81 protein-coding genes, 1 other RNA gene, 1 CRISPR repeat array and 1 riboswitch are annotated in these 90,188 nt (G+C 53.5%); of the genes, 30 read left to right on the top strand and 52 right to left on the bottom strand.

Annotation, left to right across the window (positions count from 1 at the left end):
- Positions 1 to 75: 75 nt before the first annotated feature.
- From B5F80_RS05490 to ffs, 13 genes are all read right to left on the bottom strand, one after another.
- Entirely contained in the window at positions 76 to 1,968 is a 1,893-nt protein-coding gene (locus B5F80_RS05490) for a type I-C CRISPR-associated protein Cas8c/Csd1 (RefSeq protein WP_158099957.1), read from the bottom strand.
- Positions 1,934 to 2,707, bottom strand: coding sequence for a type I-C CRISPR-associated protein Cas5c (cas5c, locus tag B5F80_RS05485; RefSeq protein ID WP_087477818.1), 774 nt, complete (start codon positions 2,705 to 2,707; stop codon positions 1,934 to 1,936). Before cas5c ends, B5F80_RS05490 begins: the two co-directional genes overlap by 35 nt.
- Before the next feature lie 22 nt (positions 2,708 to 2,729).
- The gene (locus tag B5F80_RS05480; RefSeq protein ID WP_087477817.1) at positions 2,730 to 5,279 is read right to left on the bottom strand and encodes a CRISPR-associated endonuclease Cas3''; all 2,550 of its coding nucleotides are present in this window, start codon (positions 5,277 to 5,279) and stop codon (positions 2,730 to 2,732) included.
- Between the two features lie 194 nt (positions 5,280 to 5,473).
- Positions 5,474 to 9,897: a CRISPR direct-repeat array (repeat unit 32 nt; unit sequence ATTTCAATCCACACCCTCACGTAGAGGGTGAC).
- Positions 9,898 to 10,066: 169 nt separating this feature from the next.
- A complete protein-coding gene (locus B5F80_RS05475; protein WP_087477816.1) occupies positions 10,067 to 11,233 on the bottom strand; it encodes a GNAT family N-acetyltransferase in 1,167 nt (388 codons plus the stop codon).
- Complete coding sequence (locus B5F80_RS05470) at positions 11,218 to 12,120, bottom strand: phosphatidylglycerol lysyltransferase domain-containing protein (RefSeq protein WP_255376408.1); 903 nt, start codon at positions 12,118 to 12,120, stop codon at positions 11,218 to 11,220. Before B5F80_RS05470 ends, B5F80_RS05475 begins: the two co-directional genes overlap by 16 nt.
- Positions 12,121 to 12,166: 46 nt before the next feature.
- On the bottom strand, positions 12,167 to 12,778 hold the full coding sequence (locus tag B5F80_RS05465) for a DNA-3-methyladenine glycosylase (RefSeq protein WP_087477814.1): 612 nt from the start codon (positions 12,776 to 12,778) through the stop codon (positions 12,167 to 12,169).
- Positions 12,775 to 13,527 (bottom strand): IclR family transcriptional regulator, encoded by a 753-nt coding sequence (locus B5F80_RS05460; RefSeq protein ID WP_087477813.1) that lies wholly within the window; start codon positions 13,525 to 13,527, stop codon positions 12,775 to 12,777. The genes B5F80_RS05465 and B5F80_RS05460 overlap by 4 nt, the downstream gene beginning before the upstream one ends.
- Positions 13,528 to 13,552: 25 nt before the next feature.
- Positions 13,553 to 14,659, bottom strand: coding sequence for an efflux RND transporter periplasmic adaptor subunit (locus tag B5F80_RS05455; RefSeq protein WP_087477812.1), 1,107 nt, complete (start codon positions 14,657 to 14,659; stop codon positions 13,553 to 13,555).
- A 21-nt stretch (positions 14,660 to 14,680) separates the two neighbouring features.
- Positions 14,681 to 14,926 (bottom strand): pro-sigmaK processing inhibitor BofA family protein, encoded by a 246-nt coding sequence (locus tag B5F80_RS05450; RefSeq protein WP_087477811.1) that lies wholly within the window; start codon positions 14,924 to 14,926, stop codon positions 14,681 to 14,683.
- 11 nt (positions 14,927 to 14,937) lie between these two features.
- Positions 14,938 to 15,528, bottom strand: a complete 591-nt coding sequence (gene recR / locus B5F80_RS05445) for a recombination mediator RecR (protein ID WP_087477810.1) — start codon at positions 15,526 to 15,528, stop codon at positions 14,938 to 14,940.
- On the bottom strand, positions 15,528 to 15,845 hold the full coding sequence (locus tag B5F80_RS05440; RefSeq protein WP_087477809.1) for a YbaB/EbfC family nucleoid-associated protein: 318 nt from the start codon (positions 15,843 to 15,845) through the stop codon (positions 15,528 to 15,530). Before B5F80_RS05440 ends, recR begins: the two co-directional genes overlap by 1 nt.
- Before the next feature lie 24 nt (positions 15,846 to 15,869).
- Positions 15,870 to 17,861 carry a DNA polymerase III subunit gamma/tau gene (gene dnaX, locus B5F80_RS05435; protein ID WP_087477808.1) on the bottom strand — a complete coding sequence of 664 codons (1,992 nt, stop codon included), beginning with the start codon at positions 17,859 to 17,861 and terminating at the stop codon, positions 15,870 to 15,872.
- Between the two features lie 42 nt (positions 17,862 to 17,903).
- An RNA gene (gene ffs / locus B5F80_RS05430) (signal recognition particle sRNA large type) lies at positions 17,904 to 18,091 on the bottom strand.
- Positions 18,092 to 18,776: 685 nt separating this feature from the next.
- Between ffs and B5F80_RS05425 the strand changes: the two genes are divergently transcribed.
- Entirely contained in the window at positions 18,777 to 20,774 is a 1,998-nt protein-coding gene (locus B5F80_RS05425) for an autotransporter outer membrane beta-barrel domain-containing protein (protein ID WP_158099956.1), read from the top strand.
- A gap of 264 nt (positions 20,775 to 21,038) precedes the next feature.
- Here B5F80_RS05425 and B5F80_RS05420 read toward each other — a convergent pair whose 3' ends face one another.
- Both B5F80_RS05420 and B5F80_RS05415 read right to left on the bottom strand, forming a co-directional pair.
- On the bottom strand, positions 21,039 to 22,586 hold the full coding sequence (locus B5F80_RS05420) for a M20/M25/M40 family metallo-hydrolase (protein WP_087477806.1): 1,548 nt from the start codon (positions 22,584 to 22,586) through the stop codon (positions 21,039 to 21,041).
- A gap of 17 nt (positions 22,587 to 22,603) precedes the next feature.
- Positions 22,604 to 23,053 carry a GtrA family protein gene (locus B5F80_RS05415; protein ID WP_087477805.1) on the bottom strand — a complete coding sequence of 150 codons (450 nt, stop codon included), beginning with the start codon at positions 23,051 to 23,053 and terminating at the stop codon, positions 22,604 to 22,606.
- A gap of 246 nt (positions 23,054 to 23,299) precedes the next feature.
- On the opposite strand from B5F80_RS05415, the gene B5F80_RS05410 reads away from it, so the two are divergent.
- The 3 genes from B5F80_RS05410 (at position 23,300) to B5F80_RS05405 (ending at position 25,341) form a co-directional block, all read left to right on the top strand.
- A complete protein-coding gene (locus tag B5F80_RS05410) occupies positions 23,300 to 23,722 on the top strand; it encodes a MarR family transcriptional regulator (RefSeq protein WP_087477804.1) in 423 nt (140 codons plus the stop codon).
- Positions 23,723 to 23,937: 215 nt separating this feature from the next.
- The gene (locus B5F80_RS11265) at positions 23,938 to 24,093 is read left to right on the top strand and encodes a hypothetical protein (protein ID WP_157949722.1); all 156 of its coding nucleotides are present in this window, start codon (positions 23,938 to 23,940) and stop codon (positions 24,091 to 24,093) included.
- Between the two features lie 99 nt (positions 24,094 to 24,192).
- Positions 24,193 to 25,341: an acyl-CoA dehydrogenase family protein gene (locus B5F80_RS05405; protein ID WP_087477803.1), complete on the top strand. Its 1,149-nt coding sequence runs from the start codon at positions 24,193 to 24,195 to the stop codon at positions 25,339 to 25,341.
- A gap of 156 nt (positions 25,342 to 25,497) precedes the next feature.
- Here the strand turns inward: B5F80_RS05405 and B5F80_RS05400 are convergent, their stop codons facing one another.
- The 3 genes from B5F80_RS05400 to sfsA form a co-directional block, all read right to left on the bottom strand.
- Complete coding sequence (locus B5F80_RS05400; protein WP_087477802.1) at positions 25,498 to 25,914, bottom strand: OmpH family outer membrane protein; 417 nt, start codon at positions 25,912 to 25,914, stop codon at positions 25,498 to 25,500.
- A 42-nt stretch (positions 25,915 to 25,956) separates the two neighbouring features.
- On the bottom strand, positions 25,957 to 26,547 hold the full coding sequence (locus B5F80_RS05395) for a hydrolase (RefSeq protein WP_087477801.1): 591 nt from the start codon (positions 26,545 to 26,547) through the stop codon (positions 25,957 to 25,959).
- A 108-nt stretch (positions 26,548 to 26,655) separates the two neighbouring features.
- Complete coding sequence (sfsA, locus tag B5F80_RS05390) at positions 26,656 to 27,798, bottom strand: DNA/RNA nuclease SfsA (RefSeq protein WP_087477800.1); 1,143 nt, start codon at positions 27,796 to 27,798, stop codon at positions 26,656 to 26,658.
- Positions 27,799 to 27,995: 197 nt separating this feature from the next.
- Here sfsA and B5F80_RS05385 point away from each other — a divergent pair, with 197 nt between their 5' ends.
- Positions 27,996 to 28,421: a DUF805 domain-containing protein gene (locus tag B5F80_RS05385; RefSeq protein ID WP_157949723.1), complete on the top strand. Its 426-nt coding sequence runs from the start codon at positions 27,996 to 27,998 to the stop codon at positions 28,419 to 28,421.
- Between the two features lie 177 nt (positions 28,422 to 28,598).
- On the opposite strand, the gene B5F80_RS05380 is transcribed toward B5F80_RS05385, so the two are convergent.
- Positions 28,599 to 29,036 carry an Hsp20 family protein gene (locus B5F80_RS05380; protein WP_087477799.1) on the bottom strand — a complete coding sequence of 146 codons (438 nt, stop codon included), beginning with the start codon at positions 29,034 to 29,036 and terminating at the stop codon, positions 28,599 to 28,601.
- A gap of 64 nt (positions 29,037 to 29,100) precedes the next feature.
- Positions 29,101 to 29,541, bottom strand: coding sequence for an Hsp20/alpha crystallin family protein (locus B5F80_RS05375; RefSeq protein WP_087477798.1), 441 nt, complete (start codon positions 29,539 to 29,541; stop codon positions 29,101 to 29,103).
- A 537-nt stretch (positions 29,542 to 30,078) separates the two neighbouring features.
- Between B5F80_RS05375 and B5F80_RS05370 the strand changes: the two genes are divergently transcribed.
- Complete coding sequence (locus B5F80_RS05370; protein WP_087477797.1) at positions 30,079 to 30,519, top strand: DUF805 domain-containing protein; 441 nt, start codon at positions 30,079 to 30,081, stop codon at positions 30,517 to 30,519.
- 58 nt (positions 30,520 to 30,577) lie between these two features.
- Here the strand turns inward: B5F80_RS05370 and B5F80_RS05365 are convergent, their stop codons facing one another.
- Together B5F80_RS05365 and dapF are read right to left on the bottom strand one after the other, a co-directional pair.
- Positions 30,578 to 31,372: a sugar phosphate isomerase/epimerase gene (locus tag B5F80_RS05365; protein WP_087477796.1), complete on the bottom strand. Its 795-nt coding sequence runs from the start codon at positions 31,370 to 31,372 to the stop codon at positions 30,578 to 30,580.
- Between the two features lie 153 nt (positions 31,373 to 31,525).
- Complete coding sequence (gene dapF, locus B5F80_RS05360; RefSeq protein ID WP_087477795.1) at positions 31,526 to 32,362, bottom strand: diaminopimelate epimerase; 837 nt, start codon at positions 32,360 to 32,362, stop codon at positions 31,526 to 31,528.
- A gap of 133 nt (positions 32,363 to 32,495) precedes the next feature.
- On the opposite strand from dapF, the gene B5F80_RS05355 reads away from it, so the two are divergent.
- From B5F80_RS05355 to B5F80_RS05345, 3 genes are all read left to right on the top strand, one after another.
- Positions 32,496 to 33,338, top strand: a complete 843-nt coding sequence (locus tag B5F80_RS05355; protein ID WP_087477794.1) for an AraC family transcriptional regulator — start codon at positions 32,496 to 32,498, stop codon at positions 33,336 to 33,338.
- A gap of 94 nt (positions 33,339 to 33,432) precedes the next feature.
- Positions 33,433 to 33,852, top strand: a complete 420-nt coding sequence (locus B5F80_RS05350; protein ID WP_087477793.1) for a MarR family winged helix-turn-helix transcriptional regulator — start codon at positions 33,433 to 33,435, stop codon at positions 33,850 to 33,852.
- 61 nt (positions 33,853 to 33,913) lie between these two features.
- The gene (locus B5F80_RS05345; protein WP_087477792.1) at positions 33,914 to 34,984 is read left to right on the top strand and encodes an MFS transporter; all 1,071 of its coding nucleotides are present in this window, start codon (positions 33,914 to 33,916) and stop codon (positions 34,982 to 34,984) included.
- A 67-nt stretch (positions 34,985 to 35,051) separates the two neighbouring features.
- Here the strand turns inward: B5F80_RS05345 and B5F80_RS05340 are convergent, their stop codons facing one another.
- A complete protein-coding gene (locus B5F80_RS05340; protein WP_087477791.1) occupies positions 35,052 to 35,252 on the bottom strand; it encodes a twin-arginine translocase TatA/TatE family subunit in 201 nt (66 codons plus the stop codon).
- A gap of 189 nt (positions 35,253 to 35,441) precedes the next feature.
- Here B5F80_RS05340 and B5F80_RS05335 point away from each other — a divergent pair, with 189 nt between their 5' ends.
- Positions 35,442 to 36,605 carry a twin-arginine translocation signal domain-containing protein gene (locus B5F80_RS05335; RefSeq protein ID WP_087477790.1) on the top strand — a complete coding sequence of 388 codons (1,164 nt, stop codon included), beginning with the start codon at positions 35,442 to 35,444 and terminating at the stop codon, positions 36,603 to 36,605.
- A gap of 428 nt (positions 36,606 to 37,033) precedes the next feature.
- Here B5F80_RS05335 and B5F80_RS05330 read toward each other — a convergent pair whose 3' ends face one another.
- Positions 37,034 to 39,325, bottom strand: a complete 2,292-nt coding sequence (locus B5F80_RS05330) for a hydratase (protein ID WP_087477789.1) — start codon at positions 39,323 to 39,325, stop codon at positions 37,034 to 37,036.
- Between the two features lie 311 nt (positions 39,326 to 39,636).
- Between B5F80_RS05330 and B5F80_RS05325 the strand changes: the two genes are divergently transcribed.
- The gene (locus tag B5F80_RS05325) at positions 39,637 to 40,977 is read left to right on the top strand and encodes a citrate synthase (RefSeq protein WP_087477788.1); all 1,341 of its coding nucleotides are present in this window, start codon (positions 39,637 to 39,639) and stop codon (positions 40,975 to 40,977) included.
- 1 nt (position 40,978) lies between these two features.
- Positions 40,979 to 41,977 carry an isocitrate/isopropylmalate family dehydrogenase gene (locus tag B5F80_RS05320; RefSeq protein ID WP_087477787.1) on the top strand — a complete coding sequence of 333 codons (999 nt, stop codon included), beginning with the start codon at positions 40,979 to 40,981 and terminating at the stop codon, positions 41,975 to 41,977.
- A 55-nt stretch (positions 41,978 to 42,032) separates the two neighbouring features.
- Here the strand turns inward: B5F80_RS05320 and B5F80_RS05315 are convergent, their stop codons facing one another.
- From B5F80_RS05315 to B5F80_RS05265, 11 genes are all read right to left on the bottom strand, one after another.
- A complete protein-coding gene (locus B5F80_RS05315; protein ID WP_087477786.1) occupies positions 42,033 to 43,139 on the bottom strand; it encodes an acyltransferase family protein in 1,107 nt (368 codons plus the stop codon).
- A gap of 145 nt (positions 43,140 to 43,284) precedes the next feature.
- Positions 43,285 to 44,460 carry an ABC transporter substrate-binding protein gene (locus B5F80_RS05310; RefSeq protein ID WP_087477785.1) on the bottom strand — a complete coding sequence of 392 codons (1,176 nt, stop codon included), beginning with the start codon at positions 44,458 to 44,460 and terminating at the stop codon, positions 43,285 to 43,287.
- A gap of 63 nt (positions 44,461 to 44,523) precedes the next feature.
- Positions 44,524 to 45,234 (bottom strand): ABC transporter ATP-binding protein, encoded by a 711-nt coding sequence (locus B5F80_RS05305; RefSeq protein ID WP_087477784.1) that lies wholly within the window; start codon positions 45,232 to 45,234, stop codon positions 44,524 to 44,526.
- A gap of 2 nt (positions 45,235 to 45,236) precedes the next feature.
- Positions 45,237 to 46,004, bottom strand: a complete 768-nt coding sequence (locus B5F80_RS05300; RefSeq protein ID WP_087477783.1) for an ABC transporter ATP-binding protein — start codon at positions 46,002 to 46,004, stop codon at positions 45,237 to 45,239.
- Positions 45,979 to 46,950: a branched-chain amino acid ABC transporter permease gene (locus B5F80_RS05295; RefSeq protein ID WP_233127860.1), complete on the bottom strand. Its 972-nt coding sequence runs from the start codon at positions 46,948 to 46,950 to the stop codon at positions 45,979 to 45,981. The genes B5F80_RS05300 and B5F80_RS05295 overlap by 26 nt, the downstream gene beginning before the upstream one ends.
- Positions 46,951 to 46,959: 9 nt before the next feature.
- On the bottom strand, positions 46,960 to 47,853 hold the full coding sequence (locus B5F80_RS05290; RefSeq protein ID WP_087477782.1) for a branched-chain amino acid ABC transporter permease: 894 nt from the start codon (positions 47,851 to 47,853) through the stop codon (positions 46,960 to 46,962).
- Between the two features lie 47 nt (positions 47,854 to 47,900).
- Entirely contained in the window at positions 47,901 to 48,221 is a 321-nt protein-coding gene (locus B5F80_RS05285) for a P-II family nitrogen regulator (RefSeq protein ID WP_087477781.1), read from the bottom strand.
- Between the two features lie 238 nt (positions 48,222 to 48,459).
- Positions 48,460 to 49,788: an aminotransferase class III-fold pyridoxal phosphate-dependent enzyme gene (locus tag B5F80_RS05280; RefSeq protein WP_087477780.1), complete on the bottom strand. Its 1,329-nt coding sequence runs from the start codon at positions 49,786 to 49,788 to the stop codon at positions 48,460 to 48,462.
- 266 nt (positions 49,789 to 50,054) lie between these two features.
- Positions 50,055 to 51,215, bottom strand: a complete 1,161-nt coding sequence (gene alr, locus B5F80_RS05275) for an alanine racemase (RefSeq protein ID WP_239386310.1) — start codon at positions 51,213 to 51,215, stop codon at positions 50,055 to 50,057.
- A gap of 115 nt (positions 51,216 to 51,330) precedes the next feature.
- Positions 51,331 to 52,425 carry an iron-containing alcohol dehydrogenase family protein gene (locus B5F80_RS05270; RefSeq protein ID WP_087477778.1) on the bottom strand — a complete coding sequence of 365 codons (1,095 nt, stop codon included), beginning with the start codon at positions 52,423 to 52,425 and terminating at the stop codon, positions 51,331 to 51,333.
- A gap of 49 nt (positions 52,426 to 52,474) precedes the next feature.
- Positions 52,475 to 53,614 (bottom strand): PucR family transcriptional regulator, encoded by a 1,140-nt coding sequence (locus B5F80_RS05265; protein ID WP_087477777.1) that lies wholly within the window; start codon positions 53,612 to 53,614, stop codon positions 52,475 to 52,477.
- Between the two features lie 254 nt (positions 53,615 to 53,868).
- Between B5F80_RS05265 and B5F80_RS05260 the strand changes: the two genes are divergently transcribed.
- Positions 53,869 to 54,828 (top strand): NAD(P)H-dependent glycerol-3-phosphate dehydrogenase, encoded by a 960-nt coding sequence (locus tag B5F80_RS05260; protein WP_087477776.1) that lies wholly within the window; start codon positions 53,869 to 53,871, stop codon positions 54,826 to 54,828.
- Positions 54,829 to 54,830: 2 nt separating this feature from the next.
- On the opposite strand, the gene B5F80_RS05255 is transcribed toward B5F80_RS05260, so the two are convergent.
- From B5F80_RS05255 to B5F80_RS05245, 3 genes are all read right to left on the bottom strand, one after another.
- Positions 54,831 to 55,589, bottom strand: a complete 759-nt coding sequence (locus tag B5F80_RS05255) for a hypothetical protein (RefSeq protein ID WP_087477775.1) — start codon at positions 55,587 to 55,589, stop codon at positions 54,831 to 54,833.
- Between the two features lie 120 nt (positions 55,590 to 55,709).
- Complete coding sequence (locus B5F80_RS05250; RefSeq protein ID WP_087477774.1) at positions 55,710 to 56,372, bottom strand: hypothetical protein; 663 nt, start codon at positions 56,370 to 56,372, stop codon at positions 55,710 to 55,712.
- Between the two features lie 18 nt (positions 56,373 to 56,390).
- Positions 56,391 to 56,684 carry an Imm17 family immunity protein gene (locus B5F80_RS05245; protein ID WP_143747163.1) on the bottom strand — a complete coding sequence of 98 codons (294 nt, stop codon included), beginning with the start codon at positions 56,682 to 56,684 and terminating at the stop codon, positions 56,391 to 56,393.
- A 141-nt stretch (positions 56,685 to 56,825) separates the two neighbouring features.
- Between B5F80_RS05245 and B5F80_RS05240 the strand changes: the two genes are divergently transcribed.
- Entirely contained in the window at positions 56,826 to 57,317 is a 492-nt protein-coding gene (locus B5F80_RS05240) for a prolyl-tRNA synthetase associated domain-containing protein (RefSeq protein WP_087477773.1), read from the top strand.
- 79 nt (positions 57,318 to 57,396) lie between these two features.
- Here B5F80_RS05240 and B5F80_RS05235 read toward each other — a convergent pair whose 3' ends face one another.
- The 11 genes from B5F80_RS05235 to dnaA form a co-directional block, all read right to left on the bottom strand.
- Positions 57,397 to 58,764, bottom strand: coding sequence for a hemolysin family protein (locus tag B5F80_RS05235; protein WP_087477772.1), 1,368 nt, complete (start codon positions 58,762 to 58,764; stop codon positions 57,397 to 57,399).
- Between the two features lie 206 nt (positions 58,765 to 58,970).
- A complete protein-coding gene (locus tag B5F80_RS05230; RefSeq protein ID WP_158099955.1) occupies positions 58,971 to 59,975 on the bottom strand; it encodes an NAD(P)-dependent oxidoreductase in 1,005 nt (334 codons plus the stop codon).
- A 649-nt stretch (positions 59,976 to 60,624) separates the two neighbouring features.
- Entirely contained in the window at positions 60,625 to 61,383 is a 759-nt protein-coding gene (locus B5F80_RS05225; protein WP_087477770.1) for a hypothetical protein, read from the bottom strand.
- Positions 61,384 to 61,413: 30 nt separating this feature from the next.
- Positions 61,414 to 62,574, bottom strand: coding sequence for an aminotransferase class I/II-fold pyridoxal phosphate-dependent enzyme (locus B5F80_RS05220; protein ID WP_087477769.1), 1,161 nt, complete (start codon positions 62,572 to 62,574; stop codon positions 61,414 to 61,416).
- 12 nt (positions 62,575 to 62,586) lie between these two features.
- Positions 62,587 to 64,506: a DNA topoisomerase (ATP-hydrolyzing) subunit B gene (gene gyrB, locus B5F80_RS05215; RefSeq protein WP_087477768.1), complete on the bottom strand. Its 1,920-nt coding sequence runs from the start codon at positions 64,504 to 64,506 to the stop codon at positions 62,587 to 62,589.
- Between the two features lie 69 nt (positions 64,507 to 64,575).
- Entirely contained in the window at positions 64,576 to 64,815 is a 240-nt protein-coding gene (locus B5F80_RS05210; protein ID WP_239386309.1) for a DUF370 domain-containing protein, read from the bottom strand.
- A complete protein-coding gene (locus B5F80_RS05205; protein WP_239386308.1) occupies positions 64,808 to 65,695 on the bottom strand; it encodes a DUF721 domain-containing protein in 888 nt (295 codons plus the stop codon). The genes B5F80_RS05210 and B5F80_RS05205 overlap by 8 nt, the downstream gene beginning before the upstream one ends.
- A 1-nt stretch (position 65,696) precedes the next feature.
- A complete protein-coding gene (gene recF, locus B5F80_RS05200; protein ID WP_087477765.1) occupies positions 65,697 to 66,806 on the bottom strand; it encodes a DNA replication/repair protein RecF in 1,110 nt (369 codons plus the stop codon).
- A gap of 2 nt (positions 66,807 to 66,808) precedes the next feature.
- Positions 66,809 to 67,024 (bottom strand): RNA-binding S4 domain-containing protein, encoded by a 216-nt coding sequence (locus tag B5F80_RS05195; protein ID WP_087477764.1) that lies wholly within the window; start codon positions 67,022 to 67,024, stop codon positions 66,809 to 66,811.
- Positions 67,024 to 68,139, bottom strand: coding sequence for a DNA polymerase III subunit beta (gene dnaN, locus B5F80_RS05190; RefSeq protein ID WP_087477763.1), 1,116 nt, complete (start codon positions 68,137 to 68,139; stop codon positions 67,024 to 67,026). Before dnaN ends, B5F80_RS05195 begins: the two co-directional genes overlap by 1 nt.
- 225 nt (positions 68,140 to 68,364) lie before the next feature.
- Positions 68,365 to 69,840, bottom strand: a complete 1,476-nt coding sequence (gene dnaA / locus B5F80_RS05185) for a chromosomal replication initiator protein DnaA (RefSeq protein WP_317239260.1) — start codon at positions 69,838 to 69,840, stop codon at positions 68,365 to 68,367.
- Between the two features lie 707 nt (positions 69,841 to 70,547).
- Here dnaA and rpmH point away from each other — a divergent pair.
- From rpmH to B5F80_RS05135, 10 genes are all read left to right on the top strand, one after another.
- On the top strand, positions 70,548 to 70,682 hold the full coding sequence (gene rpmH, locus B5F80_RS05180; protein WP_087477762.1) for a 50S ribosomal protein L34: 135 nt from the start codon (positions 70,548 to 70,550) through the stop codon (positions 70,680 to 70,682).
- Positions 70,683 to 70,755: 73 nt separating this feature from the next.
- Entirely contained in the window at positions 70,756 to 71,118 is a 363-nt protein-coding gene (gene rnpA / locus B5F80_RS05175) for a ribonuclease P protein component (protein WP_087477761.1), read from the top strand.
- Positions 71,115 to 71,324 carry a membrane protein insertion efficiency factor YidD gene (yidD, locus tag B5F80_RS05170; protein ID WP_087477760.1) on the top strand — a complete coding sequence of 70 codons (210 nt, stop codon included), beginning with the start codon at positions 71,115 to 71,117 and terminating at the stop codon, positions 71,322 to 71,324. Before rnpA ends, yidD begins: the two co-directional genes overlap by 4 nt.
- Positions 71,325 to 71,408: 84 nt before the next feature.
- Positions 71,409 to 72,071, top strand: a complete 663-nt coding sequence (locus tag B5F80_RS05165; RefSeq protein ID WP_087477759.1) for a YidC/Oxa1 family membrane protein insertase — start codon at positions 71,409 to 71,411, stop codon at positions 72,069 to 72,071.
- The gene (gene jag, locus B5F80_RS05160) at positions 72,068 to 72,865 is read left to right on the top strand and encodes an RNA-binding cell elongation regulator Jag/EloR (protein ID WP_087477758.1); all 798 of its coding nucleotides are present in this window, start codon (positions 72,068 to 72,070) and stop codon (positions 72,863 to 72,865) included. The genes B5F80_RS05165 and jag overlap by 4 nt, the downstream gene beginning before the upstream one ends.
- Before the next feature lie 106 nt (positions 72,866 to 72,971).
- Complete coding sequence (gene mnmE, locus B5F80_RS05155; protein WP_087477757.1) at positions 72,972 to 74,351, top strand: tRNA uridine-5-carboxymethylaminomethyl(34) synthesis GTPase MnmE; 1,380 nt, start codon at positions 72,972 to 72,974, stop codon at positions 74,349 to 74,351.
- A gap of 15 nt (positions 74,352 to 74,366) precedes the next feature.
- Positions 74,367 to 76,247, top strand: coding sequence for a tRNA uridine-5-carboxymethylaminomethyl(34) synthesis enzyme MnmG (gene mnmG / locus B5F80_RS05150; RefSeq protein WP_087477756.1), 1,881 nt, complete (start codon positions 74,367 to 74,369; stop codon positions 76,245 to 76,247).
- Positions 76,240 to 76,950 (top strand): 16S rRNA (guanine(527)-N(7))-methyltransferase RsmG, encoded by a 711-nt coding sequence (gene rsmG, locus B5F80_RS05145; RefSeq protein WP_087477755.1) that lies wholly within the window; start codon positions 76,240 to 76,242, stop codon positions 76,948 to 76,950. Before mnmG ends, rsmG begins: the two co-directional genes overlap by 8 nt.
- 35 nt (positions 76,951 to 76,985) lie before the next feature.
- Positions 76,986 to 78,002, top strand: coding sequence for a D-alanyl-D-alanine carboxypeptidase family protein (locus B5F80_RS05140; protein ID WP_087477754.1), 1,017 nt, complete (start codon positions 76,986 to 76,988; stop codon positions 78,000 to 78,002).
- Between the two features lie 51 nt (positions 78,003 to 78,053).
- Positions 78,054 to 78,138, top strand: a riboswitch (ZMP/ZTP riboswitch).
- Positions 78,139 to 78,206: 68 nt separating this feature from the next.
- Positions 78,207 to 79,475 (top strand): OFA family MFS transporter, encoded by a 1,269-nt coding sequence (locus tag B5F80_RS05135; RefSeq protein WP_087477753.1) that lies wholly within the window; start codon positions 78,207 to 78,209, stop codon positions 79,473 to 79,475.
- A gap of 78 nt (positions 79,476 to 79,553) precedes the next feature.
- Here B5F80_RS05135 and B5F80_RS05130 read toward each other — a convergent pair whose 3' ends face one another.
- Together B5F80_RS05130 and B5F80_RS05125 are read right to left on the bottom strand one after the other, a co-directional pair.
- On the bottom strand, positions 79,554 to 81,095 hold the full coding sequence (locus tag B5F80_RS05130) for an AbgT family transporter (RefSeq protein WP_087477752.1): 1,542 nt from the start codon (positions 81,093 to 81,095) through the stop codon (positions 79,554 to 79,556).
- 213 nt (positions 81,096 to 81,308) lie between these two features.
- A complete protein-coding gene (locus tag B5F80_RS05125; RefSeq protein WP_087477751.1) occupies positions 81,309 to 81,734 on the bottom strand; it encodes a YbjN domain-containing protein in 426 nt (141 codons plus the stop codon).
- Between the two features lie 249 nt (positions 81,735 to 81,983).
- Here B5F80_RS05125 and B5F80_RS05120 point away from each other — a divergent pair, with 249 nt between their 5' ends.
- The 6 genes from B5F80_RS05120 to B5F80_RS05095 all read left to right on the top strand — a co-directional run bounded on the left by B5F80_RS05120 (position 81,984) and on the right by B5F80_RS05095 (position 88,601).
- Complete coding sequence (locus tag B5F80_RS05120; protein ID WP_087477750.1) at positions 81,984 to 82,742, top strand: DeoR/GlpR family DNA-binding transcription regulator; 759 nt, start codon at positions 81,984 to 81,986, stop codon at positions 82,740 to 82,742.
- Positions 82,739 to 83,647 (top strand): 1-phosphofructokinase, encoded by a 909-nt coding sequence (pfkB, locus tag B5F80_RS05115; RefSeq protein WP_087477749.1) that lies wholly within the window; start codon positions 82,739 to 82,741, stop codon positions 83,645 to 83,647. The genes B5F80_RS05120 and pfkB overlap by 4 nt, the downstream gene beginning before the upstream one ends.
- A gap of 34 nt (positions 83,648 to 83,681) precedes the next feature.
- A complete protein-coding gene (locus tag B5F80_RS05110; RefSeq protein ID WP_087477748.1) occupies positions 83,682 to 85,628 on the top strand; it encodes a fructose-specific PTS transporter subunit EIIC in 1,947 nt (648 codons plus the stop codon).
- A gap of 97 nt (positions 85,629 to 85,725) precedes the next feature.
- On the top strand, positions 85,726 to 85,983 hold the full coding sequence (locus B5F80_RS05105; protein WP_087477747.1) for an HPr family phosphocarrier protein: 258 nt from the start codon (positions 85,726 to 85,728) through the stop codon (positions 85,981 to 85,983).
- Positions 85,984 to 86,010: 27 nt separating this feature from the next.
- Positions 86,011 to 87,642: a phosphoenolpyruvate--protein phosphotransferase gene (gene ptsP, locus B5F80_RS05100; RefSeq protein WP_087477746.1), complete on the top strand. Its 1,632-nt coding sequence runs from the start codon at positions 86,011 to 86,013 to the stop codon at positions 87,640 to 87,642.
- Between the two features lie 146 nt (positions 87,643 to 87,788).
- Positions 87,789 to 88,601, top strand: a complete 813-nt coding sequence (locus B5F80_RS05095; protein WP_087477745.1) for a basic amino acid ABC transporter substrate-binding protein — start codon at positions 87,789 to 87,791, stop codon at positions 88,599 to 88,601.
- A gap of 33 nt (positions 88,602 to 88,634) precedes the next feature.
- Here B5F80_RS05095 and B5F80_RS05090 read toward each other — a convergent pair whose 3' ends face one another.
- Positions 88,635 to 89,957, bottom strand: a complete 1,323-nt coding sequence (locus B5F80_RS05090) for an MATE family efflux transporter (RefSeq protein WP_087477744.1) — start codon at positions 89,955 to 89,957, stop codon at positions 88,635 to 88,637.
- Positions 89,958 to 90,188 lie beyond the last annotated feature (231 nt).

Here is a 90,188-nt window from a genome sequence, read left to right as displayed (position 1 = left end):
TTGGGCTACCATACGCCGTCAGAGCTATTTGATGCATTCCTCGATGAAGTTTATGCTAGTGAGTGTGTTTCCTGATTATGGTTGTTCAAATTCAACTTGCAATTTACCCTTCTCAAAATAGACCTTGTATCCTGGCTTCTGCTTGCTCAGGATGGCCTTACAATACTGGGTCCGCTCTTCTAAAATAGAAATCGTCCGATACGGGCGGTGTATCATGGAGGACCACAAGCGCGCCGCGTTGGTAACGCGCAGATTGGAGTTTTCTTTTTTCTTTTCTTCGCCGCCGCTTTTACTTTCCAAGGCCGCCGTTTCCATTTTTTCATACACGGACAACAATCGCCCGTAGGCAAAGCTTCGCTTGTCCATACGCAGTATCGCTCCTTTATCGTTCAATATGGGAATCTTCTGATTCCACATCTCATGATCCCAATAATATTTCTTGACGATGCCGCAGCCCATCAGCAACGCCTGGGGCCAGTATTTCCTATAGGACTGACGGTTCGTAAGGCGGAAAAACGCCGTTCGCATCATATCGGCCGGCAAGGGCTTTCTTTCCAGGATACAGGGCAGCAGCCGTTCAATAGCCGCCCGCCGTACCTTATCGTTCGCGCAGATAATCCCCTTCTCCGTTTCCTGGCCGTACAGGAAATGGACGACAGAGTACACCGACGGTGTTTTTAACACGAAGGCTTTCTTTTTTGCCGACCATCCGGGCCATTTCATGCTTTCGTACCAGGCCTCGGCCCGCTGCTTTATGTCGGCTTTGGGAAACGCGCGGAAATACTTTACGGCCATCCTGCCGTTATTGACCTTTTCCAGTACGAGAACGCAGAAGTAGTTATCGAAAATCTCATCTCCGGCGTCTTTCTTGCCGGCAAAATACTGGGCGATGGTCTTGCTATCTTTCCCGTGCAGTACCTCTTCTTCCGTGCGCCGTATGGGAACAGGCTCTTCGGCGACTTCTCCCATGACGACGCTTTCGAGAAAATCACCCTTCCCATCTTCTTCCATGTCCTTCATGAGCGGAGCGCCGCCTAAGGGTAAATCTCCGGTCATCCACGAAACGACGTTGGCTCCGCCGCCGATATACTCGCTGTACCGCTTCGTATCCAATAAGTATTTCAGCATATTATGAATCCGCTGCGACGTTTCGTAGCCCAGGTGAAAAACTTGCTCCCCTTTGGTAAAGCGCCCTATGTACGCTTCCTTATGATTGCTGATGCCTATCAGCTTCGCCGTGCCGACGACGCCGCGATGGGACGACACGCAGTACATGGGAAGGCCGGAAACATCGCATGTTTCTACAGGCTTATCGCGGTTTGTATACTGCACGTAGTCTATAAAAAATCGATGGAGCTCCCGATTCTGCGAAACCGATACGGTTCCGTCGCCGCGTTCTACGGCAAAGGTAATGAACAAATCTTCCAAAGAAATTTGCCGTGTTTTACCTTTCCCTTTTTCTTCTTCCTGCCAGGAGACGACATCTCCCTCAACGTCGTAGGCCTGCTCGCCGCAGCAGATTTGGACCGTACGCAGCACGTCCCGTCGGACAGTCCCCGACATGAGGTAGGTACATATGCTTTGGAAATCTTCATTGCGATGGCATTTCTCATACTCCCCTAGGTCCTGAAGCTGTTTCATATATAAGCTGTGGCGGGCGCCCTTCTTTTTTTCTACAGGCGCAAGATAGGAAAACTCGTCGCACAGAAAATGGGGGCAGTCGTTGGCCGTGCGGATGAGAGAGCCCTCCGACACGGGAAAGACCGTATATTCACCCTTTGTCAAAAAACGGCCCTGCAAAAACATCCCGTCCCGGCTGATAGTCAGCTGCACGATATCTTCACCCCGGCTCTGGCGGCTCGAGTGGTACAGCGGCAGCAGCATAGGCTCTGATTCTTTCCACACGTCGACTAATCCCGCTGCTTCAGCAGCGTTATACGTCTGAAGCAGCGCCTGAAGCAGATTCATCGGCCATTCCTCCCTCCTCGTCATATAGGTTCCATTGTTCGTCAACGGGCATATACATGTCCTCCGTAAATTCTTTTACATGATAATCATGGAGTTCATGGCGGATCCGGCATTCTTCCGGCCGTATAAATGTAATAACCCCGTCTTCCATGACGATCGGCGCAAACTGCGAATACAGCGTGCCGGCAAGGCCCCCTTTTTTCATCCGCTCCTGATAGGAAAAGGAATGGAACATGATGCCGAAAGACATTTTTCCAGAAAATGGCGTCGTCAGCCCTTCGTATTCGCTGGCCCGCAGCCGTTCTACTTCGCCGATGCACTCCCTCGTCCCCAAGAAGATATCGTGCCGTCCGCCACGTTTCATCGAGCGCAGTAATATTTGCTCGTGTTTTTTTTCATTCCGATCCTTTGCCATATCCAGCCGGTGGGCCCACTCAAAATGAAATTTCACGGCGTAGGCCACGTCTTTTAAATACGTGTAATAACTCAAATCTTTATCCCCATTCATCATGGGTACGAGTATGTTTTTCGTCTCCGTCTGAATCGGTTTCAATACTTTGACTTCGTCGACTACATACCGCAGCGTCGGCTTCCAATACACGGCTTCGACGATGCCCTGCAGCGCCTGGGCCGTCGGGACTTGGTAGGTAAATTTTTCCCCATTTGCCTTGCTCATCGGGTCGGTGAACAACGCATAGGGGCCGCTTATCTTCATATAAAATGGGTTGGATTGAAACATAGATCTTTTCTCCTTATGCAAGTTAAAAAATGAGTTCGCTCCATTCTCCCTTCGTCAAGCCAAACTCTTCGTCGTATCCTTCCGGATCCAACAGGTATATGCCCAGCTCGGGTATGACCTGCACGTATTCCTTCATGTCGTACATGCCGACAGTATATCGCTGCAGCTTCTGCAGCACAGGCTTCAGCGCGGCGAAATCCGGACGGCCGTCGTCACCGATTAATGCAAAGACTTCGTCTATCAGCTCCTCGTTCTTGTACGGAACGATGACGGTCTTTTCCTTGTTATCGATAAGCTGAAAGGCATCCGCCGCCGTTTTAAACCGCTGCCTCAGAAGATACGGAACAGAGGAGCCATGTCCTATGCGGTATTGCGCTGCCATATCCCGATTTTCGGACAGCATCTGCAGCAGCGTCTGGGAAAACGGGCCGTCCTGCACCGGATAGTCCAGAGCTTGCCGATTCTTCTGATATAAACGCCGAAAATATTCGTCTAAGCACGCCCCTATATCCAGCGCTTCTTCTTCGCCCTTCGATCCATATACCTTGCGCAGCGCTTCCAGAGAAGCCTCCCGTTCTTTCTGCAGAACGGGCATTTTTTCCAGCGTTTCATCCATATACATAAACAAATAGACCCGTCCGGGGGCCTTCCGTTTTCCATCGCGGTTGCACCGTCCGCCGGCCTGCAGCACGCCGTCCAGGCTGGTCAACGAACGATATACGACGTCAAAATCGATGTTAACGCCTGCGGATATTAAATTAGTACTCACGCAAATCAACGGCGTCTGCCTCGAGCCGTCCCGCAGCTTCTGCAATTCCTCTTTCATGCGCGTAATGCGCTCCAGCCGATGGGCTGCGCATAAATTCGTCGTCAAATACCAACATTCCCCAGGCCGGTCATGCTCGTCGAGCCAATCGGCTATCGCGTCGTATACTTTGCGCACGGCTTTTTTCGTATTGACGATAATCAAGGCGCTTTTTTCCCGCTCCAACTGCGTCATGACATGGGCGACGAGCTGTTCCGTAGATAAAAACTGTGTAAATCGCTCGCCCAAAAGAGAATAAAACTGAGCCCGCGTAAAAACCGACGCTGCCATGAGACGCTTGTCGACTAACGCAATGGGACTTCCCTTTTCGTCCATTTCATATATGCAGGGATAGTTTAGAACCCCTTCATCGTCCAAGCCCGGCGGAGTCGCCGTACAGTGAATAATCGTCGCGCCCATCATATGGGTCAGGAAATTCATCATTAAGTTATACACATGTACGCACGTCACTGGGAGAGACTGTATTTCATCGATGATGATGACGGAGCGTATCAGCTTGGAAAACCGCCTCAAGCACGCCGACTGCCCTTTGAACAGCGTATTGCTGAGCTGTACCAGCGTCGTCAGTATAACCGGCGATTCCCAGCTTTCCCGCAGATATTCGGCACCGTCGTATTCGTCCTCTTCTCCCTCGAAACCGTCGGAGACGACGCTACTGTGATGCTCCAGCACATGTTCCTTTCCGATGATATCCTGAATATCCTTGGCGTTTTGTTCCAACACGGACAAAAACGCTGTCGCATATATGATTCTCCGGTCGTGGAATGTACGGGCGTGATGCAGGGCATAGCGAAGAGAGGCGTTCGTCTTGCCCGCCCCTACCGGCATAGGAAGCTTGTAGCAGCCATCCTTCGTCTCCGCTGCCGCCGCATACGCGTCGTCGGCCATGGCCGTACGTACCTGATTCAGCAAGGACGGATTCTCAGCCTCATGAAACATGTCGTACAAACGCTCCACTCTATCGCCCATTTGCTGCCAAACAGCGTCTAATGCTTCGTCTCCGTATACTCTCTGCGTTTTTTCCAGAGCCCAGTTTGCCGAATCATACACGTCAGCTTCTTTTAAGATACCCGTCAATAACCGTACAGTAGCGCCGAAATAAAACAAGCTGGCCTGACGCCGACTGGCTGCATCCTGCGTGACGGCTTTTCCCGATTTCCCGATCATGCGATGAATGGCTTTATGCCAATCCATCCATTCAGCAAACCCCTTCTGATACAACTGAAAAAGGGATGTCTTAAACCATTTTCCAGCCCAGCCGTCCAATACATGGATAAAGGATGTCAGCTCTTCATGCGCTAAGATAAGGCGCTCATTTTCTTTCAGCCTCTTTTCTGTCCAGCAGCAGACAGAACCGTCTTCCATTTCTTTGAGCACATCGTACAATCCATGATGAGCCAGAATAGGATATATGAGGAATTCATTATATATGCCGTACCATCGATACGTATCAGCAGGTACGGAATTCTTTGCATACTTATACAATACATACTGGACATAACAAGCTCCGACGCCAGAGTGATCTCCGCCCGACGCCGCTTCGCCGCGGATATATTTCTGCCAATCACGATTTACCTTTCCCGCATCATGAAGAAGGCCGATAAGAATGCAGACAGATTCCAGCCCAAGAGATTTACCTATACGAGCCATATACTCAGCCGTATTCCTCGCGTGGTCTTTTATATACTGCCCTTTCTTCAGTTCCGCATCCCAATGCGCCAGCAGCAAATCCCATTCGATATCCATAGCGTCCCGATCCTAAAAAATAATTAGCTATACCTATATATTCCGTTTCACTTCTATATTATTGATTATACCATACCTTCAAGATAGATACCTAATAAAAAATATCTACATATGGTATTTTGATTTATTATGTATAATATTTTGATAGCCTTGAACTGGCAAAAAACTGACAATATATCTAATGATGCCGCATGACTTCAATCCACATCCTCACACGGAGGGTGACGTTACGGCGGAGATGCTATGATATTTATTCATGATATTTCAATCCACACCCTCACGTGGAGGGTGACCGCAACGCCTTAAACCGCCGCGACGACGGATTCTTATTTCAATCCACACCCTCACGTGGAGGGTGACAAATCCACATACCCTAACCATATGCCGCATTGGTGATTTCAATCCACACCCTCACGTGGAGGGTGACGTCGGCTTTGTGGCGACGGAAGTTGACCGCGACAAATTTCAATCCACACCCTCACGTGGAGGGTGACCCACAAAGGACGACTTCGTGCTGCCGCGCCCGCCAGATTTCAATCCACACCCTCACGTGGGGGGTGACTTACGTTGACAAGTAGTGATACGGCTGTATTCTTGATTTCAATCCACACCCTCACGCAGAGGGTGACTCTTTCCAGTTGTCAAAGTCCATCTTTAACATTTTATTTCAATCCACACCCTCACGCAGAGGGTGACGGGCTTTGGTACACCTACGGCGGTAGCGTCCACAATTTCAATCCACCCCCTCACGCAGAGGGTGACTTGGGAACTGGTATCCACGCCGATTAGTGTCACGGAATTTCAATCCACACCCTCACGCAGAGGGTGACGTAGATTACCCACGTTTTCACCTCCTCCACATGATTTCAATCCACACCCTCACGCAGAGGGTGACGAATGCTTATCGCAAGAGTGCAAGCAGCGATACGATTTCAATCCACACCCTCACGTAGAGGGTGACCAGGTACTGACATACATCAATGAATTACTCATGGTATTTCAATCCACACCCTCACGTAGAGGGTGACCTGATGGCGAACCCTTTGTACCGCTGGATATTGTGATTTCAATCCACACCCTCACGTAGAGGGTGACTTGACGAGGTGATCGCATACGCTGTTTCTATGGATATTTCAATCCACACCCTCACGTAGAGGGTGACAAAATCTTCTAGCCGGAATCCAGTCTAATGAATATATTTCAATCCACACCCTCACGTAGAGGGTGACAAACGCAGAATTCATTGGCGAATCATGATAATACATTTCAATCCACACCCTCACGTAGAGGGTGACAAAAAAGATAAAAGACGTTAAAGAGTACGAAGCTATTTCAATCCACACCCTCACGTAGAGGGTGACTATGTTGCCCGTTATATTTTAAAAAAGCAGAAAGATTTCAATCCACACCCTCACGTAGAGGGTGACCGATGAAAAAGCGTCGGTCTGTGTATTGCACAGATATTTCAATCCACACCCTCACGTAGAGGGTGACTCCTGGTAGCCGAAAACATCATCATCAGTATCAATTTCAATCCACACCCTCACGTAGAGGGTGACCCGAATAAACAGGCATCGGCCGAGCCGTACGGAGCTATTTCAATCCACACCCTCACGTAGAGGGTGACTGAAAATTACACAGAAATACATAAACCGTATGAGATTTCAATCCACACCCTCACGTAGAGGGTGACCTAAGTCCATTGTTCCTCTAAATCAGGAGCGCATGATTTCAATCCACACCCTCACGTAGAGGGTGACATGAACGTGATGCGCGCGGTGGCACGCGCTATACGATTTCAATCCACACCCTCACGTAGAGGGTGACGAGCTTACGAACACCTTCTGTGACTGTATGAGGCATTTCAATCCACACCCTCACGTAGAGGGTGACCAAACTTCAAGATTTGCAACACCAGTCGGAAAGCCATTTCAATCCACACCCTCACGTAGAGGGTGACTTAGATAACGATCAACTTTATTCACGTATAGATGCATTTCAATCCACACCCTCACGTAGAGGGTGACCTTCTACCGGAACCGTCTTGGCTTATCCAGTAAGGATTTCAATCCACACCCTCACGTAGAGGGTGACATGGCTTCTATAAGCTGGGAATTTTGAAGGTGTATATTTCAATCCACACCCTCACGTAGAGGGTGACACCAATACGGTGCGGTGTGATGGATTTATTGTAATATTTCAATCCACACCCTCACGTAGAGGGTGACACTAGAAGGGGAAATTATCAATGGTTCCGAAGCAATTTCAATCCACACCCTCACGTAGAGGGTGACTCAACCAGAAAGGCATCCAAGTCTTCTTTGGTCGATTTCAATCCACACCCTCACGTAGAGGGTGACCGACGAAGCCTTTTCGTCCGCCGTCGAACTGGGCATTTCAATCCACACCCTCACGTAGAGGGTGACATTTTTCATTGGAATATTTTAGAGGAAAAAACAGATTTCAATCCACACCCTCACGTAGAGGGTGACGAGACTAATACTGACGATGCAGCGTCAACACCGATTTCAATCCACACCCTCACGTAGAGGGTGACAAGGAAGCTATATTCGGCTGACTCATTCTATGCCATTTCAATCCACACCCTCACGTAGAGGGTGACACGGCAATATATACGGCAAGGATATGTTGGATGCGATTTCAATCCACACCCTCACGTAGAGGGTGACCGGGAGCATTATAACACAGGGAGTAAATGGAGATATTTCAATCCACACCCTCACGTAGAGGGTGACGAAATGATGACATTCTACCAATTCTACCTTTGAATATTTCAATCCACACCCTCACGTAGAGGGTGACTGTTCAGCGCATTCAATACTGCCGGACCCGTGCGATTTCAATCCACACCCTCACGTAGAGGGTGACGGACGTGCGCTGGCTGCAATATAACCTGCGGACAATTTCAATCCACACCCTCACGTAGAGGGTGACTTTTACCTAGTTCCCTAACGATTTGCCCACGCACATTTCAATCCACACCCTCACGTAGAGGGTGACTTCACGAGGCAGGACATTTATGGCTGTCGGAATTGATTTCAATCCACACCCTCACGTAGAGGGTGACTCGGCGACTTAGTCATTTATCGTACAAATGAAGGATTTCAATCCACACCCTCACGTAGAGGGTGACGAAAGAGTGGCTGCAAGACGGCGGCGTACTGGAAATTTCAATCCACACCCTCACGTAGAGGGTGACTTTTTTGTACTCTACACCATCACCATTCCATGTCGATTTCAATCCACACCCTCACGTAGAGGGTGACTTCCTTGCGCAGACCCATATCCGCTATGGCGAGCAGATTTCAATCCACACCCTCACGTAGAGGGTGACATTATGATTTTTTTAATATTCGGCAACAACTAAAGATTTCAATCCACACCCTCACGTAGAGGGTGACTGGGCCGAGAATTGACGGACAAGGAAATATATGAATTTCAATCCACACCCTCACGTAGAGGGTGACAAAATAAAATTTAGGAGGAGATAAAATGAGGTTAATTTCAATCCACACCCTCACGTAGAGGGTGACCTATCGTGATTGATTATTTAGTATCGAGGTAAGAATTTCAATCCACACCCTCACGTAGAGGGTGACATGAGAGATGCGTTAATCAAATATAGAGGCGAAAATTTCAATCCACACCCTCACGTAGAGGGTGACCATATGGGACGGTGGGTATTATGACGTACTCACACATTTCAATCCACACCCTCACGTAGAGGGTGACCGGCAAGCCTTTTCGTATCTTGTCGGCTAGGCGGGATTTCAATCCACACCCTCACGTAGAGGGTGACAATGTACTATGTATCGCACCCATTCACGGGAGACATTTCAATCCACACCCTCACGTAGAGGGTGACCAGTTTAAACTCAATACCAATTTGTCTGACTACGAATTTCAATCCACACCCTCACGTAGAGGGTGACACCAAAGCCGGAATATGTGCCGACAGCGGCAGAGATTTCAATCCACACCCTCACGTAGAGGGTGACAATACCGTTTGCGCAACGGCCCAGCCTCTCGTCAATTTCAATCCACACCCTCACGTAGAGGGTGACGCAAAATGACGTTTACCATGTCATCCAGCCGACAATTTCAATCCACACCCTCACGTAGAGGGTGACTATTATTCATAAAAGCTATGCCGAGCAAATTAAAATTTCAATCCACACCCTCACGTAGAGGGTGACACGTTGCAGAAGTGAATTTATATGGCCCGGAAGTCATTTCAATCCACACCCTCACGTAGAGGGTGACTATCGGGCAATACATAATGATTGCGTCGAAGAATTATTTCAATCCACACCCTCACGTAGAGGGTGACCATACTCGACGTACTCTACACGCAAAAGACGATGATTTCAATCCACACCCTCACGTAGAGGGTGACGCTCATGAGTGTGTCAATGGGGATATACACACGAAATTTCAATCCACACCCTCACGTAGAGGGTGACTATTATGGTCCGGCGCTACGTCATGACCATAGGACATTTCAATCCACACCCTCACGTAGAGGGTGACTGTGGTCAATCAAAAGCAAAGTAGACAGCATTATGATTTCAATCCACACCCTCACGTAGAGGGTGACAGCTACATTTGGTATCTCTTAATCCGAAACATAGCATATATAGAAGCTGATACAACTTAATCCAGCTGATTTGATGAAAATCACGGTCTATTTTGACAATATAGTACTTGTTTGAGTGCGAATCTCCCTGGTATCTATCCGATGCTTGCCATTCGCACGTGTTCATCGTCTAGTACCATTCGTTAATGTAGCATTTTTCTGTCGGGAAGAAGGCTCCCAAGGTTTGCAAGGCTTTGTCGCTGCCGGATAGTTTTTCATTGAATGCCAGATCCGCTGGATCCATTGCGCCGAAGACCAGCAGCGCTAGGGTACCGACAGGCATGACGGCGTCCGGCTTCTCCTGCTCCGTCCGTTCTACAGAGCCGCGTCCCTGCCGAACGGTCAGGCGGAACGTGCCGGTATTCCAGTCGGCCAAGGGGTCCTCCGTTTGGATGACAAGGCTGCCTTCAGCCTGTTCCGGATAGGAAATTTGCTCCAGTGCGCCTTTGACGTCGACAATACGGCAGGTCATGAAGGGCATCGTTTCATGGCCCTGCTTGCCGTCGGGATAGAAGCGATAGGATTGGTCGTGAATTCCTTCGTTCCATTGAAATTCCTTGCCTTGAGAGCGGTGATTGTAGACGTATTCTAATAAGCCCCGCTTTCCCTGCAGGGTGGCGTAGACAAATTCGCCGCTCGTAATCGTCCCCTCGCCGATTTGATAAAACATATAGGCAATCGGCGTATCGTCATGAAATACGACAGCAATATATCCTTCGGCCAGCTGGGCCTCGATGTGGCTGCGCCACGACGCTTCATTGCGAACGGCGTAGCCCGACAGGTGTTTCGTATACGCCTCGTACACGGATGCCAAATAGGGCCACTGGTCAGCGCTGTTGACGAAGGCAAAACGGACTGTCCGATCCGTCAGGGGCCGCAGCGATTCCAGCGGCATCGTTTCCTTCCACTGGTGGCAGTACAATTCATAGCCATAGGGCTGATAAAATCCCGCCTTCGACGGCATGAGAATATTAATATAATGGCCGCGGCGCTTCATTTCCTTCAGGGCGGCCGTCAGCAGCATCCGTCCCACGCCGCTTCGTCTGGCAGCCGGATGGGTTGCCAGGCCGACAATATACGACGTCGGTACGTCCCGTCCCCGCAGGCGCAGCGTATAAGGGTTTAAATGGGTAAGACAGGCCATTTCGCCGTCCTTAAATCCCATGAGCACGTTTTCCGGCTGATAAAACTTCGAAAAATACCACTGAAAAAAGGGATGTTCCCGCGGCTCGAAGCAATAGGCCCATAAGCTTTCAACCAAATCTCTGTCTTCTTCTTTCGCTAATCGGAAGTCCATTTTCCCGGCTCCTTCAAAGTAACTTCAAATTTTTCAATATACCGCACCGGATTATACGATTCTTTGGACTGGCGCAGTCCCGGCAGGCCCATGTCTTCCTCCCGGTTGATATACGTCGTATGGCTCCAGGCGTGGACAACGAATTCATGGTTAATGGCCTGGTACAGGCCGCGAATCGTCGGGTCGCTCTTTTCGTAGTGAATGATAGCTGTGTCGTCGTTCAGCATTTCGCCGATAGAAAAGGCTACGATTTTGTTGTACATGCGGATAGCGCCGCCTGTCGGCTGGAGAATGCCCCAGTTGTTGAACACCGTTTCAATGGCCTGGCGTTCGCCCTGGAGCTCTTCGTCGTCTTCAAAGCCTTCGTGCTTATCGTACCAATTTTCTTCTGCCGCAAGGCATTCGTCGAAGATTTCTTCCGTAATGGGAACGTATTCCCAGTTGCCGATATACTGATTGCGGAAGTGGTTGAGGTTATTCTTTTTCTGCCGGTATTTTTTGCCGGACAGGTTGATGAGGTTCTGCGTCAAGTAGACGTATTCGTAATTGTCCCGGTCCGGCGTGAAGTTATAGCAGTCCGGACAAAGAGCGCGGATGCGTTCTGCCGCCTCCGGCGTGACGCCCTTCATGAGGAAGGGATAGCCGTGCTGGTCGAACCATTCGTGCATGCGCAGGATGCCCTTCGTAAAGCTGCCGTCATGACGGGTAAAGGGAGGCAGCCAGAACTGCTTCTTGCCGCGGCCTGAGCGGATGTACAATACGTTGTCTTCCTCCGCCCACTGGATTTCATACGGGTACTGCCAGGCAAACAGGTTCATAAAGGACGCGTCGGCCTGTTCGTATCTTTGTTGATGAAAATAGTCATCAATAATTTGCTTATCTTCCAATCGGAATTCTCTGAACGAAATAATAGTAATTCCCCCTATCTATCTCTTATCGCATAGAAACGTATGGATTATCTTTTATATAAAAACGCCAGGGAAATTGTTTTCCCTTGACGGCGTAGTCGATGTTGATCCGCGTCGTGCGCACGACGGCAAACCGCGGCTGCTCTGCAGGACGGGCGATATACAGCTCGGAGCCGCACAAATCCAGTCGGTTCTGAGCCAGCGTAATATCCATGGCCCGGCACAGCTTGCCCGGGCCGTTGCTGACTGCCGGCTTTACGGCCTCCATGCGGCGATTTTCCAACATATGTTCTATACCGGCTACGGGCTCGACGGCTCGTATGAGGACGGCCTGTCCCGAGCCTTCCGGTCCGGTAACGATGTTCACGCAGTGATACATGCCGTAAATGAGATATACGTAAGAAACGCCGCCGGCGCAAAACATGGGCTCCGTCCGCTTCGTCAGCCCGCGGAAGCTGTGAGCCCCGTCGTCGGCCATGCGGCGGTACGAGCCGCCGTAGGCCTCCGTCTCCACGATGCGGCCGATATAGGTCGTCTCCGCCGTGCGGTGAATCAAATATTGGCCCAGCAGTTTCGGCGCTACGACGCTGGCCCGCTCCTGATATTCTTCTTTAGTCCAAATCGTATAGGCCGTCATTTTTTCCTGTATCCTAAGGAATAGGAAATTTCATAGGCATATTGGCTCATGGTAAAGAGCATTTTCTGCCGGATAGAATCGTAAAACCGCATCGTCGGCCCGGCAATAGTCAGCGAGGCGATAACCTGCTCTTCAAAATTGAAGATCGGCACCGACAAGGCAAAGAGGCCGTGCTCGCTTTCATCCTGCGTAATGGCGTAGCCGTTGTGCCGGATAGAGGCAAATTCCTCTTCCGATAAATGGCCGTACTGGACGATCATGCGGTTGCGCTCTTCCTTGGGAGCCCAGGCCAGCAGCACCTTGCCGGCAGCGCCTTTATACAGCGGCAGAGACTCGCCTATGGGAATGACCCGGCGCAGCGAGTGAGTGCTTTCCACATGGTCCAGACAAATGCGGCTGTCCCCTTCGGCGATGTATACGCTGGCCGTTTCGTTAAACATCTGCTGGAGCCGCCGCAAATAGGGCTTAACCAGCGTCATAACGTTTTCCGTCCAGTGGGAAGAATATCCCAGGGCCAGCGCTCTCGGTCCCAGCCGGTACTGCTTCGATATGTCGTCGCGCGTCAGATACTGACGGCGTTCCAGCGTATTGACGATACGAAAAGCCGTGGACGTGTTCAGATTCGTGCGGGCGGCGATATCCTTCAAATTCATCCCCGTATTGCACTCGACAAAGATATCGAGGACGTCTAAACTTTTTTCGAGCGACTTCAATAAGCTATTGTGTCGTTCTATTCCTTCTTCCTTCATTGCGCCTCACCTGTCCCCCTTAGGCTTACGAATTCACTTTCATGCCGATTTCCAACGAATCGGGCGGATCGACGATGACCTTGTCCCCTTCTTTCAGGCCGTCCAAAATGACGACGCGGCCTTCTTCTTCATCGCCGGTCAAAACGGACCGGGCGTCGGCCAGCCCGTTTTCATTGACGATATATACGAAATCGCCGCTGTCCTTGGTCCGCACGGCCGTCTTCGGCACGGTAATCTGCGACACTTCCTGCGGCGTCGATATGCGGATATGATAAAATTCGCCGGGCACAAACAAATTCTTGTCGTTGTTAAATGTTATTTTCGCCGTATACGCCCCTGTCGACGGGTCTTTCTCCGTCGCCAAATAGGTCAGCTCGCCGGCCTGCGATTCGCCCGACGGCGCGATGACCGATACTTGCAGCGTACCGGCCTGTTTAGCGGCCTGCAGGGCCTGCACGTACATCTCCGGCACGGCGAAGGTCGCCACCAGCGGCGTCATCTGCTGAATCGTAGCCAGCACGTTGCCGGCGACAGCCACAGACGGGTTTTCCGCTACAGCCGTAATGCGCCCGTTAATCGGCGAATAGATCGTAGCGTTGCTCAGCATATCGCGGGCAGCCTGCAGATTTTGCTGCAGCTGGGCGATGCGCCCGCTGTCTACGGAAGGAGTGCTGGCCTGAGGGGCCGCCGTCTGCGACATCATTTGATTGTATTCGACGCGGGATAAGGCTCCCATGTCGTACCAGGCTTTCAGTTCCACCCGGCGCTGGCTGTCGCCGGCCGAGGGCGTATAGGCCGGCGCCGCAGCCGCGGCAGACGTCGCCGCAATCAGCTCCGATTCGGCCGCGCTGACGCTCTGCTCATACGGGGCCGTATCGATTTGGACGACGATTTCGCCGGATTGTATTTCCTGCCCCTTTGCCAGCGGAGCCGATACGATTTTACCGGAAAGCTTAGGTACGATCGTCGTCATATGAAGGGCCGTAATATTCGCGTCCAGCGTCAGGGCGACGGGATGTTCCGTCTTGGAAACGGTCTCCGTTTCCGTTGAAACGCTGCTGCCGCAACCCGAAAGCACGGCGGCCGTCATCGCGGCGGCAAGGGCTATGGCGATCCATTTTTTTACATTCACTGCAGGCCATCTCCATTTATATTAAAACATTGTATAATACAGCGTTACCAGCACTACGCCGGGCAGTCCGAGAATGCCGATGATAATGCCGGTCACAATCGTAATAGGCACGGCTTCCAATCCAATCATATATCCGTAAGAGTTAATGAGATATAAGGCGAGCAAGCCCACGGCAATATTGACCACGAGCTTGCGGAAGGGAGCCAGAATCAGCTTATTCAGCAAAAATAAGGCTGCGACGCCTATGGCAATCCACATAAGGTCCATCAGTTCCTACCTCACATTTCCTGACGGTTCGCCACGGCGCCGGCCAGGGTCGCCTCGTCGGCGTACTCGATGTCGCCGCCCATGGGCAGGCCTCTGGCGATGCGCGTCACCTTGATCCCCGCCGTCTTCAGGAGGCGGGCCAGGTACAAGGCCGTCGCTTCGCCTTCTACATCAGGGTCCGTGGCGATGATGATTTCCTTGACATCTGTATCGCTCAGGCGCTGCAGCAGCTCCTTGATGCGCAAATCGTCGACGCCGACGCCGTCCAAGGGCGACAGGGCGCCGTGGAGCACGTGATACAGTCCGCGGTAATCGCCGCTGCGCTCGATAGCCATGACGTCCTGCGGCGTTTCGACGACGCATATCGTCGAGCGGTCCCGCGTCTCGTCGCTGCAAATCGGGCAGGGGTCCTGAGAAGCTAAATTAAAGCAGACGGAGCAGAAGCACATGGTTTCCTTCGCGCTGCGGACCGCGTTGATAAAGGCGTCAACCTGCTCCTGCGGCTGCTGGACCATGTAATAGGCCAGCTTGCGGGCCGTCTTGATGCCGATGCCCGGCAGACGGCGAAATTGCTCTGTCAGCCGGTCTAAGGGCGTATCCATCAGAACATCCCCGGCAAGTGCATGCCGCCGGTAATCTTGCTCATTTCCTGAGCCATCATTTCGTCGACCTTCTTATTGGCTTCGTTGACAGCCGCTACGATGAGGTCTTCCAGCATTTCCGAATCTTCCGGGTCGATAATGCTCGGGTCGATATGAACGCTTTCGACGTTCTTTTCGCCGTTCATGACCAAAGTCAGCACGCCGCCGCCGACCGTCGCTTCTACAGTGCGTTTTTTCAAGTCGTCCTGAAGCTTCTTCATTTCCTTCTGCATCTTCTGTACTTTCTTCATCATGCCTTGCATATTTCCACCAAACATTTGTAATTCCTCCTGATTTTGAAATTATGGTTTATCTTCTATGTATATATTACAGTCTCCTACCGTTTTGAGCAACGGTTCCAGCAAAGCCCGGTCCGCGGCGGTCATCTCTTCCGGCAGTACCGGCCGCAGGGACGGCGGTTCTGCCGAAACAGGCGGCTGCGGACGGGAAGCCTCGTCGGAAACACTGGCAGCCGCCTCAGGCTGCGCCTCCTCTTTAGGACGAGGCTGTTCTTCTGCAGGACGACTGGTTATACCTGATTCAGCATTTTTTTTTTCGTATTCGGCCACGTCGGGCGAGCCTTCCAGGAAGCCCTTCATGTGATACGAGCCGCCGAGAACCATTTCCAGCGCCTCGTCGACAAACCGGAAATAATCTTCCCGATTGGCCCGCTTGACGAGGAAGGGCGTCTTATACGCCACGGCGGCCTCGCCGCCGCCGATATAGAGGACACGGCCCGTACGGACGCAGGACTGCACGCCGGGCTTTTTCAGCTTCTTGCCCAAGATATCGCACACCTGCTGCCAGATCCGCTGGTATTCCGCCGACGGCACGACGGAAGACGCGCCGGAAGGAGACCCCGCTTCCGACTGTGCCGCAGCCGGCGCAGGGGACTGCGGCCGTTCCGACTCAGTAACAGAGGCCCTGTCGGCGGGCTTAGGCGACAATCGCTCCTGTATCGGAGGCGCAGCCGGTTCCTGCGGCGGCGCCGTATATTCGTCGTCGGGAAAGGGCACGGATTCTTCGTCCATGACGCCGGGCATGCCGTCTTCTTCCGGCAAGGGAATATATTCCTTTTTCTTCGCCGGCTCGCCCTTTCCAGGAATAGCGCCGCCGTGAAAGACGGCCTGCTCCAGCTTCAGCAAGCGGTCCAATATCCCGTCGGGGATAACAGCGCTCGGCCCCACTGGCGAAACGGCTCCCGCCGCAGGCATAGGCCGGCTGGCCATGAGCAGCCCCATTTCCACGGCGACCCGCGGCGCCGGCGAATTCTTCGCCGTCAGCATGGCCTGCTGCAGGACGTTCAATACGGCGAAGACCTGCTCCGCCGCCACGCTCCCGGCCTGATTTGCCAGCTGGGGCAGCGAGTCGGCGTAGGCAGCCAGCGTATCCGTATGGGGATCGGCCTGGTACAGCATGATAGCCCGCAGGTGTTCCACCAGCTCCGTCAGGATGATCTGCGGCTCCTTGCCCATGCGGATCACATCGTCCACTGCTTTGATGACGACGCTTCCCCGCCCCTGAAACACGGCGTCAGACAGGGAAAACAGCCAGTCCCTGCCGATGAGTCCCAGCAAATCCCGAACGAGGCTCTCGTCGATCTGCCCGTCGGCGTTGCCAACGCACTGGTCCAGCATGCTCAAGGCGTCGCGCATGCCGCCGTCGGCCTGGACGGCCAAGATATGGGCGGCTCCCTTCGTCAGGCCGATATGCTCCTGCTCTGCCACGTACATCAGCCGGGCGGCGATGTCGGCGCTGGTAATACGGCGGAATTCATACCGCTGGCACCGCGACAATATCGTCATGGGAATCCGTTCCGGCTCCGTCGTCGCCAAAATGAATATGACGTGGGACGGCGGCTCTTCCAGCGTTTTCAGCAGGGCGTTGAAGGCTTCCGTCGTCAGCATGTGCACTTCGTCGATAATGTATATCTTCTTATGGCCTTCGGCAGGCATAAATTTGATCGTTTCCCGCAGTGTCCGGATGTCCTCGATGCTGCGGTTGGACGCGGCGTCGATTTCCACGACGTCCATCGACTCGCCGCTCAGGATATGGCGGCATATTTCGCATTCGTTGCAGGGATGGGACGTCGGGCCATGGACGCAGTTCATGGCCCGGGCGAAGATTTTAGCCGTACTGGTCTTGCCCGTCCCCCTGGGGCCGGAAAATAAGTAGGCATGCGCCACTTTATCCGTATCGATAGCTTTTTGCAGCGTTTCCGTAATATGGGACTGGCCGACGACGTCTTCAAAGCTTTTGGGCCGCCACTTACGGTATAATGCGATATATGCCATGTCTCGTCCTCTCCAGATATGAAAAAAAGCAGCTAACCGCTGCTTCTACCAACCAAAAAGTATTCGTGTATGATAACCCGCCAGGTTTCCTCGTGGCACATGAAAATGACTACTTATTGCTGCTTCCTCTCGGACCTGACAAGGTTCATAGGTTTCCATTGCACAAGCCCCGGCGGATTACCACGCACCAATACTTTTATTAAGTTAGCTATGTTATTATAGCGTAAAAGAGAAAATTTATCAAGGGTTTGAAGTAAGTTCTCCATATTGTAATAAAGTTGGAGAAAATTTGTAAAATCATAAAAAAAGGAGTATAATAAAGTCAAATGTTGCATCATACATGTACCTTATATATTATGGTTATGATGGTTAGGAGGTTTTCGTATGGTAAGAAATAAAATGTTAGGCCGTTATATTTTGCTCGGTTTGAGCAGCACCTTCCTGTCCATGTGCGGGGGGGGGGTACAAACGTTTGCTGCTGAACTGCCACCACTGCTACATGGCGATGTTACGATAGACAAAGACAGCGAGTATCGGACCGATGGCCCAATACATGCAACTAGTATCACTGGCGAAGTCGACAATGCGCATAATCTCACTATTACTGATACTGATAGTAAATATAAAAATGCTGTCTTTATGGTAAACAGCACGGTAAACAGCAGTAAAACACTTTACGTTAAAAACCTTGATTCTCTTACTCTCCTCAATCCCAATGGATCTGCTGATGGATTAGAGGCTACCGGGAGTGCAACGATCGACATTTCTAATGTAAATACCGTAAATATTGGTACAAAAAACTATCCATTTAAAACAGACGAGAAGGGCGGCGGACAGGCCATTCATGGGGAATCCGGGGTCGTAAAATTGCAGAACATTGACGATCTAAATATTTATACAGATGCGCAGGGGATCATGGCTCAAAAGAGCACGATGAATTCCGAGAATCTTTCTGTAGATATTCAGGCCAACGGCAACATCCATATTGAAGCTCAAAGTAACGCCGTTATGGCCGGCGCCATAAATGATAATTCCGTCACTGCCGGGTTAAAGATGACTGCTGAAGGAAGGATCGATATATCATCAAAATACGGCGTAGCCGTAGAATCATTTGATACGAGCGGTAAGTATAATGGCCACGGAAATACATCTATTACGATTCATGGCGACGAAGGAGTCTCTGTCGTTACTGAAGGGAATCTTAAGGACCAACAGGATGGATACGCCATCGTAATGCTGCGAGATAACATAAGCAAGGGGGGATCTACCGATAAGTCGACCTTGGATATTTCCTCTAAATATGGGGATGTGGTCATTCAAGCCGAGAACGGCGGTAAGGGCGTCCTTATGCAATTACAAGGCAAGGCTGTTAAACCGGGCAATGCTCCTGAAATAATTGGTTCCATCAGCGGTAACAATGTCTATATTACTTCGTCTGATACGGCCGTCACGGTAAACTCCAGCAACTTAATCTTAAAAAGCAATCAAAAGAACGGTACCGTATCTTTACAGAGTGGATCGGAAACCGCGGCAACTGTCAGCGGTAATGGTAATCATGCAGGCTCGCTGACCATCGGCGACGGCAAGCATGAAACGAATTTCGTCAGCAATGGTTCTCTCTCTATTGGGAAAAACGCAACCGTCACTGTCGCCGACAAGACGACGACTTACGTCGACGTGAATGCGCTGAAGGGCAACTTTATTCAGAATAATGGCGGTACTTTCAAGGCTGAGGCCGGCGCTAAACTCATCGTTGACAACGCTTTTGCCGGATATAACTTGTTTTCCAACGCTACGAACGTAACGAACTGGACAGCAGCCAATACTTCTTTTGACAACGCCTTCTTAACGCTTGCTCCCAATGGAACTGTAATGACTATATCAGCGGAAGAAGCCGCCAAGTCTCTCGGCGCTTTTGCCGCTCATTCTATTGCTCTTGCCGCAACGACTGCTAATGATACGGCTATTACGCCGTTGTTAAAAGAAGGAGCAGACGCCTATAACAGCGCCGTCAACATCGGCGAATTAGGCGGGGCCGCTCACAGCACATATACGGTATCCAATCTCTTTACCGACGCTATCGCCGCTCACAATGCAGCCCAGGATAAAAACATCTGGGCCCAGTATCTGCACAGTAAGGAATCGGTAGACGGCCTCGGCCTGGCTGGTACATCGGCTAATTACGACGGCCAGTACAACGGCGTCATCGTCGGCGGCGACATCATCCGCTCTCAGAATAAAGCCCTCGGCCTGGCCTTCTCCTATACCGACGGCGACATCAGCGGCTCCAACGGCACAGCCTACACCAAGAACGACGCTGAATACTACGGTGTCGCCCTCTACGGACGGTTAGAAAACCCCGGCTATACCCTCCTGGGCGACATCTCCTACCTCGGCGGCAGCCATGACATTTCCCAGTACGTCGCCGGCCAGCACGTCACGGCTAAGCCGGATACAGAAGCCTGGAGCGTCGGCGTCAAGGCCCTCCGCGATTACGAAGTCGGATCCGGTACGGTTACGCCGTACATCGGCGCCCGCTATCTGCGCCTGACCACCGACCAGTATACATCCAGCCTGGGCATCCATTACGATTCGGAAACGCAGAACCTCTTCCTTCTTCCTGTCGGAGTGGACTACAGTGCTGATATCGACCACGGCTCCTGGAAGCTGCGCCCTTATATCGGAGCCGGCTACATCTGGACCATGGGCGACCGCAACGGCGACCAGACCATTTCCTACGGTAATGCCGCCGACACAATCGCCTTCGACACTGCTGATTCGGGAAGCTTCTTAGCCAAAGCCGGCATCACCGCCGACTGGAATACCTTCTCCTTCGGCATCGGCTATGCCTACCAGAAGAGCGACAACGTCAAAAACAACGTCTGGATGGCCAACGCATCCTTTAAATTCTAAATACGACAACCTCATCAACATCAAAGCCCTGCCCGGCTCACACCGGACAGGGCTTTTTGTATTAGCATAATCAGTTTGATACTACTGAACAATATCAAGGCAAGCGCAATGACATCTTACATTTTCAAATAGCTGCATAGAACGTACTTAGCATCAAGCCCAACCTCAACATATATAACGTCGGAGCCCCCTCGCAGTCAGATCCTGCAAGGGGATTCGTCCATTAAATATAAAGATATAAAAACGCATGTGCCGCGCCAGATACTATTCTGCTGCCGTCTCGCCGACGTAGGACACAATCCGTTCCAGCATCGCCGGCAGTTCCTTCGACACGCTGCCGATGTGAACGCGTTCCGTCCGTTCGTGCAGGTCTTTTCCCCACGGGCCCAGGAGGATGAAGGGAATCTGCATTTCCGCCATGGCCGAGAAGTCGAAGCTGTAGGCCTTGCCCCACAGGAGCAGGTTGTCTTCCAGTATATATTCGTTCAAATCGGGGGCGACGCAGCAGTAGCTGCAGTCCGATATGCCGTTGAAATAGTGCTTGAAGGTAATATCCGTCATCCCGCCGATTTCCCGCAGCAAGCCGTCGAACCGTTCGTCCTGCAGCATGGTGCTGTCCGCCGCCGGATAATACGGCGGCACGAAGGCGATGACTACGAGGGGCTCCGTCATGCCCGTAAAATTGATAGTTTCTTCGATAAGGCGTATCGTTTCCTGGGCGTAGGTGCTTTCCCCCTTCTGCAGGGCCACAAAGCAGTTGTTCTTGACGGTCTCATAGAATACGTCGAAGCCCGGATAGGCCGAGGCCCGCTTGAGCAGCTCCGCCCCGCTGATGACTTCCATCGACTGAGCAGAATCGACGCGGCTCAGCATCTTTTCCACGGCGTGGCGGGCCGCGTTCATCAGCAGGTACATGACGTCTTCCGGCGTCTTCTGGTAGGTCATGAAATTAGCGCATGCTGCAGCCCGCTGAGGCAGCGACACGTCGTAATGCTCCTTGCGGTCGCGGAGGTAAATCCACGCCGGCGGCGGCGTCGATTCTTCGCCCCACGAATCGGCCAGGGACATGTCGCCCTCTGTTTCGGCGATAATCTGGGACATGACGCCGATGGGATTGACGCCTTGCTGGTAATTTCCAATATGGACCGATTTCCCCTGTACGACGACGACGGGCAGGAGTTTGCCCACGGAACCCGTATACGACACGAGCTTGCCGTCGGCCATTTCATTCGGCTCGCTGTTGACCAGTACCCGGTACGTCAAGCCGTAAGACGCGCGCAGCTCCTTCAGGACCGTGACGGCGGCCCGCATCCCCGCCGAATAGGATTCCTCGTCAGGCAGGGAAATGTACAGCAAGCTGGCCTCGCCCGGATGAGCCGCATAGGCTTCAAAGACGGCCAGCTGGGCCGCCGCACCGCCCTTCATGTCGCAGGAGCCGCGGCCGACGAGCCATTGGCCGCTCTGCAAATCATGAAGTACCTCCTCGTTCGTCTCGTATTTCAGCAAATCATCCAGCAGCGCGTCGGGAGAAAAGGCCTCGTCGCGCAGGATGCCGTACGGGTCTACGCCGACGACGTCGTGATGATTTAAGAAGATAACCGTGTCCTTTTTGCGTCCCTGCACAAAGCCGTACACGACGGAACGGTCGTGCACGTCATCGGGAATGTGAATCATGCCGCTCGTCACGTGTTCCATCTCCGACAGGGTTTTCTGCAGGTATCGTTCCATATCCCGTTCCTTGTCCGTATCGGTCTCGCTGTCGATAGCGATCATCTGCCGCAGCAGTTCCATGACTCGTTCGTTTCGTTCCATAATCCCTCGCCCCTTTTTTATGAAAATATCCACTTCTTGCGCGATACGTAGTTCCACACCGTTACAATGGCGCTGGCCATGATTTTGGAAACCATGGGAGGCAGCCCCAGGAGAGACGGCGATGTAAACAGCCACATGAGCAGCAGGTTCCATCCCAGTCCAATGGCGCTGACCAAGAACACCAGGGAAATTTCCGCCCCTTTCTTGTAGCGGCTGCCGCTGTCAAAGACGAAGCGGTTGCATAATATATAATGATATAAAGTAGACAAGGCGAAGGCCGTCGCCGTCGCCGTCAGGACAGCCTGCGTCTGATAGGCAAATACGCTCAGTCCCCTCAGCGTCTGAAACAGCACGTAAAACATAGCCCATTCAAACAAGGCCGCCGAACCGCCGACGAGCAAGTACATGAACAGCTTCACGTACTCGTTGTCGGTATAATCGAATCCAAAAATCTTTTTTTGTCTCATAGTATATCCGCTTACAATCTCCTTTACCGCGGCAAGATGTATGTTGTCCTAATTATACGTCATCTTGGAAAGAAATGCTACAAATTTACAGGTCCGACAGCAAATGGGGATAATTTTTTACTCAGCCCTTTATAGTCTGATAATTTTTTCACAAATTCCCCATTTGTTATAGTAAGGAAGCATAAAATATGGTAAACTATACATTAGTTAGGAATACGAAATAAAACACAGAAAGGAAGCGTCACCGTGGAGTATGTGAACTGCATTAATTTTCTACTTACTGTAGCCCAGCATGAAGTATTTCTCACCTTTTCCGAAAGTTTGTCCAAATACGGCATCACTCCGGGACAATACGGAGTATTGGCCTGTCTTTGGAAGGATGAAACCTTGTCGCCGAAGGAAATCGCTACGATCCTCCGCGTAGAAAACTCTACGATTTCCGGCGTATTGGACCGGATGCAGAAGCGCGGCCTCATCGACCGCGTCCTCAATCCCAATAACCGCCGCAGCATTACAGTCAAGGCGACAAAGGAAGGCATGGCTTTAAAAGAACCGGTGATGAAAACGATAGACGAACTGAACGATTTGGTCCTTCGTGATTTTTCGCCGCAGGAACGAGAGGAATTTATCGGCTATATCAAACGCATCATCCACCAGCACGACATGTAACACGTCATATCGAATACCGTTATCTCATGGTCGATTCATGGATAGCGGTATTTTTTATTATTAATGTTTCGTATTACAAATTATTTTCTATGCAATTTAGTCAAATTTCTTGACCTTCTGTTTTTCCTGTGATATTATGTGACCATAATAATTCTTATTACGAATTATTTCCACAAAGTATAATTTAATTCATCTACCAAAGGAGTGACTCCATTATGACAAAGTTTTCGTTTGAACAAAAAAACACATGCAAACTCATCCGCAAATTTACTTCTAAGAGCCTGACTCCTGTCAACACCAAAGTAAGCAAAGAAACGGAGTATGAAAAATTCCTCAGCGGCATCCTGGCCAACCAAAACGTCGTCATTTAAAAAAGCGACGCCGTACAGGCTCCCGAACTAGGGACATACCGAATCCGCTTGTATTTTAATTTTAAATATATTACCGTTACCAGAAGGAGTGGACGCACTATGAATTTCAATTTGACAGAACAACAGCAGCAAATCGTCGATCAGGTTCGCGAATTTACGGCCCAGCGCTTAGCTCCCGGCGTACTCGAACGGGATGAACAGCAGGTATTCCCCGTAGAAGCCTTTAAGGAATTCGGCGCCATGGGAATGTTCGGTCTCTGCTATCCGAAAGAATTCGGCGGCACGGACGTAGGCTACCTCCCGTATATCTTAGCCGTCGAAGAAGTTTCTAAAGTCGATTCCTCCTTCGGTATCGGTTTTTCCGTCAATACGTCCTTATACGGCGGCAGCGTCATGTATTCCTCCGCTACGGACGAACAGAAAAAACGCTTCCTCTCTCCTATCGCCAGCGGCAAAGCCATCGGCTCCTTCGGCCTCACCGAAGCCTCGGCCGGCTCCGACGCGGCAGGACAGAAGACCATTGCCACGAAGGACGGCGACGACTACATTCTCAACGGCACGAAGATTTTCAATACCAACGGCCCCCTGGCTGACTACACCGTCATCTACGCCCTGACCGACCCGTCTGTCGGCACGAAGAGCATGTGCGCCTTCGTCGTCGAAAAGGGCATGGAAGGCTTCCACGTCGGCAAGGTAGAAAATAAGATGGGCATCCGTTCCGCCCAGGTTTCTGAAATGGTCCTCTCCAACGTCCGCGTATCGGCAGACCGCATGATCGCTAAACCAGGCGAAGGCTTTAAACTGGCCATGAAAACCCTCGACGGCGGCCGCATCGGCGTCGGCGCCCAGGCTCTCGGCATCGCCGAAGGAGCCTTCGACATCGCCGTCAAATACCTCCAGGAACGGGAACAGTTCGGCAAGCCCCTGTTCAAGCAGCAGTACCTGGCATTCAAAATGGCCGAGCTCTACGCCGACATCGAAAAGGCCAAGCTCGTCCTCTACAAGGCGGCCTGCCTGAAAGAAGAAGGCAAACCCTTCACGACAGCCGCAGCCGTAGCAAAGCTCACCTGCACCGACGTCGCCATGAAGGTCACGACGGAATGCGTCCAGATGCTCGGCGGCAACGGCTACATGCACGAATATCATGTAGAACGCATGATGCGCGACGCAAAAATCACCCAAATTTACGAAGGCACAAACGAAATCCAGAAACTGGTCATTTCCGGAGGCTTGTTCCGTCGTAAATAATTGATAATCCATAAACTCTCCATCTAACATTATGACACGCGGCAATCCGGCAGATTCTTCCCTCTGCCGGATTGCCGCATTTTGCATGCTTTTGTAGCGCAGCACGACAAAAAAAATCGGCTGAAAACGCTTCAGCCGATTGTCTTGCCTGTATGCTTATTTCAACTTGGCGGCGACGTCGTTCGTAATGTCCTGACCCTGACCGTCTACGACGGAGCCGTTCAATACGACGTAATCCAAGCCTTTTTCCTGCTTAACAGCCTTCGTCTTTTCCAGAATATCCTTTTCCAGCGGCGTGAACAGCTCGATGCGCTGCTTGTTCAGCTGAACGTTGAATTTCTGCGCCAATTCCTGCTGAGCCTTCGGGTCTTTTTCCTTCTTTACCTGATCCTGGAAATCCTTCTGGGCTTTTTCTACGTCGCTGCGCCACTGAGCCATGGCCTTCGGGTAGTTCGGATGCTTCTGCAGCAGGGCTGCCATGTCGATGGTGCCCAAGCCGGCAGCGAAGGACGCGCCTACTGTACCTACTGTCATCATAGCGGCCATAAGGGCCGTCGCGATTGCTTTTTTCATGATTCATTCCTCCTCATAACTCATTGTATAATTATTGTTTTATTATTCTCTTACGCCGGTCAGCGCGAAGCATTCGCTGCGCACCGAGTCCTCGCAGGAGCGCATAGCTAAAATCGTCTTTTCAAATAAATCGGGAAGCTCCCATCCCAGCAGTTCCGCGCCCATCTTGATGACGTCGCGGGAGCAGCCGGCAGCGAAGCTCTTGTCCTTGAATTTTTTCTTCAGGCTCTTGACTTCCATGTCCTGGGTACTCTTAGACGGCCGCATCTTGGCGGCGGCCCAAATGAGGCCGGTCAATTCGTCGGACGCGAACAATACCTTTTCCATTTCATGCTCCGGCACGTCGTCTACGCACAGGCCGCATCCGCCGTGACATACGACGGCGTGGATGAATCTGTCGTCGGCGTCGATTTCCTTCAAGAGCTCCGGCGCTTTTTTGCAGTGCTGCTCGGGATATTTTTCAAAATCAATATCGTGCAGCAAGCCGACTAAGCCCCAAAAATCTTCTTCGTCGCCGTAGCCGAGTTCCCTGGCATACCAGCGCATGACGCCTTCCACCGTCAGGGCATGCATAATATGAAACGGCTCGCCGTTATATTTGCGCAGCAGCTGCAGCGCTTCTTGTCTGTCCATGAACGAATACCCTCCTTCGTTTTTAAATAACATCCTTATTATACCATAAATATATTTTGAGGGGATATATTCGCAACAGAATTGTCACAAAGAATTTAAAAACGGCCTTTACCGCCCTATTAGGGACTCCAGGCGGTTCATGCGGAAGTCCTCGACGAGCTGCATGAAATCGCGGCGGTGGATGGGATTGTCGTGAAAGCCGAACAAATGAGACGGACAACTGCAGTCGGTGCAGCCGAAGTCCTGTATCTGCCAATGGGAAATCGCCCCGACGGCCGCGGCCAGCTTGTGCTCCAGGTCGTCGGCTGTTCGGACGGGCAGGACGGCCGTCACGCCGGCGTATCGGCGCAGGTAGTCGATATGCCAATGCATTTTCTTGCGCTTTCTCGTATGGCGGGCCAGACGGGACGCCAGATTCTTTTTGGCCGAGCCGACGTACACGTAATACCCCTGAAGAAAGGAAATGGATCCCTTTGCGCCGACCTCGATGTCCCGGCCCTCAGGCAAGTACATGACGAGCATATAATCGCCGCAGTCGTGATTTTCCCGCCGCAGCACCTCTTCGGGATACGACAAGAGCCGGACCGGCTCCGGCTGGGAAAACTCCGCCGTCCACCGCAGGGAAAAGGCCTTCCAGTCCAGCTTCGGCGCGCATTCCATAAACGTGGCGGCAAAGTCCGTATCCGTATGGTAATCGGGCAGGAACCAGCGGGCCCGGTCCCAATGGACGAGGAACAGCACGCCCGTATGATAGCCGTCGTCGTGCATGGCCGCCAATTCTGCAATATGCTTCCGGCCCCGTTCCGTCACGGCATCGGGAAACATAGCTCCCGATTTTCCAAACAAGGTGCACGACTTGACCTCTAAATAAAACAGCTCCTTCCCCTTGTGAAGGAGCAGATCGAAACGGCTGTCGCCTACGGTCACTTCCCGCCGCAGCAGGCTCCACTCTTCCCAGCCGGGAATGCGATGCTCCTGGATGAGTTTTGCCGCGATGTCGTTGTTGTACTGCGTATCCAGCAAGATGGGCACGCCGTCCCGTTCGATTCCGACGACGTCGTACGCCGTCTTGCGCTCCGTCTTGCCGACATGGCGCACGTATACGGCGGCGCCGGGAAACAGCAGCTCCCACATGCGTCCGGGATTGGGCATATGGCAGACCTCTACGGTTCCGTTGATTTCTACATAGGCGATAAAACGGTTCGGCCGCTTCACGAAATACCCGATTTGAATATCCTGCGTAAATTTCATGTGATTCCATACCTTTGCTATAAAAATAACGTTTGTATTTTTATATTATACCACACGATTGCGCGCGTTTCGTCCGAATTTCAAAATGCTTCGCTTCGCGGCCGGATAAAACGCCGGCACTCTCTTGTCTTTTTCTATCATCCTCTTGTATACTGTATATAAATACTCTATATCGTTTTGAAAAGGAGGCAATGCCTATGAACACATCGGATATGACGCTGCGGGACGCGGCGAAACGTCTATGGGAACAAAAATTTTCTTTTGCCGGCCGCTCGTCGCGCAGCGAATACTGGCTGTCTATCGCCGTCTTATATATCGTCGCATACGCTGCATTCTTTCTGCTGGCAGCCGTTTCAGCGGTTGCGGCCGCTCTATCTTCTACGGCGACAGCCGAAACGATATCCGCCGCCATGTCCGGTACGTTCGTCATCGTCGCGTGCTTCTTGAGCATCGCTTTTTTCGTAGCCGCGCTTACGCTCAATGCCCGCCGGCTTCACGACATCGGAAAATCCGGCTGGTGGCAGCTGCTGTCCCTCATCCCCGTCATCGGCGGATTCATTCTCTTCTTCTGGTTCGTCCGCCCATCAGACCAAGACAATCAATATGGCCCAAAAGAAATATAAATAGGCCGACAAACGCCCCGCTGCTCTCCACTGTCGAGACCAGCGGGGCTTCTCGTTATGTTAGAAAAAAACTGCCGAATTTCATGCACAAAAAATCCGCCAGACTTTCAGCGGAGAAAATCTGACGGATGTCAAAAGGGGGATATGAGTTATGCTTCTATAGGAATGGGAAATGGATTACTGAATGTCGATCGTATGAACCGATTCGGCCGGCTGCGGCGTTTCCTTCGGCAAGGTGACGGTCAATACGCCGTCGGCAAAGGAGGCCTGGATGCCGTCCTTCCGAATGCCGCTGACAGGGAAGCTGCGGCAGAAGGAGCTGCTTGACCGTTCTTTATAGATATAGTTCTTCTGGTCGTCTTGTTCGTCCTTTGTTTCTTCATGACGGGCCGACAAGGTGAGCACGTCGTCGTCATAGGTCAGGGAAATGTCTTCTTTGGCGACGCCGGGCAGATCTGTCGTCAATACGTATTCGTTTCCTTTGTCTTCAATATCGACTCTCGGAATGTTGTACGAGCCTTCGAAAGGTTTCATGAAATCGCCGAAGAAACGGTCGACAAAGTTCGTCGGAAATACTGCGTCGCTGTTCGTTACAATCGGGAATAAGCTTTTCATAATAAAAACCTTCTTTCGTAAGCCTCGTTGGATAGAGTCACGGGGTTGTAAAACACATGATATATTACTGAATTTCAATCGTCTTGGCCGCTTCGACCTGTTTCGTCGTTTCCTTCGGCAAGGTAACGGTCAGCACGCCGTTGGCAAAAGATGCTTGAATATGGTCTTTCTGAACGCCGCTGACCTGGAACTGGCGGCAGAAGGACTGACTCGTCCGTTCTTTGCGGATATAGTTTTTCTTTTCGTCTTTTTCATCTTTCTTTTCTTCATGACGGGCCGAAATGGTCAGGATATCCTTATCGTAGGTCAGTTTGATATCTTCCTTGGCCATGCCCGGCAAGTCCGTCGTCAAGACGTATTCGTTTTCTTTGTCTTCTACGTCGACTTTCGGAACGCTGTAGGAACTGTCGAACGGCTTCATAAAATCGCCGAAGAAATGATTGACAAAATTATCAGGAAATACTAAATCGTTATTTGTTACAATCGGGAATAAGCTTCTCATCATAAAACCCTTCTTTCTAAAATACCTAATGAGATGCAATTACTTGATTGCTCTTTTGACTTTTATATGTCTGTCTGTAACCTCTTTCCGATTACAGCTATACTATATACCTGTTTTTCCCCCTTGTCAACACTTCATTTTGACTTTTTGACTTTTTTTTTATAAAACACATCACGTCACGTCTATATAAACTAAGAACTAGATAGATAATATAAGACGTTACGCGTAACGCGACGGACCTGACTCGCCCGTAAAGGGCGTTCCTAAGCCGTTCTTTGTATGGTCACAGCGTGTTATCAGGCCGTAATAGCTCTGCATTACGGTGAAAACACAGCAATACAATGACGCCGATAAAAGGAAATTGACGCCGTCTGCCTTCTGCAATCCTAAGATATAGTCTTTTTAAATAAAATAAATTTATGCATTAATTATATTATTTTATCATATCTATAGTATTATTCTCTCTTATCCAGTATAATAAGCGATATAAATAATCCAGTATTATGCCCGCCGTTCTGGCATACCAAGGGAGGCCTATTCATGACCATATACAAGATGACTTTAAAAGACGCCGCTGTAATTCTCTGGAAACGGAAGTTTTCCTTTTCCGGCCGCTCGTCCCGCAAGGAGTTCTGGCTTGGCGTCGCTGCACTGTGGCTGAGTTACTACGCCGTCTTCAGCATACTCTACGCGATCTTTCTGTTCTTCATCGCCGGCGTTTCCCGCACGGCTCTGAACGGGGCCGTCCTGGCCGACGCCTTTCTCGTCCTGTACCTCGTCACCGGCCTGACCGTATTTTTTGTGTCGGCTGCTTTAAACGCCCGCCGCCTCCACGACATCGGCAAATCGGGCTGGTGGCAGCTCATCAGCCTGATTCCCCTCCTCGGCGGCCTCGTCTTGTTTATCTGGCTCCTCCGCCCTTCCGACGGCGACAACAAATATGGCCCGGAAGACTATTATTCTTCTATCTTGAACGAGTAGACGAAAAACATAAAAAGACCTTGCCGGGGCAAGGCCTGAACAAAGGGAAGAAGATATATTAAGAAATGCGGCATTGAAGCTGCATGAGATGTTCTTGCAAAAATTCGACATTGCGGTAAAATACGTCCAAACCGCCCTGCGGGTCATAGCCTTCCAAAACCATGGGAAGATGGTAAGAACGCAGCGCAGGAAGTAGTTCTGTGAAATCAAAATCCCCGTCGTACAGGGGCGTATGGTATAAGCCGCCGATACGGTTGCTGATGTGAAGCTTGGACACGGTGTCGACGCGCCGCAGGATATCCAGCCCTTCGTCAGGGCTTTCGCAGTGAGCGATGTCCAGGGTATAGGTGAAGAAAGAAAAGAGGTCGCCTGTAACTTCCTTCATGGATTCTATATCAGTTACAAATTCCTTCTTCGTCTTTTCCATGATTTCCAGCGAGACGGGCATGTTCAGCCGGTACGACGCGTCGGCGATTTTCTGCAGGGACTCGTGCATGAGCAGGGCGCTTTCCCGACGCCAGCAGGGCATCGTCATATGGCCGGGGTGAACCGTCACTTCCCTGGCTCCGACGCGCTTGGCAAATTCCATCGACGCGATGACTTCCTCTACAGACGCCTGCCGTACGGCCTGGTTCATAGACGACAGGTTCAAATCCCAGCTGCAGCTGTGAACGACGGTATGCAGGGGATATTTCTGCGACAGCCGCCGGTATTCGCCTTCGTCATACTGCTGGCAGTAAAAGTGCTGGGCCCACATTTCCAAGCCGCCCAAGCCGAGTTCATAGACCTGGCGGAACATGTCGCGCAGCGAAAGATTCCATAACAAGGTAGACGAAATTAAAATCTGTTTCATCAGGTCTCCTCCTCACTAGTACGGTATTATTATACCCACGTCATTGTAAAGCTTCGGCCTGTATTATGTAAAAAAGATGTGCAATATCAGGAATATTTTTCCTGTACTGCACATCTTTCTGCGTTTTTCCCTGTATTTCGTTCAGCGAGGCCTTTATCCCAGCCATTCACCCGTAAAGGTCACGGCAGCCGGGCCGGTCATGTATACGTTGCCGTCTTCTTCGCTGTATTCGATGTGGAGCGTGCCGAGGTACAGCTGCACGTCGACGCTCCGCCCCGTAAAGCCGTTCAGGTACGAACCGACGGCGCAGGCGCAGGAGCCGGTGCCGCAGGCCAGGGTCGCGCCGGCGCCCCGTTCCCACGTATGGACTTTAATCGTATGGTTGTCGATAACCTGGACGAAGTTCATGTTAGTCTTCCGCGGGAAGGCCTTGTACGTTTCAAACTTCGGCCCCAGTTCATGGAGCGGAACGGCGTCTACGTCGCGGACGTAGGTCATCGTGTGGGGCACGCCCATGAGCAGGCTGGTAATCTTGTAGGTCTTGCCGTCGATTTCAATCGGTTCGTCGACGACAGGACCGGCCGGCCCTTCCATGGGGATCTGGGCCCGGTCCGTAAAGGGCTTGCCCATGTTGATCGTTACCAGGCTGACCTTGCCGTCTTCGCCGACAGTGACCTTCGGCTTCATAATGCCGGCCAGGGTTTCGACGGAAAATTCGTCCTTCGTAATGATGCCGTTGTCGTAGACGTATTTTGCGAAGCAGCGGATGCCGTTGCCGCACATTTCCGCTTCGCTGCCGTCGGCGTTGATGATGCGCATCCGCACGTCGGCCTTATCGCTGGGCACGATGACGATGATGCCGTCGGCGCCGACGCCTGTATGGCGGTCGCACAGTTTTACGGCCAATTCGGAAAAATCCTTGTTTGCGCCTTCCTTATCTTCAAAAAATACGAAATCGTTTCCTAATCCATGCATTTTAACGAATTTCATCTGTATATCCTCCTTATAGGAAATCTATCATGCGCCTTACCATAGCTATTATACAATAACTGAAAATAGCAAGTATAGTAAAATCATGCTATACTTATTGCAAATCCTGCTGTAACGATCGGAGGCGACGCATGTGTATGAAAAAACGGGCTACCTGACGGAGCCCCTGAAGCTGTTTTACGTATCGGACAAAAGAGACTGGGCCTGTCCCGTCCATTATCACGAATTCGACAAGGTCATGCTGTTCTTTCAGGGCGACGTAACCTATGAAATCGAAGGGAAATCGTACCGGCTCCAGCCCTACGACATCGTCGTCGTGCCGGCCGGGCAGATGCACCGCCCCGTCGTCGGCGGAACCCATACGTATGAGCGCATCATCGCCTATATTTCGCCGGCGTACATTGAGTCCTACAGGCAGCGCGGCTGCGACCTGTCGGCCCTGTTCCAGACGGCGTCGCCTATTTTGCGCCAGCCTCAGGAAGCGGGCAGCCTCTACGGCGCGTCGTGCCGCCTCCGCCAGGTCTGCTGCGCCGAAGCCTGCGCCCATCATGCCGTGTTGAAGGAAACTCTGTTTCTGGAGTTTCTCATCTATTTGGCCCAATCTATTCAGGAGCGGCACATCGGCTACGTCAAGACGGGACGGCAAAACGAAAAGATACAGCGCCTCCTGACCTACATCAACGAGCACCTGCGGAGCGAGCTGTCCGTACCGGTTTTGGCCGAACAGCTCTGCATCAGCCCGGACTACCTCATGCACCTCTTCAAGGAAGAGACGGGCTATTCCCTGGGCCAATACATTACCATCAAACGCCTCCTCCTGGCCCGCTCCCTCATGCAGCAGGACCGCCCCCTGACGGAGGTATGCTACGACAGCGGCTTTAAGCAGTATTCCACCTTTTACCGGGCCTGGAAAAAATATTACGGCGCGTCGCCGGCCAAGGGCATACCGCCTCAGACGCGGCTCTTCCTCGAATAACGCCGCCTATCCCTGCCGCCGGTATTTGACAAACTAAAAAAAGTATATAAAATAAAACTATACAACTCATTGTATAATCGGGAAAGGATACCTCATGAAAGACAAAAACTTCATCATCGAACGCCAAATCCTGCGCATCGGCAATAAAATCAGCAACGGCCGCGACAAGGATTTGATCCCCTTCGATCTGACGGCCAATCAATCAGAAGCGCTGCTTTATTTTGACAACTGCCCGGGCCGTTCCATCATCGATTTAAAAGAGCACCTGCGCATTACCCATCAGGCGGCGCGGAATCTCGTCGAACGGATGAAGCGGAAAGAATTGCTCTACGTCGTCGTCTCGGAAGAAGACGGCCGCTTCAAGCAAGTGTATCTCACGGAAAAAGGCCGGACGACGTGCCATGACCTCAAACATCTCGGCACAAACGTAGGATGCCAGCTTTTAAAGGGATTGTCGGAAGAGGAAAAAGACCAGCTCCTTTCCTTACTCCTGAAAATAAACGACAACGTATGATGTCGTTTTTTTCGCTCCTATATACAACTAGTTGTACAATAATAGAAAAGGATAACACGTCATGAATACTTCGGCCATCTGGACCAAAGATTTTATCCTGAACTGCATCGTTTGCTTCGTCGTAAACCAATCGTATTATATGACGATGGTCGTTATAGCCGACTACGCGGCGACGGCGCTTCACGCTTCGCTGGCAGAAGCGGGATTGGCCTGCGGCATCTTTATTTTAGGAACCTTATTTGCCCGCCTGTTTCTGGGCGGATGTATCGAACGAATCGGCCTGAAACGCTCCTTATATATCGGCCTGTTCCTCTTTTTAGCAGCCTCTCTCCTGAACATAGGAATCCACAGCCTGTATCTCCTCTACGCAGCCCGTTTCGTCCAGGGCGTCGGCTTCGGCCTGTCGTCATCTACGACGGGGACGATCATGGCGCACCTCGTCGCCGGCAGCGCCCTCCTGATACTGGCCTTCGCGGCGACAGCCCTGCTCCATGTACCGGCGGAGGACCATGAGCCGTCTGTCTCCGAACAGCCTCGCTCCTATCTGTCCCTGCAAAACTTCATAGAGCCGACGGCTCTTCCCGTCGCGTTTCTCACCCTCCTCGTCAACTTGGGGTTCGCCGCCATATTAGGTTTTATGGCGTCCTTTGCCAAAGAAGCGGATCTCCTTGCCAGCAGCAAATATTTTTTCCTCGTCTATGCCCTGTTCACCGTATGCTCCCGGCCTTTTACAGGACGATGGTTCGACAGCCGCGGCGCGAATTTCGTCATGTACCCGGCATTTATATTCTTTGCCCTGAGCCTGTACTTCATCAGCCTGTCGACGTCCGGCTGGATGCTGCTGGGCGCCGCCGCGCTGATGGGGCTGGGATATGGGACGTATATGTCCTGTTCTCAAGCCATCATTATCGGCTTGGCCCCTCGCGGCCGCATGGGCCTGGCGACGTCGACGTTTTTCGTCTTCATGGATCTCAGCGTCGGCGCAGGCCCTCTGGTTTTAGGTGCGCTGCTCCCCTATGCCGGTTTTTGCGTCATGTACGCGGCGCTGGCCGTGCTGCTAGCGTGCTGCGCCGTACTGTATTATGTCCTTTACGGCCAGAACGCTGCAAAACAAAAACTTGCAAGCAAGTAAATGACAAACAATCCCTGCCAGCCGACAGGGATTGTTGTTATAAAGAATTTGCGCCTATACGGCAATATTATTTATTGCCCGCCTTGGCCTCATGAAACGTATCGGCAGATGCCGGCTCCTTAGTTTCTTCTCCATCGCGAACGGCCGTTTTAAACTCCCGCAGGCTCTTGCCCAGTGCGCCGCCGACAGACGGCAGCTTTCCCGGCCCGAATACGACCAGTCCGATCACTAAAATCAACGCCAATTCCGGAAAACCTAATCCTAACATAGACTGCGCCTCCTTTGGCCTTACTGTAGCAAAGTTTCATAGCCCTTTCGTAAAATCGGCCTGTTCTTTTTGTAAAATTTCACCGGCCCTTCATTCCATACAATACCTTTACGGTATGTTCACAAAATATATACAAAAGGAAACTATACTAACGGTAAATTGAAAAGGCCTTTAAGGAGGAATCACACTATGTCAACGCCGTCATCTGAACATACCGTATCGCGCCGCAGCTTTTTAAAGCTCGCCGGCGGAGCCGCATTGGGAGCGGCCATGTTTTCCATGCCGTCCTTTTCCTTCGCCCGGGAACTCGACAATCCGAAGCGGACGCTGAAGCCCGTCGCATTTAAAGACATTCCCAAAAACGCCGTCGCAGCCGCCAACGCTTCGCCGCTGGTACAAAAATCCTTCGACGACATCCTGAGATTATCCAATACGATTGAAAACGGAAGCCTCCGCCAGGCCGTCGTCCGTCTCCTCAACGACCCGACGCCGACCTTTATGCAGGAATATTCGTCCGCCGCATCCCGCAGCCGCCTCTATGCCGCATTGGCCGCCCAGAACTTAATCGACACGTCGAAAATCGACGAAAAGCACATACTGCCGCCCTTTAACGGCGCCGTGCAGAAATTCAAGACGGCTCCCGGCAGCGGCTACGGCAGCCACCATCCCTATCCGGGCGGGCTGGCTACCCATACGAGCTGCAACATGCACATTACGGATTACATCTGCCGAACCTATGAGGAAGTCTTTTACTACTCCGTCAACAAGGATATCGCCATCGCCGCTCAGGCTCTGCACGACATTTCCAAGCCCTTCGTCTTCCAGTGGAACGCCGACGGCTCGTCCCTGACGGAATATCCCATTGCCGGTCAGGGAGCGCACCACGCCCTGGCGCTGGCAGAAGTCATCTACCGCGGTTTTCCGGCAGAAGAAGTCGTCGCCCAGGCCTGTGCCCACGGCGCGCCGACGTCGAAGAAAGAAGAAGCCGACGTCGCAGGCTGGCTGAAAGCCGCCGCTATCATCGCCGGCAAAGACCCCGTCGCCTACGGCCTCGTCGGCAAAGACGGCCAGACGATTCCCAATCCTCACCATCAGGAAGGCTACATCGTCCACCTCGGCGACCACGACTGGGTACTGTCGTCGCCGGCGGCCCAGAAAACGGTCCTGCTCCTCAAAAAAATCGCCTATCAGGAATACGGCATGAGCCAGGCCGACCTGGAAGGAGCAGCCTTCAACCATTTCCGCAACTACGTCGGCGCGCAGCTGTCCTATATGTACCTCAACATGCTCGAAGCAGAACCAAACGGCTACAAGCTGGCAGCAGAACAAGTCGCCAAGGTCATCTTAAAATAATACGTACGCCATAGTAAAATGTAAAAACAGCAGGCAGAGAATCCCGTTCCCTGCCTGCTGTCTTTATGATGCTTATACAGCATAGCCTATCTAAATACGCCGCTTTTCAATCTCATAACGGCATGATATAATACATGCGCTACCGCCTCCATACTGGTAGAAGGAAGGAGGTGTGCTAATGGATATAATCATGCCTTTTATGATTTCCCTCGCGGCAGGTATAGTATGCCACTATATCTGTAAATGGATGGACGGAAAGTAGCCGGTAGTCATCCTGAGGTCTAAGCCGCCTCTGAAATGGAATAGAAAATCCCCTAGTTGCCGCTAGGGGATTTTCGTTTTTTGCTGTGCTAATGGAAATTAACCATGCCCTTTTACACATTTAGTATAGCAAGCGATTCGTCATTCGTCAACGAATATTCCGCCAATTACGCCTTTTGTCTATTGCGGTTGAAATTGATGAGGCTGCCGGCTTTGACGATTTCTTTTTCCGCGTCGGTCATATCCGCGATGTACAGGGAAATTTCCTGAAGTTCTTTGCCGACGACGTAGGCCTTGATGTCCTTCATGTCGCCGTCGAGGGCTGCCTTGACGTTGGGGATATAGATGTAATCGCCGACTTCAAAGAACGGGTCGTCCTTCATCTGGAAGGGCAGCATGCCCCAGTTGATGACGTTGGAGCGGTAGCGCTTCGTCGCATATTCCCGGCAGATATTGGCCAGGCCGCCGAGGACGCGCTGGCAGCTGGCCGCCTGTTCGCGGGCCGAGCCGTCGCCGGGCTTGACGCAGTAAATCATGCTGCCGATTTCCGTCGCCGCCATATCGGCGTCGGCAAATGTCTCTTTCAGCTTGGCAAAGACGTCTTTCAGCTCCTTGTCGACAGAGGCCGGGCATTGTCCGGCTATGCGGGCCCGTTCTGCCGCGTCGACTGCCTTGGCCCGGCCGACGTATTCCGGGTCGCGGCGGGACAAGGTGAATTCAGCCAGTCCCAGCGGATTGGAGCGGTACGACGACGTTTCGCCCGACGGAATCAGTTCGTCTGTCGTCGTCACGGGATCCATGATCTTCGAGCAGACCTTGACCAGGATGTTGTCGGCCAAGGCTTCCATATCCGGCCAGTCTTTGATGTTCGGCCCGTATACGAGAGCCGCTTCGCCGTCGGCCTGGCCGAAGCCCTGGTATACGCGCGACGCATAGGACGAGTTGTCATAGTCGTAAGGCGGTTCTGTATAATCGTCCATGTAGCCTTCGGCCGACGTGAGGACGCCGCCGTTGGCCGCCGTCGCCGCGATGGAACGGGCATCCATGAGGGCTACGGCGGAGAACTGGCCGCTGCCCGGCTTCGAGCCTTCGCGGTTCGGGAAGTTGCGCGTCGTATGGCGGATGCTGAAGGCGTTGTTCGCCGGCGTATCGCCTGCGCCGAAGCAGGGGCCGCAGAAGGCCGTCTTGAATATCGCCCCGGCGGCCAGAAGATCGGCCACGGCGCCCTTGCGGACTAAGTCCATGTACACGGGCTGGGACGACGGGTAGACGTCAAGGGTAAAGACGCCGTCGCCGCAGGAAGCGTTCTTCAAAATATGAGCGGCGGCCATGACGTTGCCGTAGTTGCCGCCGGCGCATCCGGCAATGACGCCCTGCTGGACGTGGAATTTGCCGTCGGCAATCTTATCCATCAGGCTGTAATGGAGGTCGGGATTGCTCATGCGGCCGTTGATGCTTTCTTCCGTTTCATGAAGGATATCAGCCAGATTGGCGTTGAGCTCGTCGATGGTAAAGGCGTTGCTCGGATGCATGGGCATGGCGATCATCGGCTTGATTTTGCTCAAATCGACGTAAATGACGCCGTCATAGTAGGCGACGTCGGCCGGATTGAGTTCCTTGTAATCCTGAGGCCGGCCGTGCTGGGTCAGGTAAGCCTTCGTATCGTCGTCGGTGCGCCATACCGACGACAGGCACGTCGTTTCCGTCGTCATGACGTCGACGCTGTTGCGATAATCCGTATTCATCGACGCCACGCCGGGGCCGACGAATTCCATGACTTTGTTCTTTACATATCCATTCTTAAAGACGGCGCCGACGATGGCGATAGCGATGTCGTGGGGGCCGACGGCCGGGCTGGGCTTGCCCGTCAGGTATACGGCTACGACGCCCGGATAGGCGACGTCGTACGTATCGCGCAGGAGCTGCTTGACCAGCTCGCCGCCGCCTTCGCCGACGGCCATCGTCCCCAGCGCGCCGTACCGCGTATGGCTGTCCGAGCCAATGATCATTTTGCCGCAGCCGGCCATCTTTTCCCGCATGTACTGATGGATGACGGCGATGTGAGGCGGTACGAAGATGCCGCCGTATTTCTTAGCCGCCGACAATCCGAATACGTGGTCGTCTTCATTGATCGTGCCGCCGACGGCGCACAGCGAATTGTGGCAGTTCGTCAGCACGTAAGGCAGCGGAAACGTTTCCATACCTGAAGCCTTTGCCGTCTGGATAATGCCGACAAAGGTGATATCGTGAGACGCCATGGCGTCGAATTTTATCTTTAAATGGTTCATCGAGCCGGACGTATTATGAGCCTGCAAAATCGAATAGGCAATCGTCCCCTTGCGGGCTTCGTCCTTATCGGGAGCCTTGCCCGTAAGCTGTTCTACCCGCGCCGCTTCCCGTTCCGGCACGAGCTCCGAGCCGTGCACTAAGTACGCGCCGCCTTCATATAATTGAATCATGTCCAATCCCCCTCTTCATCTGTGCGATGCTGCATTACATTTCTCATGTCGAAATTTATGTAAATAAATTTCATAATATAAAATTTTATCTTCACATACACCATATTATATCATAATTATTCTGGCCCTGACTACCCTTACCCACTGGGTATCCGCGATTATTCGTATTTATTTTTTTCTGTAATCATGCTATAATAACTTATACTTTGCAAAAATGGCTGCGTCTATTTCTACAAAGCATTTTTATAAATATTCTGGAATAATTAGTAACGAAGCTATGCACAGTTCGTTTCCGGAAAGAGAGGAATCACATGGACAATAACATCTTTTTGGCCCAATTCTATGGAAAATCACAAAATTATACACAGATTCCCCGCGAATGGTTTTCCAAGTACGGCGTAAAGCGCGGCCTGCGCAACGAAGACCACACAGGCGTCCTCGTCGGCCTGACCCGCATTGCCGACGTCGTAGGCTATAAGCGCGACGCCGAAGGAAATAAGGTAGACTGCGACGGCATCCTCTATTACCGCGGCTTAGATATCCGCGATTTGGCGAAAAAGGAACGCTACAACGGCTATTTGTACGAAGAAGCCTGCTTCCTCCTCCTGTTCGGCTACTTGCCGACGCGGGAAGAGCTGGACGCCTTCTGCAACGTCCTCCAGGAAAATTACGACCTGCCCGACGACTTTTTGGAAATGAACCTCCTGCGGCTGCCGGGAAAAAACCTGATGAACAAGCTGCAGCACTCCCTCATCACCTTGTACAACTACGACGAAGACCCGGACAACACCGACGTATACCAGACCCTGCGCAAGGGCCTCAACATCATGAGCAAGCTGCCGTCCATCGCCGTCTACGCCTACATGTCCAAGGTGCACTATTACAACCGGCAGAGCCTGGTCATCCACTATCCGCGCAAGGATTACTCGACGGCGGAAAACATCTTGTCCATGCTCCGCCTCGACAGCGCCTTCACGCCGAAGGAAGCCCAGCTCCTCGACCTCCTGCTGTTCCTCCACGCCGACCACGGCGGCGGTACGAACTCGACCTTTACGAATGTCGTCGTCTCGTCGACGAATACGGACATCTATTCCAGCATGGCCAGCTCCATCGGCGCCCTGAAAGGCCCGCGCCACGGCGGGGCCAACGTCCGCGTGTCCCTCATGATGGAAAACATCATGGACGCCGTCGGCATCAAGGCCACGGACGCCCAGATCAAGGACGTCATCGAACGCATCCTCCGCGGCCAGTTCCGCCATCAGGATAAGCTGATATACGGCTTCGGCCACGCCGTATACACCCTGTCGGACCCCCGCGCCGAAATCATGCGCCACTACTGCGGCCAGTTAGCCAAAGAAAAGGGCATGGAAGATATCTTTAATTTCTACACGCGCTTCGAACGCATCGCCAAGAAGACCTTGAGCGAAGAAAAAGGCGCGAATATGTGCAGCAACGTCGACTACTACAGCGGCTTCGCCTATCACATGCTGGGCATTCCCCGCGATTTGTACACGCCCCTGTTCGTCATCAGCCGTATGGTCGGCTGGCTGGCCCACAACATCGAGCACAAGCTGTACGACAACCGCATCGTCCGTCCGGCAGCGAAGTATGTCGGCGATTTAATGGATTATATACCTATGGAGGACAGATAACATGAAAACCATCACCGTATTTAAAGGCGACGGCATCGGCCCGGAAATCACCGACGCCGTCCTGGACATCTTAAAAGCTGCCAAGGCTCCCCTGGAATATGAAATCTTTAACGTCGGCGCCGCCGAATACGAAAAGAACGGCGCTCTCATTCCCGACGCCGCCTTCGCCTCCTTTGAAAAGACGCGGGTTCTGCTGAAATCGCCTATTACGACGCCTGTCGGCAAGGGCTTCCGCTCCCTTAACGTCACGCTGCGCAACAAATACGATTTGTACGCCAACATCCGTCCGGCCAAGTCGAATGCCGCCGTGCCGACGCCCTTCCCTAACGTCGACATCGTCACCTTCCGCGAAAACACGGAAGACCTGTACATCGGCGTCGAATACAAGATGAACGACGACACGGTCCAGGCCATCAAGCTCATTACGCGCAAGGCCAGCGAACGCATCATCCGCGCCGCCTTCGACTACGCCGTCGCCAACGGCCGCAAAAAAGTCACCTGCGTCCATAAGGCCAATATCCTCAAGATGAGCGATGGCATGTTCCTCGATATTTTCAGGGAAATCGCCAAGGAATACCAGCAGATCGAAAGCGACGACAAAATCGTCGACAACACGTGCATGCAGCTCGTCATGTATCCGGAAAACTTCGACGTCATGGTCATGCCCAATCTGTACGGCGACATCGTATCGGACCTGACCAGCGGCCTCATCGGCGGCCTCGGCCTCCTGCCGTCCATGAACGTCGGCGATGACTTCGCCATGTTTGAAGCCGTCCACGGCAGCGCCCCCGACATTGCCGGCAAGCATATCGCCAACCCGACGGCCTTCCTCTGGTCGGCCTGCATGATGCTGGAATACATCGGCGAAACGGACGTCGCCGCCAATATCCGCAGCGCCGTCGACGCCGTGCTGGCGGAAAACCAATGCCTCACGCCGGACCTCGGCGGCAAGGCCACGACGGAAGCATACCGCGACGCCGTCATCGCTCACTTAAAATAAACAACACACACGCTAAAAAACAGCCCCTTGGGAATCTCTCCGAGGGGCTGTTCTGTCATCTCGATTTCGACGAGGAAAAGGACGGTATGCGGCTGAGCACATACCGGCTAAAAAGCGTGCAGATGCAGAGGGACAAGACGCACATGACGGCATATTTGGTATAGACGCCGCCGTCCCAGGGCCGCAGCAGCCAGACGACGTGCATGACGACGACCTGATGGATGTAATACACGCCATATGACAGGGACGACAGCTGCCGTCCCCAAGGCCCGTACGAATCGGCAAACCGCTGGAACAAGGCCGTCAGAGCTATAACGGCCGTCAGGCAGAACAGGCTGTGCAGGACGGCAAAGATTTCGGAATAACAGGCTAATCCATGCCACTCATAGCCATAGTCGAAGCGAAAGGCCGTATATGCGACGGACAGGACGGCAAAAGCAGCGCCCCAGGCTGCCGGCGAAGCGAACAGCCCCTGGGAAAACCAGCGGCTGCGCCAGGCGTAGGCTCCCAGCCCGAATACGACGAGGTACAAGGGAGCCCGCGTCGGCTGAAAGCACAGGACGTACAGGGGATGAATCCACACGGCGTCGTCGTAACACTGCAGCATCGCCCCCATAGAGAGGGCGCACAGGGCGGCGCAGCCGAAAAAGACTGTCAGGGAAAACCGGCCCTGTATCGGCCGCAGCCACGCCAGATACAGACGCCGGCTCAGGTACAGCAGGCCGTACAAGGCCATTAAAAATCCCAGGTACCAATACTGGGCCTGCTGATAAAAAACGCCCCAAAACCATTCTGCATAAAACTGGTAAAACGTCATGGGCACAGCCCGGCTGAGCATGTACAGATAGGCGATATACGGGGCAATAAAGACCGAGCCGAACAGCCACGGCAGGCCGACGCGCTTCCATTTCGATTTCCAAAAGCTCCCCGTTCCGGCTAAGGACGCCGCGCCGAAATAACCGGAAATAAAAAACATGACCGGCATGATGAATACGTCGGCCCAGACGACAAATACCGTTGCCGCCAGGGATCGCTCGTCGTCCAGCACGTACCACCACTCCGGCGCGTAGGCCATATAGGACATGGCGCCGTGAAACACGACGACCAGGGCGATGACCAAGGTTTTCAAGTTGTCTAAGAAGATAATGCGACGCCCGCTCATACGATGCACCTCACAGTAGATTTACCCAAAGTATAGCACATGCTCCGGAAAAGGGGAAAGGGAGAAGAAAAAGCTTCCGCTTCGTCTTCTCCCTTCGATAGAGGAATCTATATGTATTAGATGAGGTATCAGTAACGAATCGCCCTTACGGTTCTACTTTGGTAACAAAGATCTGCTTGCCGTCCTTAAAGCTCAGGACAACTGCCGATTTGACGGGATCATGGAACTCGTTAAAGCTGATCTTGCCGCTGACAGCGTTGAATCCGCTGATCTTTTCCAGCGCCGCCTTCACCGTATCTTTATCGGTGCTGTTGGCGTCCTTGATAGCCTGGGCCAAAATCATCATGCTGTCGTACGCTACAGCTGCCGGAGCGTCCGGCTTCTGGCCATAGGCCTTCTGATAATTGGAAACGAAATTCTGGACGACTTCGGACGTATCGTCAGACGAATAGTGGTTGCTGAAATAGCAGTCGACCAGATTCGCCGCGCCGGCAATTTCCGCCAGCTTCGTGCTGTCCCAGCCATCGCCGCCGACAATCGGCTGCGTCATGCCCATTTCGCGGGCCTGCTTGATAATCATGCCGACTTCCTGATAATATCCGGGAACGTAGATGACGTCGGGGTTGGCCGCTTTGATCTTCGTCAGGGCCGCCTTGAAGTCTGTATCCTTCTGCAAATACGCTTCCGTCGCTACGATAGAGCCGCCTTTTTTGCCGAATTCTTCTTCAAAGAATTTCTGCAGCCCCTTCGAGTAATCGCTGGAGTTGTCGACGTATACAGCCACTTTCTTCGCCTTCAGCGTATCGGCTACAAAATCAGCCATGGCCTTGCCCTGGAAGGTATCGATAAAGGCGGCGCGGAATACGTAAGGCCGTACGTTATGCGTCGCCGGATCGACCGTAATGTCCGGATTCGTGCCGAACGGCGAAATCATCGGTATTTTTTCCTGATCTGCCGTGGCGACGCAGGCCAGGGCGCCGCTCGACGTGTCCGGGCCGACGATGAAATCGACCTGGTCATCCAACAGCTTCTGCATGGCGTTGGCCGCTTCCGTCGCTTCGCTGCGGTTGTCGGCGTAGCTGACTTCAATTTTCTTTCCCAGCAGGCCGCCGGCGTCGTTGATTTCCTTGACGGCCATTTCGATGCCGTTCTTGGCCGACGTGCCGTACGACGCGCTGTTTCCTGTCAATTCCAGGTTCGCGCCGATTTTAATCGTATCACTTGATTCTCCCGAACTGCCGCTGCAGCCCGTCAGCATGACGGCCATCGACGCAACGGCCACGGCAACCAACACGCATCTTTTCAATGTACTCATAGTCATAAGGTATCCCTCCTAAACTGTATATATAACATACCTGTAATGGTATATCCGCCGTAACGGGCCTCAGCCGCCCAAGTAAACCTTCCGCACTTCTTCGCTTTCAGCCAGAGATTTAGCCTCTCCTTCCAGCGATATGTGCCCTGTTTCCAGGACATAGGCGTAATCGGAAATGGCCAGGGCCATGCGGGCGTTCTGTTCGACCAGCAGCACCGTCGTCCCCATGCCGTGTATTTCCTGCACCATATTGAATATTTCCTTGACCAGGATCGGCGCCAGCCCCATAGACGGCTCGTCCAGGAGGAGCAGCTTCGGCTTGCTCATCAGCGCCCGGCCCATCGCCAGCATCTGCTGCTCGCCGCCGGAAAGGGTGCCGGCCATCTGGTTCATCCGTTCCTTCAGGCGGGGAAAATGGTCGTAAATCATGTCCATGGTCTGGGAAATTTCCTTCTTATCCTTACGGGTAAAGGCCCCCATTTCCAGGTTTTCCTTGACGGACATATCGGCAAAGACCCGCCGTCCTTCGGGACAATGGGAAATCCCCAGCCGCACGATGGATTCGGCGCTTTCGTGCCGCAGCTCCTTTCCCATGAAAGAAATAGATCCGGTCTTGGAGCGCAGCAGCCCGGAAATCGTCCGCAGCGTCGTCGTCTTGCCGGCGCCGTTCGCGCCGATGAGGCTGACGACCTGTCCTTCTTCGACGTTCAGGCTGATTCCCTTCAGGGCGTGAATCGCGCCGTAGTAGACGTTGATATCCTTTAATTCCAACAGGCTCATGATCACACCTCCTCGCCTAAATACGCCCGGATGACGTCGGCATTCGACTTGATTTCCTGCGGTATCCCCTGGGCTAAGATTTTGCCGAATTCCAGGACGTACAAGCGTTCGCAGATCCCCATGACCAGGGACATGTCGTGTTCGATCAGTAAAATCGTCAGCTGGAAGCGCTTCCGTATTTCTTCAATCAAGTGCATGAGATCGAGCGTTTCCTGCGGATTCATGCCCGCCGCCGGTTCGTCCAGCAGGAGTAGCTTCGGCCGGGCCGCCAGGGCTCGGGCAATTTCCAGATGCCGCTGCAAGCCGTAAGGCAGATTGGACGCCAGCTCGTCCTTTTTATCGTCGAGCTTAAACAGCCGCAGCAGCTCTATCGACTCGCGTTCAATCCGTTCTTCTTCCTTCCCGTACCGGCCGATGCGCAGGATCGCTTCGGCCAGGCTGTAGTTGACCAGGTAATTGCAGGCAATTTTGACATTATCCAATACGGTTAAGTTTCCAAACAGGCGGATGTTCTGAAACGTGCGGGCAATGCCGTGCTGCGTAATTTTATAGGGCTTCATCCCCGTGACGTCGACGCCGTCGAATTCAATGGTCCCCGTCGTCGGCTGATATACGCCGGTCAGCAAGTTGAAGGCCGTCGTCTTCCCTGCGCCGTTCGGCCCGATGAGGCCGACGAGCTCGCCCCGGTTCAATACGATGTTAAAATCCTGGACGGCCTTGATGCCGCCGAAGGATATGGATACATTATTTGTTTTCAGCAACGGGTCCATCGCCGCGTCCCCCCTTCTTCCATTTGGACAGCATCAGCTCAGCCAGCTCCTTATTGCCGAGAATCCCATTCGGACGGTACAGCATGAGTATGATGAGCAGCAAGGCGTATACGATCATGCGGTATTCGGGATAGCTCTGCATTACGGCGGCAATCAAGGTCAGGATAAAGGCGCCGATGACCGATCCGGACAAGCTGCCCAGGCCGCCTAATACGACCATCGTCATGATGTCGAAAGACCGCATAAAGGTAAAGCTCGACGGATGGGCGATGCCGAAGTAATGAGAGAACAGCGCGCCGGCCAAACCGGCGAACATCGACGCAATCGTAAAGGCAAATACCTTGAATTCCGTCGTGTTGATGCCCATGGCTTCGGCTGCAATGGCGTTTTCCCGTACGGCCAGGCAGGCTCTCCCCTGCTTAGAGTGGATGATATTCTTTAAGACGAACAAGGTGACGACCATGCAGATAAACAGCCAGGGAAAGGTCGTATCCCGCGGAATGCCCGACATCCCCGACGCGCCGCCTACTTGCTGTATATTCAAAATGCAGATGCGGATAATTTCCCCCATGCCCAGCGTGGCGATAGCTAAATAATCGCCCTGCAGCCGCAGCGTCGGCACGCCGACGAGAAAGCCCAGCAGGCCGGCAGCGGCCGCACCGCCTATGAGGCTGACGATGAAGGGTAGGTGCAGGAATACGGTGCATACAGCCGACACGTAAGCGCCGACGGCCATAAATCCGGCGTGCCCCAGGGAGAACTGTCCCGTAACGCCGTTAATCAGGTTCAAGCTGGACGCCAGCATGACGTTCAGGCAAATCAAAGAGATATTCAGACGCCAAAACGACGATACGATTCGTTCGGCCATCAAAAACTGCAGGACGGCAAAGACGACGACGGCGGCGAGTAAGAATACAGCGTCTTGTTTTCGCAATCGGTTTATCATATTCATCACCTACACTTTTTCTCGTTCATTCTTTCCGAACAGTCCCGTCGGCTTGATGAGCAAGATAATAATCAAAATGGCAAAGGCCGCGGCGTCGCGGAAGGTAGACGAAATAAATCCGCTGACCATGGCTTCGACGACGCCTAGGATAATGCCGCCGGTCATCGCGCCGGGAATGATGCCGATGCCGCCGAGGACGGCCGCTACGAAGGCCTTCATGCCCGGCATGATACCCATGAGGGGCTCGATGGAATTATAGTAAATCCCGACGAGGACGCCTGCCGCGCCGGCTAAGCTCGACCCGATGCAGAAGGTAAAGGAAATCGTCTTGTCTACGTTGATTCCCATGAGCTGGGCCGCGTCGGGATCGTACGAAACGGCCCGCATCGCCTTGCCCATTTTCGTATAGTTCACGACGTAGGTCAGAATCAGCATCAGCACGACCGATATAAGGAAGATGACGATTTGCTGAAACGAAATCACTAAGCCGCCGATGTGGTACACGCTGTTGTCCAGTACGTGCGGAAAGGTCCGCGGCTGCGGCGACAAGGCGAGCATCGTCGTGTATTCCAAGAACAAGCTGACGCCGATGGCCGTCGTCAAAATGGCGATTTTCGGGCTATGGCGAAGGGGCTTATACGCCAGCCGTTCGACGACCATCCCCAAAATCCCCGTCATGACCATCGCCGCCAGGATCGCCGGCACAAAGGGCAGCCCCATGGCCGTAATCGCAAAAAATCCGACGTACGAACCGATCATGTAGATATCGCCGTGAGCGAAGTTGATCAATTTCATAATGCCGTATACCATCGTATATCCTAGGGCTATCAGCGCGTAAATGCTGCCTAAGGATATGCCGTTAATGAGCTGCTGCACGAACTGCAGCCATAATGTGCCTTCCACTGTATATCTCTCCTTCCTCATGTCGGGAGCGCTCGACACGTTGCGTATCAAAGCAGCTGCTCGCTAATCGTATATCCTTCGTCCAGCCTGGTAATAAAAATTCTGCCATCGCCGGCGGTTCCTTTCGGCTGCGTCTGGCATATGGCGATAATCGTCGTAACGACAGCCGTCTTATGTTCGTCGTGGACGACGATATATACCATTTCCTTCGGAAGCTCGTCATACACAACGCCGTTTACCGTAACGCCGCGCTGTTTTCCTCGCCCCGAAACGGGCCAGTGCGTCAATCCGTAAAATCCTCGTTCGGCCAGCGCATCTTTCAGCGCCTTCAGCCGTTCCCGTCGGATAATCGCTTTAATTTCAATCATATTTTGTTCCCCCTCCCCCATACGCAAAACAACGGCGAAATTATTTTTTAATAATAACGCCGTTGTTATGGAAAATATTTTCTTTTAAGAATGAAGTTATTATAATATTTAATGTTTTAAAAATCAATTAGGCACTTGCATAAATATTTTTATGTACATGTATAACAGATTAAAAAATAAAAGGCATAGGCGTCAGGCATGTATCCAACCTATGCCTTTCTCCACTCGCCGGAGGACGTTATCCCCCGATAGCGGCGTCGACTTCGCTCAGCACGTCGTCCAAAATCTTCATCGCTTCCAGAAGCTGTTCTTTTGTAATAATAAGGGGCGGAGCGACGAGAAGCATGTTTTCGTGAGAATAGGTACAAAAGCCCTTTTTCATCAGCGATTTGACGATGCCCGGCATCGTTCCCCCTTCGTCCTTTCCGTACGGCACGAGGGGTTCCTTCGTTTTCTTATCCTTTACCAGCTCGATAGCCGACCATAACCCGATATAGCGGACGTCGCCGACACAGGCATGTTTCGCCTTCAGCTTTTCTTCTTCTTCGCCCAGCACCTTGCCGACGGCGTTTACGTTGTCTAAAATCCGCGCCTTATCGTAGTAATTCAGGCAGGCGACCCCGGCGGCGCAGGCCAGCGGATGGCCGCTGTACGTCAGGCCGCACGACAGGAGGTGATCGTCGAAATAGGCGGCGATTTTCTTCGATACGGCGACGCCGCCGAGCTGAATATAGCCGCAGGTAATCCCCTTGGCAAACGTCACGATGTCGGGCTTGACGTTGAAATGCTCAAAGGCGAACATCTTGCCCGTCCGGCACCAGCCGGCCATGACTTCGTCGCAGATCATCATGATGCCGAATTCATCGCACAGCTTGCGCACGCCTTCCAGATAGCCCTTCGGCGGAATGATGACGCCGTTGGAGCCCGTAATCGTTTCCATGACGATAGCGGCGATCGTCGACGGATTTTCATAAATAATTTGTTCCCGCAGCTTGGTAATGTAAAATTTCGTCGCGTCTTCTTCGCTGGCAAAGGAAATGGCTTCGCGGTATATGTAGGGATCGAAAAATTTAATGAAGCCGGGAATCCCCGGTTCCAGCGGATAGCGCCGCGGTTCACCCGTCAGATTGCCTGCGCCGAAGGTCGAGCCGTGATAGCTGCGGTACCGGCTCATGACCTTATAGCGCCCCGTATACATGCGGGCCATCTTAATGGCGTTTTCGTTGGCGTCGGCGCCGCCGTTGGTAAAAAATACCTTCCCCATGTTGTCGGGCATGCGGTCGATGACCATTTTAGCCAATTTAGCCCGCGGTTCTACAGCCAGACTCGGAGATATGAAGCAATATTTGTCGGCTTGTTCCTTAATCGCTTCGATAATGTCTTTGTTTCCGTGCCCCACGTTGGAATTCACCTGTCCCGACGACATATCCATATATCGCTTGCCGTCGCTGTCCCACAAGTAAATTCCTTCAGCCTTCGTAATGACTACGGGGTTCAGCCCCTTCTGCTTCGACCACGAATGCAGATTATATTTTAAATCCATATCGCGTATTTCTTGTCCTGTCATGAAATCATCCCCTTGGCGTTATAATACTAAAAAAGCAACGGCGTCCTTATGGAAAAGCGCCGTTGCTTTATCTTGGGTTTATTATGTCATAGGCCATACGATAAAACAATATGACAAAACCATAAACTTTATTGTATATGTGCACAATAATCACATATGTTAAATTTTTAACATTGTATTTTTTTATTTACCGGCGTTCATTTTAAAGTGAAGGTGCCGCCGTCCCTTCGCACAATACGAACGCGGCGGTCCCTAAAGCAGACGCGTTACGTTTGAAACAAATATTCAGTCCGGCCGACGCAACGGCCCTTTTCGAAATATACACGGGGGACGCGGCGGCCGATATTGCAGAGCACTTCATGAGGTATCGTCCCGATGATGCGTGCCAGTTCATCCGCTCCGATATATTCGCTTCCCTGGCGGCCGAACAACACGCATTCTTCGCCTACGCGCACGTCAGGAATATCGGTAACGTCTATCATGCACTGATCCATGCATATATTGCCGATTTGCGGGACGCGCCGGCCCCGTACCAATACGTCGGCCCGATTGGACAGGAGGCGGGTATATCCGTCGGCATAGCCTAACGGCAAGGTGGCGACCAAGGTAGGACGACGCGCTCTGAACCTGCGGCCGTATCCTACAGTCTCGCCTTCTTCCAGGCGCTTCACATGGGTAATACAGCAGCGCAGGGACATGACGGGATGGGGTACAAACTCCGGAGGACGCGCCGCACCGAAGGGATTATAGCCGTACTGAATAATACCGGGACGCACCATGTTGCAGAAAAACGCCGGATACGCCAGGACGCCGGCGCTGTTGTCGCAATGACGGAGGCGGAATGACACGCCTTCTTCCCACAGCCAATGGTACATTTGTGTAAACTGAAAGAATTGTTCCTTCGTGTATGCGCAGGCGTCGTCAGCCGCGTCGTCGGCCACGGCAAAATGCGTAAATATCCCTTCCATCATCACACAGGGCAGAGCCCTGATGCGCTTTATCTCTTCGACGCTTCGTTCCGACAGCTTGTAGCCGATACGTCCCATACCGCTGTCTACGGCAATATGGAATCGCACGGTCTGCTGCGTCCGTTCGGCTTCCTGCGAAAAAAGCACTGCGTCGTCGTAATGAAACACGGCCACGTCGATATGATTGCCCACGACTTCCGCTGCGCGCCGCCCGTCCGTATGCCCCAACACCAGGATAGGAGCCGCAATACCGGCGCGGCGCAGCTCGACGGCTTCGTCCAGACAGGCTACGGCCAGCCGGTCCGCTCCGTTCTGCAAAAAAACGCGGGCCATCGCCACGGCGCCGCATCCGTAGGCGTCGGCTTTGACGACGGCCATAATCAGCGTATGCGCGCCGACAAGACGCCGAATATGCCGCATATTATACGCCGCCGCATCCAAATCGACCTGCGCCCACATAGGACGCCTCGAAAATGATTCTGTACACTGCAATACCTCTGCGTTTATGGTTTCGCATATAGCCATAATCCTTCGCACCTCCCATAACCCCGGCCGGGCAAACGCCGTCAAGCCGTCATTTAGATATATGAGCGTATATACGGGCTACGACGCCTGCCGTCACATCATACGACGTCGCCTTGACGGAAGCCGTCTTCATGACCATCGTCGTAAATTTCTCAATTTCTTCGTCAGACAGCGTGACCGTATCGGGCATGAGATCTTTCATAAATGCTTCGAAGTCATCGGAGCCGGCAAATCCCAGCAATTCCCATACGCGCTGGGCTTTATCGGCCATGGATTCTTCCATGAGTTTCATGTACTGAGGCAGCAGCAGGCCGTTGGCCCGGCCGTGCGAAAAACCCCTGTAATACGTCAGGCAATATCCCATGCCGTGTACCAGCGTCGTACCAGCCTGGGAAATGACGATGCCCGCCAAGGTCGAAGCATACATGAGGTCTTCGCGGACGGCATAGGACAGCGTGCCGCGCAGCTGCGTCAGATGAAGGCCGAAAAAGCGCAGGGCTTCTTCAGCCCATACGTCGCTGACAGGCGTCGCATCCTTCGCCATATAGCCTTCTATCGCATGAGACAAGGCGTCGATAGCCGTGTCGATCGTCACGTGTTCCGGTACGCCCATCGTAAAGGACGGATCGGCCAAAGACAGCTTCGGATATAACATTGGCGATTTGACGCCCTGCTTCGTGCCGGCCTTATGATTGGTCAGGATACTGATTTTCGTCACTTCGCTGCCCGTGCCAGACGTCGTAGGAACGGTGACAATAGGCAGGGGCGGCGCTCCGTACGGCCCTGTAAACAGCATCTCGTCGTCCAAATCGTTCGTGCATAATAAGGCGATCACTTTAGCTGCGTCCATAGGCGAACCGCCGCCAATGCCGATGACGAAGTCAACCTGTTCCTTCCGCCCTAGCTCCGCGCCGTTCCGCACGGTTTCGACAGACGGGTTCGCTTCTACTTCGTCAAACAGGACCCAGCCGAGGCCTGCCGATTCCAGTACGGCGACGACAGCGTCCTGCGATCCGTTTCGCTTCGCCGAACTGCGTCCCGTAACGATCAGGGCTTTCTTGCCCAGCGCCGCCATATCTGCCACGGATTGGGCAACGCATCCTTTCCCGAAATACAATTTCGTCGGCATTTCATACGTAAACATACCAAACTCCCCCTGCCTATAATGATGATGTATACTATCACGCGCCGATTCATCCGTCTTTCTGTATGGAAAACAGCTTCTTGATTTTCAGCGCGATGAGAATATCCAGCTTATCTTCTTCTTCGTTTAGTTTCTTCCCCGTAATAGTTTCTATCTTATTCAGTTTATACAGCACCGTATTGCGGTGAACCACTTCGTGAACTGCCGTATCCTTAATACTGCAGCGATGAGACAGGTAATATTCCAGAGTCTCCACCAGCGACGAATGATGAGCGGCGTCGTATTCGTCCAGCCCTTTCATCGTATCGTCGTAAAATTGCCGCAGCGTGCCTGGTGAAGGACCGTCCAGCAGCAGCTTATACACGCCGACGCGCTCATATTGTACGACAGGCCGCGTTTCCGAAACGAGAGCCGTCATAGCTGACGCCCGCGTATAGCTTTCAGACAACCGTTCGACAGAAGGTACGGCCGAGCCGACGCAAATCGTAACGGAAAGGTCTCGGCTCAGAAAGTATTCACGCCATTCCCAGGCCCTGCTCCATGCGTTTGATTCGCCTTCGTCCGGCGCTACGCATACCAAAGCGTCGCCGTACGTCAAAACGTGGACGTCGGGCTCGCAAGCGCTCATCTGCGCCGCCGCCTCGTCGAGACGGCGGCGTTCTGCCGGACGGACGACGAAAACACGGAAGGCCTTATCGATATCTATGCCGTACGTCCGCAGGGCTCGGCAAGCATTGCCGCACTGTCCCGGATGCATGAGAATAAACAGGAAATATTGGAGAAATTGTTGTTCTCTAGTTTCCTCTTCAATGATAAACTGGCATAAATAACGGGTAATATCGACTAACCGCACGCTCCACGGAATAACGAACAGGGGAAATCCGCGTTGTTCGCAAAACGCCGCGACGGATTTCGGAACGCTACGTATAAAAGGGCCGATGTTGATCACCAATCCGCTAGCTCTGCTTTTCTGTAACTTCTTGACATAATCCAGCAGCCACTCTTCGCCGTTATAGATACTCCCCGTGCAAAACACCAGTTCCCCGCCGTGTAAAAACAAAGCGGATTCCTTGTTTTCTATAATGTGTATCCACGAAACACGGCTGTCAAAGCCCTGCGTTCCTGTCAGGCACTGCATCTTGTATACTTTCTGACTTTTAGCATATAAAAATCCTACTGTGACAACCACATGTTTCGCCCCCTTAAATGAAAACGAGCACGATGAACAGTGTACACTTCATCGTGCTCGCGTTAAACGCTTTTATGCTTTTTTATAACCTTACTACATTTTCGTAATTTAGTAAATATCATCGCCAGATTTTCCTAATATATTTTATGTATGTGCGTTATAATCTGTAAACATAAAACATTTACACCACGCTTCACGCTGTAACGCCTATGTAAGTATGGTATAATGGAAAAAAATCTATCAGGAGGACACTCATGAATATTACCGTCTTAGGCTGCGGCCGCTGGGGCGCTTTCCACGCCTGGTACGCCGACCGCATCGGCCACACCGTCACCTTATGGGGCCGCCCGTCGTCCCGCAATCTGGAAACCCTTCGCTGCACGGGAAAAAACGAATACCTGACCCTGCCCTCGTCCATCGCCCTGACCGACGATTTGGCCGACGCCCTGCATAATGCCGACGTCTGCATCATTTCCATCAGCGCCCAGCAGCTCCGCGCCTTCGCCGGACAGCTTCGGGAAACGGGATTTTCCCCGTCCCTCCCCTTCATCCTAGCCATGAAGGGTCTGGAAATCGGCAGCGGCAAGCGCCTCACGACGGTCATGGAGGAAGAGCTGGGGCCCGACGTGCAGACCGCCGTCTGGGTCGGCCCGGGCCACGTCCAGGACTTCGTCGCCGGCATGCCGAACTGCATGGTCATGGCCTCCCGCGACATGGATCTGACGCGCCGTCTCGTCGACGTCTTCACCAGCCCCCTCATCCGCTTCTACTACGGACAAGACCTCTTGGGCATTGAAATCGGCGCGGCGGCTAAAAACGTCATGGGCATCGCCGCCGGCATGCTCGACGGCGCAGGCCTTACGAGCCTCAAGGGAGCCCTCATGGCCAGAGGCACTCACGAGCTGTCCGTCCTGATTGAAACGCTGGGCGGCAACGCCATGACCGTCTACGGCCTGAGCCATTTAGGCGATTACGAAGCGACCCTCTTTTCAGCCCACAGCAACAACCGCCGCTTCGGCGAAGATTTCATCCAAGGCAAGCCCTTCCATAAATTAGCCGAAGGCGTGTATACAACGGAAGCCCTCGTCGACCTGTCCCGCCGCGTCGGCGTCGAACTGCCCATTACGCAGGTCCTGTACGGCATCGTCAAGCTCGGCAAGGACCCCCACGCCATGCTGGAACAGCTCTTCCTGCGCTCCACCAAGGCCGAATAAGCCTACTCCATAAATCCCTTCCCCTGGCGAATACAGTCGACGGCCTGCTGCAGCCGCGCCAAGCCTTCCTGTAGTTCCGGCAGATTCCAGGAATAAAACTGCGGCAGCATCCATTGGGACGTCCACATGATGTAGTGTATATACGTCAGGATATCCTTGAGTTCCTCCCGGTTATGCCTGGCTGCAAAGGTCACGTTGTTATGCAGTATCTGGCTGCATTTCGAGTCGATTTTTGAAAGACGGCGGTTGAACTGGACGATATCCGGCGAGACGTCGCCCTGTATGAGCTGATTAAAGTCTCCCAGCACGTAATACCGCGTCAGGCGGTTGCAGCGGGAAAGCTCCCATCGCTCCATGAACTGCCGCTTATACGAGTCGGCCTTCCGGCGCAGCGACGCCCCTTCCCGGCTGTCGCCGGCCGCATAGGCTTCCATGGCGTTGGACTCGAAATTCAAGTACCACAAATACCATTCATAGGTCCGCCCCTTGGCGCATAAATTCGCCAGGTCGGCGTACTTCTCCAGGGAAGAACGCAATATACAATACAAGGGCCGCAAATCAAAATAATCGATATCGGACATGCACTTGGCCAAAAAAGAGATCGTCGAATAATCGGCAAATATAGCATTATATAGCCAAAAGGGATAATCCTGCAGCATCAGCGTGCCGTTTACCGACAGGGAGCGGGCCTCATGGGTAATCCTCCGTATCTTCTCCGCCGCTTCGTCCATATAGTGATTCAACGCATAACTGGTCCGCATTTCCAGCCTCCTCATCTCGTAGTTCGCAGCTCTATTGTATCACACACAAAAAACGACACGAAACACAGCCAGGGAAAATTCCCTAGTCCCTGTGTATCGTGCCGTTTCCTCTATGCCGCGCTACCGCAGTTCATTCTTATCTTCGCCGATGCGCGTGCCGTCCATGAACTTCATCGCCGTCGGTTCCCAGGTGACCTTGAGGTCGCTGAGAGGAGAATCGTAGGCTTTGACTTCTTTTTCGTTCGTGTCGTTAATATCGGTGTAAATCGTATCGGTCCTCGTTACGCCGGCCATGACGGGCATCGTGTCCAGATAATCGGCGCGGAACAATTCATTGCCCGACGCATCGGAAACGATGAACCGCCCTTTGAAGGTCTGAATATCGTTTTGCGATACGTTGGCAATGGAAATATCGAACTGTATCTGAGGATGCATGCGTCCGGCCGAGGCGTTCTGGTCGAGGCTCACCTTATCGACGACGGATACCTGCAGCGTTTGGTTCATCTGCTCCCGGTCCTTTTCAACCTGAGCCTTCCACTTGGCGTACACGTCGAGTATTTCGCCGACGGTCTTTCCTTCATAGGCCTTCTGATCTCGCGATTTAGCGAGGGATTGGAAAAATTCCTGCTGGTCCTTCGTTAGCGACGTATCGGACTGAATCTGTTTGACGATTTTCGACGATTCGCTGGAATGCCATACGATAGATTTCGTATCCTTCGAGCCGCATCCCGATGTCAGCATGACCGCAATCAGTGCCGCCGCCAGCCATTTTTTGTTCTTCATACCGCTTCATCCTTTCCCTTATAATAATTCAAACACAGACAGCGGATCGGCTTTGATCATCGGTATGATATACAAGACCGATATGCCCGTCATAAACGATATAAGGCCGACGATACAAAAGCCCAATCCTAAGACAACATAAAAAATACGCATTCCCGTCGTTCCGCCTGTACGTCCGGCAACCTTGCGGGCCCGGCTGTTATTGACAAACCATGACCACTGCTTGACGGCCCCTCCTATGGAATACAGGCCGAGGGCCAGAAATAGTATGTCGCCGTAATCATGAAAAAATGCAATAATGGCGTTGTCCATTCCCCCACCTCCTGCCTACGGCATCTTCACGAAGCAAATTTCCTCATCTCTTAATATTATTCTTTTTTTTTTTTTGAGATACCTTCTTTTTTATGTAAAATCTATGTATATGATAAAATATTATACAAGGGAGGCCCTCCTATGCTGTCCGAACAAGCCCAAACCGTACTATCCGTATTACAAACTGCCCATATAGAATACCATGTGAAAGAACACATTCCCGTCTACACCATAGACGAAATGTCCGCCCTGCACCTCCCCGACGGCGAGGCCGTAGCCAAAAACCTGTTTATCCGCGACGATAAGAAGAGGACCTACTACATTGTCGTCATCCGTCAGGAAAAGACGGCCAACCTCAAGGCCCTGCGGCAGACCCTGGGCTCGCGCCCTCTGAGCTTCGCCTCCGAAGACGACCTGTGGAAGTACCTTAAGCTGACCAAGGGAGCCGTCACGCCCTTAGGCGCCCTGAACGACGAAACACAGTCGGTCGTCGTCGTCTTCGACAAAGACTTTATGGGAAATCAAATCGCCGTCCATCCCAACGATAACAGGGCCTCGGTCTGGATGCAGGCAGACGGCCTAATCCGCCTTATCAAGGAGCACGGCAACCCTGTCGTCATTGCCGAGATATGACGGCAAAATTAAGATAACATACGATACGACAAGAGAGGCAGGAGATCGATTCTCCTGCCTCTCGTTTTATATGCGCATGCTATTCTTCCGCATCTTCTTCTTTTTCTTCCGGTTCCTGCCGCGTGACGAGGATTTTGTCGACGCGGAGGTTGTCCATATCCATGACTTCAAAGGTAAATTCGTTCCAGACGTATGTATCTGTCTCCTTAGGAATGCGGCCTACGCCATAGGTGACGAAGCCAGCCAGGGTCTTGTACAGGTCGTCTTCTTCGCCAGGAAGATCGTCTTCCAGATTGAAGAAATCCTTGAATTCTTCGATGGTCAGCAGGCCCTCCATGAGCCATTCGTTGGGGCCGCGCTGGACGATGCGGTTGTCGTTTTCCTTCTTTTCCTTTTCGCCTGATGGCATGCTGCCTACGAGCTCTTCCAAGATGTCGTGGAGGGTCAGCAGGCCGCTGAAGTTGCCGTATTCGTCGAGGACAGCCGCTTCGTGGACGCTGTGCTCGCGGAAAACCGGCACGACCTTCATGATATCCATCGATTCGGGCACGAAGACTGGCTTCTGGACGCTCGATTCGACGAGGGATTTCATGGTCACGTTTTTCCCAGAATGGACGGCGTCGTAATATTTTTGGAAGACCATGTTGACCGAAACCATGCCGAGAAATTCGTCGAGCGAGCCCCTGCCGACGGGCAGGTGGATGTGATTGAAGGCAATCATTTCATTCATAATCGTCTCGTCGGGATCTTCTACGTCAATCCAGTCAACCTGGGTGCGGTTGGTCATAATATCGCTGACGTTCATATCGGCCAGGCGGAATACGCGGTCTACCAGCTCGGGCTCTTCCTTTTCGAAAGCGCCCAGCTCTGCGCCCTGCTCCAGAAGGATTTTGATTTCCTCTTCCGTTACGGGCTGCACCTCCGGCTTGCCCATGCCGATGACCTTCGTCACCAAGGCCGTCGAAGCCGACAGAAACCAAATGAGGGGCGTACTGACCGTACAGAAATACAGCATCGGCCGGGCCAGAAAGCAGGCGATGGCTTCAGGCTTGTTGATGGCGATGCGCTTCGGCACGATTTCCCCTAAAATGATGGTCAAATAGGTTATGACGGCGACGATAGTCGTCAGGCTGACGCTGTAGGCATAGGGCTCCAGGCCGGGGATCATGGCGACGTACTGCGACATGGGGCCGGCCATTTCCGTACCGCCGTATACGCCCGTCAAAAGGCCCATCAGGGTGATGCCGAACTGTACGGCCGAAAACATCTTATTCGGGTTTTCCCGCAGCTTCAGGACGATTTTCGCCGACTTGCTGCCCTCTTCGGCCATGGCCTCCAGCCGCGGCTGATGGCAGCTGACGATGGACATTTCCAGCAGCGAAAATACGCCGTTGCCAAAAATCAGCAATAATATGACGATGCACTCTTTCCCTAGGGAAACTTCCAAAACAAATCACGTCTCCTTTAATACGCAAAAAATAATTTTTTAGTTTATATTATATCGTGTTTTTCCCATTCCTACAAGCGCAGCACAGCATGGGACACAAGGAAGGCCTCATGCCGAAATATTCCGCTGAAATGCTGCCGAATAACGGCCCGATACCTTGCCCGGCCGTCATCGTGACTTGCAAAGTACGCAGACATAGGCCGACTTTATTCACGTATCAATTCGTTGTCGCACGATCCGGTCTGCGCGTACTGGCGCAGATTCTGAATCGTCGTTTCGCACAAATTATGATCGGCCTGATCCGTATAGAAAGCCGTATGAGCCGTAAATATGACGTTTTCGTGAGACAGCAACTTCCTAATATCGGAAGCGACGCCTTTTCGGGCTTCCGACGATTTTCGCAGCGCCCCTTCTCCTTCAATAACGTCGATTCCTAACGCGCCAATTTTACCGCTGTCGAGGCCCCGCAGCACGGCCTGCGTGTCAAATAAAGGACCTCGGGCGCTGTTTACAAGGACGACGCCGTCTTTCATAGCCTGAATGGCCTCGTCGTTTACCATATGGTAATTCTCTTTCGTATAGGCGCAGTGGAAGATGATCACGTCGGCCTTACGGTATAATTCATTCAGCGTCGTATAAGACGCATATTGGCGTACGGCGTCGTTTTCGTACAGATCATATGCCAGGATCGCTTTAGGATGAAAACCGCTCAGGCATTGTATCGTCGTATATCCGATACGGCCGGCGCCGACAATGCCTACGACCATATTGCGAAGTTCCCGTCCCTGCACGCCCGTCGTAGTAAAATTGCCATGTTCTACACGCAGTATCTGCGTCCGCAGCTTGCGAAGAAGGGCCAGCACGATCATCACCGTGTGTTCTGATATGGCGTTGGGCGAATATTTCGGCACGTTGGCCCCTTTAATACCGTACGTTTTCATTGCCTCTATATTGAGATGGTCGTAACCGGCGCTGCATGTCACGACGTATTTGACGCCGCTCTCGGCCAGCGCCTTATAGAACGCCTCGCCTTCTTTATGGTCGCTGTAATAGATAACGCCTTCGCACTTCGCCTTCTTAACCGTTTCCATCGTATCCAGCGCCGCTTCGCACGGCAGGCCGATTAACTCTATATCGTCGTGTTCAAAGCGTAAATACGGCGCAAATCTGGCTGCGCCGCCTCTGACATTGCTGAAAATTCCAACTCTCATCGCATTCACGTCCTTTCTGCAAAACGGCGCATGAAAATACGATATGCCAATATATTTCATACGCCGTCGTATTCAATGATATTTGATTAAATAGCCTCCTTTTGGTTATATCACAAGAAACGCATCGTTTCAATTTATCATACGTATTTCCATTCTCTTTACCACTATATAGAAATCGTATGGAAATGTATTCAATATTGTCTTTTTGTTATACGAAATTGGGTGCATTACGCTATCCATGCTATACTGGAAGACAGCTTTGATATTGAACACTCAGCTTTCATTACTCGTTGCGGCCCGCTGGAGGACAGCCTTGTCATACGTCGCATACAAAATCATGACGCGCCGCCAGTCCGTCGTATTGACGTCGACCCAAACGGTCTCAGACAAACGCTAATTGACAAAGGATTTTTTGAACACCTGAATCATTCGCTACTGCGCATCTCCGGAATACCTTCTCATTCCCTGATACGATCACAACAGGATACCCCCCTTTTAGAGAACTATCATCTGAAGATGCGCCAACTTGTTTTTCTTATATAGAGGAGCTGCCGCGCTTTTGCACGCGGCAGCTCCTCTTATAGTATTGAAAAAACAGAGCGGAATACAATGGGTATTCCGCTCTGTGCCTATGCATATGATATAACTCTTACCACCAGGGGCCTACACCGATTCCGATGCCGCCGCCATGATGCCAGCCGCTGCCCCATCCTACGCCGATACCAATGCCGACGGAGGGGCTCATGCCTCTGTCGCGGCCGTCGTCGGCCGTATCGATGATGGAGACGGTTTCCGTAAAGGTGCGCGTCGCCGAGCCGATCTTCAAGTCGACGACGATGTCCGTCTTGCCGGCGCTGACGGGGACGATATTCATCTTATCGGAGATTTGCGCCACGTTGGCGTTCAAGCTGGTCAGCTTGATGTCGTAGGGGAGCATGCCCGGCACGTGAACCCGGATGATGCCGTAGCTGCCCAAGGCGATTTTCTTGGGATAGACGACGATTTCCGTCTTTTTCAGCAGATTTTCTGCGCTGCCGTAAATCATCACCGCGTCGCCTGTCGGGTCGAGACGCCATACGCAGCTTTCATCCTTGGCGAAGAAGTAATTTCCCTTCTGAACGTGCGTATTCGTATCGTAGGCTTTGACGTGATAAAAATAGTCGTGAGTCAGCTTCTTTTCAATTCGGAAATAATAGTCTCCCGAAAGGCCCGACGCCTCAGAAGGAAGATTTTGCAGAAGGGCTGTAATCTTATCATACGTACTGCCCTTCGTAATGTAATAGTCGTCCAATGTTTCCATACGGACCGACGGGTCGATCTGTACGGCTGCCCCTGCCGGCGCGGCGGCAAAGGCGGAGAAGCTGCCTAAGCAGCACAATACGCTGAGTACTAACGCAGGCCATTTCATACAAAATCCCTCCTTTAACGAAGCATAGAATTACCGTTTCATGCAATGAATGCCTTCCAGACGGTTCAGCGCTTCATAGAGCGTTTCGTCCTTGACGGCAAATTGAAGGCGGACGAGGTTGTGTACGTCTTCGTGGAAAAAGGTCGAGCCGGGCACGAGGGCTACGCCCAGTTTCCGGATCAAGTCCTCGCAGAAGGCCGTATCGTCGTCGTAGCCGTATTCCGAAATATCCATCAGCATGTAAAAGGCGCCTTGAGGCACGTTGTGGGGAATGCCGATGGCGTCGAGGCCCTTCATGACGATGTCGCGCTTCTTCGTATATACTTCCCGCAGCCCTTCGTAATAGGAGCGGTCGAAGCCGAGGCTGGTCACAGCCGCTTCCTGGAGCGGGCTCGGCGCGCTGATAGTCATGAACATGTGGAGCTGACGCAGCGCCGCAGCCAGATGCGGCGGCGCGAAGATGTAGCCTATGCGCCAGCCCGTAATCGAATAGGTCTTGGACAAGGAGCCGCAAGATATGGTCCGTTCGTACATGCCCGGCAAATTGGAGAAGTACGTATATTCCGTCGGCTTGTACACGATGTGCTCGTATACTTCATCGACGATGGCGAAGGCATCGTATTTCTGCACCAGGCCGGCGATGATTTCCAGCTCGGCCTTAGAAAATACCTTTCCGCAGGGATTGGACGGATTGCAGAGGATGATCGCCTTCGGACGCTGCCGGAAGGCGTCTTCCAGCACGTCGGCGTCGAAGGTGAAGTCCGGCTGGCGGAGAGGCACGTAAATGGGCTCGCCGCCGGCTAGCAGCACGTCCGTGCCGTAGGCTTCGTAAAAGGGCGAAAATACGACGACCTTATCGCCCGGGTCGACGAGGGCCATCATTGTCGTCATCAGGGCTTCCGTGCCGCCGCAGGTGACGATGACTTCCTGTTCCGGGTCCAGCGTCTGGCCGGCGAAGGTCCGGCGGTAGTTCGCCAGGGCCTGCCGCAGGTTCTGGGCGCCGCTGTCTATACTGTATTGGTGCGGCCCCTGGGCGGCGATGTCCTTCAGGCGATTCCGCAGGGCTTCCGGCGGGGGAAAATCGGGAAAGCCTTCCGATAAATTAATCGCCTCGTACGTTTCGGCCATGTGGGAGATTCTGGCAATGGCCGATTCGGAAAACAAGGAAATTCGTTTCGATATGTTCGGCATAGACACATCCTCCTATAAGTCCAGATTCCGCACCTTCTTGGCGTTTTCCTGAATGAATTGACGGCGCGGTTCGACCTTGTCGCCCATGAGGACGGAAAAAATGCGGTCCGCTTCTACGGCGTCTTCCAGGTGGACCTGGAGCATCGTGCGGTTCTGGGGGTCCATCGTCGTTTCCCAGAGCTGCTCCGGATTCATTTCGCCGAGGCCCTTATAGCGCTGGACGACGACGCTGCTGTCGCGGCCCAGCTCGTCGAGCTTGGCGTTCATCGCTTCGTCCGTGTAGTAATACCAGACCTGTTTGCCCTTGCGCACCTGATACAGGGGCGGCTGGGCGATGTATATATGGCCTTCCGTAATGAGAGGCTTCATAAAGCGGTAGAAGAACGTCAGCAGGAGCGTGCGGATATGGGCTCCGTCGACGTCGGCATCGGTCATGATGATGATCTTATCGTAGCGCCGCTTGCTGATGTCGAATTCTTCGCCGATGCCCGTGCCGAAGGCTGTAATCATGGAGCGGATTTCTTCGTTGGCCAGGATCTTGTCCAGACGGGCCTTTTCGACGTTGATGATCTTGCCGCGGAGCGGTAAGATGGCCTGGAATTTTCTATCCCGGCCCTGCTTTGCCGAGCCGCCGGCCGAATCCCCTTCGACCAGATAGATTTCCGTCATAGCTGCGTTCTTTTCCGAGCAGTCAGCCAATTTTCCCGGCAGGCTGCTGATTTCCAGCGCATTTTTGCGGCGCGTCAGGTCGCGGGCGTGGCGGGCGGCCTGGCGGGCTCTGGCTGCGGAAATCGCCTTATTGATAATCGATTTGGCTTCGCCGGGATGTTCTTCGAAAAATTCCTTCAATCCGTCGGACACGATGTTGTCGACAATCCCCTTGACTTCGCTGTTGCCCAGCTTCGTCTTCGTCTGCCCTTCGAACTGCGGTTCCCGTACCTTGACGCTGACGATAGCCGTCAAGCCTTCGCGCACGTCTTCGCCGGACAGGTTTTCTTCCTTGTCCTTCAGCAGTCCCGCCGTACGGCCGTAGTCGTTGATCGTGCGGGTCAGGCCGGAACGGAAGCCGCTCAGGTGAGTGCCCCCTTCTTCTGTAAAGATGTCGTTGACGAAGGTCAGGATATTTTCGCTGTAGCCGTCGTTATACTGCATGGCGATGTCCACGAGGACCTTGTTCTTTTCGCCTTCCAGCGTAATGACCGTCGGGTTGACGGCTTCCTTGTTTTCGTTCAGAAATTCTACGAAGGACGTCAGGCCCCCTTCGTAGCAGTAGACTTCGCTGCGCCCTTCGCCGCGCTTATCCGTCAGGGTAATGTGCAGGCCCTTGTTCAGGAAGGCCAGCTCGCGGAGGCGCGTCTTCAGCGTGTCGAAATCGTAAGTCGTATCGGGGAAAATGTCCGCGTCGGGCTTAAAGCTTACCTTGGTGCCCGTTTCTTCGCCCCGTTCCATGGGACGAATTTTTTTCAGCGGTTCCGCCGTCAGGCCCCGGGCAAAGGAGATGTTCCACAAATACCCGTCGCGCTTGACTTCGACCTTCGTCCACAGGCTCAGGGCGTTGACGACGGATATGCCGACGCCGTGCAGGCCGCCGGAAATGGGATAGCCGTCGCCGCCGAATTTACCGCCGGCGTGGAGCACCGTCAGTACGACTTCGACGGCAGGCTTGCCGATTTTATGCATGGCTACGGGAATGCCGCGACCGTTGTCGACGACGGTAATGCTGTTGTCAGCTTCAATCGTCACTTCAATGTGCGTGCAGTATCCTGCCAGCGCTTCGTCGATACTGTTGTCGACGACTTCATATACTAAATGATGGAGACCGCGCAGAGACGTGCTCCCTATATACATACCAGGACGCTTGCGAACGGCTTCCAGGCCTTCCAGGACCTGAATCTGTTCCGCGCCATAATTTACTTTTTTATCTTGCGGCATGCAGCAATTCCTCCTATTCAAACATACTTAACATCTTATTATACAGCAAATCCCCCTGGGATAGCTAGTTTACAATCGCTGCACGGGCCCTTTTGCCGAAAACAGCCGCTTGTACCGCCCGATAATCGTTTCCAGCGTAATGGGCGAAGCGTAAATGCATTCCTCCGTTACGATGTAGCAGCGAATCTGCCCTTCGTCCATGCCGTCGAGCAGCACGAGGGGGCGGTAATACTGCCGCAGCGGGTTCGACTTGTTCATCTTTCGCGGATGGGCCTTGAACATCGCGACAATGCGGCGTATATCAATCATTTTCTGTCCGCCTATGTGAAGATACATCGCTTTTTCTCCTGTATTTTTCCGTTAAATTGCGAATAAACGCGTCGGTCATCTCCGTCGGATTCCGCCGCGTAATCAGCAGGGCCAGCATCATATCGTCTTCCGGCGTATCGCAGCCGTGGTAAATGCGCTCCATGTATTTATAAATGCACTCGCGCCGCACCTCGTTGTACAATTCCTCGTACAGCCGTCCCTCGTCTCCGATCATGCCGTAGGCCTTTAGTTCGTCCAGCGTCAGCCAGGGCATGTCCATAACCGTGGCATAGACGGCTTTTTTCTTTTCCTGACGTGCCCGGAGCCGGCAGAGGAAGCACAGCTCCTCGCCCTTTTCCAGCCACCGCCCGCACGACGGGCACTGCCGGACTCCTGCTGCCTGGTACGCCGTCTGCCGTTTCGCCTGGGCGAAGCGCAGCTGGGCCATTTTTTCCTGGATGGCCTCGGGAAGGGCCGCCGTCTCCTGCCGGATGCGCCGCACCGTTTCTTCTGAAAGCCGCGCGTTTCCCACGCGGACAGCGAAGCCTTCCTCTTCTTCTCCGGCAGTATTGGCGTACGTAACGGCTGGGGGCTTTCGGCCGCTCCGCACGAATCGGATATCCGTGACGAAGGGTTCCTTGATATACTCGTTGATGGCCTCAATGATCTTTTTCTTGTACATGAACAGCTGGTTCATCCATACGGAATTCAGCACGGCTACCTGTACGACGGACTCGTCGAAGCCCTGAATATAGGAGTATTTGGCAATTTGAGGGCCGACGATGGTCTTCCAGTCCAGCTTCGCCTGATACAGCTTATAGGGGACGAGAAGCCGGTTCCGTTCCAATATTTTGGGAATGGAAAGGCCAGCCTTCTCCATCTTATGATTCCGTTCCTCCATGGGATAGTACCTTTCCCTGCGCGATGCAGATATGACAGCAGCCGGCCATGGATTCGAAAATCAGCGGCTCTGTCGTCGTAATAAAGGTCTGTATCCGGCCGCGCACAAAATCCAGCAGGGCCTGACGGCGGCCGGCGTCGAGCTCGCTCATCACGTCGTCCAGCAGCAGGACGGGATACTCGCCCGTTTCGGACTTCATATATTCCAGCTCCGACAGCTTGAGGGCCAGCACGGCCGTCCGCTGCTGCCCCTGGGAGCCGTATTTTTTTAAATCGGCTCCGCCTACAGCCAGGGCCAGGTCGTCCCGATGAGGTCCTATCGACGTGGACATGCGGTATATGTCGTCCTGCCGGTGCTCCTGCAGCAGGTCGTAGTACCGCTGAGCGTCGGTAATGCCTCCCGCCCCGTCGCCGTAAGGCTGTACGTAATCCATCGTCAGCAGCTCTGAGCCGCCCGTCAGGCGGCGGTGAATGACGCCGGCCAGAAAGCTCATCTTCCGCAGGGCGTCGAGGCGGCGCCGCACGATAGCGGCGGCGAAGGAAGCGATCTGCCGGTCCCATTCCTCCAGCGACGCCCCGCCTTCGTACTTCATCTGCTTCAGCAGCAGGTTCCGCTGCGATACGGCCCGGTTATACTGCAGCAGCAGGCGGTAGTAGGCCGGATTGACCTGGGATATTTCCATATCCATAAACCGCCGCCGCAGGGACGGGCTGCCCTTGATCAGCTGCAGGTCTTCCGGTGAAAACAAGACTTCGTTCAGCGTCCCTACCAATTCTTTCTGGGGGACCTTCGTCTCGTTGACCCATAATTCCTTTTTGCTCGTCTTCGATAAGATAACCTTGATCTGCTGGGCGACGCCGCTGCGGACAAAATCCAGGATGACGCTGCCTTCGCCGCAGTCCCATTGAATCAAGTCCATGTCGGCTATCCCTTTATAGGATTTCCCTATACCTCCCAGGTACAAGGCTTCCAGCAAATTCGTCTTACCTTGTCCATTCTGGCCGTACAACAAGATAATAGACTTGGGAAAGGTTATCGTTTCCTGTGTATAATTTCTGAATTGATGAAGCCGTACAGACTGTATATTCATACTTATGCACCAACGATTTCATACGTCCCGATGCCCTTGATTTCTACGATGTCGCCGGCATAAAGCTTTTTCCGCTTTGCCGAGCACAGTTCGCCGTTGACAAAAATCCGCTGTTCGTCCAGCAAAAAGCGGATTTCGCCGCCGCTCTGCAAGATGCTGGCCCACTTTAAAAACTGGTCCAGCTGTATCATTTCCGTTTCAATTTTTACCTTTTCCATTATTTTGTCCTCATCGGCGTCACGACGAATACGCTCGCTTCGTTCCCTTTATCCTGTACCAGCATGGGGCTGTTTTGCCGCGTATTTAACACGACTTCGTCGTCGTGGCAGTGTTTTAAAATATCTAAAATAAACTTGCCGTTAAAGGAAATTTCCAACGGCTCCCCGGTCATTTGGCAGGCTACGTAGTCTTCGATGGTGCCGTAGTCGGGGTTCTGGCTCATGAGATGAATTTCCCCGTCGCCGAATACGAAGTTGATGACGTTGTACTGGGCGTCTTTGGCGACGATGGAGGCCCGTTCGACAGCTCCCGTAAATTCGCTGCGGCCGACGGTGATGCTGCACTGGAAGTCCGTCGGGATGACGCGGCGGTAGTTGGGGAATTCCCCTTCAATCAGGCGGGTGCGGATGTAGACGTTGCCGAACTTAATGGCTAAATAGCTGCGGACCGCCGTAATTTCCACCGCTTCGGGAATGTCCGTCGGCAGCTGGCGGGAAATTTCCGTGAGCAGCCGGCTGGGAATGACGGCCTGGAGGGGATTTTCAATCGGACTATCCAGGGGCGCCGTCTTCAGCGCCAGCCTGTGGGTGTCCGTAGCGACCATGGAAATGGTATCGCCCTGAACGTCCAGATAGGTACCCATAAAGATGGGCCGGGCTACGTCCGTCGCGCAGGCGTAAGACGTATTGTCGATGAGATCCTTTAATACGACGCTGGTCGTCGTAAAGTGGGAATAGCCGTTTTCCAGGATTTCCACTTCGTTGAAGTCGTTGGGATTCATGGTCAGGCATTCAAATTTCAGCTTGCCGCCTTTGATGATCATCTGGGTGTCGGCGTCTTTTTTGGTAATTTCGATTTCGTCGCTGGGAAGCTTGCGCGTCAGCTCCATTAAGTACGGGTTGGCAACGAAGGCTTCGCCTTTTTCTTCGATGATGCCGGGAACAATGGTTTTGATTCCCATATCGTAGTCGTTGGCCTGAAATTCGATTACGTCGTTCATGGCCTTGATAAGCAGGCCGTTTTCTGAGGTCAGGTTGTTGTTTTTATTCTGGGCGACCTTTTGGACGGTCTGAAGGCCTTTGTTTAAATCTTCTTTTTTTAAGATAAGTTTCATGGGCGTATCCCCTTTTCTGCGTTTAGTTTTTTAATTGAAGTAAGTTAAAAGAGTAGAAGAAGTAGTAGTAGAGGGTGTGGATAGTGTGGAAAACTGGGGAAAACTCTGAATTTTCAGCTATGCACAGCTGTGTATAACCTGTGTATAATTCATGCCTGCCTATCCACAAATTCACTTTTCTTCCGCAAATTTTCGCTGTCCACAAACTATCTACAGACTATGCACTTACTTGTCCACGTCTAAAATCTTCTCTTTCAGCCGTTCGATCATTTCCTTGAAGGTGTCGCTGTCGTTCATCATCTTGGTAATTTTTTCGCAGGCGTGCATGACCGTCGTATGATCGCGGCCGCTGAAGGCCGTGCCGATGTGAGGGTACGTATTCCCTGTCAGCTCGCGGCATAAGTACATAGCTACCTGCCGGGCCAAAGCGATATTTTTCGTCCGCTTCTTGCCCATGAGCTCGTTGTAGTTTACGCTGTAAAACCGGCAGACCGAACTGGTGATTTCGTCGATGGTGATGTACTTCTTTTCTTCCTTTTCCGCAACCAGGTATTTCAGGGCCCGCTGCGTCAGCGACAAGGTCACGTCGTTTTTTTCAATGGAAGCCATAGACAGGACGTTGTTGTACGCGCCGTACAGGTCGCGGATATTGTCGCTGACGTTGGCGGCGATGTAGTTGATGGCGTCCTTGTCGATGTTGATTTTTTCCTTTTGGGCCCAGGTCCGCAGAATCGCCGTCCGCGTTTCCAGATCCGGCGGCTCGATGCCCGTCACCGTGCCGCTCTGGAAGCGCGAGCGCAGGCGGTCTTCCAGGCTTTTAATATCCAGGGGCGGCCGGTCGCTGGTAAATACCATCTGCTTTTGACCCTGATAGAGCTTGTTGAAGGTGTGGAAAAACTCTTCCTTCGAGCTGTCCTTGTCGCCCTGTCCTAAGAACTGGATATCGTCGACGAGGAGGACGTCGATGTTGCGGTACTGCTGGCGGAAGTTTTCCGTGTTTTTATCCTGTATGGCCTGGATGAAATCGTTGACGAAGTCTTCGCTCGTAATGCAGCGCAGGCGCATGTGGGGGAAGTTTTTCAGAATCTGGTGGCCGATGGCGTGCATGAGGTGGGTCTTGCCCAGGCCGCTGCCGCCGTATATATATAAGGGATTATATTTCTTGGCCGGCGCTTCCGCCACGCTGGCGGCGATGGAATAGGCGATGCGGTTGCTGTTGCCGACGATGAAATTGTCGAAGGTATAATTGGGAATGAGGTTGTCTTCCGTCGTCGGTTCTTCCGGCGGCGGCGAGATCGATTCGTTCGCTTCCTTGACCATGACGGCCTTCGGCTCGGGCTCCGCCTTTTTCTTTGGCGGCGCTTTCGGCAAGTCTTCGTCGGAAAACAGAGTGTCCTTATATAAATCGTCCGTTTCCGCTGGCTTTGCCGGTTCCGCGGCGGGGGCGTTCATATCTTCCAACTTGACCGTCGTAGGCCTCCCCGTGACGGCTTCGGCGGCTTCGTTGAGCTGATCGGCATAATTCTTATTGACGAAATTGCATACGAATTTCTGCGCCGCCGCCAGTACGAGGACGTCGTTTTCGTAGGACGTCGGGATGAGAGACGAGACGAACCACGTTTCGTAAATCGGTTTTGGCAGAACCTTTTTCAGCTGTTCCAGCATTCCCGCCCATAATGTAGCTAGATCCATTGATTCCATAATAACAAAGTCCTTCCCGCATAATATTGTGGATATGTGCGTTGCAGCACAATGTGGATAAGTGCGCATTTAGAGGCTGAAAAAAGCGGAAACGCGATAAACATCGAATTTCCGGCTTGATTTTGATTTATCCACACATTGTGAACAACCTGTTGATAACTGAACTTTTTATCCACACATCTGATTACATTGTACAACAAAATCCGTGAAAAATACATAGAGGCGACTGAATTTGTCAAAAAATTCATAAGGCCATTCCCTCTCGTCCTCTGTTCATACCGTAAACAGAATCCTTCTTCGCAAGGATGATTGGGGATATGTTTACGGCCATATTGTGGATATAGTGCATAACTCGATTTGAAAGAAGGGAGAAACGCTAGTATACACCTGGGCTTATAGGTATTTTCTACTTGTCCACATTTTGTGAACAACGTGTTGATAACTTGCCATGCTGTCCACAATGCATGTGGAAACATCTTTCCATGAGAATTTCCTCCCTCTGACAGCTTCAGTATAGCAAAGGGCGGCGACACCCTGTGCCGCCATGTACAAACGGTATACGTTCACGACGCTGTCCCTATGACAAATGCGGCATCATCGCCGCGATTCCGGAAAAAACGATTGACAGCCCTATCCTTTTTGAATATAATTATGCTGTTATGGTGTAAGTTCATCTACTGTTGATTGAGACAAAGGAGGTGCCTATCGTGAAACAGACATATCAGCCGAATACGCTGTGGAGAAAAAGAACGCACGGCTTCCGTGAAAGAATGAAAACCAAAGGCGGCCGCATGGTTTTGAAAAGACGCCGTTTGAAAGGCAGAAAGAGACTCTCCGCGTAATTATTACAAGATGAACAGAAAAGTTCCGCTAAGGAATTTTTCTGTTCTTCTGGCATTTTCGGGACAATAACGTATGTATGAGTTAAAAAAAGAAAAAAGGCTGTGCAAAAATCGGGAATATCAGGTTGTGTACCGACGGGGAAAATCCTATGTGAACCGCTTGGCCGTCTTGTACGTCTTGAAGCGGTCGCCTAAGCAGCCGGCCCGCATCGGCTTCGTAACGGGCAAGAAAATCGGCTGCGCCGTAGAGCGGAACCGCTGCCGGCGCCTGATGAAAGAGGTATACCGCCTTCATCAGTTCGAGCTGGCAAACGGCGTCGACTTGGTGCTTATCGGACGCAGCAGCCTGAAATACGCCGGATACGCCCAGGCGGAACGAAGCATCCTGCAGCTGTTCCGACAGGCCGGGATATTGCGAAAGAACGAGATGCCATGAAAAGATGTTTCATCATTCTAATACGGTTTTATCAGCTTTGTATATCACCATTAAAACCGCCGTGCTGCCGGTTTTACCCTACTTGTTCTGCTTACGCTATCGAGGCGCTGCAGAAATACGGCGCTGTGAAGGGGAGTTATTTAGCAGTCAGGCGCATTTTGAGATGCCATCCCTTTCATAAAGGCGGATATGATCCTGTGCCGTAAGTATCAGGCAGATGAAATAGAGGCTGCCTGCTGGTATTTTATCCTTGACTGGAGTTGAGAATATTGGATTTTTTTAGTGGAATAATGGATTTTCTCAGTGGCATCATGACCACGTTTATGGATTATTGCTATGCCTTTACGCAGAGCATCGGATATCCCAGCTACGGTTTGGCCATCATCATCCTGACGCTGGTAATCAAGCTGGCCCTCTCGCCTCTTACGGCCAAGCAGATTCGTTCCATGGAAGGCATGCAGACCCTGCAGCCGAAGATTAAAGAATTACAGCAGAAATATAAAGGCAATCAGAAAAAGCTTCAGGAAGAAATGGCGAAGCTGTACAAGCAGACCGGCGTCAATCCCCTGTCCGGCTGCCTGCCGATCCTGATTCAGATGCCTTTCCTCATCGCGATTTTTTACGCCCTTCGCTCCTACCCTTACGATCCGGCGTACGAAAGCTTTTTATGGCTGCCCAGCTTAGGCGCGGCCGACCCGACGTATATCATGCCGATTTTATCCGCTGCGTCTACCTACGTCATCCAGAAACAGATGTCGGGCACGCAGGTAGCGGCTTCGGAAGCGCAGGAAAAGCAGCAGAAAATCATGCGCGTCATCATGCCGCTGTTTATCGGCTGGATCAGCTTGAGCTTCCCCAGCGGCCTGGTTATTTACTGGTTCCTTTCCAACGTGTTCCAGTGGGCCCAGCAGGTGATTATGTTCCGTAATAAGGGAAAGGGTGCAAAAGCATGAGAACCATTGAAGCGACAGGAAAAACGATAGAAGACGCAGTCCGTTCCGGCCTGGTCCGCCTCGGATTGATGGAAGAAGAAGTGACGATCGAAGTACTGGCCGAACCGAAAAGCGGCTTTCTTGGCTTCGGCAGCAAGCCGGCCAAGGTGCGCCTGACGGAAAAGGCCAGAAAGAATGCTCCGATTTATGATATTGAAGAAGAAGAGCGGAAAGCAGCTCCTCCGGCAGAGCCCAAGGCGGCGGAAGCTGCGCCGGCCGAAGACGTGACGGCGGAAACGCCGGAAGAACCGGTCGAAGAACCGGCTGCCGTCGAAGCCGAACCGGCAGAGGAAACCTTTACGGCTGAAGAAGCGGCCGCCAAGGCCAAGGCCTTCCTGCAGGACGTGCTGCGCAACATGGGCATCGAAGTGATGATCGAAAAGATGATCAAATCCGATAAAATCATCCTTCACCTGCACGGCAAGAACCTGGGCATCCTCATCGGCAAGCATGGCCAGACGCTGGACGCCCTTCAGTATTTGACGAATTTGACGACGAACCAGGGCGAAGAAACGCGCCATTTCATCATGCTGGACGTAGAAAATTACCGCCAGCGCCGCGAAGAAACGCTGAAGCAGCTGGCTGTACGACTGGCCGGGCGGGTGAAGCGCAGTGGTGAAAAGGTCGTCCTCGAGCCGATGAACGGCTACGAACGAAAAATAATCCACGTCGCGCTGCAGAACGAAGCTCATGTGCGGACGGAAAGCGAAGGCCAGGACCCGTATCGCCACGTGGTTATTTATTACGAAAAATAAGCTTGAATATGACACGGCAGTGAGTCGGCGGCTGTAAAGCGGACGAGTCACTGGTACAGTAAAAACCGGCGCCGCGGCGCCGGTTTTTTTGAAAGGAGCGTTCACTGTGTACGATACAACCGATACGATAGCCGCCATTGCCACACCGCTGGGCGAAAGCGGCATCGGCGTCATCCGAATCAGCGGAAGCAAGGCCTACGACGTAGGCGACGCGATTTTTCAGAGCAAATCCTCCCTTCCCTTAGCGCAACGGCGCGATCGGTCCATACAGTACGGCCTGATCGTAGACGACGACGGCAAAGCGGTGGACGAAGTCATTCTTCTCATCATGAAGGGCCCCCGTTCTTATACGGCGGAGGACGTCCTGGAAATACAATGCCACGGCGGCCGCCAGTCCCTGAGCGAAATCCTGGGGCTGGTCCTGCGCCACGGCGCGCGGCTGGCCAATCCCGGCGAATTTACCCAGCGGGCCTTTGTCAACGGCCGCCTCGACCTGGCTCAGGCCGAGGCCGTCATGGACGTCATTCAGGCCAAGAGCGCCCAGGGCCTGACCAGCGCCGTCAGCCAGCTCGAAGGCCGCCTGTCCCGGGTTGTAGGCGATATGCGGCTTCATCTGACTGATTTCATTACGCGGCTGGAAGTGACTGTCGATTATCCCGAAGAAGACCTGGAAGAAATAGAGGTGCCCGATATTGCCGGCGCTATTCGGGACATGGAGCGGCGTCTGGACGATATGCTGGCCGAGTCCAAAAGCGGCCGTATGATGCGGGACGGCGTCATGGCGGCTATCGCCGGCACGCCTAACGCCGGAAAGTCGAGTCTGCTCAACCGTTTTTTGGAAACAGAACGAGCCATCGTCACCGACGTGCCAGGCACGACGCGCGACGTCATCGAAGAATGGATTACCATACAGGGCGTGCCGATCTGCCTTGTCGATACGGCGGGCATCCGCAGCACCGACGATACGGTCGAGCAAATCGGCGTGCGCCGGGCGAAGGAATACATGGAACGGGCCGATATTATCCTCGTCGTCGTCGACCAGTCCCGGCCTTTGCAGGAAGAAGACCGGCAGATTTTGGAAACGGCCAGAGGCAGGCAAGCCCTGATCGTATTGAATAAGGAAGACTTGCAGCCGGCCTTTGAAACGGAAGAACTGCAGTCCTACGGGCTGCCCCTCCTTTCGATTTCAGCCAGTACGGGAGCCGGCATGGGAGAATTGAAGGACGCCATGCTGTCGCTGGCCCTGCAGCAGGGGCTGACGGCGGCCCAGAGCGCCCTGCTGGCCAATACGCGCCATATCGAGCTGGTCCGGCAGAGCCGCGAAGCCCTGCAGCGGGCCCTGGACACGATAGAAGCGGGCATGCCCGTCGACTGCGCCATCGTCGATATCCGCGAAGCCTGGGAGCTCCTGGGCTCTATTACGGGCGATACGGTCCACGACGACATCATAGAAGAAATATTCAGCAGATTTTGTTTAGGTAAGTAGAAAAAGGGTGAAATCATGTTTGTAGTCGATACATACGACGTCATCGTCGTCGGCGCAGGCCATGCAGGCTGCGAAGCGGCCCTGGCCAGCGCGCGGTTAGGCGCGCGGACTCTCGTCGCGACGCTTAATTTAGATAATATCGCCCTCATGCCCTGCAATCCCGCCGTAGGCGGCCCCGGCAAGAGCCACCTCGTACGGGAAATCGATGCGCTGGGCGGCGAAATGGGCATCAATACGGATAAGACGTGCATCCAAATGCGCATGCTCAACACGGGCAAGGGGCCGGCCGTCTATTCCCTGCGGGCCCAGTCCGATAAGAAGATGTACCAGATGACCATGACCCAGGTGCTGGAAAATCAGGAACATCTGGACGTCAAGCAGCTCATGATTACGGATATCCAGATGGAAAACGGCGCCGTTACGGGCGTCGTCACGGAAATGGGCGAAGTGTACAAGGCGAAATGCGTCATCCTGGCGACGGGGACCTATTTAAAGGGAAAGATCATTACAGGCGAATGCGTCTATTCCGGCGGCCCCATGGGACAGCGGTCTGCAGAAGACCTGTCTGATTCCCTGCTGGCAGCGGGCATCAAGCTTATGCGCTTTAAGACGGGCACGCCGGCCCGCGTCGACCGCCGCACCTTGCGGACGGAAGAAATGCAGAAGCAGGAAGGCGACGAGCAGGGCCACGCCTTTTCCTTTTTGTCCGAACGGAAGAACCGCAACAAGGAATGCTGCTGGCTGACCTTTACGAACGAGGAAACGCACCGCATCATTCGGGAAAACCTCGACAGGGCGCCCATGTGCAACGGCGTCATCCAGGGCGTTGGCCCGCGCTACTGCCCGTCGATCGAGTCGAAAATCGTCCGCTTTGCCGATAAGAAGCGCCATCAGCTCTTCGTTGAGCCCGAAGGCGAAATGACTGAAGAAATGTACGTCCAAGGGATGAGCACCAGCCTTCCCGTCGACGTGCAGTACGCCTTCCTGCGGACGATTCCCGGCTTGGAAGACGTGCGGATCATGCGCCCCGGCTACGCCATCGAATACGACTGCCTGGACCCGACGCAGCTGACGCCGTCGCTGGAAACGAAGGCCATCAGCGGCCTCTTTTCGGCAGGCCAGTCCAACGGCACCAGCGGCTATGAGGAAGCGGCGGCCCAGGGCCTCATGGCCGGCATCAACGCGGCCCGCAAGGTACAGGGCAAGGAGCCCTTTATCCTCACCCGCTCGGAGGCCTACATCGGCGTCCTCATCGACGATTTGGTCACCAAGGGAACGGAAGAACCGTACCGCATGATGACCAGCCGCTCGGAATACCGACTCATCCTGCGGCAGGACAACGCCGACCTGCGCCTGACCCAGAAGGGCTACGACATCGGCCTGGTCACGCAGGAACGGTACGACGCCTTTATAGAGAAGAAAGAAGCCGTCGAAGCGGGACTGGAGGCGCTGAAGGCCCTGCCCGTCACGCCGACAAAGGAAAATCAGGAAAAGCTGGCTTCTATCGGCACGGCTCCCGTCCGTACCGGCCTCAAGGCTTACGATTTGCTGCGGCGCAACGAAGTGACCTACCATACGCTGAGCCAGGTATTTCCCCTGCCGCAGCTGGCCGACGACGTATGCGAGGAAATCGAGATCATGGTCAAGTACGAGGGATATATCAACCGCCAGCTGGAACAGGTGGAAAAGATGAACCGCCTGGAAAAGAAGCTGATGCCAGAAGATATCGTATACGCCGACATCGATACCCTGTCGGGCGAAGCGCGGCAGAAGCTGGACGCCATACGGCCCCGCTCCTTAGGGCAGGCCAGCCGCATCTCCGGCGTATCGCCGGCGGATATTACGGCCCTGCTCATCGTGCTGGAACAGCGCCAGCGGGAGGAAAGCCATGTTTAGAGACGAACTCATCGCGGCGGCGAAGGACTTTGGCCTGGCCCTGACGGCGGAGCAAATCGACCGATTCTGCCTGTTTGCAGAGCGCCTGGTCGAGACGAATAAGGTCATGAACCTGACGGCCCTTACGGAGCCAGCCGACGTAGCCGTAAAACACATGATAGACAGCCTGTCGTGCTACGACGCGGCGTGGTTTCCCGAAGGGGCCTCCGTCCTGGATCTCGGCACGGGAGCCGGCTTTCCCGGCCTGCCCCTGCTCATCTACCGGCCCGATTTGAAGGTGACCTTTTTCGATTCCCTGCAGAAGCGGCTGACGTTTTTACAGGGCGTGACGGCGGAGCTGGGCCTGACGGCTTCCTTCCTGCACGGCCGGGCCGAGGAAATGGCCCACAAAGAGGAATACCGGGAACGCTTCGATATCGTGACCAGCCGGGCCGTAGCCCGCCTGCAGATATTGGCTGAATGGGCCCTTCCTTATACGGCTCGCCAGGGCGTATTTATCTCATTAAAAGGCGCCCAATATGAGGAAGAGCTGGCCGAGGCCCAAAAGGCCCTGTCCATCCTCGGCGGCGCGGCGGCGGAAGTCCGCCCCGTCCATTTGCCGGGTCTGGATGACAAGCGGGCCGTCCTGTATATCAAAAAGACGAAGAAATGTCCGGCCAAATACCCGCGCAAGCCGAAAATGGCCGCTAAAAATCCGCTGTAATCATCTATAGTTTATGTTCAAGGGAGGCATGTATCATGTCTTTAAAGAAAACGATCTTAGCTGCGCTGACTGCCTGCGTAGCCCTATCTTCCGTAGCCTTCGCCGAAAATCCGGAACCGCCGGCAGTGGCGGCCCAGGCTGCTTACGTCATGGACGCCGATACAGGCGATGAGCTGTATGCCAAACAGCCCGACCTGAGAGGCTATCCGGGAAGCACGACGAAGATGATGACCTGCATCGTCGCCCTGGAAAACGGGCAGGCCATGATGGATAAGACGATTCGCATTACCGATAAGGCCCTGAGCGTCGAAAGCGATGCCTCTGTCCTCGGCCTGCAGCAGGGCGACCAGATTACCCTGCGCAACGCCCTGACGGGCATGATGCTCGTGTCGGGCTGCGATGCCGCCGTGGCCATTGCGGAAACGGTTGAACCGACGGAAGAAGCCTTCGTCGCAAAAATGAACGCGAAGGCGGCAGCTCTCGGTGCGACCCATACGCATTTCGTCAATCCCCACGGCCTTCCCGACGCCAACCACTATTCGACGGCCCGGGATCTGGCCAAGATAGGCGCCTACGGCATGAAGCTGCCGGCTTTTCGGGATATTGTCAAGCGCAGTACCTTCGACATGCCCTACGTCGACGGCAGCTATAAGCATTGCGTTTCGACGAACGAATTCCTGACTAGCGGGTTCCCCGGAGCAAACGGCATTAAAACCGGCACGACGAATGCCGGCGGGCCGTGCCTCGTCGTTTCGGCGACTCAGAACGGGCGGACGGTCATCGCGGCTATCATGAATTCGGAAGACCGCTACGGCGATGCCCAGGCCCTGATGAAATACGGCTTTTCCGTATTGAAGCCTCTGGAAAACGTCTACATCATCCGCAAGGCCCCGGCAGGCCAGACGCTGACCGAATTGGGCCGGCAGCAAATGGAACAGGCCAAGGATGCGGCAGACGCCAAGGCTAAGGGGCAAGCCGCGCAAGAAACTGCTTATGGAACGGACGCCGATACGGCCGACATGGCTGCAGCAGCTGTGAAAAAATCTGCATAATTCTTGACAGGTATGCTCTAAATCCGTATAATCATATCATAACAACGTACCTATACAGTGCAGGACTGACGGAATGAAGTGGAATAACCACGTGGACTGCACGGTGACATATACGCCGACCGTCTGGGCAAGAGTACATCTATTCTTTGTCCAGCCGGCCGGCTTTTTATTGCTCTGGCGGGACAAGTCAAAGGAGACGATATCATGAAGAGAAATCGCTGGCTCATTGCCCTGTCCGCCATGGGAATTCACATCTGCATCGGCAGCGTCTACGCCTGGAGCGTCTTGACCAAGCCCATTATGGAATCGATGGGCTTTACGCTGCAGCAGACGACGTGGACCTTTTCCCTGGCTATCTTGTTTTTAGGATTGTCCGCCGGATGCCTGGGCAGCTTCGTCCAAAAGGCCGGCCCCCGCAAGTCGGGCCTCGTGTCGACTTTATTTTTCGTTTCGGCTATGTTCGGCACGGCGGCGGCCATGGAGTTCCGCAGCCTGCCTATGCTGTATCTGTTTTACGGCGTTATCGGCGGCATCGGCTTGGGGACGGGATATATTACGCCCGTCTCGACCCTGGTCAAATGGTTTCCCGACAACCGCGGCTTTGCCACGGGTTTGGCCATCATGGGCTTCGGCTTTGCCAGCATGATCGCCGGTCCGGCGATGCAGCTTCTCGTCGCTAATTTTGGCCTGGCGACGAACTTCCTCATCCTGGGCGCAGTGTATCTCGTCGTCATGACAGCTTCGTCCCTGTACTTAGCGCCTCCGAAGGCTGACGAAATGCCCCGTCCCGACACAGCGCTGGCGAAGCCCTCCGGCCCGGTCTATGCCGATGCCATGCCGCAGTTTTCCCTGAAAGAGGCCATGAAGACCTGGCAGCTCTATACGATTTGGTGGCTCTTTTTCGTCAATATCACCTGCGGCATCGCCCTCCTGGCCGTCGCCTCGCCGATGGCCCAGGAAGTCGTCGGCATGTCGCCCATGGCTGCCGCGTCCATGGTCGGCCTCATCGGCTTTTTGAACGGCGCCGGCCGCATCGCCTGGGCGACCGTATCGGATTATATCGGCCGGGCTAATACGTACGTCCTCTTCTTCTTCATCGAGGCCCTGGCCTTCTTCAAGCTGTCGACGGAAACGAACGCTTTCAGCTTTCAAATCGTCGTGCTGCTCATCATTACCTGCTACGGCGGCGGCTTTTCCTGTATGCCGGCCTACCTCAGCGACCTGTTCGGCACCAAGGCCCTGAGCGCTATCCACGGCCGCATCCTCACGGCCTGGGGCGCCGCCGGCGTGGCCGGTCCCCTGCTCCTGTCGTGGATCAAGGAGACGACGAACAGCTACTCCATTACCCTGCAGGTCTTCTCGGCCCTCTTCGTCACATCCCTGCTGGTTATGGCCGTCCTGAAATACAAGACGCGACACGGCATCACTGGTCAGGACGCCTACTGGTCGGCGAGGAAAGCGTCTGTTAAATAAATTTCAGTAATAAAAAATCAGGGTCTTCCTTACTAGTGGAAGATCCTGATTTTTTTTTTGTCTGTTCAACGATTTAATTTAGAGTCTCTGGGGAATACCCGGGCCGACAGGCCAGCCTGTGAGATACCAGAAGATGAACAAGGCATACCACATGACCAGGAAGGCCATGGCGTAGGGCATCATGAGGGATAAATAGGTGCCGATGCCGCTGTCTTTTTTGTAGCGGCGGATGATTTCCAAAAACAGGGGCAGGAACGGGTTGACTAAGGCGACGGTATTCAGCGCGCCGTCGCCGGCCCGGAAGGCAGCCTGGATGAAGGCCGGGTGATAGCCCAAGAGCATGAACATAGGGACGAAGACCGTCGACAGCAGGGCCCATACGGCGGAGCCGCTGGATGTAAAGAGGCCCAGGAGCTGGCCGAAGAGCATGAAGCAGATGAGAGCCGGCAGGCCGGTCATGCCTACGTCTTTCAGGAACAGAGCCCCTTTCATGGCGATCATCGTCGACATGTTGGTCCAGGCGAAGGCTGCGATAAACTGGGCAATGAAAAAGGCCATGACTAAAAAGCCTGACAGGCCTTTGACGGCGTTGGTCATACAATGTATCATGTCATCGGCGTTTTTGATTTTGCCTATGGATACGCCGTAGGTCAGTCCGACGGTCAGGAGAAAGCCGCAAAGCAGCGGGATGACGCCGCGCAGCAGAGGCGACCCCAGGAGCGAATGGGTCTGGGAATTGCGGAGCAGGCCGTTGTCGGGAAAGGCCATGAGGAAGACGACGGCCAAATACAGGACGGCGGCGATGAGGGTGTGGCGCAGGGCCTTTTTTTCCTCCGGCGATACGTCGGGAATAGTCAGGTTTTCCTGGGCGTGGGCCGGGTCATATACGCCCATGCGCGGTTCGACGAATTTCTCCGTAATAAAGGTCGTCACGGCCGTCAGGTAGAAGACGGCGAAGGACATGAAATACCAGTTGTCGATTGGCGTGACGGTCATCGTCGCGTCGATGGTACGGATGGCCTGGGTCGTAATGCCCGACAAGAGGACGTCCGTCGTGACGATGAGGATGTTGGCCGTAAATCCCGAATAGATGGCGGCCAGGGAACAGGCGAAGCCAACTAAGGGATGGCGTCCCATGGAATAAAACAGCATGGCCGCTAAGGGCGGCATGATGACGATGGCCGCGTCAGAAGCGATATGGCTCATGAGGCTGATGAAGACGACGGCCAGGGTCACGTACTTCCGCGGGATATTGTGCATGGAGTGATGGATAAGCGTCTGGAGCAGCCCCGTTTCCGACGCCACGCCCAGGCCGAAGGTCAGGACGATGATCATGCCCAGGGGCGGGAAATTAATGTAGTTTTTGATGAGGTTCGTCAGGAGCCAGTCCAAGCCTTCAGCGCTGATGAGGCTGCGGATATGGATGATTTCATTGGTCTTGAGATTGACGGCCGTTACGCCGGCCAGCTGCAGGACGTAAGAGCAAAGGGCCAGCACCATGAAGAAAATCAAAAAAAGAATAGCTGGATTGGGAAGCTTGTTGCCTACCCGTTCCAACCATTTGAGAAAAGAGCCGCGCGTGTCGTCGCTTACGGCGACGGCGGCAGCGGTGTGTTTCATACGGATCCCCTCCTATGTAATTATGCTGTAAAGGTATACGTTATCATTCCCCTATTGATATAAAGTAATACTTTACTATAGTAGCGTATTACTTTACACGCAGCATGTCAAGAAAAAGTATTTAATCTATCCATAGGAAATTCGTATGGTTTTAATGTAATGGGGATATAATCGAAAAAATCCCCTGCTTTACCGGCAGGGGACGTCAAATTGTTATTTCCAGATTTCTTTCATAATGTTCTTATACGATTCGTTCAGGTGCTCGATGACGGTCTGGAACAAGGCGTATACGAGGTCGCCGTTCAGCGATTCGTCGGCGCTGACGATGGAAATATCCAGGATCAGGGAGCCCTTGTTGTCAACGTAATACTTAAAGGCCTTGAAGGTCTGGTTGTACGTGTTGAGCAATTTAGCGAGGCCTTCGCTTCCTTCGGGGACTTTCGGGGCGACTAAGATGCGGATAATGCCGTAAATGCTGTCGTCGGCGATGACGATGGTCGGCAGGTTATTGCCGTCGATAGCGAGCTGCGAGCGGAAGACGACGGTATGGAAGGGGTCGTCCTTGATTTCGTCGACTGTAAAGGCGGACAGATTTTTTTCTTTTAAATATGCTTGGAAGCTTTCGGCTTTTTTATTCATGACAATCACTCCTAGTATAGTAGAATTAATGCTCTTACAGGCTATTATATCATAAATTGCGGCCCCTGGCTTCTGTATTTGCGTCCACCCTGTTGCTTCTTCTGTGATATAAATCACAATATATGATTCGTGCGCATAATTGACTGTTAATGATTGAAAATACGCAATTATGATAGAAAATGATTGAAAAAGAAAGAAATTGATTGTATAATGCAGGTGTAAAGGAACTGAATAGAAAGGATGAGGGTCATGCTGACCGAAGAAAGACAAGCTGAAATCATGCGGATCGTCAACGTGCACGGCGCCGTGTCGGTTCAGGAGCTGGTCAATTATCTGGATATTTCCGAATCGACGGTCCGGCGGGATTTGGCCGCCTTAGACGAAGAAGGGCTGCTGCGGCGCGTTCACGGCGGGGCGACGTCCTTGAAGGAAGGAGCCTATGACGCCGCCATGGAAGATTTGCAGGACAAATACTCCCTGCATATTGGAGAAAAACGGCGCATCGCCCAGTTTGCCGCCTCTCTGGTCCGTCCGGGCGACTTCGTGTATCTCGACGGCGGCTCGACGGTCGAGCAGATGGCCGATTTTCTCGTCGGCTCCGAAGCGTCCTTTGTGACCAGCGGCCTGCCGACGGCCCAGAAGCTGGCCCGCAGTGGCGTAAAGGTGTACGTCCTGCCCGGCCTGGTCAAGGGAAAGACCGAATCGGTCATCGGCAGCGAAATGCGGGACATGCTGAGCCGCTACCACTTTACGAAGGGATTTTTCGGCACGAACGGCCTGACGCCTCAGGAGGGCTGCACGACGCCCGACGTGGAGGAAGCGGCCTGCAAGGGCGCGGCCGTGCGGCAGTGCCGGCAGGCTTACGTATTGGCTGACGTCAGCAAGTTCGGCCAGTCGGCGCACATCACCTTTGCAGACCTGGCCCAGGTCACGGTCGTCACGGCCAAGGGCGAAGAAGACATGGACTATAGTTCTTACGAATCTTTGACGGAGGTGCATATCCTTTGATTTATACGGTTACGTTCAATCCCTCGCTGGATTATGTAGTGCAGATGAAGGAATTTAAGGCCGGCGACATCAACCGGGCCGAAGCGGAAACGATTTATCCCGGCGGAAAGGGCGTCAACGTGGCGCTGGTACTGGGAAATCTTCACATTCCGGCGAAAATGCTCGGCTTCATCGCCGGCTTTACGGGACGGGAAATAGAACGGCTGGCTTTGGAATGCGGCAGCGACTGCGATTTCATCGTGCTGGACGAAGGCTATTCGCGCATCAACCTGAAGATCAGCGCAGCTGACGAAACGGCGGTCAACGGCATGGGGCCGGTTATCCCCGACGACAAACTGCAGGCCCTGATGGCCCAGATCGACGGGATGGCCGACGGTGATACCCTCGTATTGGCCGGCAGCATCCCGGCCGCCCTTCCCGACGACATATACGAACGGATCCTGCGCCGCCTCGAAGGCCGCTCCGTACGGGTCGTCGTCGACGCGACGGGCGATTTGCTGAAAAACGTCATGAAATATAAGCCCTTTTTAGTCAAGCCGAATAACTTCGAGCTGGGCGAATTGTTCGATACCGTCCTCAAGACGGACGAAGAAATCGCCGAATGCGCAAGAAAGCTTCAGGATATGGGCGCGCGAAACGTCCTCGTATCCCTCGGCGGCGACGGCGCCCTGCTCCTCGGCGAAGACGGCCGGGTATACCGCATGCAGTCGCCTAAGGGCAAGCTGGTCAATTCCGTCGGCGCCGGCGACAGCATGGTAGCCGGGTTCTTAGCCGGCTTCGAATCGTCGGGCGGCGACCTGCAGGAGGCCCTCAAGATGGGCATCAGCGCCGGCAGCGCTTCGGCCTTCCACGATTGGCTGGCGACGGAAGACGATATTAAAGAAGTATACGGCCAGCTGCCGTAACGCAGGTTTGTAGGTAAAAGGAGATTGTAAATTCATGCGGATTGTAGATTTATTGAAAAAAGAAAGTATCGACTTACAAGCCGTCGTCGCCGACAAGGGCGCGGCGATCGACCATCTCGTATCCCTGATGGATAAAGGCGGCAACGTGACGGATCTGGAAGGATACCGCAAGGCCGTGCTGGCCCGCGAAGCCGAAGGCAGCACGGGCATCGGCGAAGGCATCGCCATCCCCCACGCCAAGACGGACGCCGTGTCGGCTCCGGGGCTGGCGTCGATGATCGTCCGTTCGGGCGTAGAATATGAAAGCCTGGACGACGAGCCGGCCTTCCTGTTCTTCCTCATCGCCGCCCCGGCCGGCGGAGCCAACGTCCACCTGGAAGTGCTGAGCCGTCTGAGCCGTATGCTCATGGACGACGAATTCCGGGAAAAATTGATGAACGCCAAGACGGCCGACGAATACCTGGCCGTCATCGACGAGACGGAAACGGCCCAGCTGGCGGCGGAAGCGGAAGAAGAAGCTGCCGAGGCAGAAGCGGCTCCGGCTGACGAACCGGCCTCCCCCGCTCCGTCGGACCGGCCCTTCGTCATCGGCGTCACGGCCTGCCCGACGGGCATCGCCCACACCTACATGGCGGCGGAAGCTCTGGAAAGCAAGGGAGCTGCTATGGGCGTCGACATTAAAATCGAAACGAACGGTTCCGGCGGCGTCAAAAACCATCTGACTGCCGAGGATATCGAGCGGGCCGTCGGCGTCATCGTCGCCTGCGACAAGGACGTGCCGACGCAGCGCTTTGCCGGCAAGCCCGTCGTCTTTACGAAGGTCGCCAACGGCATCAAGATTCCGGAAGAACTGATCCAGACTGTCCTCGACGGCAAGGCCCCCATTTTCCACGGCGAAAGCTCGTCGTCCGAGGCCGTATCGCTGGATGCGGCGGAAAAGGAAAGCGCCGGCCGTCAAATCTATAAGCACCTCATGAACGGCGTATCCCACATGCTGCCCTTCGTCATCGGCGGCGGCATCCTCATCGCCCTGGCCTTCCTCTTCGACATGGAACACGCCGGCACGGCCCAATTCGGCACGGGCACGCCTCTGGCGGCCTTCCTGAAAAACATCGGCGGCCTGGCCTTCAGCCTGATGATGCCTATCCTGGCCGGCTACATCGCCATGAGCATCGGCGAACGGCCCGCCCTCATGCCGGGCATCGTCGGCGGCTTTTTGGCTACGACAGGCGGCTCGGGCTTTTTCGGGGCCCTCTTTGCCGGGTTCATCGCCGGGTACCTCATCATCCTGCTCAAGAAGGTATTTTCCAACCTGCCCCAGGCCCTGGACGGCACGAAGCCCATCCTGATTTATCCCGTCTTGGGACTCGTCCTCATCGGGGTCATCATGACCTATATCATCAACCCGCCGACGGCCCTGTTCAACACGTGGCTCTTTGACGTCCTGAACAGCATGACTACGACGAGCCGCATCGTCCTCGGCTTTATCCTGGGCGGCATGATGTCCATCGACTTCGGCGGCCCCATCAATAAAGCGGCCTACGTCTTCGGCACGGCCTCCCTCATGAGCGCCTCCGGCGAAGCGATTTCTTCGGGTATCATGGCTTCGGTCATGATCGGCGGCATGGTGCCTCCCATTGCCATTGCCCTGGCTATGCTGCTGTTCAAGCAGAAATTCACGGCGAAGGAACGGCAGTCTACGGTGACGAACTTCATCATGGGATTGTCTTTCATTACGGAAGGGGCTATCCCCTTTGCCGCATCCGACCCGGTGCACATCATTCCGCCCTGCGCCGTCGGCGCGGCCGTCGCCGGGGCCCTGTCCATGCTCTTTCACTGCGCCGTTCCGGCTCCTCACGGCGGCATCTTCGTCTTCGGCGTCGTGACCAATCCGCTCATGTACGTCGCGGCTCTGGCGGCAGGCGTCGTCGTCGCGGCCGTGCTGATGGGAATTGTTCGTAAAAAACAGTCGGCTGATTAATTGCATTCGGCTGTAAAATCAGATACACTTATAGTATGTAATATATTTTCACATAATATAATATTGGGCGCACGCGCCTGCGAAGGAGGAACTACACATGAAAGAATTTACGTTTACTGTCACCGATCCTATGGGTATCCACGCTCGTCCGGCCGGACTCTTGGTCAAGGAAGCCAAAAAATATGAATCGGCTATTACGATGCTCAAAGGCTCCCGCAAGGGCGATTTGAAAAAGATTTTTACCATTATGGCTCTCGGCGTTAAACAGGGCGAAACCGTTACGGTCCAGGTAGAAGGCGCCGACGAAGAAGCAGCCGCCGCGATGGTTGAAACTTTCCTCAAGGAAAACTTCTAATATCTACGACATAAGGGGGATGTATCCATGCTGACGTTAAAAGGGAAAAGCGTCTTTCCCGGCATTACGATCGGGCCGCTGGCGCTGTTCCACCGCAACACGATTTCGACGGCCCAGCGTCCGATTCAGGATGCCGAAGCCGAAGTAGCCCGCTTTCAGGATGCTCGCAAGGTAGCCATTGAACAGCTGAAGGACTTGTATGAAAAAGCCCTGGAAAAAGTAGGCGAAGAACAGGCCGCCGTGTTTGAAGTACACCAGATGATGCTGGACGACGACGATTATATCGACTCTATCGAAGGGCAGATCCGCGATGAAATGCTCAACGCCGAAGCGGCCGTCGACCGGACGGCCCAGCAGTTTGCCGAAATGTTCCGCTCTATGGACGACGCCTACATGCAGGCCCGCGCCGCCGACGTCCTCGACATATCGCGCCGCGTGGAACAGCAGCTGTGCGGCGGACCGGGCGTCGATTTCAGCAAATACGACCACGTCATCATCGCCGCCGACGACCTGGCTCCCAGCGAAACGCTGCAGCTCGACACGGACAAGATCCTGGGCTTCGTGACGTCGGCAGGCAGCACGAATTCCCACACGGCGATTTTGGCCCGTACCCTGGGCATCGCCGCCGTCGTCAGCACGGATACGCCCCTGCATACGGATGTAGACGGCATGATGGCCATTATAGATGGCCTGACCGGCACGGTATACATCAATCCCGATGAAGAAACGCTGCAGTCTATGGAAGCAAAGCAGCGCGAAGAAGCGGACCGGAAGCGCCGTCTGGAAGAAGTGCGGGGCGCGGCGTCGGAAACGAAAGACGGCCGCCGCGTCAAGATCTTCGCCAACATCGGCAACCCCGGCAATATTCCCCAGGTCCTCGACAATGACGCCGAAGGCATCGGCTTGTTCCGCAGCGAATTCCTCTATCTGGAAAACAGCGACTATCCGACGGAAGACCAGCAGTTCGAAGCCTATAAGAAGACGGCCGAAGCGCTGGGCGGCAAGACCGTCGTCATCCGCACCCTCGATATCGGCGCGGACAAGCAGGTCGACTACTTCCAGCTGGACAAGGAAGAAAACCCGGCTATGGGCATGCGGGCCATCCGCATCTGCCTGACCCGTCCGGAACTGTTCAAGACGCAGCTGCGGGCCTTGCTGCGGGCTTCGGCCTTCGGCAAAATCGCCGTCATGTTCCCCATGATTATCTCTGCAGACGAAGTGAAGCGGTGCAAGGCTATCCTGGCTGATGTCCGGGCCGAGCTGGACGCCGAAGGCGTCGCCTATGACAAGGATATGGAAGTAGGCATCATGGTAGAAACGCCGGCGGCGGCTATCATGAGCGACGAGCTGGCGAAGGAAGTAGACTTCTTCAGCATCGGCTCCAACGACCTGACGCAGTATACACTGGCGATCGACCGCCAGCAGACGAAGCTGGACGCCTTCTTCGACGCCCACCATCCGGCGGTGCTCCGCCTCATTCAGCAGACCGTCGAAAACGGCCATAAGGCCGGCATCTGGGTCGGCATCTGCGGTGAGCTCGGCGCAGATTTGACGCTGACCGAAGCGTTCCTGCGCATGGGCGTCGACGAATTATCCGTCAGCCCGCCCCTGGTGCTTCCCCTGCGTGAAAAGGTACGCTCCCTTGATTTGAGGAAATAACTTGCAGATAATAAAAAGGTAATTCCCAAGTATGCGATTTGGGAATTACTTTTTTTATGTTATGTATTGCATTTTTACTAATAAATGTTGTATAATTTTGCTTAATTAATTCATATGTATTTGAGATTACTAAGGGGATGAACGATATGAAATTTACAAAATACGTTGTTACAGCCTTGGCCGGCATGATGGCCGCGTCGATGATCGCCGGCTGCGGCGGCCAGGATAAGGCGGCTGCTGAAAAGAAGGAACCGCTCCGCGTCGCGACCAACGCTACCTTTGTGCCCTTCGAGTTTAAGGACGAAGCGAATCCGGAAGATTACAAGGGCTTTGAAATGGATTTGATTAAGGCCGTCGGCAAGGAAATGGGCCGGGAAGTCCAGATCAACAACCTTCCCTTCTCCGGCATCATTCCGGTCATCCAGCAGGGCGATATGGATATTGCCGCCGCCGGTATGACGATGACCCAGGAACGGGCTAAGAACGTCCTCTTCGCCGCTCCCTTCTACGAATCGAAGCTGGTTATCCTCGCTCCCAACGGCAGCGGCATCACGTCTATCGACGACTTGCAGGGCAAGACCGTAGCCGTGCAGATGGGCACGACCGGCGCAGGCTATGCCGAACAGAAGGGCTTGAACATCAAGCAGTTTGACCACAACTCCGAGCTCATCATGGATTTGCAGGTCGGCGGCGCCCAGGCCGGCATTCTGGATAAGCCCGTAGCCGATTACTTCCTGGCTCAGGACGGCAAGGGCAAGTATGAAATCATCGACATTCCCGATACGAAATCGGAATACTTAGCCTTCGCCATCAATAAGAACAACACGGAGCTGCAGAAGGAAGTCAACGCGGCCCTGGCGAAGCTGAAGGAAACGGGAGAATTCCAGAAATTGTATAAACAGTGGTTCAATACGGACGCTCCCGATTTGCCGGCTACGGCTGAAGAAGCGTTAAAATAATATTGTCTGTGCAAACAGGCTGACTCGCGCATATTACGGCGAGCCAGCCTGTTTTTTTTGCCATAGGATGTACGGGACGTAGCATATCAGCATGACGATCCACTGTAGCCCTTCGGCGTGGGCGATGGCCATGTTGCCGAGATATGGGGCCAGGGCGTAGGATAAGGCGATGCGGGCCAGCAGGGACGCGATGCCGACGATGCTGGAATACAGGACCAGGCCCATCCCCTCTACGGCGCCGCGGAGGGCTGAGGCGATGCCGAAGCACAGGTAGTAGACGGCGATTTGCCGGAAGAATTGGCTGCCGATAGACGCCGCTTCGTCTCCGACGCCGAACATGGCTACCAGTTTGCCGCCGAAGGCCGCCATGACGACCATGAGCAGGAAGGAAATGACTGCGTTCAGGGCGACGCCGTACCGGCAGAACGATTGAGCTTTGGTTAAATTGCCGGCCCCCTTGCTCTGGGCGACCATCGTCGAGACGGCCGAGCCGAGGTTGATGATGGGAAGAAGCATGATGAGGTCGATGCGGTAAGCCGTCGTAACGGCGGCCACGGTGGCGGAGCCGAAGCCGTTCATGAACTGCTGGAGGGCCATATTTCCCAGGGCCATGACGCTGCTCTGGACGGCCGGCGGCAGGGCGAACCGCCATCCCTGGGCGACGATATGGGGCTGGACGAGTTTTTCTTTCAGGGAAAGGTGCAGCAGGGGCCGCTTCGTTTCTGCGTACCAGACGATGAAGATGGCCATGGCGATTTGCGATATACTCGTAGCCCAGGCCGCCCCGCTTACGCCCCAGCGGCAGACGGCGACGAAGACGAGGTCGAGGACGACGTTGACGACAGACGACAGGACGATGGCGAAAAAGGGCGTCCTGCTGTCGCCGATGGCCCGCAGCAGGGCCGAGTAGAGATTGTAGACGGCCAGAAAGGGCATGCCGAGCAGGATGACGCGCAGGTATTGCCCCGTAAATTCGGCGATGTCTGCCGGCGTGCGGAGGGCGTCGAGAAGGGCTTCTTCCCAGATACAGCCGGCGGCGGCGCAGAAGGCGCAGGCCGGGACGAGGAGGACGAGAAAGGCCGACAAGATGCGGGGCAGCGTCTCGTACTCTTTTTTGCCGTATTTCTGGGCGGCTAAGATGGACAGGCCCAGGGTAAAGCCCGTCATGGACATAGTAAACAAATTGCTCACAGCCGTCGTCATGCCGACGGCGGCCAGGGCCTCTTCGCCGACGACGTGGCCGACGATATAGGCGTCGGCCCAGCTGTACAGCTGCTGCAGCATCCCGCTCAGGATCAAGGGCAGGCTGAAGACGAGCAGGACGGCGGCAGGATGATCTTTGGAATACAGGGTCATAGTTCCGACTCCCCTCTGATATAGAAAAACAGCCAGACTTTTCAGCCTGACTGTCGGTAGGTGCTCACCCGTACGTTTACTATATCGTATATTTTTTCACCGGTCAAGATTCAGGACGGCTCCGACAGTGTCAAGTTGTTGTGGGTATATATTTGACAGAAACATCTTGGCATGTAAATCCGGCCTTTTAGTATCTAATGTATATGGTGATATCCACTGTTTTGGATATCT

Origin of the sequence: Megasphaera sp. An286 (assembly GCF_002163455.1) — a bacterium.
Taxonomy (GTDB): domain Bacteria; phylum Bacillota; class Negativicutes; order Veillonellales; family Megasphaeraceae; genus Megasphaera; species Megasphaera stantonii.
Note: the sequence above shows the minus strand (reverse complement) of the source record. Positions and strands in the feature narration are given on the sequence as shown.

Coding starts and splice junctions, on each gene's coding strand:
- B5F80_RS05305 (WP_087477784.1), bottom strand. CDS start 45,234: ATGAGCCTGTTGGAATTAAAGGATATCAACGTCTACTACGGCGCGATT.
- B5F80_RS05395 (WP_087477801.1), bottom strand. CDS start 26,547: ATGGACAGACAAGAAGCGCTGCAGCTGCTGCGCAAATATAACGGCGAG.
- B5F80_RS05370 (WP_087477797.1), top strand. CDS start 30,079: ATGACCATATACAAGATGACTTTAAAAGACGCCGCTGTAATTCTCTGG.
- B5F80_RS05385 (WP_157949723.1), top strand. CDS start 27,996: ATGAACACATCGGATATGACGCTGCGGGACGCGGCGAAACGTCTATGG.
- alr (WP_239386310.1), bottom strand. CDS start 51,215: ATGTGGGCGCAGGTCGATTTGGATGCGGCGGCGTATAATATGCGGCAT.
- B5F80_RS05130 (WP_087477752.1), bottom strand. CDS start 81,095: ATGAAACACACCGCTGCCGCCGTCGCCGTAAGCGACGACACGCGCGGC.
- B5F80_RS05255 (WP_087477775.1), bottom strand. CDS start 55,589: ATGCGGACCAGTTATGCGTTGAATCACTATATGGACGAAGCGGCGGAG.
- B5F80_RS05465 (WP_087477814.1), bottom strand. CDS start 12,778: ATGACGGCCTATACGATTTGGACTAAAGAAGAATATCAGGAGCGGGCC.
- B5F80_RS05250 (WP_087477774.1), bottom strand. CDS start 56,372: ATGAAGAACAAAAAATGGCTGGCGGCGGCACTGATTGCGGTCATGCTG.
- B5F80_RS05345 (WP_087477792.1), top strand. CDS start 33,914: ATGAATACTTCGGCCATCTGGACCAAAGATTTTATCCTGAACTGCATC.
- B5F80_RS05460 (WP_087477813.1), bottom strand. CDS start 13,527: ATGAAGGAAGAAGGAATAGAACGACACAATAGCTTATTGAAGTCGCTC.
- B5F80_RS05415 (WP_087477805.1), bottom strand. CDS start 23,053: ATGAGACAAAAAAAGATTTTTGGATTCGATTATACCGACAACGAGTAC.
- B5F80_RS05475 (WP_087477816.1), bottom strand. CDS start 11,233: ATGGACTTCCGATTAGCGAAAGAAGAAGACAGAGATTTGGTTGAAAGC.
- B5F80_RS05330 (WP_087477789.1), bottom strand. CDS start 39,325: ATGATTCAATTATATGAAGGCGGCGCGTACTTAGTGCACGGCTCGGAG.
- B5F80_RS05260 (WP_087477776.1), top strand. CDS start 53,869: ATGAATATTACCGTCTTAGGCTGCGGCCGCTGGGGCGCTTTCCACGCC.
- B5F80_RS05140 (WP_087477754.1), top strand. CDS start 76,986: ATGTCTTTAAAGAAAACGATCTTAGCTGCGCTGACTGCCTGCGTAGCC.
- B5F80_RS05490 (WP_158099957.1), bottom strand. CDS start 1,968: ATGAATCTGCTTCAGGCGCTGCTTCAGACGTATAACGCTGCTGAAGCA.
- B5F80_RS05090 (WP_087477744.1), bottom strand. CDS start 89,957: ATGACCCTGTATTCCAAAGATCATCCTGCCGCCGTCCTGCTCGTCTTC.
- B5F80_RS05105 (WP_087477747.1), top strand. CDS start 85,726: ATGAAAGAATTTACGTTTACTGTCACCGATCCTATGGGTATCCACGCT.
- B5F80_RS05205 (WP_239386308.1), bottom strand. CDS start 65,695: ATGGAGAAGGCTGGCCTTTCCATTCCCAAAATATTGGAACGGAACCGG.
- B5F80_RS05340 (WP_087477791.1), bottom strand. CDS start 35,252: ATGTTAGGATTAGGTTTTCCGGAATTGGCGTTGATTTTAGTGATCGGA.
- B5F80_RS05350 (WP_087477793.1), top strand. CDS start 33,433: ATGAAAGACAAAAACTTCATCATCGAACGCCAAATCCTGCGCATCGGC.
- B5F80_RS05375 (WP_087477798.1), bottom strand. CDS start 29,541: ATGATGAGAAGCTTATTCCCGATTGTAACAAATAACGATTTAGTATTT.
- B5F80_RS05365 (WP_087477796.1), bottom strand. CDS start 31,372: ATGAAACAGATTTTAATTTCGTCTACCTTGTTATGGAATCTTTCGCTG.
- B5F80_RS05380 (WP_087477799.1), bottom strand. CDS start 29,036: ATGAAAAGCTTATTCCCGATTGTAACGAACAGCGACGCAGTATTTCCG.
- dnaN (WP_087477763.1), bottom strand. CDS start 68,139: ATGAAACTTATCTTAAAAAAAGAAGATTTAAACAAAGGCCTTCAGACC.
- B5F80_RS05195 (WP_087477764.1), bottom strand. CDS start 67,024: ATGGAAAAGGTAAAAATTGAAACGGAAATGATACAGCTGGACCAGTTT.
- B5F80_RS05240 (WP_087477773.1), top strand. CDS start 56,826: ATGCTGTCCGAACAAGCCCAAACCGTACTATCCGTATTACAAACTGCC.
- B5F80_RS05285 (WP_087477781.1), bottom strand. CDS start 48,221: ATGATTGAAATTAAAGCGATTATCCGACGGGAACGGCTGAAGGCGCTG.
- B5F80_RS05315 (WP_087477786.1), bottom strand. CDS start 43,139: ATGAGCGGGCGTCGCATTATCTTCTTAGACAACTTGAAAACCTTGGTC.
- B5F80_RS05165 (WP_087477759.1), top strand. CDS start 71,409: ATGGATTTTCTCAGTGGCATCATGACCACGTTTATGGATTATTGCTAT.
- recF (WP_087477765.1), bottom strand. CDS start 66,806: ATGAATATACAGTCTGTACGGCTTCATCAATTCAGAAATTATACACAG.
- jag (WP_087477758.1), top strand. CDS start 72,068: ATGAGAACCATTGAAGCGACAGGAAAAACGATAGAAGACGCAGTCCGT.
- ptsP (WP_087477746.1), top strand. CDS start 86,011: ATGCTGACGTTAAAAGGGAAAAGCGTCTTTCCCGGCATTACGATCGGG.
- B5F80_RS05310 (WP_087477785.1), bottom strand. CDS start 44,460: ATGACTATGAGTACATTGAAAAGATGCGTGTTGGTTGCCGTGGCCGTT.
- B5F80_RS05230 (WP_158099955.1), bottom strand. CDS start 59,975: ATGAGAGTTGGAATTTTCAGCAATGTCAGAGGCGGCGCAGCCAGATTT.
- mnmG (WP_087477756.1), top strand. CDS start 74,367: ATGTTTGTAGTCGATACATACGACGTCATCGTCGTCGGCGCAGGCCAT.
- B5F80_RS05125 (WP_087477751.1), bottom strand. CDS start 81,734: ATGAATAAAAAAGCCGAAAGCTTCCAAGCATATTTAAAAGAAAAAAAT.
- B5F80_RS05225 (WP_087477770.1), bottom strand. CDS start 61,383: ATGAAATGGCCTGCGTTAGTACTCAGCGTATTGTGCTGCTTAGGCAGC.
- B5F80_RS05135 (WP_087477753.1), top strand. CDS start 78,207: ATGAAGAGAAATCGCTGGCTCATTGCCCTGTCCGCCATGGGAATTCAC.
- B5F80_RS05480 (WP_087477817.1), bottom strand. CDS start 5,279: ATGGATATCGAATGGGATTTGCTGCTGGCGCATTGGGATGCGGAACTG.
- B5F80_RS05120 (WP_087477750.1), top strand. CDS start 81,984: ATGCTGACCGAAGAAAGACAAGCTGAAATCATGCGGATCGTCAACGTG.
- B5F80_RS05335 (WP_087477790.1), top strand. CDS start 35,442: ATGTCAACGCCGTCATCTGAACATACCGTATCGCGCCGCAGCTTTTTA.
- dnaX (WP_087477808.1), bottom strand. CDS start 17,861: ATGGCATATATCGCATTATACCGTAAGTGGCGGCCCAAAAGCTTTGAA.
- B5F80_RS05220 (WP_087477769.1), bottom strand. CDS start 62,574: ATGCCGAACATATCGAAACGAATTTCCTTGTTTTCCGAATCGGCCATT.
- B5F80_RS05320 (WP_087477787.1), top strand. CDS start 40,979: ATGAAAACCATCACCGTATTTAAAGGCGACGGCATCGGCCCGGAAATC.
- B5F80_RS05110 (WP_087477748.1), top strand. CDS start 83,682: ATGCGGATTGTAGATTTATTGAAAAAAGAAAGTATCGACTTACAAGCC.
- cas5c (WP_087477818.1), bottom strand. CDS start 2,707: ATGTTTCAATCCAACCCATTTTATATGAAGATAAGCGGCCCCTATGCG.
- rsmG (WP_087477755.1), top strand. CDS start 76,240: ATGTTTAGAGACGAACTCATCGCGGCGGCGAAGGACTTTGGCCTGGCC.
- dnaA (WP_317239260.1), bottom strand. CDS start 69,840: ATGGAATCAATGGATCTAGCTACATTATGGGCGGGAATGCTGGAACAG.
- B5F80_RS05095 (WP_087477745.1), top strand. CDS start 87,789: ATGAAATTTACAAAATACGTTGTTACAGCCTTGGCCGGCATGATGGCC.
- rnpA (WP_087477761.1), top strand. CDS start 70,756: ATGTATGAGTTAAAAAAAGAAAAAAGGCTGTGCAAAAATCGGGAATAT.
- B5F80_RS05400 (WP_087477802.1), bottom strand. CDS start 25,914: ATGAAAAAAGCAATCGCGACGGCCCTTATGGCCGCTATGATGACAGTA.
- B5F80_RS05325 (WP_087477788.1), top strand. CDS start 39,637: ATGGACAATAACATCTTTTTGGCCCAATTCTATGGAAAATCACAAAAT.
- B5F80_RS11265 (WP_157949722.1), top strand. CDS start 23,938: ATGACAAAGTTTTCGTTTGAACAAAAAAACACATGCAAACTCATCCGC.
- B5F80_RS05420 (WP_087477806.1), bottom strand. CDS start 22,586: ATGGAACGAAACGAACGAGTCATGGAACTGCTGCGGCAGATGATCGCT.
- sfsA (WP_087477800.1), bottom strand. CDS start 27,798: ATGAAATTTACGCAGGATATTCAAATCGGGTATTTCGTGAAGCGGCCG.
- B5F80_RS05300 (WP_087477783.1), bottom strand. CDS start 46,004: ATGGACCCGTTGCTGAAAACAAATAATGTATCCATATCCTTCGGCGGC.
- B5F80_RS05210 (WP_239386309.1), bottom strand. CDS start 64,815: ATGATTGATATACGCCGCATTGTCGCGATGTTCAAGGCCCATCCGCGA.
- B5F80_RS05295 (WP_233127860.1), bottom strand. CDS start 46,950: ATGATAAACCGATTGCGAAAACAAGACGCTGTATTCTTACTCGCCGCC.
- B5F80_RS05440 (WP_087477809.1), bottom strand. CDS start 15,845: ATGTTTGGTGGAAATATGCAAGGCATGATGAAGAAAGTACAGAAGATG.
- dapF (WP_087477795.1), bottom strand. CDS start 32,362: ATGAAATTCGTTAAAATGCATGGATTAGGAAACGATTTCGTATTTTTT.
- B5F80_RS05280 (WP_087477780.1), bottom strand. CDS start 49,788: ATGACAGGACAAGAAATACGCGATATGGATTTAAAATATAATCTGCAT.
- B5F80_RS05450 (WP_087477811.1), bottom strand. CDS start 14,926: ATGGACCTTATGTGGATTGCCATAGGCGTCGCAGCCTTATTTTTGCTG.
- B5F80_RS05425 (WP_158099956.1), top strand. CDS start 18,777: ATGGCTCAAAAGAGCACGATGAATTCCGAGAATCTTTCTGTAGATATT.
- B5F80_RS05270 (WP_087477778.1), bottom strand. CDS start 52,425: ATGTTTACGTATGAAATGCCGACGAAATTGTATTTCGGGAAAGGATGC.
- recR (WP_087477810.1), bottom strand. CDS start 15,528: ATGGATACGCCCTTAGACCGGCTGACAGAGCAATTTCGCCGTCTGCCG.
- B5F80_RS05245 (WP_143747163.1), bottom strand. CDS start 56,684: ATGGACAACGCCATTATTGCATTTTTTCATGATTACGGCGACATACTA.
- yidD (WP_087477760.1), top strand. CDS start 71,115: ATGAAAAGATGTTTCATCATTCTAATACGGTTTTATCAGCTTTGTATA.
- gyrB (WP_087477768.1), bottom strand. CDS start 64,506: ATGCCGCAAGATAAAAAAGTAAATTATGGCGCGGAACAGATTCAGGTC.
- B5F80_RS05405 (WP_087477803.1), top strand. CDS start 24,193: ATGAATTTCAATTTGACAGAACAACAGCAGCAAATCGTCGATCAGGTT.